The sequence below is a fragment of the uncultured Pseudomonas sp. genome (assembly GCF_913774235.1).
In the GTDB taxonomy this organism is placed as follows: Bacteria; Pseudomonadota; Gammaproteobacteria; order Pseudomonadales; family Pseudomonadaceae; genus Chryseomonas.
Map to the genome: position 1 here is coordinate 1 of NZ_CAJYDW010000007.1, position 115,343 is coordinate 115,343.

A 115,343-nucleotide genomic window follows, 5' to 3' on the forward strand; every position below is an offset into this window, starting at 1 on the left:
AGTGACGGATCGCCGAGTCGTACTCAACGTGGGAGGTGTTGATGGTGATACCGCGAGCCTTTTCTTCCGGCGCGTTATCGATCTGGTCGAAACCACGAGCGGAACCGCCCCAGGTGTCGGCACAGACTTTGGTCAGCGCTGCGGTCAGCGTGGTCTTGCCATGGTCAACGTGACCGATGGTGCCCACGTTCAGGTGCGGTTTGTTACGTTCGAACTTTTCTTTAGCCATCGACACTCTCTCCCTTCACGAATTGAGCAAAGCAATGCCGCCATTAAAACAAAGGCAGATATTTTCATATCTGCCTTTTTAAGATGGAGCTCATGAGCGGATTTGAACCGCTGACCTCACCCTTACCAAGGGTGTGCTCTACCAACTGAGCTACATGAGCGAAACATTTGCCAGTCAAACTGGAGCGGGTAGCGGGAATCGAACCCGCATCATCAGCTTGGAAGGCTGAGGTTCTACCACTGAACTATACCCGCAGAGCCTAAGCGCTCTAGCAATCTGGTGGAGGGGGAAGGATTCGAACCTTCGAAGTCTGCGACGTCAGATTTACAGTCTGATCCCTTTGGCCACTCGGGAACCCCTCCAAAGTGAGGCGGCATTTTGCTCATCTGCCCTCCTCTTGTCAAGGGATTTTTCAAAATCTCCTTAACAATCAGTGCTTTCGCTTCGCACACTGGCGTTATCGGCGAAAGCGGGCGCAGTTTATGCAACCCGGCGGGGCTATGCAACCCCGAAATGCAAAAAAAGCTTAAAAAACAAAGGCCGCCATAGCGGCGGCCTTTGCCTGCATACAGCAGCTCCTATTAAAGCTGGGGGCCTGCCGCACGGATGGCGTCGGAGATGCCGGAAAACTTCTTGAAGTTCTCGATGAACTTGCCTGCCAGCTCACGCGCCGCAGCGTCGTAGGCCTCGCCATCCTGCCAGGTGTCGCGCGGGTTGAGCAGGACGGTATCCACACCGGGTACTGCGACCGGCACGTCGAGGTTGATCACCGGCACGTGACGGGTCTCGGTATCGATGAGCGCGCCACTCTGGATGGCAGCGATCACGGCACGAGTGGTGGGAATGTTGAAGCGCTTGCCCACGCCATAGCCGCCGCCGGTCCAGCCGGTGTTGACCAGGTACACCTTGGAACCGAAGCCCTGGATACGCTTGATCAGCAACTCGGCGTACTCTGCCGCGGGACGCGGGAAGAAGGGCGCACCGAAGCAGGTGGAGAAGGTGGACTTGATGCCGGGGCCGGAGCCCATCTCGGTCGAGCCGACCAGGGCGGTGTAACCGGACAGGAAGTGATAGGCCGCCTGTTCGTTATTGAGGATGGATACCGGGGGCAGCACGCCGGTGAGGTCGCAGGTCAGGAAGATGACCGCATTGGGCTCGCCGCCCAGGTTGTGCTCGGCGCGCTTGTCGATCAGCTCGCGGGGATAGGCCGCACGACTGTTCTGGGTCAGGCTGTCGTCGGCGTAGTTGGGCGTACGGGTCTGCTCATCGAGCACCACGTTTTCCAGCACCGCACCGAATTGGATGGCCTTCCAGATGACCGGCTCGTTCTTCTCGGACAGGTCGATGCACTTGGCGTAGCAACCACCCTCCATGTTGAAGACGGTACCCACGCCCCAACCGTGCTCGTCGTCACCGATGAGGTAGCGGCTCTGGTCGGCGGACAGGGTGGTCTTGCCGGTACCGGACAGACCGAAGAACAGGGTGACGTCACCGTCCTCGCCAACGTTGGCGGCGCAGTGCATCGGCAGCACGTCCTTTTCCGGCAGCAGGAAGTTCTGCACGGAGAACATGGCCTTCTTCATCTCGCCCGCGTAGCGCATGCCGGCGATCAGCACCTTGCGCGCAGCGAAGTTGATGATGACGGTACCGTCGGAGTTGGTGCCATCCCGCTCGGGCTCGCAGACGAAGCCCGGCGCGTTGATGATTTCCCAGGCCGGCTTGGACTGGGGATCGTACTGGGCCGGGTTGATGAACAGGCAACGACCGAAGAGGTTGTGCCAGGCGGTCTCGGTACGCATGATCACGGGCAGGTAGTGCTCGACATCGGCACCTACATGCACATGGGAGACGAACTGATCGCGCTCGTCCAGGTAGGCGCTGACGCGCTCCCACAGCGGCGCGAACTTGTCCTCCGGGAACGGCCGGTTGATCGGCCCCCAATGGATGGCATCGCGCGTGGAAGCTTCCTCGACGATGAAGCGATCAACCGGCGAACGCCCCGTGCGATGTCCAGTCCTGACGACCAGCGAGCCGTTATCGGCCAGCTCTCCCTCGCCACGGCGCAGAGACTCTTCCACAAGCTGCGCGACGCTGATATCGGTATACACGTTGGCTTTCGTCATTTCGTTCCCCATGGCCCTGGGCCGTTCCTCATGCTTGTAGCTCTTACACGACAGAACTACACGTTGCAGGATTATGCCAGAAAGCCTTCGGGCAATTGCAACGGCTAGTGGCGGGTATTTCCGGGCGTTTGCGTGCCGCCACCCGCAAAAATCTGCGCGATATCGGCGGCGTCGAAGACCTGTTGCTCGTTGCAAAACTGACAATCGACCAGAATTCGCCCCTGCTGTTCATCCAGTAGCGATTCCACGTCCGGACGGCCCATGCTGACCAGGGCATTGGCGGCGCGATCACGGGAGCAACTGCAGTTGAAGGCCACGCCCTGCTCGTCGAACAGGCGCACGGTCTCTTCATGGAACAGGCGGTGCAGGATGACTTCGTTGTCCAGCCCGAGCAGTTCTTCCGCCGTGAGGGTGTCGGCCAGGGTGACGACATGCTCCCAGCTCTCCTGACGGGCCTGGGCGTCCTTGACCCGCGCCGGCGGCAGCTGCTGCAACAGCAGGCCACGGGCACGACGGCCGTCGGCATTCAGCCAGAAGCGCGTGGGCAGCTGCTCGGAGGTGGCGAAGTAGCCCGACAGGCATTCGGCCAGGTTGACTCCTTCCAAGGGCACTATGCCCTGATAGCGCTGACCGTGACGCGGATCGATGGTCAAGGCCAGCACGCCGTCCGGCATGAGTTCGCCGAGGGAGGCGGCAGTAGTGATCGCCCCCTCTTCGTAACGGGCGATACCGCGCACTTCGCGGTTGCTGGAGCATTCCACCATCAACAGTGGGATGGGGCCGCTGGAGCGGGCCTGGAGCACCAACAGTCCGTCGAGCTTGAGGGTGCCGCACAGCAGGGCCGCGGCAGCGAGCATCTCGCCGAGCAACTGAGCGACCGGCTCAGGGTAGGGATGCTTGGCTAGCACTTCGGCGTAACTGCGGTCCAGGGTGGCCAGTTCGCCACGGACGTCGGTCTCGTCGAACAGGAAACGTTGGGTGAAATCGCGGGAAGTCATGAACTACCTATATATAAGGAAGAGTGCCCGAACGGAGCCGTCCATGGCTGCCGGCAAAGGCATGATGGCGGCCGTGCCGTTGGAAAAATCCGCCGAGTCGGACTGACTCAGTCGTTGAACGGGTGGACGTAGTCGCGGAATTGGTGGATCTGCCGGCGTTGTTTCTTGGTAGGCCGTCCGTCGGTTTGTACGCCGAGATTGCCGGCCTTGCGCGCTGCGGCGGCCTGCTCGCGCGCCTCGACGCTCTCCGGCGTCTCTTCATAGAGCTGCTGAGCCTCGGGGGCGCCCCGTCGATTCTGCGACAGGGCGAGGATGACGACCGTCTTGTCGTCATAGCCCTGGCGGATGGTGAGGACGTCGCCGACCCTAGGCTCCTTGCTGGGCTTGCAGCGCTCGCCACGGCACTGGACCTTGCCGCCTTCCAGGGCAGCCTTAGCCAGGGCGCGGGTCTTGAAAAAACGGGCCGCCCAGAGCCATTTATCAAGGCGCATCCGCTCTTCAGTGTGATCTACTGCATGCATCGAATAAAAGATCCTCTATCGAGTCTCAGACTCTTTCCAAGAACTCTAAACCATCAGACCGACGCTGCAAGCGCGCCTCTGGAGAGCCATGACCACCTTCTTCCCTTCCGACCTGACCGGCCAGACCCGCTGCGCGGGGTGCCAGCAGTCGGAACCCCTGGGCTTCGACTTCGACTTTGCCTACCAGCCCATCGTGGACCTGGGCAAAGGCACGGTCTTCGCCCGGGAAGCACTGGTGCGCGGACCGACCGGCGAAGGCGCGATGTCGGTGCTCAGTCAGGTGACCGACAGCAACAGATACCGCTTCGACCAACTCTGCCGGACCAAGGCCATCGCTACCGCGGCCGCCCTGGGTCTGCAGGAACACCTGTCGATCAATTTCCTGCCCAATGCCGTCTATCGCCCGGAGCTGTGCATTCGCAGTACCCTGGCCGCCGCTCGTGAACATGCCTTTCCCCTGGAACGGCTGATTTTCGAGACGGTGGAGACGGAGCACGTGTCCAGCGACCATCTCACCGGCATCCTGCGCGAGTACCAGCAGTTCGGCTTCAAGACCGCCATCGACGATTTCGGCGCCGGTCATTCGGGGCTGACGCTGCTGGCCGAATTCCAGCCGGACCTGGTCAAGCTCGACATGGCACTCATCCGCGACATCGACCAAGACCGCGTCCGCCGTACCATCGTGCGCCATGTGATCGGCATGTGCGACGAGCTGGGCACACGGGTAGTGGCCGAGGGCGTGGAAACGATCGCCGAGCGAGATTGCCTGAGAGACCTGAGCATCGACCTGATGCAGGGCTATCTCTTCGCCAAACCCGCTTTCAAACAGCTCGTCGATCCGCAACATTTAGGCGGAGGGCACTGATTTCAAGGAGCTTCGATGAGCAATTCTGCCGAACTGGCCATTATCGGCCTGAGCGAATGGGTGGCCCTGCCCGATCTCGGCGTGGTGGGCCTGCGCGCGAAGATCGATACCGGCGCCAGCACCTCGGCGCTGCACGCCACGGAAGTCCAGCCTTTCATGCGTGGCAAGCAGCGCTGGGTGAGGTTCACCGTGCACCTGGGCACCCTGGTGCAGTCCCGCCACCGGCACTGCGAGGCACCCTTGGTGGCCAAGAAGACCATTCGCAGTTCCAACGGCATCGCCCAGACCCGCTATGTGATCCGCACTCACCTCGCCCTCGGCCAGCGGCAATGGCCGGTGGAGTTCACCCTGGCCTGCCGCAAAAACATGCGTTATCGCATGCTGCTCGGCTCGAAAGCCTTGATCGAGGGTGGCCTATTGGTGAATCCGGCCGTCTCCTATGCGCAAGACAAACCCCAGTTGTCCCTCACTCCGGCCTCCGGTGCCCCATGAAAATCGCCGTTCTCTCGCGTAATCCCAATCTGTACTCCACCCGGCGCCTGGTCGAAGCCGGCGTCAGCCGCGGCCACGAGGTGGTGGTGGTCGACACCTTGCGCGCGTACATGAACATCGCCAGTCACAAGCCGCAGATCCACTATCGTGGCAAACCCCTGGAAGGCTTCGACGCGGTCATCCCACGCATCGGCGCCTCGGTCACCTTCTACGGCTGCGCGGTGCTGCGGCAGTTCGAGATGCAAGGGGTCTTTCCGCTGAACGAGAGCGTGGCCATCAGCCGTTCGCGGGACAAGTTGCGCTCCCTGCAGTTGCTCTCGCGCAAGGGCATCGGCCTGCCGGTGACGGGCTTCGCCCATTCGCCGGACGACGTCCCGGACCTGATCCAGATGGTCGGCGGCGCGCCACTGGTAATCAAGGTGCTGGAGGGTACCCAGGGCATCGGGGTGGTGCTGTGCGAGACCGAGAAGGCGGCAGAATCGGTGATCGAGGCGTTCATGGGCCTCAAGCAGAACATCATGGTGCAGGAGTACATCCGCGAAGCGGGCGGCGCGGACATTCGCTGCTTCGTGGTGGGCGACAAGGTGATCGCGGCAATGAAGCGCCAGGCGGCACCGGGCGAATTCCGTTCGAACCTGCACCGGGGCGGAACCGCCAGCCTGATCAAGATCACTCCCGAGGAACGCATGACCGCCCTGCGCGCAGCCCGGGCCATGGGCTTGAGCGTGGCCGGGGTGGACATCCTCAGATCCAATCATGGCCCGCTGGTGATGGAGGTGAATTCCTCGCCGGGCCTGGAAGGTATCGAGCAGACCACCGGCAAGGACGTGGCCGGGATCATCATCGAGTACCTGGAGAAGAACGCCGAGCCGGGGCTGACGCGGACCAAGGGCAAGGGGTGAAGACTTTGGGCGCGGGGTGTTGGTCTTCGCTAGCGCTCAGCCCAACCACGCACTGATCGCGGCCATGGGCCGCTCCTACGGCATGGGGCCAGCCTGTAGGAGCGGTTCATGGCCGCGATAACGTCTGGTCAGCTGGCGCTACGCGGTAGCAGCAGGCCCAGGGGCAGCAGCACCCGGGCTTCCACCCCTCCTCCTTCACGATTGCGCAATTCGGCGCTACCGCCGTGCTGGGCGGCAATGCGCTTGACGATGGCGAGGCCCAAGCCGGAGCCGCTGACGGTGCGGGCGCGATTGCCGCGGGTGAAGGGATTGAAGATGTCCTGCAGATCCTTGGGATCGATGCCGGGGCCGCGATCCATCACGCTCAGGGCGACATAGGGCGCCGTGGCGGAGCCAGCGACCTGGCCGACTACCTCGATACCGCCGCCACCGCCATGACGCAGGGCGTTTTCCACCAGGTTGGTCAGCAGTCGCTTGAAGGAGATGCGCCGCACCGGCAGCGGTGGCAGGACGTCGAGCATCAGCCGTACCCGCTCCTTTTCCTGGTTGTAGGGGGCGACTACCTGGCGAGCCAGCTCGTTGATATTGGTGAGCTCCTGGGGCTCGTCGCGGCCATCGCGAACGAAGGCGAGGAACTGGTCGAGGATGGCGTTCATGTCCTCGATGTCGCGGATCATGTCCTCGGCTTCTTCGCGCTCGGCGGGTGGCATCAGTTCCACCGCCAGGCGCAGCCGAGTCAGGGGCGTACGCAGATCATGGGATACCCCGGCCAGCATCAGCTCACGCTCGCGCCCGGCCTGTTCGACGTCCTCGGCCATCTGGTTGAAGGCGTGGTAGACGTCTTGGATTTCGCTGGGGGCATCGGTCTCCGGCAAGCGCACGCTGCGCCCCTTGCCCAGTTCGCGGGCGGCATTCACCAAACGCCGCAGGGGTTGATTGAGCTGGCGGACGAAGACCCAGGCGGCAAGGGTGGACAGCAGGCCGATGGCCAGGAACCAGCCAAGCACGCTCCAGATGTGCTGGCCACGCAGGGGATGGGCCATCAGCGGAATCTTGATCCAGTCAGGACCAAGGGTTGGCGCCAGCACCCACATGGCCGGACCATGCTGGACCCGCACCCGCACCTCGGTGTCTTCCCCCAGTTCCTGCTTCATCTGGCGTTCGAAGATCTCGCTGTAGGGCCAGTGATATTCCCCGGCCGGTACGGTTTCCGGCGATTCGTAGCGCAGGCCGGCGGCCTGGGCGATCCGCGGCCGCTCGCTCTCCGGCGTGGCCCAGTAGGCCCTGAGCGTCAGGGCGGCGCCGTGGCTGTACTGGCGGTCGACCAAGACGTCTTCGTTGAGCAGCAGATAGACCAGCGTCAGCGCCTTGGAGAAGAGCACCGCGAGCAGAACCATCCACAGCGAGCGGGCGAAAAAACTCTGGGGAAACCAGCTGGGCACCTTCATCGAAAGAATTTCCTGAGCGAAACGGCGCGAAAGCCATCACAACCTCTGGCGTTGCAGAGCCCAGATAGACAGCCAGACATGGAAATATTCGGATACATTTGCTCGCCCATTCCTTTCCTTCGACCTGGAGTTCTCTCGTGTCCGACATCTGCCAGACCGGCCTGGACATCGGCTTCGCCTCGCTCAGCTACGCCCAGATCGCCTTTCTCGGGGTGGTGCAGGGTATCACCGAGCTGCTGCCCATTTCGTCCACCGCGCACATGCGGGTGGTGCCGGCCCTGCTGGGCTGGCGCGATCCCGGTTCGGCCTTTTCCGCCGCCATGCAGATGGCGGCGCTGGCGGCGGTGATCAGCTATTTCTGGCGGGATGTCAGCGGCGTCACCCGCGGCAGCCTGACGGCGGTTCGCCAGCGCGACTTCAACAGCCCGGACTTCCTGCTGGCGGTGATGATCGTGCTGGCGACCATTCCCATTTGTATTGCGGGACTCTTGCTGGCTCCCCTGCTCAACGCCTGCGACTCGCCACTGCGTGGCCTCAGCGTGATCGGTTATGCCTGCCTGGGTATGGCGGTATTGCTGGCCCTGGCCGAACGCCTCTGCCGCCACAATCGCGACATTTCGCAGATGCGCCTGCGCGATGCGCTGATCGTGGGGATCGCCCAGGTCGGCGCGCTGATTCCGGGTGTGTCCCGCTCGGGCTCGACGCTGACCGCCGCCATGTTCCTCAATCTGCGTCGCGAGGAAGCCGCGCGCTTTTCCTTCCTGCTCGGCCTGCCGGCCATCGCCCTGGCCGGACTCAAGGAGCTGGTGGTGCTCTGGCACGCGCACATCCCGGCCGAGGCCTGGTCACTGCTGCTGGTGGGACTGGTGGTGGCGAGTCTGTCGGCCTTCGCGGCGATCTGGGGCCTGATGCGCTTTCTCGAGCGCTTCTCGACCTGGCCCTTCATCATCTACCGCGCCCTGCTGGGAATTTTCCTGCTGGTGGGTGTGCACCAAGGGCTGTTCGCTTAAGCAAGGATCTGCCGGGGCGGGCTGCCCCGGCACCTATCCTACTTGCCGGCGCCGTCCGGCACGAAGACGTAGCCCACGCCCCAGACGGTCTGGATGTAGCGCGGCTTGGACGGGTCGGGCTCGATCATCCGGCGCAGGCGGGAGATCTGGACATCGATGGAGCGCTCCAGGGCATCCCATTCGCGGCCGCGGGCCAGGTTCATCAGCTTGTCGCGGGTCAGCGGCTCGCGGGCGTGGTCGACCAGCGCCTTGAGCACGGCGAATTCGCCGGTGGTGAGCATGTGGGTCTCTTCGCCGCGCTTGAGTTCGCGGGTCGCCAGATGCAGGGCGTAGTCGCCGAAGGTCACCACCTCGTCGGTACCGGCGGGAGCACCGGGCACCACGGGGGCCTGACGGCGTAGTACGGCCTTGATGCGAGCCACCAGTTCCAACGGGTTGAAGGGCTTGGCCAGGTAGTCGTCGGCGCCCTGGTCGAGGCCCTGGATCCGGCTGCCTTCATCGCCCTTGGCGGTCAGCATGATGATGGGAATGCGATTGCCGCTCTCGCGCAGCCGGCCGCAGGCGGACAGGCCGTCTTCGCCGGGCATCATCAGATCGAGGACGACCAGGTTGAAAACCTCGCGGGCCAGCAGACGGTCCATCTGCTCGGCGCTCTCGACGGTGCGCACGCGATAGCCCTGCTCGGCAAGAAAACGCTCCAAGAGGCGGCGTAGCCGGGCGTCGTCGTCGACGACCAGGATCTTTTCACCTTCCGGGGCAGCGGTGGTGCTCATAATAGCTCCTTGTGATCTAGCACTGGATTATGCCGTAGGCCATCCGACAGCGGCGTTGGGCCATTGTTAGCAGATTTTGCCCGGTCGCGGGCGGCGGCGGTGGCACAGGAAGCGGCAGCCCGACGGGCTCGGGTATACTGCCGCCCGCTTTTTCTCGTGCAAGCCAGGTAGCCAGATGGATATCAATAGCCGCATCGCCGAAGAGCTCGGCGCCCGCCCGCAACAGGTCGCCGCCGCCGTGGCCCTGCTCGACGAAGGGTCGACCGTGCCCTTCATCGCCCGTTACCGCAAGGAAGTCACCGGCAGCCTGGACGACACCCAGCTGCGTCATCTCGAAGAGCGCCTGCGCTACCTGCGCGAACTGGAAGACCGCCGCGCGGCGGTACTGGCCAGCATCGAGGAGCAGGGCAAGCTGACCGCCGAGCTGGCCCGGGAGATCAACCTGGCCGATACCAAGACGCGCCTGGAAGACCTCTACCTGCCCTACAAGCAGAAGCGCCGCACCAAGGGCCAGATCGCCCTGGAAGCCGGCCTCGGCCCGCTGGCTGACGCCCTGCTGGGCGATCCGACGCTGAATCCGGAGCGCGAGGCGGCCGCCTATGTCGACGCCGACAAGGGCGTGGCGGACGTGAAAGCCGCCCTGGAAGGCGCCAAGTACATCCTCATGGAGCGCTTCGCCGAGGACGCCGACCTGCTGGCCCGGCTGCGTAGCGTGCTGCAGCAGGACGCCATCCTCAGCGCCCGTTTGATCCCCGGCAAGGAGACCGAGGGCGCCAAGTTCAGCGACTATTTCGAGCACGACGAACCCTTCAAGGCCGTGCCATCGCACCGCGCCCTGGCAATCTTCCGCGGCCGTAACGAGGGCATCCTCAGTGCCGCGCTCAAGCTCGGCGAAGAAGGCCCGGGCATTGCCCATCCCTGCGAAGGCCTGATCGCCACGCACTTCGGCCTGAAGAACGAAGGTCGCGCCGCGGACAAGTGGCTTTCCGAGGTGGTGCGCTGGACCTGGAAGGTCAAGCTCTATACCTCCCTGGAAACCGATCTGCTCGGTGAATTGCGCGAGAAGGCCGAGGACGAAGCCATCGCGGTGTTCGCCCGCAACCTGCACGACCTGCTGCTGGCCGCGCCGGCCGGTCCGCGTACTACCCTGGCGCTGGACCCGGGTCTGCGTACCGGCTGCAAGGTCGCCGTGGTGGATGCCACCGGCAAGCTGCTGGCTACCGACACCGTCTATCCCCATGCACCGAAGAACCAGTGGGACCAGACCCTGGCCACCCTGGGCGTGCTTTGCACCAAGCATGGCGTCGACCTGATCGCCATTGGCAACGGCACCGCCAGCCGCGAGACCGACAAGCTGGCCGGCGAGCTGATCAGCAAGTATCCGGGCCTGGGCCTGACCAAGGTGATGGTCAGCGAAGCCGGTGCCTCGGTGTATTCCGCGTCGGAACTGGCTGCCCGGGAATTTCCCGATCTGGACGTCTCCCTGCGCGGCGCCGTGTCCATTGCCCGTCGCCTGCAGGATCCGTTGGCCGAGCTGGTGAAGATCGAGCCCAAGTCGATCGGCGTCGGCCAGTACCAGCACGACGTCTCCCAACTCAAGCTGGCGCGCAGCCTGGATGCCGTGGTGGAAGATTGCGTGAACGCCGTGGGCGTGGACGTGAACACCGCCTCCGCTGCCCTGCTGGCGCGGATTTCCGGCCTGAATGCCACCCTGGCGCAGAACATCGTGCAATTCCGCGACGCCAATGGCGCCTTCGCCACCCGTGATGCCTTGAAGAAAGTACCGCGCCTGGGCGACAAGACCTTCGAGCAGGCCGCCGGCTTCCTGCGGGTAATGAGCGGCACCAACCCGCTGGACGCCTCGGCGGTGCACCCGGAAACCTATCCGCTGGTGCAGCGCATCGCTGCCGACACCGGCCGCGACATCCGCTCGCTGATCGGCGATTCGAGCTTCCTCAAGCGACTGGATCCGAAGAAGTTCACCGACGAGACCTTCGGCCTGCCGACGGTGACCGACATCCTCCAGGAACTGGACAAGCCTGGCCGCGATCCGCGCCCGGAGTTCAAGACCGCGGTGTTCCAGGAGGGGGTGGAGAAGCTGTCCGACCTCAAGCCCGGCATGGTGCTGGAGGGCGTCATCACCAACGTCACCAACTTCGGGGCCTTCGTCGACATCGGCGTGCATCAGGACGGCCTGGTGCACATCAGCGCCCTGTCGGAGAAGTTCGTCAAGGATCCCTACGAGGTGGTCAAGGCGGGCGACATCGTCAAGGTCAAGGTGATGGAGGTGGACGTGCCGCGCAATCGCGTGGGGCTGTCCATGCGCATGGGCGACACCCCCGGCGAGAAGGTCGACGGCAAAGCCGGTGGCCAGGCGCGCGGTAACGGCGGCAAGCCCCGCGCCGACAAGGGTGCGCCGCGCCAGACCCAACCGGCCCCGGCCAACAATGCGATGGCGTCTTTGTTCGCCAATGCCAAACAACTGAGGAAGTGAGCATGAGCGGTTCTCCCGTAGGCAAGGACAGCGCCTTCAGCACCCTGCTGGGCATGACCATCCACAAGGCCGAACAGGGCGAGTCCGAGGTGCGCATGAGCGTGCAGGACCAGCTCATCAACCTGCACGGCAAGCTGCACGGCGGCGCGCTCTTCTCGTTGATCGACACCGCCCTGGGCCAGGCCAGCCACAGCCTGTTCGACGGCCGCCCCGGCAGCGTGACCCTGGAGTGCAAGGTCAACTACGTGCGCGGTGTCAGCGAAGGTGAACTGGTCTGCCGTGCCCAGGTAATCCATCCCGGGCGCAAGACCCACGTGCTGGAAGCCAAGGTGCATCAGGGCGACAAGCTGATCGCCCTGGCCCAGGCGACCTTCGCCTGCCTGTAACCGGCCAGATCGGGCAGCGGCGAAACGGCGCATATCGCCCTTTGCCGTTGCCTGAGCTACGCTGGGAGCCAACTGAGCGGGTTGCGGTCTGAGGCTTGAACCCGGACCGCGGCAGTGACTGCTGCCGCCCCGCGTCGGCCCTGGCCGATCTCCACATTTCAGTCGGTTTCTACCCTGCCCGGGGCGAGTACCGCCAAAGGAAGTCAACTTGAGCGATATCCTGTCCCGCCGCCTGGCGCTGCTCGGCGCTGATGCCCGTCTCCTGACCGAATGCCTGCACGGCATCGAACGCGAGGCCCTGCGCGTCGACGTTCGCGGCCAGCTGTCCCAGCGGCCCCATCCCGAAGCCCTGGGTTCCGCCCTGACCCACCCGCAGATCACCACGGACTACTCCGAGGCGCTGCTGGAATTCATCACCCCTACCGGCACCCGCACCCCCGAGGTCTTGGCGGCGCTGGATCTCGTACACCGCGCCGCGGTCGCCCAGCTCGACGGCGAGCGGCTGTGGAGCGGCTCCATGCCCTGCGCCCTGCCGGCCGAAGACGAGATTCCCATCGCCGACTACGGCAGCTCCAACATCGGCCGGCTCAAGCACGTCTATCGCCGCGGCCTGGCCCTGCGCTACAGCCGCACCATGCAGTGCATCGCCGGCATCCACTACAACTTCTCGCTGCCGGAGTCGGCCTGGGAGCTGTTGCGCCAGAGCGAAGGTGATGCGCGTGATGCGCGTGATTACCAGTCGGCGCGCTATATCGCCCTGATCCGTAACTTCCGCCGCTACAGCTGGCTGCTGATGTATCTATTCGGCGCCTCGCCAGCGCTGGATGCGGGCTTCCTGCGCGGCCGGCCGCACCAGTTGCAGACTCTGGACGACCAGACGCTATACCTGCCCTATGCGACCAGCCTGCGCATGAGCGACCTGGGCTACCAGAGCAACGCCCAGGCCAGCCTGACGCCGGATTACAATGACCTGACCACCTACACCGAGAGCCTCAGACGCGCGGTGGGCACGCCCTACCCGCCCTATGCGGAGATCGGTACCCACCAGAACGGCGAGTGGGTGCAGCTCAACACCAACATCCTGCAGATCGAGAACGAGTACTACGCCACCATCCGCCCGAAACGGGTCACCCGCAGCGGCGAGCGGCCGGTGCAGGCGCTGATGGCGCGTGGCGTGCAGTACATCGAGGTGCGTTGCCTGGACATCGACCCCTTCCTGCCGCTGGGGATCGACACCACCACCGCGCTCTTCCTCGACGCCTTCCTGCTCTACTGCGCCCTGGAAGGCAGCCCGCCGCTCAACGGCGAGTGCAGCGAATGCACCGACAACTTCGCCAGCGTGGTCCGCGAAGGCCGCAAGCCGGGCCTACGCCTGCAACGTCACGGTGCCTCGGTCGCCATGATCGACTGGGCGGCGGAGATGCTCGACCAGATCGAGCGTTGCGCCGAGACGCTGGACGCCAGCCTGGGCGGCGACGCCCATCGTCAGGCCGTGGCCGTGCAGCGGCAGAAATTCGCCGATGTCCGCCTGACGCCATCGGCGCGGGTGCTGCAGGAACTGCGCGAACGCGACGAGAGCTTCGCCGCGTTCGGCTTGCGCCAGAGCGAGCTTCACGCGGCCTATTTCGCCAGCCAGCCGCTGAGCGACGGCGAGCGGGCCTGCTATGCCCAGATGGCGCGGCAGTCGCTGGAAGAGCAGGCAGAGATCGAGGCAGCGCCCCAGGGGGATTTCGATACCTTCGTGGCGGCGTATCAGGCGAGTATCTTGGCGACGATTGGGGTGTAGGCAGGTAGGTTGGGTTGAGACAGCTCCATCGTCGAAGCCCAACGGTGCTGTGGGTTTGGCTTTATGGGTGCCTCAGCTAGTTATCGGGGTTTGTTGAGGGCTCTCGTTTCGCCTGGCCGGCGACTCACTTTTCTTTGTTTGCGCAAAGAAAAGTAAGCAAAAGAAAGCGCACCCCACGTTTTGGCCCTCCGCTGCGCTCCGGGTCCCCTCGCTCCGGTGCCGCTCCGGGGGCACGGCACGAAGGGGCCTCCTGCCCCTCGCGCCTTGCTCGGCGTCCTGCCTCGCATCCCCCTCCGCGACACCTACACTCGGCCTCACTGACGGGGACGGGGCGCAAGCCTGACGCTGCGGATCTAAAGGTTATGCAAAAGTGATTCGTAGTGTGGACAACGCCGATACCTTGTTCACTGTTCGTAATAATTTTATCGATGGAAAACGCTACGACTTAACTTTGGTTGCAATCGCGGCCATGGGCCGCTCCTACAGGGGGCGATTCTTTTGTAGGAGCGGCCCATGGCCGCGACAAATTGCGACAAAGACAGTTTCTTTATGGATACGGGACTTAGACGACTGAGAGAATGCCAGTGGAAAACGCTGCGCGGCTTTCCATGCTGCGGCTCTATGGCTGATTCCAGTTAACTTTGTACTCCCCCGTCTTGAAGATAGATATATCGACAGATTTCCAATTCTGCGAATCAACAGGAAGAGTGCTGCTCAACTTCTCTACAAGCATAGAGGGAACCAGCGGGCGACATGGCTCAAGCTTTACAAATTCACCATTTATTTCAACCAGATGATTAACAGAAACAATGTTACGCCCCTTAGCGTCTTTGCCATCACGAGAATAGTGCACGGAAAGCTCGCTCCATTTCGCGGGAGCATTTTCTAAAAGACAGCTCGCCAAGCCTTGTACTATTTTTTGCTCTTCATCAGCCCACGCCATGCCAGAAAACACAAAACCAAATAAGAAAATAATTGCAAAAACTTTCATCACAAGCCTCAAGAAAATCCCTTACTCGCCACGGAGTCGACCAGCAATTCTTATTCAGAACCCTTTATAAGCAAGCCCCTACAGGCTCTTCTCGAAAATCTTCGAATTGCGCTGGAAGTTGTACAGCGACGCCCGCGCCGCCGGCAGGCGTTCCACGCCGCTGGGCTCGAAACCGCGTTCGCGAAACCAGTGCGCGGTCTTGGTGGTGAGCACGAACAGGGTGCTCAGGCCGCGCTCACGAGCGCGTTGCTCGATGCGGGCCAGCAGGGCGTCGCCGCGGCCGCCGTGGCGGTAGTCGGGATTCACCGCCAGGCAGGCCAGTTCGCCCGCCGCCGAGTCGGCGATGGGATAGAGCGCGGCGCAGGCGATGATCAGGCCTTCGCGTTCGACGATGCTGAATTGCTCGATCTCCCGCTCCAGTACCTCGCGCGAGCGACGCACCAGGATGCCCTGCTCTTCCAGCGGGCGGATCAGTTCCATCAGGCCGCCGACGTCGGCGATGGTCGCCTCGCGCAGGGTCTCGAAGGGTTCCTGGGCCACCAGGGTACCGCTGCCGGCGCGAGTGAAGAGCTCGGTGAGCAGGGCACCGTCCTCGGCGTAGCCGACGATATGGCAGCGCCGCACGCCGCCCAGGGTCGCCTGGGCGGCGGCGTCCAGCAGCTCGGCCTGGTAGGAACTGCCCAGGCGCTTGAGGTGGCTGGCGATCTGCTGCGGGCCGATCTCGCGGATCAGGGCGCCGTGCTCGTCCAACAGGCCCGGCTCGGCGCCATAGAGCACCAGCTTGTCGGCGCCCAGGTCGATGGCGGCGCGCATGGCCACGTCTTCGCAGGCCAGGTTGAAGGTCTCGCCGGTGGGGGAATAGCCCAGCGGCGAGAGCAACACGATGGTGCGCTCGTCGAGCAGTCGGCCGATGCCCCGGCGGTCGATGCGGCGGACCTCGCCGGTGTGGTGGAAGTCGACGCCGTCCTGGACCCCGACCGGGCGCGCGGTGACCAGGTTGCCGCTGGCGACCCGCAGGCGCGAGCCCTGCATGGGCGAGGCAGCCATGTCCATGGACAACCGCGCCTCAATGGCGCTGCGCAGGCTGCCGACCGCATCGATCACCGCTTCCAGGGTCGGGCCGTCGGTGATGCGCAGGTCGTTGTAGAAGCGCGGCTCGATGCCGCGGGCGACCAGGCGCGCTTCGATTTGTGGGCGCGAGCCGTGCACCAGCACGAGGCGCACGCCCAGGCTGTGCAGCAGCACCAGGTCGTGGACGATGTTGCCGAAGTTGGGATGGTCGACGCCGTCACCGGGGAGCATGACGACGAAGGTGGCGTCGCGGTGGGCGTTGATGTAGGGCGAGGCATGGCGGAGCCAATTGACGTAATCGTGCATCGAGACGAAGACCCTTGGTGGATGGGCGTGAGGGTGAACGAAGGCAGGCAGGGCGTTCAGCGTCGTCGCAGCACGGAGGTTCCTCGACTAGGGCGGATGTGCAGGCAGCGTCAGTAGACCACCTGGAGTTTACAAAAAGTCACGCCGGGCGACCGGCCAATTCATCGGACGACAGCCGCATCGCCCAGGCAGTAGTGGCGAATCAGGGCCTGCAGCAGACTCACGGTCGGAGCGATCCGCGCCAGGTCCAGGTGTTCCTCGGGTTGGTGGGCGCAGCTGATATCACCGGGCCCGAGCACCAGCACCTCCTGGGTGATCGCCTGCAGATAGGGCGCTTCGGTGGCGAAGGCCACGGCGTCGGCCTGGTGACCGGTGAGGCGCTCGGCCAGGCGCACCAGTTCGGCCTCGGCCGGTTGCTCGAAGGGCGGCACGGCGGGAAACAGCGGCTGGTAGTCGATCCGCACGCCAAAGCGCTCAGCGACGGGCTGCAGTCGCCCGCGGATGGCGGCGCGCAAGGCTTCCGGCTGCATACCCGGTAGCGGCCGCAGGTCGAACTCCAGAGCGCACTGGCCGCAGATGCGGTTGGGGTTGTCACCGCCATGGATACAGCCGAGGTTGAGCGTCGGCTGGGGTACCAGGAACAGCGGATTGCGGTATTCGCGCTGCCACTGGGCGCGCAATTCGAGCAGCTCACCCAGCACCGCGTGCATGGCTTCCAGGGCGCTGTGGCCCAGGGTCGGATCGGAGGAGTGGCCGCTCTGACCGAGGATGTCGATGCGCTCCATGAGGATGCCCTTGTGCAGGCGGATCGGCTTCAGGCCGGTCGGCTCACCGATCACCGCGGCACGACCCAGGGGGCGGCCGGCCTCGGCCAATGCGCGGGCGCCGTCCATGGAGGACTCTTCGTCGCAGGTGGCCAGGACGATCAGCGGCTGGCGCAGTTGCCGTAGATCCAGATCGCGGATGGCTTCGAGGATCAGCGCGAAGAAGCCCTTCATGTCGCAGCTGCCGAGGCCGTACCAGCGGTCGTCGGCCTCGCGCAGCCGCAGGGGATCGGCCTGCCACAGCGCTTCGTCGTAGGGCACGGTATCGGTATGGCCGGCCAGCACCAGCCCTCCCGGACCGCTGCCCAGGGTGGCGATCAGGTTGAACTTGCCCGGGCTCACCTCCTGGGTCTCGCAGGTGAAGCCCAGGGCGCCGAACCAGTCGGCCAGGCGCGCGACGACGCCGGCGTTGGACTGGTCCAGCGCCGGCTGGGTGCAGCTCACCGAGGTCTCGGCGATCAGGGTGGCGAACAGCGACTTGAGGGCAGGCAGGGTCATGGGAGTCTCCTGGACACGGCTCCATGATGGCGCCATCCGCCCTGGGATGAAACCTTCATGCGCCCGGGTGCCGGGACGGGCTAAACTAGCGCCCACGTTCTCGCCCTCCGTCGTCATGACGCGCTCGGCACGGAGCCGGACCGTTCTCTTCCGGCGCCAGGATGCTCCAATGGCCAAAGAAACCGAAATCAAGCTGCGCGCCAGTGCGGCGACCCTCGACGCCCTGCGCGCTCATCCCCTGCTCAAGAAGCGTTGCAAGGACGGCTGGCAGCGCCACGAGCTGTCCAATTGCTACTACGACACCGACACCCGTGACCTGGCCCATGCCAAGGTCGCCCTGCGGGTACGCCGTGACGGCGATCGCTACATCCAGACGCTCAAGAGCCGTGGCCAGAGCGTAGCGGGACTGTCCGAGCGCAACGAGTGGGAATGGCCGCTGGCCGACGCCACCCTGGATACCTCGCTGTTCGACGATAGCTGCTGGCCGGCGGAGCTGGCCGAGCTGGACCTGCGCCGCCTGCAGCCGGTGTTCGACACCGATTTCGTCCGCGACGCGGCGGAGATCGCCTGGGGTCGCGGCAAGGCCCGCACCATCATCGAAGTGGCGCTCGACCAGGGCGAGGTGCGCGCGGGCGAACAGCGCGACGCCATCGCCGAAGTGGAGCTGGAATTGCGCCAGGGCGAACCGGCGGCGCTGCTGGAGCTGGCCGAGCAGCTGGCGGCCGAGCTACCCCTGATGCCTTGCGACATCAGCAAGGCCGAGCGCGGCTATCGTCTGCACGATGCCTCGAGCTACACCCTCTACCTACCCGCGCCGGAACTGGACGCCGACACGCCGCTGGACGACGCCGTCGCCCGCCTCGGCTGGCATCTGCTGGCGGGCAGCCAGCGCCTGGCCGAGCAATATCGCTGGAACGGTCACTGGCGTCTGCTGGTGGATTGGGTGCACCAGTTGATCGATCTGCGCGCCCTGCTCGGCAGTCTCGGCCAGGCCGCTCCCCGGGCGACCAGCCGCGACTTGCGCCAGACCCTCGACGAGCTGCTCACCGAGTGGCGCCCGCTGGCCGCGATCGGCCAGGACGACGAGGACGCCCGCCGCCAGGCACCGCAGCGCTTCGCCGCCGAGCTGGAGCAGCCGCGTTGGGGGCTGTTCTCCCTGCGCGCCGCCCGTTGGCTGCATGAGCGCGCCTGGACCCAGGGCCGCACCGGTCGCGGCGAGCGCCAGGGGGCCACCCCTCTCGGCCAGTGGCTGCCGCGGCTGCTGGCCCAGGAGGCCGCCGAGCTGCCGCTGCTGCGCGCCATCACCGAGCCCGAACTCATCCAGCAGCAGTTGCCGCGTCTGGAGCGGATGCAGGTGTGGCTGCACCTGGCACGTGGCGCCCTGGACCTGCCCGAGGCCGACCGCCTGTATGGCGAGTTGGGCAAGCTGGCACCGCTGAGCGCCCATGGCGACCTCGCCGGCGTGGCCGAGCAGGCACGTCTGGTCCATGGCCTGGCGCCCTGGAAAGCCCTGGTCTGAGCCGCCGGACGGCAGGAACGCCAGGCGTTCCGAGCCGTCCATCTTGATGGCATAAGGCCGCGAGCGATTCCTTAAAGTAAAGTCGCTATGCTGGAAGCGACGGCCATCCTGACGGGTACGGCAGGGCGGCCGCCCCCGGTCAATTACCGGGCGTCACCGAGTGCGACCACCTTTAATCAGGAGTCCAGATGTCCGCCATAGCCTCTCCCTCCGCCGACCGCTGGCTCGATCTGAGCGATATTCTGCGCGAGCTGGTCAGCCAGCAGCGGATCGACCAGCAGACCGCCGAACAGTGCCTGCTATTGCGCCGTGGTTCCGCCAATCCGCAGCAGCATCCGCTGGAATTCCTGGCGGCGCAGAGCGTGGACGATCTCGCCCGCCCCGGGCGCAAGCTGGATCTGGACAGCCTGACCCGCTGGCTGGCCGAGTATTCCGGCCAGCCCTTCTACCGCATCGATCCGCTCAAGGTGGACGTGGCCTCGGTCACCCCACTGATGTCCTACGCCTTCGCCCAGCGCAACAAGATCCTCGCCGTGGCGGTGAGCCCCGAAGAGGTGACGGTGGCCAGCGCCCAGCCCTTCGTGCACAGCTGGGAAAGCAACCTCACCCATGTGCTGCAACGCCCGATCAAGCGCGTGGTGGCCAACCCCGCCGACATCACCCGCTACACCCAGGAGTTCTTCCGCCTGGCGCGCTCGGTCACCGGTGCCTCGGCGGTGGAGCAGAAGACCAGCGGCGTCGGCAACTTCGAGCAACTGGTCAACCTGGGTGCCAGCGACAGCGAGCCGGACGCCAACGATGCCCATATCGTCAACATCGTCGACTGGCTGTTCCAGTACGCCTTCCAGCAGCGCGCCAGCGATATCCACGTCGAGCCGCGCCGTGAGCAGGGGGCGGTGCGCTTTCGCATCGACGGCGTGCTGCACACCGTCTACCAGTTCCCCGCCCAGGTCACCCTGGCGGTGGTCAGCCGGATCAAGAACCTCGGGCGCATGAACGTGGCCGAGAAGCGCAAGCCCCAGGACGGCCGGATCAAGACGCGCATGGCCGGCGACAAGGAAGTGGAGCTGCGCCTGTCGACCATGCCCACCGCCTTCGGCGAGAAGCTGGTGATGCGGATCTTCGACCCGGACGTGCTGCTCAAGAGCTTCGACCAGCTCGGCTTCTCCGCCGACGACCTGAAACGCTGGGCCGGCATGACCGGCCAGCCCAACGGCATCATCCTGGTCACCGGCCCCACCGGTTCGGGCAAGACCACCACCCTCTACACCACCCTCAAGCAACTGGCCACGCCCGAGGTGAACGTCTGCACCATTGAAGACCCCATCGAGATGGTGGAGGACGCCTTCAACCAGATGCAGGTGCAGCCCAACATCGAGGTGACCTTCGCCAGTGGCGTGCGGGCGCTGATGCGCCAGGACCCGGACATCATCATGATCGGTGAGATCCGCGACCTGGAGACCGCCGAGATGGCCATCCAGGCGGCGCTGACCGGGCACCTGGTGCTCTCGACCCTGCACACCAATGATGCGCCCAGCTCGGTGAGCCGCCTGATCGAACTGGGGGTGCCCTACTACCTGATCCGCGCCACGGTCCTGGGCGTCATGGCCCAGCGCCTGGTACGGACCCTCTGCCCGGCGTGCAAGACACCCACCGAGCTGGACCCGGCCACCTGGCAGGAACTGACCAAGCCCTGGAATGCGCCGCTGCCCACCGGCGCAATGCAACCGGTAGGCTGTCCGGAGTGCCGCGACACCGGCTACCGGGGCCGCGCCGGGGTGTACGAGATCCTCACCCTCTCGGATAGTCTGCGCGAACTGGTGACGGGCGATACCGACATCACCGCCCTGCGCCGCCAGGCCTTCAAGGAAGGCATGCGCAGCCTGAGATTGTCGGGCGCGCAGAAGATCGCCGCCGGTCTCACTACCGTGGAAGAGGTCTTGCGTGTCACCCCCCAGAGTGAACGTTAGCGCCTGATGAGTGCCCCGCGAGCGGAACAAGGATAGCGAGCCGTGCAGACAACCCTGGTGAACACCCCGGCAGAGGGTGCCGACGAGGCAGCGCTGAGTCGGCGCCGGCTGGAGGCGCTGGCCGCCTATGGCCTGCTCGACGGTGAACCGGACCCGGCACTCGATGACCTGGTGGAGGTGGCCGCCACACTCTGCGAAACCCCCATCGCCGCCGTCAACCTGCTGGGCGAGCACCAGCAGCTGTTCAGGGCCGAGCGCGGGCTGGGTATCGCCACCATGCCGCTGGCGCTGTCCTTCTGCCAGCCGAGGCACGCCGCCGAGGACGCCCGACAGATCGTCGATCTGAGCCAGGATCCCCGCTTCGCCGACAATCCGCTGGTAGCCGATCCGGCAGGCCTGAGGTTCTATGCCGACGCCCCGTTGCGCACCGCCGAAGGCATCTTCCTCGGTAGCCTCTGCGTCTTCGACTGGCAGCCGCGGGAGTTGAGCGCGGCGCGCCTGGAAAGCCTGGAGCGCTTGGCGCGGCAGGTGCTGCGACTGTTCGAGGCGCGCCGCGCGACCCTGCCTCCGGCGCGCCACAGCACCCTGGATGAAACCCACTATCGGGCGCTGATGGACGTCAATCCGCAGATCATCTGGTTCGCCCGCCCCGACGGCACCTTCGAGTACGCCAATCGCTACTGGTACGAATACAGCGGCCTGAGTCCCGAACGCACGGCGGCCGATCCCGATCTCTGGGCCGGCGCCATCCATCCCGAGCAGCGGCAGCAGCTGCTGCGACGCTGGAGCGAGGTCCGCCAACAGCGCGTCGCCGGCAGCCTGGAACTGCAACTGCGCGATGCCCAGGGCCACTATCGCTGGTTCGAAACCCGCACCATGCCCTTCACCAATGCCAGCGGCGAGATCGAGCACTGGGTCGGCGTGGCCCAGGACATCGACAGTCGCAAGCGCGCCGAGACGGCGCTGCAGGAAAGCGAGGCCTTCGCCCACCTGCTGCTCGAATCCACCCACGAAGGCTTCTGCGCCCTGGATCGCGAAGGGCGCACTACCCTGTGTAACCGCGCCTTCCGCCAGATGCTCGGCCTGGCCGAGGATCGCGACGGCCTGGACGAACCCCTGACCACCCGCCTCGGCTCGGCGCGCAGCGAGGACGGCGCCCTGGCGCTGCGTCGCGTGGCCCGCCAGGGCGAGACCCTGCACCTGTCCGCCGACTCCCTGCTGCGCGAAGACGGCAGCCTGCTGCCGGTGGAGTGGCGCGCCCAGCCACTCTGGCGCGACGGCGAGGTGCAGGGCGCCATCTGCACCTTCGTCGACCTCAGCGAGCGCATCCGCAGCCACGACCGCCAGCGCTTTCTGCTGGAGCTGGGCGACCTGCTGCATGGCGTGACCCATACCGGCGAGGTGGCCTCGGTGCTGGGCGACAGCCTCGGCCATTTGCTCGGCGTGCAGCGCATCGGCTATGCCCGAGTCGGTCGCGATGGCAGCCTGATCATCGACAGCGACTGGCTCGCCGGCGGCCGCACGCGCCGCCTCAACCTGCCCAACCTGACGCACTGGCACACCTCGGCGGTGGCTGAATTGCGCCGCGGCATCATCGTCAGCGTGGAAGACAGCGCCCAGGACCAACGCCTCGGCGAGATGCGCGAGCTGCTGCTGGAGCATGGCGTGCGCGCCGGCCTGGTGGTGCCGCTGCTGGCCGAGGAGCAACTGGTGGGGCTGCTGTTCCTCTATGCCGACGCGCCTCGCCCCTGGACCATCGGCGACGTGGCCCTGGTACGCGAGGTAGCCGAGCGTATCCGCATCGTCATCGAGCGCACCGCCGCGGCCGATGCCCTGCGCCTGGCCGAGCAACGCATCGCCCTGGCCATGGACGTCGCCGACCTGGGCGTCTGGGACTACGACATCGACCGCGACCTGATCAGCTGGGACGCCCGCCTGGCCCATCTGGTCGGCGCCCCGGAGCGGCGCCGTAGCCTGCGCGGCGCGGCCCTGCTGCGCGCCCTGCATCCGGCCGACGCGCCGCGGGTGCGCGCCTACGTGAGCGCCGCCATCCAGAGCCAGGGCAGCGGCTATGACCTGCGCCTGACCTTCCGCGTACGCAATCCGCGGCAGGGCGAGCCGGTCTGGCTGAGCATCCGCGGACGCGAGCGCCAGGAGCTGGGGGGGCACCGGCGGCTGCTCGGCATCGCCCGCGACATCACCCGCGAGCGCCAGGATGCCGATCGCATCAGCGAGACCAATCGCCAGCTGCGCCGGCAGATCGAAGAGCGACGCGAAGCCGAAGCCCGTCAGCATGCCCTCCTCGAATTGGGCGACCGCCTGCGCGAAGGCGATCCGGAAACCACCGGGGTGGCCGCCGCCCTGGAGCTGGTAGGCGCCCGCCTCGGCCTGCGCCGGGTCGGTTATGCCCTCTTCGACGAAAGCCGCGGCGCCTTCGTCCCGCAGCAGGTGTGGACTCCCAACGGCAGCTTCGATCAGGCGCTGGCCTATCCGCTGCTCGCCCCCGACAGCCTGGGCAACCAGGACGGCGAGGCGCCGCTGGTCATCGAGGACGTCAGCCAGGACCCCCGTGCCCAGGCCAATGCCCAGCGCCTGCTCGACCTAGAGATCGCCGCCCTGGTAGACATCCCGCTCTACGAGGACGGTCGCCTGCGGGCCCTCTTCGTCGCCCACGACCAGCGCGCCCGGCTGTGGACGGAAGGCGAGGTGCAATTCCTGCGCGACGTCACCGACCGGCTTTGGTCGGCCATTTGCCGGCAGCGCTCCCAGGATGCCCAGCGCGAGAGCGAGGGCCGCTTCCGCCTGATGGCCGACAGCGCTCCCGTGTTGATCTGGGCCTGCGATGCCGAGGGCCAGCTGCAGTTCGTCAACCAGCGCTTCGCCAGCGAGTTCGATCTGCACGATGCCGACCTGCGCGGCCAGGGCTGGAGTGCCCTGCTGCCGGAGGCGGAATGCCCGGCGTTCGAGGGCGTCTTCAACCAGGCCATCGCCACCCACAGTGTCCTGCGCGCCGAGGTACGGGTGCGCAACGCCCAGGGCGAGTGGCGTTGGCTGCGCCTGGAAGGCACACCGCGGCTGGAAATCGACGGCGACTTCCACGGCCTGGTCGGTTGCGGCGTGGATATCACCGAGGCGCGCCAGACCACCGACCAGCTGGAGCAGCGGATCGTCGAGCGTACCCAGGAGCTGGGGCGCAGCCATGCGCGCCTGATCGCCGAGATCTACGAGCGCGAAAGGACCGAGGAAGCGCTGCGCCAGTCGCAGAAGATGGAAGCCATCGGCCAGCTCACCGGCGGCATCGCCCATGACTTCAACAACATGCTCACCGGCATCGTCGGCGCCCTCGACCTGATCCGCCTGCGCATTGCCAACGGCCGTACCCAGGATCTGGATCGCTACATCAACGCCGCGGTCAATTCCGCCGACCGCGCTGCCGCCCTCACCCACCGGCTGCTGGCCTTCGCCCGCCGCCAGACCCTGGATCCGCAACCGGTCGACGTGCACCAGCTGATCCACTCCCTGGAGGATTTGCTGGTGCGCACCGTGGGCGAGAATGTCGCCCTGCGCCTGGACCTGGCCCCGCTGGCCTGGCTCGCCCACAGCGATGCCCACCAGCTGGAGAATGCCCTGCTCAACCTGGTGATCAACGGGCGCGACGCCATGCCGGCAGGCGGCGAGCTATGCATCGCTACCGCCACCCTCAGCCTGGATGCCGAGGCCGCCGCGCGCGAATCCCTGACGCCAGGCGACTACGTGCGCCTGAGCGTGGCCGATACCGGCACCGGCATGCCGCCGGAGGTCAAGGCCAAGGCCTTCGAGCCCTTCTTCACCACCAAGCCGGCCGGCCAGGGCACGGGGCTCGGCCTGTCGATGATCTATGGCTTCGTCAAGCAGTCGGGCGGCACTGCCCGCATCGACACCGAGCAGGGCCAGGGCACCACCATCAGCCTCTATCTGCCACGGCATCCCGAGACTGGGCCGGCAGCCAGCGAGCAAGCGGAGACCAAGACCGCTCCACGCGCCGAAGCCGGCCAGACCGTGCTGGTGGTGGAAGACGAATACGCGGTGCGCATGATAGTGCTGGAGGTGCTCGCCGAACTGGGCTACACCGCGCTGGAGGCCAGCGACGCCGATGGCGCCCTGCCGATCATCGAAAGCGAGCAACGGCTGGACCTGCTCATCAGCGACGTCGGCCTGCCTGGCATGAACGGCCGCCAGCTGGCCGAGGTCGCCCGTGGCCGGCGCCCCGAGCTCAAGGTGCTGTTCATCACCGGTTATGCCAAGAACGCCAAGGTGCGCGGCGAATTCCTCGGCGAGAACATGGACATGCTGATCAAGCCCTTCGACATCGATGCCCTGGCCCGGCGCATCCACAGCATGATCCAAGGCTAGCAGCGGAAGGTTCGGAACTCGTCGGACCTCTTCGCTCTCTAATGGAAACCTCAAGAAGGAGATCTCATCCATGCGCCTGAAGAAGCTTGCTCTGGTTTCCCTGATTGGCCTGCCGCTGCTGGCCGCGACCACCGCCGCCAATGCAGATGCCCGGTTCTGGCGGCATGCCGCGACCCTGGGAGCGACCTCGGGCTCGTTCTATACCACCAGCCGTGACGACCACAAGATCGTCGCCGCCACCCAGGACGATGCCAGCTCCTACCTGGCCAGCAACGGCCAGATCCGCGGTCCTTACCTGGAAGCCGCCCTGCGCGACATGCGCGCCGCCGAGCCGGACCTCAAGGCCAGCGACAGCGACCTGGCCATGCGCATCCTGACCCAGTAAGAGCCCGCTCAAAGTCTGCTGCGCGTCGGCCAAACCGCGTTGAAAATGCCTTCGGAATGCTCATTTACCACTCGTAAACTCCGCTTCCTCAGGCATTTTCGCCTTGTTTGGCTCTAGCTCGCGAGACTTTGAACAGGCTCTAAGGGCAGAGCCAAAAAAGAAACCCCGCCGGCCATGCCGCGCGGGGTTTCTTTTTGAGTGACTGCCCAGCTATCGGGCAGGTCGATCAGCTCTCGCTGGCCTGACGATAGCCGTCGGCGTCCAGCAGCTTGTCCAGCTCGGCCGCATCCTGCGGCTTGAGCTTGAAGAACCAGGCGCCATAGGGCTCGCCGTTGACCTGCTCGGGTGCATCGGCCAGGGCCTCGTTGACGGCGATCACCTCGCCTCCCACTGGCGCATAGATGTCGGATGCGGCCTTGACCGACTCCACCACCCCGGCCTGATCGCCCGCGGCGAGGGTCTTGCCGACTTCCGGCAATTCGATGAACACCACATCGCCCAGGGCCTCCTGGGCATGGTCGGAAATGCCGACGGTGACGCTACCGTCGGCTTCCAGGCGCGCCCATTCGTGGCTGGCGGCGTAACGCAGGTCGGCGGGTATCTGGCTCATGGGGGGTCCTCGGGACTGGCACGGTTGAGAGAGCGGCTAAACAAACGTAGCGAGCGGCTGGCGTGCGGACGCGCGCGGCGCACAGGAACCGCAATGTACAGGCGGTACCTGAGGATTCCGAGCACTGCACGCGCCCGTATGGCGGACGCGCAGTAGTTTGGAAGCCGCTCTAAAGGCGAAGGGTAGCCTGCCAACCCGCAGGACCGCCATCGTCAGCAAGGCTTAATTGGGCCCTATCCGCACGCAGCTGGTGTTGTCGACGTACTTCTTCAACGTCGCCCACTGCGGCCGATCCACGCCGTTGATGGGCTCCACCGCTAGGTTGTAGTCGCCCCAGCCCGGACCGGCGGCCCAGTAGCTGGCCGGGATACAGTTCTGCTTGAGATAGGCCAGCATGTTGTCCATGGCCACCAGCCAGCGCGGATCGTCGTCGGGTACGCCGAATTCGCCGATGTAGCCCTGCTTGCCGTTCTTCTTCAACCAGTCGACGAAGGGCTTGACCCGGTTCACCCCGACCTGGGGATCGAAGCCGCTCATGTCCTTGCTGACGTACTGGCCACCGCCGTCATCGTCGAAATAGACGTGGGCGGAAAAGATCAGCTTGTCCGCCGGATCCTTGAGCGCCAGCAGCGGATCGTTCCACTGTGGCCAACGCGACGCGCTGGACCAGCCGTTGCCCTCGACGATGATCGGATGCACGTTGTCCACGGTACGGATGCCATTGATGCCGTACTGGGCCGCGGTGGGCCAGAAGGCCACGGCGTCGTGGGGCTCGTTCATGATGTCGTAGCCATATAGGGCCGGGTGCTTGCCGAAGCGGTAGGCCAGGCGGTACATCACGTCCCAGTAGTGGTTGTAGGTCACCTGACCGGCGCCGATGACCTCGCCGCGATAGCGGGCGTAGTTGTGCAGATCGAGGATCACCTGCACTCCGTACTTCTGAGCATAGTTGAGGGTCTGGGTGACCAGGGCGCCGTAGTCCGGGTCCAGCATCGAATTCAGCTTGGGCTGGATACGCTCCCAGATGATCGGAAAGCGCACCAACTTGATGCCCTTGGCGCTCCAGTCCTTGAAATGCTGCTCGCTGGGAAAGACGTAGTTGCGGTTGTTCATGCCGGGCAGCACCTGACTGGCGAAGCCGGCCCCGGAGAAGTTGAGACCGACCAGCTCGACCGCCTGGACCGAACCGAACAGCACGCTGGTCAGTGCCAGGGTACCGGCAAGGCGTAGGGAAAAGTGGCGCAAGCGCCGGGTGAGGGATTGCATGACTGCACCTATGGGAAAAAGGACTCCCCGCCCCCGCAAACTAGCGGGCTCTGGCGTGGGCGAGCTCAGGCGGCCGCGTCCTCCTGCGGCGCCGCGTGGCGCGACTTCGTCGTCATTGTTGATGCAGCTATCGGCGCGCGAACTCACGGCTTGAGTTAATTTTTCCCTTGAAAAACAGTCAGTTAACCATGCATTTCGCGTCAGATTACTGGCGTCTCACACCCTGGGACGAGGCAGGTCGGCTAACCTTCTGAATGATCATGGTTTTCTGCGGCAGTTGGTGGTCGAGCGAAACGGTTGCGAACGAGAAGAGACCGAAGTTCCTTTTTTGGTCGACTTGTAACCTTCTGCTACGACCCCGGTCAGGCCCGCACGCCGTTAATGTAGCCGGGTACTACCCGGCGGAACGTTCTATCCAGACCAGGCTCTACCCCTGCAATCCCTTGCGAGAGCCTCTGCCATGACCCTGCACGCCCCCTTCGCCTTTCGTACCCTGGGCCTGACGCTGGCCGCCGGCGCCCTGCTCGGCTGCGGCGAGCACGCCCGGCTGCAGCAGGGGGCCAGTTTCGGCCCAGCGCCGACGCTACCGGAACCGCACCAGACCTTCCTGCCCACGATCAACGTGGCGACGGCGGTGGGCTGGCCACAGGGCGCAACGCCTACCGCGGCGGCCGGCACCCAGGTCAAGGCTTTCGCCAGCGGCCTCGACCATCCGCGCTGGCTCTATGTGCTGCCCAATGGCGACGTGCTGGTGGCGGAAAGCAATGCGCCCAAGCGCGATGGCTTTCCCGGTCTGAAGAACTGGATCGCCGGCCTGTTCATGAAGAAGGCCGGCGCCGGCGTTCCCAGCGCCGATCGCATCACCCTGCTGCGCGACGCGGATGGCGATGGCGTCGCCGAGACCCGTACGGTGTTCGCCGAGCATCTGCACTCGCCCTTCGGTATGGCGCTGGTGGGCAACGACTTCTATGTCGCCAACGCCGACGCCCTGGTGCGCTTAACCTATCGTCCCGGTGCGACGCGCCTGGACGGCCCACCGGTGACGGTCACCGAGCTGCCGGCGGGCATCAACCACCATTGGACCAAGAACGTGATCGCCAGTCGCGACGGCAAGAAGCTCTACCTCACCGTCGGCTCCAACAGCAACGTCGGCGAAAACGGGCTGGATATAGAGCAAGGCCGCGCTGCCATCTGGGAGCTGGATCGGGCCACTGGCGAGAAGCGCCTGTTCGCCACCGGCCTGCGCAACCCCAACGGCCTGGATTGGGAGCCCACCACCGGCAAGCTGTGGACGGTGGTCAACGAACGCGACGAAATCGGCAGCGACCTGGTGCCCGACTACGCCACCTCGGTGCAGGACGGCGGCTTCTATGGCTGGCCCTACAGCTACTGGGGCCAGCATGTCGACAGCCGCGTCCAGCCACCGCGCCCGGACCTGGTCGCCAGGGCGCTCACCCCCGACTATGCCCTGGGTACCCATACCGCTTCCCTGGGCCTGGCCTTCGCCAGCGCCGACACCCAGCTACCGGAAGCCTTCCGCCAGGGCCTGTTCGTCGGTCAGCACGGCTCCTGGAACCGTGACCCCAAGAGCGGCTACAAGGTGATCTTCATACCCTTCCAGGACGGTAAGCCGAGCGGTCCGCCACGCGACCTGCTGAGCGGCTTCCTCAACGCCAAGGAAGAGGCCCAAGGCCGACCGGTCGGTGTGGTCAACGATGGCCGTGGCGCCCTGCTGGTGGCCGACGACGTCGGCAACACCATCTGGCGCGTCAGCGCCCAGCGTCCCTGAAGCAGCCAGCGTTAATCCGTCCTTAAGCGCTCCAACCTAGTCTGAAGCTGACCACCGCAGGTGGTCACCGCTCTTGCCGCGGCAGGCCCGGAGCGGTAAAACCGCACCACCGCCTGGGAAAACGCGATGAGAATACTGCTGGCCGAAGACGACATGCTGCTGGGCGATGGCATCCGCGCCGGCCTGGCCCTGGAAGGCGACACCGTCGACTGGGTCACCGACGGCCAGGCGGCCCAGGCTGCGCTGGAAACCGATCCTTTCGACCTGGTGGTGCTCGACATCGGCCTGCCCCGCCGCTCCGGACTCGAGGTGCTGGCCAGCCTGCGCAAGCGCGGCGATGCCACCCCGGTGCTGATCCTCACCGCCCGCGACAAGGTCACCGACCGGGTCACCGGCCTGGATACCGGCGCCGACGACTACCTGACCAAGCCCTTCGACCTCGACGAATTGCTCGCTCGCGTCCGTGCCCTCACCCGGCGCAGCGCCGGTCGTGCCCAGCCGCAGCTGGAGCACAATGACCTGCGGGTCGATCCGGCCACCCACCGCGTCACCCTCGCCGGCCAGCCGGTCGAACTGGCGCCGCGGGAGTACGCCCTGCTGCGCCTGCTGCTGGAGAACATGGGCAAGGTGCTCTCGCGCAACCGCCTGGAACAGGCGCTCTATGGCTGGGACGGCGACGTTGAGAGCAACGCCATCGAAGTCCATATCCACCACCTCAGACGCAAGCTCGGCAGCAGTCTGATCCGCACCGTCCGCGGCATCGGTTACGGCATCGATCAGCCCGAGCGCCCCCCGGCATGAGCGACAGCCCCGCCGCCTCATTGCGCCGACGGCTGCTGACCCTGCTGCTCTGCGGGATCTTCGCCTGCTGGCTGATCGCGGCGCTGGTCACCTACCAACTGGTCCTGCGCCAGGTGAATCGCCTGGCCGACGAAGACATGCTCGACTTCGGCGCGGCGGCCCTGCACCTGGCCACCCTCAGCGAAGGCAGCGATCACACCCTGCCGCCGGCGGCGCGCACCCTGGAGCGCAGTCGCACGGCCATCGCCGACCTGCCGCTGTTCAAGCGCCGCAATGCCCTGGGCTATCTGCTGCAGGCGGGTGACCAGCGTCTCGGCACCCCGGGTGCACCGCCCGGGCTGACCGAACAACCCCCTGGCTTCAGCAGTCTGACCGCCGATGGACAGCACTGGCGCATCCTGCGTCTGACCAGCGGGGACGGACGCATCTGGATCTACGAGAACCTCGCCGACCGCCGCGGTGCCATCAATCTGCTGCTGCTCGGCTCCCTGTTTCCCCTGGCGCTGGCCCTGCCGGTCCTGGCCGCGCTCATCTGGCTCGGCGTCACCCGCGGCCTCGAACCCCTGCGGCAACTGGCGGCGCAGATCAAGCAGCGCTCCGCCCAGCGCCTGGAACCCCTGCCGCTGACCCGGGTGCCCCAGGAAGCGGCGGTATTGGTCGAGGAAATCAATGCCTTGCTGCAACGCCTCGACGGTGCCCTGGAAGCCGAGCGGCGACTCACCAGCGATGCCGCCCACGAGATTCGCACGCCCCTGGCCAGCCTGCTGACCCACACCCAGGTGGCGCTGAGATCCAGCGATCCCCAGGCCCACGCGCGCGGCCTGGTCCAGGTTCGCCGCAGTGCCGAACGCATCAGTCAACTGATGGAGCAGATCCTGCTGCTGGCCCGGCTGGACAGCGGCGCCCTGCAGGAACAGTTCGTGCCGGTCCAGCTCGGTGCCCTGGCCGCGGATACCCTCTCGGAACTGGCGCCCCTGGCCATCGACAAGAACATCGAGCTGGTCCTCGAAGACCAGGACGTCCGCCTTTGCGGCATCCCCACCTGGCTCGGCGTCCTGCTCACCAACCTGGTCGGCAACGCCATCCGCTACACCCCCAGCGGCGGCCAGGTACTGGTGCGGGTCGCGGCCGGTACGCCCGGCCGGGTGCGGATCGACGTCTGCGACAGCGGTCCGGGCGTTACCGCGGAAGAGCGCGAGATGATCTTCACTCGCTTCTATCGCAGCGAAAGCGCCGGCCAGAACGGCGGCAGCGGTCTCGGCCTGCCCATCGTCAAGCGCATCGTCGAGATCCACGGCGGCGGTCTGCAACTGGGCGAAGGCCTACAGGGGCGCGGCCTGGGCGTCCATATCGACCTGCCCGGCAGCGCCTGAGCGCCCCCTGCTACCGGGCACTTAGACCAAGGCCATCTTTCACCGGTAACCACCGAAGGCTTACAGTGACGGGGTTCGAGTCCGCAACCTGGAGAGCCCGGCCATGTCCATGATCCTGTACCACACCCCCGCCTCGCCCTTCGGTCGCAAAGTCGTGGTCATGCTCCACGAGACGGATCTGATCGAGCAGGTCGAGGTGGAAATCGTCCAGCAGACGCCCCTCAACCCCAATAGAGACGTCATAGATACCAATCCCGCTGGCAAGATCCCCGCCCTGCGCCTGGCCGACGGCACCTGCCTGCACGACAGTCGGGTCATCCTCGACTACCTGGATACCCTGCACGGGCGGGCGCCGCTGATTCCGCGAGAAGGCCCCGCGCGCTGGCGCCGGTTGACCCTGGCCTCGCTGTGCGACGCCATGATGGAAGCTGCCGTACAGATCCGCTACGAAAGCTTCATGCGCCCGCCGGGCATGCAATGGAAACTCTGGCTGGACAACCAGCAGGAAAAGATCGCCCGCGCCCTGGACTACTTCGAACGCGGCGCCATCGGCGAGCTGGAAGGCGAGTTCGACGTGGCCGGGATCGGCATGGCCTGCCTGCTCGGCTACCTGGACTTCCGTATCCCCACCTGGGCCTGGCGCAGCGACTGTCCGCGCATCGCCGCCTGGTACTCGCGCACCGGCGACCGGCCGTCCCTGCAGGCTACTCGTCCCTGAGAGGGCATTAGGCCTGTTGCCAGAGCCGCTCCAGATTGCGAAAACCCCAGTCCTCGGGCAGCTCCCGGCGCAGGATGCGCTCACCCGCGGGCGCCCGGGAGAGATCCAGCAGGCGCTGCGGCAACGGCGTCCGCGAACGGGTAGAGAAGAACACCCGCACCTTGGGCGTCAGCAGATTGTCCGGGTGCTGATCGACGACCACCGCCAACTGCTCGGTGCTCAGGCGCACCAGGGAGCCGATCGGATAGATACCCAGGGTCTTGACGAAGGCCTGGAACACCTGGGGATCGAAATGCCCCTTCCATTCCGCCATGCGCCGGATCGACTCGGCGGGACTCCAGGCCGTCTTGTAGGGGCGGGTCGAGGAGATGGCGTCATAGACATCGCACACCGCCGCGATCCGCGAGAGCAGGCTGATCTGGGTGCCGGCCAGGCCATCGGGATAGCCGCTGCCGTCGAATTTCTCGTGGTGGTGCCGACAGACGTCGATGGTCTCCGCCGAGGCCTGCCATTCCTCCAGCAGGGCGACGCCCTGCTCGGGATGACGCTTCATCACGGCGAATTCCTCGTCGGTCAGGCGGCCCGGCTTGTTGAGCACCTCGGGGGGCGTCAGCAGCTTGCCCACGTCGTGCAGCAGGCCCGCGGTGCCCGCGGCCTGCACCTCGGCGGCCGACAGCCCCATCTGCCGGGCCACCGCGGTCATCAGCGCGCACACCGAGACCGAATGGATGTAGGTGTATTCATCCGCCGTGCGCAAGCGCGTCAGGCTGATCATCGCCGAGGGATGCCGCAGGACCGACGCCGAGATCTGCTCGACCACCGCATCCATCTCGCCCAGGTCGATGGCCTTGCCCAGCCGGGCATCCTGGAACAGGCGCGCCACCTGGTACTTGGCGTGGGTACTGACCTCAGCGGCCTGGACCAGCTCCTGCTGGCAACTGCCCAGACGGACCGCGGCGGACACCTCGACGGAAGGCGCGGCGGCAACGGGAGCGGCTACCGGAGCAGCCGCGGCAACGGCCGGACTCGCGGCGGGCGTCTCCGCCGGCAAGGCCGCGGACTCGGTCGTCGCGACAGGGGCTGCCGAGTAGCAATCGCGGCCCTTGCTGCTGTCGATCCAGACCGCCGTCACCGCACTCTCACGGATCTTGTCCAGGTCGCGCGGGTTCTGCAGCAGGAAGCGGGCCTTCCAGAACGGATGGTCGATCCAGCTTCCTTCGAAGCCATGGATGTACATACCGAGGCAGACCTGGTCACTGGTAATCTTTTTCAGCATGGCGTTCACTTCCGCAGCGTCCAGGCGGCAGCCGCCCGTCGGTGCGATAATGGCAAAACGTCATGTCACGCTAAAGACTATCGCCCCAAGTTCTAGACGAGAGCCTTCATGCACCTCCTCACCGGTATCACCGTCTCCTTCCTGCTCCTGCTCAACACTCTCGTCCTCATCGGTCCGTTGCTGCTGTTCGCGCTGATCAAGCTGCTGCCCATCATGCCGCTGCGCGATTTCTGCTCGCGGCTGGTGATGAACATCGCCGAGGGCTGGGCGGAGATCAACAAGCTGATCTTCGCTCGCCTCACACCAACCGTCTGGGACATCCGCGGCGCCGAGGTGCTGCGTCGGGAGCGCTCCTACCTGGTGATCTGCAACCACCAGTCCTGGGTGGACATCCCCGCGCTGATCGAGACCTTCAATCGCAAGGTGCCCTACTTCAAGTTCTTCCTGAAGAAGGAGCTGATCTGGGTGCCCTTTCTCGGGCTCGCCTGGTGGGGGCTGGACTACCCCTTCATGAAGAGATACACCAAGGCGCAGCTCGCCCGCCGCCCTGAGCTGAAAGGCGCGGACCTCGCCATCACCCGGCGCGCCTGCGAGAAATTCCGCCGCCAGCCGGTGACCATCGTCAACTACCTGGAAGGCACGCGCTTCACCGCCGCCAAGCATGCCGAGCAGGGCTCGCCGTATCGCCACCTGCTCAAGCCCAAGGCCGGCGGCATGGCCTTCGTCCTCGCCGCCATGGGCGACCAGTTGGACACCCTGCTGGACATCACCCTGGTCTATCCCGATGGCCGTGTCCCCGGCTTCTGGGAGCTGATCTGCGGACGGGTGAAACGCGTTATCATCGACATCCGCGCGCGACCGCTGGACCCCGCGCGCTGGGCCGGTGACTACAGCGAAGACGCCGATTTCCGCGCGGACTTCCAGCAGTGGGTCAGCGAGCTCTGGGCCGAAAAGGACCAGCGGATCGAGGCGCTGCTGCAGTCCGCGAAATGACGGTCGGCCCGGGGCACCCTGGCGCCCGCTGGCAGTCAGAGAGCGGGTAGTCGGACGTCTCGACAAGGACCCACCATGCCCACCCCGACCCTGGATTCCACCACGGCCCGCTGGCTCCCCTGGCTGATCGCCGTCGCCTTCTTCATGCAGTCGCTGGATGCGACCATCGTCAACACCGCCCTGCCGCGCATGGCCGCCGACCTCGGCGAGAATCCCTTGCGCATGCAGGGGGTGGTGATCGCCTACCTGCTCACCGTGGCGCTGCTGATCCCAGCCTCGGGCTGGATCTCCGACCGCTTCGGCAGTCGCCGTACCTTCTTCACCGCCATCGCCCTCTTCACCTTCGGCTCGCTGCTTTGCGCCCTGGCGCCCAGCCTCAATCTGCTGATCGCCGCGCGGGTCATCCAGGGCCTGGGCGGCTCGCTGATGCTACCGGTAGGGCGCCTGGTGATCCTGCGGGTCTATCCGCGCAGCGAGCTGGTGCGCATCCTCAGCTTCATCACCATTCCCGGCCTCATCGGCCCCCTGGCGGGCCCGGCACTGGGCGGCTGGCTGGTGGAGGCCGTGTCCTGGCACTGGATCTTCCTGATCAATCTGCCGGTGGGGATTCTCGGCTGTCTGGCCACGCGCCGGCTGCTGCCCGATCTGCACAGCCCGCTGCCGCAACGCTTCGATGGCCTGGGCTTCCTGCTGTTCGGCAGCGCCATGATCCTGATCAGCGTCGCCTTGGAGGGTCTCGGTGAACTGCACCTGCCCCACGTGCGGGTGGTGCTGCTGCTGATGGGCGGCATGGCCTGCATGGTCGCCTACTGGCTGCGCGCCCTGCACCACGACCAGCCGCTGTTCTCACCCGACCTGTTCCGCATCCGCAGCTTCGCGGTGGGCATCTTCGGCAACCTCTTCGCCCGCCTCGGCAGCGGTGCCCTGCCCTTTCTCATCCCGCTGCTGTTCCAGGTAGGGCTGGGCTATCCACCGGCCCAGGCCGGCCTGCTGATGATGCCCCTGGCACTGTCGGCGATGCTGGCCAAGCCCATCGCCGGACCGCTGATCGGGCGCCTCGGCTACCGCCGTCTTTTGGTCGGCAACACCCTGCTGCTGGGCTGCCTGATCGCCAGTCTCGCGCTGCTCGGCCCGTCCACGCCCTTCGTCTGGCTGCTCATCCACCTGGGCATCCTCGGCGCGGTGAATTCCCTGCAGTTCACCGCCATGAACACCATCACCCTCATCGACCTGCACGACCAGCAGGCGGCCAGCGGCAACAGTCTGCTGTCGGTGGTGATGCAACTGGCCATGAGCTTCGGGGTGGCCTGCGCCGCGGCGCTGCTGGGTGGTTTCCAGGACGACTACGGCGACGCCGAGGTGCTCTCCGCCTTCCGCGCCACCTTCATCAGTGTCGGTGTGCTGTCGATGCTGGCCGCCGGGATCTTCCTGCAGGCTTCGCGGGAAACCGGTCGCCGGGTCAAACCCCTGGCCACGGAGCCCGAGAAGAGCGCCCAGAACGTGGAGTGACGAGCGACGAGGCGCCTGGGATGACCATCTCGGGCGCCAGACATGAAAAACCCCGGCCTGGCCGGGGTTTTTCATGAGCTTCGGGCGACGCCAGGTGTCAGATGACCTGTACGTGCTCTGCCTGCATGCCTTTCTGGCCTTGCACGACTTCGAAGCTGACCTTCTGGCCTTCAGCCAGGGTCTTGAAACCTTTGCCTTCGATCGCGCGGAAGTGAACGAACACGTCCGGACCGCTCTCGGGAGTGATGAAGCCGTAGCCTTTGGTTTCGTTGAACCATTTGACGGTGCCGTTCTGACGATTCGACATGACGGGTGTTGCTCCTTGGAATAACGGGTTTGTTATGACAGGTGCTGGCGCGGCAATGCGTTGCATAGACCATCCGCCCGGGACTGAGTTGCAAGGAGTAACAAGAATCGCAGCAAGGGGTGGACATGGATCCTACCGCCTCAGGTCACGATCGACGGCGACCCAAGCAAACACAGTTCTCGAACTCTACGCCATATTTTTCGGGAAAGCGATTACCCTCCAAAGGTCGAATTCGTTTTGCCTGGCAGGCCCCGCCGAGCCTGCTGAAAGGTACTGCCGGGCCCGTTTTCGACCGGGCGGACAGGCCCGCCGCGGCCAGCGAAACGGCCCCTTTTCCAACAGTCCGACCACCCTGGCGAGCGATGCGGGACGCGCTGCCCAGATACTGAAATCCCCCTGCAAGGAATACCGATGACTGTCACCCCTGTGGAACTGCTGATCAGCGACTGCGATGGCGTACTGGTCGACAGCGAAATCCTCGCCGAGCGCGTCGTGCTCGACGGCCTCGCCGCCCATGCGCCCCGTGCCGAGCTGCAAGCCCTGCTGCACGGCACCTTTGGCCTGACGACCCGGGACATCTTCGCCCTGGTCGAGCAACGCTTCGGCATCACCCTGCCGCCGCAGCTGTTCGGCGAGCTGCGCGCCCAGGCCGAAACTCTCATCGCCAGCAGCGTCGAACCCATCCCCGGGGTGAAGCGCGCCCTGGAGAGCCTCGATTTGCCGCTGGCGGTGGCCTCCAACAGCCTCAGGCATAGCGTCGAGGCCTCGGTGCGCCGGGCCGGCTTGGTCGAGCGCGTGGCGGGCCATATCTTCAGCGCCGACATGGTCGAGCGACCCAAGCCGGCGCCCGACGTCTATCTGCTCGCCGCCAGGACGATGGGCGTTGCGCCGGAGCGGTGCCTGGTGATCGAAGACAGCGCCACCGGCGTACGCGCGGCCCTGGCCGCCGGGATGCGGGTCATTGGCTTCACCGGTGCCAGCCATATCCCGCCGAGCCACGGCGAGACCCTGACCAAGCTGGGGGTGACCGCGTTGATCGCCCACATGGACGAACTGCCCGCCACGGTGGCGCGCCTGCGCGCGGCGGCCGACAGCGCCCAATGAAAGAAGGGGCCGCGCGGCCCCTTCTTCGTTTCACTGCACGGCGTGACTCAGGACAGCACCGAGCCAGCGACCTTGGGCAGCGCGGCAACCGGCGCCAGGCTAGCCACGGCATTCCAGGCCGGCTCGCTGAGCTGGGTTTCCAGCACCTGCCGGTGAATCGCCTCGCGATGCTGTTGCAGCACGATGTCCAGCGCGCGGCTGGGCGTCAGTTCGACGTCGTCGAAGGTGACGATCTGGCCAGGCTCCATCGCCCGCTTGAGCACGCTGTGCTTGAGCAGGCCGATCGGCAAGTGGTCCGGGCACTCGGCGATCTTCACCGCTTCGCCGCGCACGCTGTAGCCACCGATACCGCGCTCGATGACCTCGCCCACGGCCATGGGCTTCTTCATGATCGCCGCCACGCTCAGGGTCGGCGTGGGCGAGTTGTTGAGCAGGACCTTGCCGCCGGCGATGACGCGTCTCAGGGTCTTGCCGACTTCCAGGGAGCATAGGTGGAAGGGACGCACCAGCACGTAGTACGGCCCCTTGCCCAGCTTGAAGTACTCGATGGCGCCGGCCTGGTCCTCGTCATGGCGACCGACCACGAAGACGCCGCCCGCGGAGTAGCCGCTGGGGATCACGTAGTCGACGATGGGCTTGCCCAGTTGCTCGGCCATCTGCGCGAGGATGTTGGCGCTGTCCTGCAGGTTGGTCGAGTTCAGGCCTTCCAGGCCCTGGCGGGTGATGGTCGCGCCATAGTGGTTGCCCACCACCACCTGCTCGATCTGCACCTTGGTGCCGTCGGTGAAGGAGGTGGTCTGGTCGACGCTGGTGCCCTGGCGCGCGGACCAGTAGGCCATGTCTTCCGGGGTCGGATTGTGGTTCAGGTAGCCCTTCATGTTGCCGTACACCAGCGGCTTGAAGCCCATCTGCACCGCTTCCTCGTGCAGCGCGGCCAGCGAACCGGGCTGGTCGCCCTCGGCCTCGGTGAGGAAGCCCTTGCCCGCCAGGTAGGAGCCGGTCGTCACCTGCAGCTCAGCATTGATGGTGACCACCTTGATGCCGGCCTCGAAAGCGCGCTCGATGATCTCGGTGCCGTGGTAGGGGTCGCCACTGCATTCCACCAACAGGTCGCACTGGTCGATGAGTTCGTTCACCGACAGGGTCAGCGCCTCGGGCAACGGATAGTCGGTGACCGTGGCGATGGGACGGCGGGTCAGGACGCGGGTGACAGTCATGTCGTCGTAGTGACGGCTGATCAGTCGCGCGAGGCAACGGGAAATCATGCCGGTACCGACGATACCGATGCGGGTGACGGAGGTAGGGGAGGACATAGGATCGATTCCTTTCTAAGAGAATGATGGTGGCGACCAAGGCCACCTTGCGAAGTGCCGACCCCAACTACGTGTCCGATCTCTTGCAAATGGAACAACAGCACTTCCATCAGAAATTCTATTGACTGGGATCACTCTTTCCGTGCGACTCGAAGCCATCTCAAAAATTCATGACTTCGTAGCAATTAGCGACCAATGGCTGCAGATCGCTACTTTTAACTCTTCTAACGAGAGGGTTCGGCACCCTCCGTTCCGCTGACGCCCCGCGCCCAGTAGGCGCGCCGGAACAGATCGCGCTCGCCCAGGGCCAGTAGCAGCAGCACGAACACCAGCATCGCCACGCCGATGCCGACGATCAGCTCCAGCAGGCCGACCGGCTTCGGCAACCAGAGACTCAGGAGAGCCACCGCACTGCCGGCGCCGAACCAGCGCAGCAGCAGGGTCAGGTGCAGGCCACCCAGGGAGTGGCGATACAGCGCCAGCGCCATGAACAGCGCCTGCAGGAAGGCCCCGGTGGTGAAGGAATAGGCCAGGCCCTGGGCGCCGAAGGGTTTGTAGAGGCAGGCATCCAGGGCCACGGTGATCAGCGAACTGGCCAGGGTGGCATAGAGGAAGGTCCGCGCCCGCTGCTGCGATAGCAGCGCCCGGCCCCACAGCAGCGCCAGTCCCATCCACGGCAGGCCCAGGGCATAGGCCACCACCAGAGTGGCGGTCGCCGCGCTCTGCTCGGCACCGAAGGCACCGCGCTCCAGCAGGACCTTGACCACCGGCTCGGCGTAACCGAACAGCACCACCGCGGCCGGCACCAGGAACAGTAGGGTGCCCAGCAGCGCCTTGCGCATCAACGCGGCGTACTTGTCGGCGCTGCCCTCGTTCCAGCTGCGGGTCAGCTCGGGGAAGATCATCGCCAGGATCGACAACGCATAGAGCGTGAGCGGGATGGTGACGATGCGATAGGAGAACGACAGCATAGTGATGTTGCCTTCCGCCAGCAGCGAGGCGAAGAAGCGCTCCGCCAGCATGCAGCCCTGCTGGGCACCGGCGGCGAGCAGCACCGGGGCGAAGGTCAGCGCGAAGGGGCTGCCTTCTGGCTTCTCCATGGCGGCGACCGAGCGCTGGCCAAGGTAGCCCAAACGCCGGTGCTGGATGACGATCAGCAGCACCTGAGGCAGCAGCATGCCGATGAACAGGCTGATGCCACTCGGCTGCAGGATGACGATGGCCAGGATGGCGCCGAGGTTCAGCATCAGCGTCCGGGTCATCGGTAGGATGAAGATACGATCCAGGTTGAGCAGCGCCCCCTGGCAATAGAGGATGGCCTGTACGCAGATCAGCAGGGTGCCGACGGCGAACACCAGCTTGCCCGCCTCGACCTGCTCGTCGCTCCAGCCCGGCGCCAGGGCGTGCATCAGCCAGGGACTGGCCACCACCCCGATCACCGACAGCAGCAGGCCGAACAGGCCGATGCGCCAATACAGCCAGCGGCCCACCTGCTCGTACTGGTTATTGCAGCGGTCGCGGATGCGCTGCAGATAGGGAATCATGGCATCGCGCAGGGCGAGACCGAAGAAGCTTTCGAAGAATACCGGCAGGATCAGCGCGACGAAGATGAGGTCGGCCTCCCAGCTCACCCCGAATTGGCGGGCGATAAGCAGGTCGCGCAGGAACCCCAGCAGGAAGCTGGCGACGGTGATGGCCAGGATGATGACGGTCGAACTCACGCCCGCACCTCGTTGGACAGGTGTCGGCCGAGCGGGGCACAGGGCGAAGAGAAAAGGCGGCTGGGCATGGGCGGTCTCGTTCCGTGAGCCGGAGATGATCCGGAAAAGGCGGGCGTGGATGCCCGTTCAGTCCACACTCAGAGACCAGCTTGCGCCCTTAAGTTTCCCCTGACTATTTCGCTACCGCCTGGAAATGTCGAACGATTGGCAAATTGCCATGAGTGCCCGGACGGTACCCGCCGAACGGTCGTGGTTGCAATCCCGGACAAAGCCGAATACTGTATATATAAACAGATACAGGATACGAGGTGACGCATGGCCGTCGAAGTGTTGTATCGCAGTAGCCGAGATCCGGAGCGCCTGTTCATGGATAAAGCCGAAGCCGATCGTCACGACAAGATGCTGGAGCTGGCCGAGTCCCTCGCCAGCGTGCTGGACAAGGCCGTGCCCGGTCTTGCCGAGAAGCAGTGCGAAGACCTGGGCCTGTTCATGGCCCGCAACCGGGAAGTCTTCGCCCGGGCCTTTCGCAACCAGCCGGATGCGCTGGGCGAGCTCGACCTGCCCGAGTGAGGCGCAGAGCCAGGCCCCCGCGCGAACGGATGCCGCGTCACCCGCGCTCGTCGTCGGCGCGATGCGGCTCGGGCGAGCTGAAGCACGGCCGCTGAGCCCCGCTCGGCCGTGCGTCACCTTCGCTCGCTTCGACCTGGATCGCCTGGCGCCTTCCGTCCGGGCCTGGCTTGAGTCACCCCGGCTCGGGTAGCCTGGGATGAGATTCGAGCCGGAGAAAGTCCCTTGCCCCTTCCCATCATCTTCGACACCGACCCTGGCGTGGACGACGCCCAGGCCATCGCCCTGCTGTTCGCCGACCCCGCCTTCGAGGTGCTCGGCCTGACCACCACCTTCGGCAACGTCCCGGTCACCACCGCGACGCGCAATGCCCTGCTGCTCACCGAGCTGGCCGGCCGCGACGTCCCGGTCGCCGCCGGGGTCGCCGAACCCCTGGTCAAGCCGGCGGGCAACCACGCCCTGCACGTGCACGGCCAGGATGGCCTGGGCAACCAAGCGCTGCCGACGCCCAGCCGCACGCCCCATGCCCTGGATGCCGCCCGCTTCATCGTCGAGCAGAGCCGCCTGCGCCCGGGCGAGATCACTCTGGTGGCGGTCGGTCCTCTCGGCAACCTGGCGCTCGCCCTGGCGCTGGACCCGGATGTCGCCCAGCGCATCCGCCAGGTGGTGGTGATGGGCGGCGCCATCGTCGAACCGGGCAACGTCACGCCGGTGGCGGAAGCCAACATCTTCTCCGATCCCCATGCCGCCGCCCGGGTCTTCGCCGCATCCTGGCCGCTGACGCTGGTCGGCCTGGATGCCACCCACCGCGCCGTGCTGGACCCGCCACGCCTGCAGCGGATCGCCGCGTGCCAGGGGGCCCTGGGCGAGGTACTGGCCAAGAGCTACGACTTCTATGCCGATTTCTATCGCAGCGTGAAGGACATCGACGGCTGCCATCCCCACGACAGCTGTGCCCTCGCCTTCCTGCGCCGGCCGGAGTTGTTCCGCACCGCCCGCGGCCATCTGAGCGTCGGCACCGAAGGACTCGCGGAAGGCCAGACCTTCTTCGCCCCGGAGGGTCGTGCCTATCAGGATGGTCGCTGGTCGAGCAATCCGCCGGTGACGGTCTGCCTGGACATGAACGGCCCGGGAATGGTTGCCTGGATGGAAGAGGTTTTGACCGAGACGAACGCCTAATCGGTCACGAATCGGCAAAAGGGCCGCGCCAGAGCCCTCGCCAGCCGAATAAGTGCGAGCTGTGCACGCAAATTCGTTGCAGGAGTCAGGTAGAAATCCCCGGTGTTTTCTACCTCGTCCCCCCGGCGAACGACCGTGCAAAGGATTGCCCATGGCTCGCTACGATCTCCACCTCAGCGGCGGTTGCCGCCCCGATGTCCCGACCGACACCCTCAGGGTCAGCCTGCTCTATCACCTGAAGCTGACCCCGGAGCAGGCCGAACGACTGCTGCCGCCGGCGACCGGCATCCTCAAACGCGATCTGTCCGCCGCGGAGGCCCACGATTGGGTCGAGCGCCTGACGGATGCAGGCCTCCAGGTGCACCTGCAAGAACGCGACGGGGCACCACCGCTCGCCCAGGATCTCGATCTGCAGGCACGGCTGGCCGCCTTGCGAGCGTCCGGCCTGCCACGCCCGGCCTTCCCGTTCGGGCGCCGGCTACAACTGCTGGCGGCCGTCGGCACCGCCCTGCTGCTGTCCCTCCTCTATCTGTTGCCCGGGCTGCTCGGCCTCCTGCTGGCCCTGGCTGCACTGCACGCCTTCGCCGGTCTGCTGCACCAGGACGTTCTGATCGCCTGCACTCTCGGCTTGCCGACCGCCCTGCTGGGTACCTGGCTGGCCGTCGATTTCCTGCTACCGCCCCTGCGCCGGCACCCTGAAGCGGTTGCCACGCTGCCACTGACCGAGGCGCGGGAGCCTGGCCTGTGGCAAATGGTCGACTCGCTCTGCCGGGCCATGGGCGTGCGCCCGCCACGCCGCATCCTGCTCAGCGCCGAGGCGGATATCCGCCTCGCCGGGGCCGGTCGCACCCTGTACCTGGGCCTGCCGCTGCTGCCGGCCCTGACCACCCGCCAGTACCTGGCCAGCCTAGCCCATGCGCTCGGACACCAGGTCCATTGGCTGGATGCCTTCGGCGGCGGCCTGCTCAACGCCAGCCTCGCCTGGCTGGAACGCCTCGGCCAAGAGCCGCATCCGGTCCGCTGGATGCGCCGTCGCCCACGGCTGGCACGGGGTTGGGCGCGACTGCTGTTCGCTGCAGCACGGCGCCTGACCCAGGCCGCGAGTCAGCGCCGCGAAGCCCGGGCCGATCACTACGAAGCCCAGCTCGGCGGCAGCGACGACTTTCGCCGGACCGCGCTGCGCCGCCGCGGTGCCAGCCAGGCCTGGCGTGAGGCCCGTCGCCGCAGTCTCGCCGCGCAGCAGGAGCAGGGCCTCGCCGGGAATCTGCTGGAACTGGTGGAGGCCCTGCTGGCCAGGCAGTCCGAGCGTTCGTCGCTCACCCCGCCCCAGGCCAGTCGCTACTGGCAGCGCCATCCGGCGGATCAACAGCGGGTCAGCTGGGTGAACGCCCTTGAGCAACAGCCGCTGTTGGAGGACCAACGCCCGGCCCAGGCGCTGCTGGACCATTACGAGTCCCATGGACGGGCCCTCACCGAGACCGTGTATCGCCAGGCGGGCTGCGCAGCATCTGGCGAGCGGGGCGCTACGGTCGCCGACCTGGTACCGGAGCTGGAGCGGGATGCCGGCGAGGAGTTCGCCCTGTGGAGCGGTCATCCCTGGTCCGATTCGCCTTGGCTGCCGCTGCACCTGCCGCTGGATCGCCCGACCCGCGCCCTCACGGTGGAGGCCGTTCGCGAGCGTCTGCAGCGCCTGGCCGAGCAGACGTCACGGGCCTGGCAGGAGGCGGAAAAGGAAGCCCAACGCCGCTGCCTGCTGGCCTTCTACGAGGAGTTGCACATCCACGGCCTCGCCCAGGCGGTACGCGGCGAGGGCGAATTCAACCAACAGCATCTGCAGGACTATCGCGCCATCGATACCTGGCAGACCCCGTCCCGGCAGCAGTTGCAGCAGCTGGCGCCGCTGTATCGCCAGCGCCTCGAGCTGGCCCTCGCCCGGCACCGGCCCGGCCAGGCGCAGGCACGCGAGTGCTTCCAACTGCTCGTCACCCTCGCCGAGCACTATCCGGAGGTGGAGCGCCTGCGCGAGGCACGTCTGCTGGTGAAGGAGTACCGCACCCTGCAACGGCAACTGCAGGGCTCGCCACGCATCAACGAATTGTGCGACTTCGCCAAGCAGGATCACCAACGCCGGGTGACCTTCTGGCTGCAATCGCCCCTGCGCCTGCCGTCGTCCATCACCGAGGTCAGCCTGGGCGAGCACCTGCAGCGGCACTGCCCGCAACTGGACCTGGCGCAGGACTCGCCCTCCGCCCTCTATCGCCATAGCGCCGGCCTGCTGCCCGCCCTGAGCGAGCTGCACCAGCGTGCCTGGCTGCACCTGGCGCGCTGGTGCCTGCTGGCCGAAGCGGACAATGCGCCCTCGCTGCGCCGCTCCGCCTGAGGCCTTCTTCCGCGCAAAAAAAAAGGCCCCGAACGGGGCCTTCTTCGTTACCGGGATCAGTTGACCTTGGGGTCCAGCTCACCACGGGCATAGCGCTCGAACATGGCATCCAGGGAGATCGGCTTGATCTTGGAGGCCTGGCCGGCGGTGCCGAAGGCTTCGTAACGGGCGATGCAGATGTCGCGCATGGCGGTCACGGTCTTGGCCAGGTACTTACGCGGGTCGAACTCGGCAGGGTTCTTGGCCATGAACTCGCGGATGGCACCGGTGGAGGCCAGGCGCAGGTCGGTGTCGATGTTGACCTTGCGCACGCCGTACTTGATGCCCTCGACGATCTCCTCGACCGGCACACCGTAGGTTTCCTTGATGTCGCCACCGTACTCGTTGATGATCTTCAGCCACTCCTGGGGCACCGAGCTGGAGCCGTGCATGACCAGGTGGGTGTCCGGGATGCGCGCATGGATTTCCTTGATGCGCTGGATCGACAGGGTGTCCCCGGTCGGCGGCTTGGTGAACTTGTAGGCGCCGTGGCTGGTGCCGATGGCGATGGCCAGGGCGTCGACCTTGGTGGCCTTGACGAATTGGGCGGCTTCTTCCGGATCGGTCAGCAGCTGGCTGTGATCCAGGGTGCCCTCGGCGCCAACGCCGTCTTCTTCACCGGCCATGCCGGTCTCCAGGCTGCCCAGGCAACCCAGCTCGCCTTCCACGGACACGCCGCAGGCATGGGCGAAGGCCACGGTCTGCTGGGTGACGCGTACGTTGTAGTCGTAGTCGGAAGGCGTCTTGCCGTCGGACTTGAGCGAGCCGTCCATCATCACCGAGGAGAAGCCCAGCTGGATGGAACGCTGGCAGACGTCGGGGCTGGTGCCGTGGTCCTGGTGCATGACCACCGGGATGTGCGGGAATTCTTCCACCGCAGCCAGGATCAGGTGACGCAGGAAGGGAGCGCCGGCGTACTTGCGGGCACCGGCGGAGGCCTGGACGATGACCGGCGAATCGGTCTTGTCGGCGGCTTCCATGATGGCGCGCATCTGCTCTAGGTTGTTGACGTTGAAGGCCGGGACGCCATAGCCGAATTCGGCGGCGTGATCCAGCAGCTGACGCATGCTGACGAGTGCCATTGGTGATTATCTCCCTAACAAAGGCGGTGGTGGCGCCAGCCTGCATGAGCGGCTGGCAGGGTTCAAGCGGCCGACCCCTGGCCGCCGTGGATTAATCGGTTCAGCTGACATTCGCCGGTTCACGGCGCCCGGCAGCCACGACCGATGAGGTCATTGCCGGCGATCCAGTAGACGAGTCCCTGGTCGCCGCGGATATGGAAAGCCACCAGCCCGTCGGTGTAGGACTGGCCGTCGGTGGCCGGCTCGCGATTGAGGTGACGGATCAGCCCATCGCTTTCCAGCTTGAGGTCGACGATGGACTGGCTGCGATCCACATAGCGCCAGTCGAAGGCCGCCTTGGAATCGCAGACCCAGTGGGTCCAGCCGCTGGTCTGCCGAGCGCCGTGACCGGCACAACCGGCCAGCAGCGCAGCGCTCAGCAGGCCGAGGCCGAGGAAGCGCCCTTTCATTGGGCGCAACCGCTGCTGGGACGGCTGGGATTGCCATTGAGCGTATCGACGCGCTCGCCGTTCTGCGCCGTGGGCGTGGCCGCCGCCGCGGGTGGCGGCGCGAACACCGCGCAGGCCTTGTCGGCATTGCCACCGGCGCAACCGGCCAGCATGAAGACAGCGGAACAGACGAGCAGCGGCGTACGCATGGCGATCACTCCTGGGCGCGTTGCTGGAGAACTTCCACGGCCGGCAGCACCTTGCCCTCGACGAATTCGAGGAAGGCGCCGCCGCCGGTGGAGATATAGGAGACCTTCTCCCCGATACCGTACTTGTCGATGGCGGCCAGGGTGTCACCACCCCCGGCGATGGAGAAGGCGTCGCTGTCGGCGATGGCCTGGGCCAGGGTGCGGGTGCCCTCGCCGAACTGGTCGAATTCGAAGACGCCGACCGGACCGTTCCAGAGGATGGTCTTGGCCGACTTCAGCAGGTCGGCGAATTGCTGGGCGCTGACCGGGCCGATGTCGAGGATCATGTCGTCGTCGGCCACGTCGTTGATGGACTTGGTGGTGGCCTGGGCAGTCTCGGCGAATTCCTTGGCGACCACCACGTCCACCGGCAGCGGCACGCTGACCTTGGCGGCGATGGCCTTGGCGGTGTCCACCAGATCGGCTTCGTACAGCGACTTGCCGACCTTGTAGCCAGCCGCCGCCAGGAAGGTGTTGGCGATGCCGCCGCCGACGATCAACTGGTCGCAGATCTGCGCCAGGGAATTCAGCACGTCCAGCTTGGTGGAGACCTTGGAGCCGGCGACGATGGCGGCCATCGGGCGGGCCGGGTTGCCCAGTGCCTTGCCCAGGGCGTCCAGCTCGGCGGCCAGCAGCGGACCGGCCGCGGCGACCTTGGCGAACTTGGCCACGCCGTGGGTCGAGCCCTCGGCGCGGTGGGCGGTGCCAAAGGCGTCCATGACGAAGATGTCGCACAGGGCGGCGTATTTCTTCGCCAGCTCATCGGCGTTCTTCTTCTCGCCCACGTTGAAGCGCACGTTCTCCAGCAGCACCAGTTGACCCGGCTCGACCTGAACACCGTCCAGATAGTCCTGCACCAGCGGTACCTCGCGGCCCAGGGCCTTGCTCAGGTAGGCAGCGACCGGCGCCAGGCTGTTTTCCTCGCTGAATTCGCCCTCGGTGGGACGGCCCAGGTGCGAGCAGACGATCACCGCGGCGCCCTTCTCCAGCGCCAGCTTGAGGGTCGGCAGGGCGGCGACCAGGCGGGCATCGCTCTTGATCTGGCCTTCCTTCACCGGAACGTTGAGGTCTTCGCGAATCAGGACGCGCTTACCCTTCAGATCGAGGTCGCTCATTTTCAACACGGACATACAGGCAATCCCTTAGTTGTGCTTGGTTCAGGTGGGCTTGGCGATGCGCAGCCAATGGCCGGCGACGTCGAGCATGCGGTTGGCGAAGCCCCATTCGTTGTCGAACCAGACCAGCAGATTGACCAGCCGGGGGCCGGAGACGCGGGTCTGGCTGCCATCGACGATGGCCGAATGGGGATCGTGGTTGAAATCGCAGGAGGCGTGGGGCAACTCGGTGTAGTCGATCAGACCCGCCAGCGGCCCGCTCTGGGCGGCGTCACGCAACAGGGTGTTGAGCGCAGGGGCCGTGGTGTCCTGGCCGACGATGCAGGTGATGTCCAGGCAGGAAACGTTGACCGTGGGTACGCGCACGGCGCGGGCCTGGATGCGGCCGCCAAGCTCCGGCAGCAGGCGCTCGATCCCCCGGGCCAGGCCGGTCGCCACCGGGATGATCGACTGGAACGCCGAGCGCGTCCGCCGCAGATCTTCGGCATGGTAGGCGTCGATCACGGGCTGGTCGTTCATGGCCGAGTGGATCGTGGTGATGGAGACGTACTCCAGACCCAAGGTCTCGTGCAAAAGTTTCAGCACCGGGACGCTGCAGTTGGTGGTACAGGAAGCATTCGAGACCAGCGTCTCGTCGCCACGCAGACTCAGCTGGTTGACGCCATAGACCACGGTGGCATCCACGTCCGTCTCGCTGGCCATGGGCTGGGAGAACAGCACCCGCGGGGCACCTGCGGCGAGAAAGCGTCCACCTTCGGCACGGGTGCTGAAGGCACCGGAGCATTCCAGCACCAGGTCGACGTCCAGCGCCTGCCAGTCCACCCGCTCGGGTTCGGCCTCGCGGCGGATCTGCAGGGTCTGGTCGCCGATGCGCAGGCGCTCGCCCTCCAGCGCCACCCGCCCGGGAAAGCGGCCATGGGTGGAATCGAAGCGGGTCAGGTATTCGAGGCTTGGCCGGTCGGCCAGATCGTTGAGCGCGACGATGGTCAGCTCGCTCGCCGCACCGCGCTCGTGCAGGGCACGCAGGACGCAACGACCGATGCGACCGTAGCCGTTGAGAGCGAGGCGATAGCGGGCAGAACTCATGCGAAGACGGACTCAAGCGCTAGCGAAAGGCCGATTATGCGGGCGTTCGGCGACGAATGGGAGTCGCCGCGGTAGCCGGCTTGCCGTTCTCACTACAAAAAGGTGCCCGCCTTGGCAGACGGAAGAAATTTATGCCGTCTGGCTTGGGGCAGCTGCGGTATCGGCGAAAGGTCGCGGTCTGCGGTGGAAGGGCCGGAGGTAGTACAAAGACCTTCAGGACTACTTCCCGGCATGCCGCGACAGGCGCCGCCTCGCCTGGATAAAGGGTCATCCAAGGGTGATAGACCAGAGCCATGACCTGGATCAAAAACCCTATTGATTGTGGTGTAGAAACGAAAAAGCACTATATGTAGTATTTGTGTCGAACTTGAGGCCCAAGTCGAACTCAAAGAAAAGGACCCGCGCCGCGCTGGCAAACACCGCTTGGCGAGAGGCTTTTCCTTTGCGTTCGCCCACTACGGACAGGAGTCAGCCATGACCATCACCATCTATAGCAAGCCCGCCTGCGTGCAGTGCAACGCCACCTACCGCGCCCTGGATCGCCAGGGGATCGCCTACCAGGTGGTGGACATCGAGCAGGACGCCCAGGCGCGCCAGACCGTGGAATCCCTGGGCTATCGCCAGGTGCCGGTGGTGGTGGCCGGTGACGACCACTGGGCCGGCTTCCGCCCGGACAAGCTTGGCCAATTGGTGGCCTGAGGCGCTCAGATCATGGGCGAGCTGCTGTATTTCTCCAGCACCTCGGAGAACACCCACAGATTCGTCGAGAAACTCGGCCTGCCGGCGCGGCGCATCCCCCAGGATCCCGCCGCCGAACCGCTCAAGGCCCGCGAGCCCTACATACTAGTGCTGCCCACCTACGGCGGCGGTGGCAGCAAGGGTGCGGTGCCCAAGCCGGTGATCCACTTTCTCAACGATCCGCATAACCGCGCCCTGATCCGTGGCGTCATCGCCGCGGGCAATACCAATTTCGGCGAGGGTTACTGCCTGGGCGGACGCATCGTCGCCCAGAAGTGCGCGGTACCCCTGCTCTACCAATTCGAATTGCTCGGCACGACGGAGGACGTCGACCGGGTGCGCACGGGAGTGAACGACTTTTGGCAACGTCAGGCCTGACCCCGACCGGCAGCGAGGCGGACTACCACGCGCTCAACGCCATGCTCAATCTCTACGGTCCCAACGGCGAGCTGCAACTCGACAAGGACCGCCAGGCGGCGCGGCAGTACTTCCTGCAGCACGTCAATCAGAACACCGTGTTCTTCCATAACCTGGACGAGAAACTCGGCTACCTGGTGGACAAGGGCTACTACGAGGCGGCGGTACTGGAGCAATACGCCCCGGCCTTCGTCAAGGCGCTGTTCGAGCGCGCCTACGCCTACAAATTTCGCTTCCAGAGCTTCCTGGGCGCCTTCAAGTACTACACCAGCTACACGCTCAAGACCTTCGACGGCCAGCGCTATCTGGAACGCTACGAAGACCGGGTGTGCATGGTCGCCCTGAGCCTGGCGCGCGGTGACGAGCGCCTGGCCGAATCCCTGGTGGACGAGATGATCAGCGGGCGCTTCCAGCCGGCCACCCCCACCTTTATCAACGCCGGCAAGCGCCAGCGCGGCGAGCTGGTGTCCTGCTTCCTGTTGCGCATCGAAGACAACATGGAGTCCATCGGCCGCGCGGTGAATTCGGCGCTGCAACTCTCCAAACGTGGCGGCGGCGTGGCCTTCCTGCTGAGCAACGTGCGCGAGGTGGGGGCGCCGATCAAGCGCATCGAGAACCAGTCCTCGGGCATCATCCCGATCATGAAGCTCTTGGAAGACGCCTTCTCCTATGCCAACCAGCTGGGTTCGCGCCAGGGCGCCGGCGCCGTCTATCTCAATGCCCACCACCCGGACATCCTGAGATTCCTCGATACCAAGCGCGAGAACGCCGACGAGAAGATCCGCATCAAGACCCTGTCCCTCGGCGTGGTCATCCCCGACATCACCTTCGAACTGGCCAAGCGCAACGCCGACATGTACCTGTTCTCGCCCTACGACGTGGAGCGGGTCTATGGCGTGCCCTTCGCCGATATCAGCGTCAGCGACAAGTACGCGGAGATGGTAGCCGATGCGCGCATCCGCAAGCGCAAGATCAACGCCCGGGAATTCTTCCAGACCTTGGCGGAGATCCAATTCGAATCCGGCTACCCCTACCTGATGTTCGAAGACACGGTGAATCGGGCCAATCCCATCGCCGGGCGCATCAACATGAGCAACCTCTGCTCGGAGATCCTGCAGGTCAACACCCCCAGTCGCTTCGACGAAGACCTGGGTTACCAGCACGTCGGCCAGGACATCTCCTGCAACCTGGGCTCGCTGAACATCGCCCGCACCATGGATTCGCCGGACCTGGGCCGCACCGTGGAGACCGCCATCCGCGGCCTCACCGCGGTCTCGGAGATGAGCGACATCCGCTGCGTGCCTTCGGTGGCCGCCGGCAATGCCGCCTCCCACGCCATCGGCCTGGGGCAGATGAACCTGCACGGTTACCTGGCCCGCGAGCGCATCCACTACGGCTCGGCGGAAGGCCTGGATTTCACCAACCTGTACTTCTACACCGTCACCTACCATGCGGTGCGCGCTTCGAATCGCCTGGCCATCGAGCGCGGCCAGAGCTTCCAGGGCTTCGCCGATTCCAAGTACGCCAGCGGCGAGTATTTCGACCAGTACGTTAACGGCGACTTCACCCCGCGCACCGCGCGGGTGGCCGAGCTGTTCGAGGTGGCCGGCATCCGCCTGCCGACTCGCGAGGACTGGCAGGAACTCAAGGCGTCGGTAATGCAGCACGGCCTGTTCAACCGCAACCTCCAGGCCATCCCGCCGACCGGCTCGATCTCCTACATCAACCATTCCACCTCGAGCATCCATCCCATCGTCGCCAAGGTGGAGATCCGCAAGGAAGGCAAGCTGGGCCGCGTCTACTATCCGGCGCCCTACCTAGCCGACGACAACCAGGAGTTCTACCAGGACGCCTACGAGATCGGTCCGGAAAAGATCATCGACACCTATGCCGAGGCCACCCGCCATGTCGACCAGGGGCTGTCGCTGACGCTGTTCTTCCGCGACACCGCCACTACCCGCGACATCAACCGGGCGCAGATCTACGCCTGGAAGAAGGGCATCAAGACGCTCTATTACATCCGCCTGCGCCAGGCCGCCCTGGAAGGCACCGAGGTGCAGGGCTGCGTGTCCTGCAGCCTGTGAGGAAATCGCCATGAACGCATCCGTCAAAGCGCCGCGCCTGAACCGCATCAACGCCATCAACTGGAACCGTATCCAGGACGACAAGGACCTGGAGGTGTGGAATCGCCTGACCGGCAACTTCTGGCTGCCGGAAAAGATCCCGCTGTCCAACGACATCCCCTCCTGGGCGACCCTGACACCCAAGGAACAGCAGCTGACCATCCGCGTCTTCACCGGCCTGACCCTGCTGGACACCATCCAGAACGCCGTGGGCGCCCCGACCCTGCTGGCCGATGCCGTCACCCCTCACGAGGAAGCGGTAATCGCCAACATCGGCTTCATGGAGGCGGTCCATGCGCGCTCCTATAGCTCGATCTTCTCCACCCTCTGCTCGACGCCGGACGTGGACGAGGCCTATCGCTGGAGCGAAGAGAATCCCTATCTGCAGACCAAGGCCGACCTGATCCTTGAGCGTTACCACGCCGAGGACCCGCTGCTGCGCAAGGTGGCCAGCGTCTTCCTGGAGTCCTTCCTCTTCTATTCGGGCTTCTACCTGCCGATGTATTGGTCCAGCCGCGCCAAGCTGACCAACACCGCCGACCTGATCCGCCTGATCATTCGCGACGAGGCGGTGCACGGCTACTACATCGGCTACAAATTCCAGCAGGCCCTGGCCAAGGAAAGCCCGGAGCGCCGCCAGCAGGTCAAGGACTTCGCCTACGAGCTGCTGCAGGACCTCTATGACAACGAAGTGGCCTACACCGAGGACCTCTACGACAGCGTGGGCTGGAGCGAGGACGTGAAGAAATTTCTCCACTACAACGCCAACAAGGCGCTGATGAACCTGGGCTTCGAAGCCCTATTCCCCAGCAGCATGACCGACGTCAGCCCCGCGATCCTCGCCGCCCTGTCGCCCAGCGCCGACGAGAATCACGACTTCTTCTCCGGCTCGGGCTCGTCCTATGTCATCGGCAAGGCGGTGAGCACCGAGGATGAGGATTGGGATTTCTGATTTGGTCGGTGCAAGGCAATCGCGGCCATGGGCCGCTCCTACAGGCACGGACGCCTCTGTAGGAGCGGCCCATGGCCGCGATCAAACCTATAGACCCACTTCAGCGACCCTGTCCGAAAACGGCCAGTCACCCCTCCCCGGCGGTGCTAACCTGCCGCCATGAACGCCTTCCCCGACATTCCCGCCTTCGAACGCGCCCGCCTGGCGCGGGACCCGCGCTTCGACGGCCTGTTCTACACCGCGGTGCTCACCACCGGCATCTATTGCCGGCCGGTGTGCCCGGCGCAACCGCCGCGGCCGGAGAACGTCAGCTACTACCCCAGCGCCGCGGCCGCCGAAGCCGCCGGCTATCGGCCTTGCCTCAGATGCCGCCCGGAACTCTCCCCTGCCGGCGGCCATTGGCAACGCGGCGACGCCACCCTGGCCCGTGCCCTGCGCTTGATGGACGAAGGCCTGGACGATGGCGGCCTGCCCGCCCTCGCCGCCCGCCTCGACCTCGGCGAACGCCAGCTGCGCCGGCTGTTCGTCGAGCGCCTGGGCGCCGCGCCCCTGGCGGTGCTCACCACCCGCCGCCTGCTGTTCGCCAAGCAATTGCTCAGCGAGACGCGGCTACCCATCACCGAGGTAGCCCTGGCCGCCGGCTTCGGCAGTCTGCGACGCTTCAACGATGCCTTCCGCGGCGCCTATGGCCTGGCCCCCAGCCAGCTACGCAAGGGCCAGGTCGCGGCCTCGCCGGTGCTGGTCCTGCGCCTGGCCTATCGTCCGCCCTACGACTTCGGCGCCCAGCTGGACTTCCTCCGCGGCCATGCCCTGCCCGGCGTCGAGGTACTGGACGACACCAGCTACGCCAGAGTGATCGGCACCCCCGAGCAGCCGGGCTGGCTGCGCGTCTCGGCCTGGGATGCCGACACCCCGGCACTACGCCTGGAGCTGCACGGCGCCACCCCCGGCGAACTGCAGGCGGCGGTAGCCCGCATCCGCCGCATGTTCGATCTGGACGCCGATCCCGAAGCCATCGGCCAGGGCCTCGCCGTCGATCCGACCCTGGCCGAATTGGTGGCCCGGCGCCCCGGCCTGCGCCTACCCAGCGGCTGGGACGGCTTCGAGATCGCCGTGCGCGCCGTCATCGGCCAACAGGTCAGCGTGGTGGCCGCCACCACCATGACCGCCCGGGTGGTGCAGCGCTTCGGGCGACCCTGGGGCGAACCCGCCTGCGATGCCAGTCGCCCACCGGCGGGCCTGCACCACTTCTTTCCCACGGTAGAGGCCCTGGCCGACGCCGCCCTGGAAGAGCTCACCGGCCTCGGCCTGATTCGTGCCCGCGCCGGCACCCTGGGCACCGTAGCCCGGGCCCTGCGCGCCGGCGAGGTGGATTTCGACACCGGCCGCACCCTGGACGATTTCGCCCGGCGCTGGATCGCCCTCAAGGGCATCGGCCCCTGGACCGCCCAGTACATCGCCCTGCGCGCCCTGGCCCATCCCGACGCCTGCCCAGTGGAAGACCTGGTGCTGCAGAAGCGCCTAGCGCCACCGGGCGAACGCCTGACCGCCAAGGCGCTCCATGCCCGCGCCGAAGCCTGGCGGCCCTGGCGCGCCTACGGGGTGATGCAGGTCTGGCGCGAAGCCACCTGGAAGGCGCCCGCCGACGCTCCCGCCGAACCCGTCCCCACGCGCCTCGCCAAGGAGTCGCCGTGATGATCGCCTACTGCCTGCTAGACAGCCCCATCGGCCCCCTCACCCTGGCCGCCGACGACAGCGGTCTGCGCGTGGTGGAATTCCCCGAGAATCGTCATCCGGCCAAGCGTGACGCGAGTTGGGTCCAAGCCGAGCATCCCGTGCTGGCCGAGACACGACGCCAACTCGGCGAGTATTTCGCCGGACGCCGCCGGACCTTCGACCTGCCCCTGGCGCCGCGCGGCACGCCCTTCCAGCTGGACGTCTGGCGCGCCCTGGCCGAGATCCCCCACGGCCAGACCTGGAGCTACGGCCGGCTGGCGACCCATCTCGGCCGCCCCCAGGCGATGCGCGCGGTGGGCGCTGCCAATGGCCGCAATCCCTTGCCCATCGTGCTGCCCTGCCACCGGGTAATCGGTGCCTCCGGCGCCCTCACCGGTTTCGGCGGCGGTCTGCCGACCAAACAATTCCTGCTGGAACTGGAAGGCGCCCTGCCGCCCGCACGCGACCTCTTCACCGCGCTCTAGCGCGGGATTGCGCAAGAATTCGCCTGTGAAACCGCTCTAAAATGCGGGATACAGCGCTTGAGCCAGCGCACAGCCGCCGAACAAAATCCGGGCTTTCAATTCGCAAGGACGCGATGCGATGTTCAGCCCGGCCAATGCCCCGCAATTCACCCTGACGCTGGAAGGCGTCGCCCACGACTTCCAGATCCTCGCCTTCGACGGCACCGAGGCCATCGGCCAGCCCTATCGCTTCCAACTCGAACTGGTGAGCGAAAGATCGGACTGGCCGCTGGAACAGTTGCTGCATCGCCGCGCCTTCCTCAGCCTGGCCGCCGACGGCACCGGCATCCATGGCCAGGTGGCCGCCGTCGCCCAGGGCGATTCCGGCCAGCGTCTCACCCGCTATCGCCTCGACCTGGTGCCGCGGCTCGCCTACCTCGCCCATCGCGTCAGTTCGCGGATCTTCCAGCAGCGCAGCGTGCCGCAGATCCTCGCCCAGCTCCTCGAAGAACACGGCATCCTCGAAGGCGACCACAGATTCGTCCTCGGTCCCACGGTCTATCCGCCACGCGACTACTGCGTGCAATACGGCGAAAGCGATCTCGCCTTCCTCAATCGCCTGTGCGAGGAGGAAGGCCTGCACTATCACCACGAACACCGCCCCGACGGCCATGTGCTGGTGTTCGGCGATGACGCCACCGGCTTTCCCCGCCTGGGCGCCACCCGCTACCTGCCCGGCAGCGGCCTGGTGGCGGACGAACCCGTGGTCCGACGCTTCGACGTCGCCCTGCAGACCCGCAGCAGTGCCGCCACCCTGCGCGATCACGACTGCCTGCAACCGCGCCTGCGGCTGGAAAGCAGCGCCCAGGCCCGCATCCAACCCGCACTGGAACACTACGGCTTCCCCGGTCGCTTCACCGACCGTGACACCGGCCAGCGCCTGAGCAATAGACGCCTGGAAAGCCTCAGGGCCGACGCCCACCAGGCCAGGGGCACGAGCGATCAGCCGCGCCTGGTCAGCGGCCACTTCCTGCCGCTGGAGCACCACCCCCGCGCCGACTGGAACCAGCTCTGGCTGCTGACCGAGCTCCACCACCAGGGGCGCCAACCCCAGGTGCTCGAAGAGAGCATCACCAGCGACGACCGGCGGGAGCCGGACGACGGCTTCCGCCAGGGCTATCGCAACACCTTCGTCGCCCGTCCCTGGACTGTGCCCTTCCGCCTGCCGCTACGCCATCCCAAGCCACGGCTGTTCGGCGCCCAAAGCGCCGTGGTCACCGGACCGGCCGGTGAAGAGATCCACTGCGACGCCCTCGGCCGGGTCAAGGTGCAGTTCCACTGGGATCGCGAAGGCCAGGCGGACGAGCGCACCAGTTGCTGGCTGCGGGTCGCCAGCGGCTGGGCCGGCAACGGCTACGGCGCCCTGGCCGTGCCGCGCATCGGCATGGAGGTACTGGTGGGCTTTCTCGAAGGGGACCCCGACCAGCCTCTGGTCACTGGCTGCCTGTACCACGCCGAGCATCGTCCGCCGCTGGAACTGCCCAAGGACAAGACCCGCAGCAGCTTCAAGAGTCTGAGCAGCCCCGGCGGTGGCGGCTACAACGAACTGCGCATCGAGGATCGTCAGGGCCAGGAGGAGATCCATATCCACGCCCAGCGCGACTGGGACGAGCGCATCGGCCACGATCATCGCAGCGAGATCGGCCACGAGCGCCATCAGCGCATCCGCGCCAACAGCTACAGCGAATTCCACGCCGAGGAGCACCGCATCACTCACGGCGAACGCCGTACCGAGGTGCGCGCCGACGACCACCTGAGCATCGCCGACAGCCAGCACCTGCGCCTGGGCACCAGCCAATTCGTCGAGGCCGGCAGCGAGATCCACCTCTATGCCGGCCAGAAGGTCGTCCTCGAAGCCGGCGCCAGCCTGACCCTCAAGGCCGGCGGCAGCTTCGTCACCCTGGATGCCGGCGGCCTCACCCTGGTCGGGCCGAACATCACCCTCAACAGCGGCGGCAGCCCAGGCAGCGGCAAGGCTGCCGCGCCCCTGTTGCCCGGTATCGCCCAGGCGGTGGTCGACGGCCAGGCAGGTGCCCTGCTGAGTCCGGCCCAGATCAACACCTTCCAGCGCAGCGCGGCCTTCTGCGAGGAGTGCCAGCCCTGCAAGGACGGCCACTGTGAACTCTGAGCCGCTGTCTCCCCGCCAATGGCTGGCCGCCCAGCCGCTGATCCCGGGCCAGCGGCTCTACGCCGTGTTGGGCAATGCCAGCCCCGCTGCGCCGCTCAGGCACTACTACCAGCGCAGTCCGGTCGCCGACGCCCTGCCCCTGTGGCAGGGCACGCCCTACGCCCGCTGGCAGGCGATCATGCCGTACCTCGCCCCCCTCGCCCCGGACGATCCCTTCCTCGACTGGATCGCGGAGCAGGCCGCAGGCGACTGGGGCTGGCTGGCGGTGTCGGCGCAGCCCCAGGCCCTGATCCAGGCGCACCTGCGCAGCCTCACCCAGGTGTGGCTACCCGATGGCCAGGCGACCTTCTTTCGCTTCTGGGACGGTCGCCACCTGCTACCGCTGCTGCGTCACCTCGGCGAGGCCTTCGCGCCGGTGTTGCCGGTCTTCACCCGCTACCTGATCCAGGGCACCGCCCTCGCCCTGCCTACCGTGGACGCGGGTCCCGCGCGGGACTTTCCCTGGTGGCAGGTCCCGGCCGACCTCCTGGAGAGACTGGCCGCCGCCGATCCCACCACCCTGGTCGACAACCTCCTGCAGTGGCTCAAGCAGGAGGAAGCCCCGCTGTATTACCAGTTACCCGCCGCCAACCTGCGCCTCAAGATCGACCGTTTCGTCCGCCAGGTCACGCCTGCGAACGCCCGCGATCCCCAGCTGCTCAAGGCCTTTCTCATGGATGAGTTCGCTCGATGACCACCCCGCTTCCACCGCTGGGCACCCTGCCCATCACCCTCGACCTCGCCCAGCCGGACATCCGCACGGTCCTGCAGGACTTCCGTACCTGCCTGGTCGACTACCGCGGTTTCGCCGAGGCCTGGTACGGCGGGGTGCTGGACGTCGAACAAACATTCACCGTGGGCGAGGAAGTCGTCACCCGCGACAAGGACAGCAAGGGCCAGGTCAGCCTCTACGCCACCTGCCCGGTCGACGGCAAGCTGACCCTCATCCACTGCTTCGACGCGGCGCGCTTCGTGCCCATCGGCAATACCCCGGTCAGCATCGTCCCGGTGAACGAGGGCCGCGGCCCCCGGCGCAGTGGTGCGGTCGCGGCGGGCGCCGCCCAGAGCGCCGTCATCGGTGCCGACGGCACCCATACCTTCGCCGGCTGTACGCCTTACCAGCGCTATCGAGTCACCTTCTTTCCCAACGTCACCAGCGCCCATCTGGAGACCCTCTACGGCTCCTACCAGGGCGTGATCGACGATCTCCAGGCCTGGCTGCAGCAGGAGTGGACGCAGAAGCACCAGCCCTCCTGGGCGACCTATCGCAGCGCCAGCGCCGGCGGCAAGGTCGGCTTGCAGCTGGAAGCCGCCTGGAAAGGCCTGCTGCGCTCCATCATCAATCTCTGGGACGACCTCACCCAGTTGTTCGAGGTCATCGCCCACCCGCGCAAGCACCTGGAGAAGCTCCGCGAGCTGCTCGATCCCCAGGCCCTGGAACAGCTCTACAGCGCGGGCAAGGACAAGCTGCATACCGCCCTGCTCATCGCCGGCGACGAGCCGCTGCTATGGATCTTCCTCTGTGCCCTGGTCGCCTGGGTCAAGCTGCTGCCGCCCACCACCGCCGCCGAGGTCGTTGGCGCCCTCACCGGTGAGGTGCTGCTCAATGTGCTGATCGGCGTCGTGCTCACCGGCGGTATCGGCCTCGCCGTGCGCCTCGGTGGCAAGGTGGCGCGGGTCGCCGCCGGTGGTCGCGCCCTGGGCCTGATCCAGGAACTCGCCGAAGCCCTGATGCAGCGCTGCGCCCGTCACGCCAAACCCCACAGCGAAGCCGCCAAGCCGATCCTGGCCCAGGGTAGCGCCAGCCTGGACGCCGCGCGCAAGGCCACCGTGGAACTGCGCAACGGCGCCGCGGTGGAGCAGATCCGCGCCGATGCCGCGCCCTATGCCCGCGGCAAGAGCCGCAAGGCCACCCGCCTCAGCCAGGAGCCGCAGGTGGACGACGTCTCCACCCCGGCGCGCACCCCCAGCGGCAAGCCCGCCGAACCGGCCGCCCTGACCTGCACCGACGGCTGCCCGGTGTCCATGGTGACCGGCGAGGAACTGCTCACCCTCACCGATGCCGAGCTGGACGGCCCCCTGCCCTTCGCCTGGACCCGCCTCTACCGCAGCAGCGCCTGCGACAGCGACCTGGGGCTGGGACCCGGCTGGAGTCACGCCCTGGCCCATCGCCTGGAGCGCCAGGGCGAGCAGCTGATCTGGACCGACCAGGAGAATCGCCGCACCGCCTTTCCGCTGCCCAGCCAGCAGCGGCCGGCCATCCGCAACCGCCTGGCCCGCGCCGCCCTCTACCTCGGCGAGCAGCCGGACGAACTCATCCTCGCCCAGGCCGGCGAGAGTCCGCGCTTCTATCATTTCCGCCGCCTCGAACTGGTCGCCATCAGCGACGCCTACGGCAATCGGCTGAGCGTCGAGCGCAACGCCCAGGGCCGCATCCAGCGCCTGAGCAACGGCCTGCGCGCCCTGCGCCTGGACTATCAGCAGGGCCGTATTGCCGCCGTGGACTACCAGGTGCGCCAGCCGGGCGACCACCACGAAGCCTCCTGGCAGACCCTGCAGACCCTGGTGCGCTATCGCTACGCCGCCAATGGCCAGTTGCTGGCCGCCAGCAATGCCCTGGACGAAACCGAGCGCTATACCTACGACGAGCGTCACGTCATCCTCGAACGCCACCTGGCGGGTGGTGCGGCCTTTTTCTGGGAATGGCAGGGCGAAGGCCGCGACGCCCGCTGCGTGCGCCACTGGTCCAGCATCGGCCAACTGGACAGCCGCTATCTCTGGAGTGACGACGGCTCCGTCCAAGTCACCTTCAGTGACGGCAGCCAGCAGCACTACCGCCACGACGCCAACGCCCGCCTGGTGCGCCAGGTCGACCCGGACGGCGCGGAAACCCTGAAGACCTACGATGCCCAGGGCCAACTGCTCAGCGAGCGCGATCCCCTCGGCGCCCTCGTCCGCTACGAATACGACGCCGCCGGCCAATTGCTCGCGCGCTATCCGGCCCAGGACGAGCCGACCTACTACAGCTACTGCGACGGGCAGTTGCACAGCCTGGTCCGCGGCGATGCCACCTGGCGTTTCGAACACAACGCTCAGGGCGATCTCACCGCCCGCACCGATCCGGACGGTCACACCACCCGCTATCGCTACACCGCCCAGGGTCGCCTCGCCGTCATCGAGCATCCCGATGGCAGCCGCCACAGCTTCACCTGGAACCTCGCCGGCCAGCTCATCGAAGAGCAACTGCCCGACGGCGGCCTGCGGCGTTATCGCTACGACGCCCTCGGCCGTCAGACCTATCGCCAGCAGGAAAACGGCGCCGTCACCCACTACGAGTGGGACGCCCTCGGCCGCCTGCGTCAACTCAGGCTCCCCGGCGGCGCCAGCCGCGCCTTCAGCTACAACGCCTACGGCAAGGTCACCGCCGAACGTGACGAACTCGGACGGGTGACGCGCTACGAATACGACGATGGCCTGCACTTGGTCACCCGCCGTCTCAATCCGGACGGCAGCGCCCTGAGCTATCGCTACGACCACGCCCGCCTGCTGCTCACCGACATCGAGAACGAGCGCGGCGAACACTACCGCCTGGACTACCACCCCAACGGCCTGATACGCAGCGAAACCGGTTTCGACGGCCGCACCTGCAGCTACGCCTACGACCTCGCCGGCAACCTCAGCGAAAAGACCGAGCACGGCAGCGACGGCAGCACTCTTACCACCCGCTACGAACGCGATCTCGAAGGCCGCCTGCAACGCAAAGTGCTCCCCGATGGCACCCAGGTGGACTACTCCTACGACGCCCTCGGCCGGCTGATCGGCGTCGACGACGGCCACTGGCCGCTTGCCTACCGCTACGACCACCAGGATCGCCTGATCGAGGAGCATCAGGGTTGGGCCAGCTTCACCTACGGCTACGACACCCGCGGCCAGCTCAGCCACAGCCGCCTGCCCGACGGCAACCGGCTGCACTACCACTATGGCCCCGGTGGCGTGCTGGCTGGCATCGACCTCAACGGCCACCCCCTGACCCGCCACCAGCACGCCCCCGGCGGCCTGGAACTACAGCGTCAGCAGGGCGCCCTGGCCAGCCACTATCGCCACGACGATCAGGGTCGCCTGCGGGCCCATCGCCTGGAGAGCGGTGCCCAGCTCCTGCTCGAACGCCGCTACCACTACGATGCCAGCGGCAACCTGCTGGGCATCGACGACTCCCGCAAAGGCCAGACCCAGTACCGCTACGACCCCCTGGATCGCCTGGTCGCCGTGCGCGGCGAACTGCCCGAGACCTTCGCCCACGACCCAGCCGGCACCCTGCTGGGTAGTCGCGACACCGGCAGCGTCCAGGGCAACCGTCCGCTGCTGCACGGCGATCGCCACCTGGACTACGACGTCCACGGCAACCTCGTCCGCGAACGCCGCGGCCGCGCCCAGGCGCTGGTCACCCACTACCGCTACGACAGCCAGCACCGCCTCATCCAGGCCACCCTTCCCGATGGCAGCACAGCCCACTACCGCTACGACGCCTTCGGCCGCCGCATCGCCAAGACCGTCGCCGGACGCACCACCGAATTCCTCTGGCAGGGCGACCGCCTGGTCGCCGAGAGCGGCCCCGACGGCTACCGCAGCTATCTCTACGAGCCCGGCACCTTCCGCCCCCTGGCCCTGCTGGACGGCGAAGGCCCGGCAGCGGTCCGCCCTTACCACTACCATCTCGACCACCTCGGCACGCCCCAGGAACTCACCGACGCCAGCGGCACCCTCGCCTGGTCCGCCCGCTACCGCGCCTACGGCAACCTGGCCCGCCTGGACGTCGAGCAGATCGCCCAACCCCTGCGTTTCCAGGGCCAATACCACGACCCCGAAACCGGCCTCCACTACAACCGCCACCGCTACTATCATCCGGAGACGGGCAGCTTCATCACCCCCGACCCCATCCGGCTGGCGGGTGGGTTGAACAGCTATCGCTATGCGCCCAATCCCACCGGCTGGGTGGATCCGCTGGGGTTGGCGAATGTCAGGGGGCAGTGTCCGGGATTCGACGAGCCCCACGAATTACGCCGAAAGGAAAGGTATGAATCTTTACCCCACTTGCCTCAAAGCGACGAGGGCAGCTACCTATATCGAGGTATCCGTAAAGGGCACCCAGCAGAACACGAGGCCTTCAATGGTCGAGTGATTCCAGGAAAAATCGATGGGACGGTAACTCCAGAAGAACATAACTATGGGGGACGCTCTGCGGAAAGTGCATACACATCTTGGACAAGATCACCGGAAGTCGCTAAAAAATTCGCAGAAGAAGGCGGCCTCATACTACGTGTTAAGACAGGAGCCCCTAAAGTGGGTGAAAAATGGTCTTGGCAGTACTCTGAAGATCGCTGGGGTGAGCAAGAGGTGCTTTTAAAGGGTATTCGTGAAAAAGACATTGAGGTGTATCGCCCATGACACTAATACAATTCATCGAAGAAAATTTTCTGCTTACAGAATCTAACAAAAAACATCTAAAAAAAATAACAACCCAAATACCTGACAGCTTTAATTTCAAAAACGATTATATAGTATCAAAAACATCAGAAATATTTTTCAAAGAAATATCCATACAAAAAGAAATTTCTGAAAACTCTAACAACAAGATGATTGGCTATGAAGAAACAGCAGAAAACTTAAAAATGGAAGATCCTAAAACTCCCATTTTAATGCGATTTTTAGACAGTAAAAAATGGGATGGTAAAGTTTTTTACCTAGAAAAAAAATATTACCTCGGAGCCATACTAGGCAAAAAAAAGCATCCCGACTGGAAAACCCCACCCAATTGGGACGGGTCATTAGAAATGCTAGAGAAGTTCAACAAGAAGCCTTCCTAGCAAGCACTCCGAAAATACAAATTTAAATCAGACACCTATAAATAAACAGGTACAGCTCATCTAAATTAATTTAGACTTATTTAAAACATTAGGGCTATTTTTAGAGCAGCGAAGCCCACTACCGCTACGACGCCTTCGGCCGTCGCATCGCCAAGACCGTCGCCGGACGCGCCACCGAATTCCTCTGGCAAGGCGACCGCCTGGTCGCCGAAAGCGGTCCGGACGGCTACCGCAGCTACCTCTACGAACCCGGTACCTTCCGCCCCTTGGCCCTACTGGTCGGCGAAGGCCCCCAGGTGGTAACACCCTACCACTACCACCTCGGTACCCCTCAGGAACTCACCGACGCCAACGGCACCCTCGCCTGGTCCGCCCGCTACCGCGCCTACGGCAACCTCGCCCGCCTGGACATCGAGCAGATCGCCCAACCCCTTCGCTTCCAGGGCCAATACCACGACCCCGAAACCGGCCTCCACTACAACCGCCACCGCTACTATCATCCTGAGACAGGGAGCTTCATCACCCCTGACCCCATCCGGTTGGCGGGCGGGTTGAACAGTTATCGCTATGCGCCCAATCCCACCGGCTGGGTGGATCCGCTGGGGTTGGCGAATGTTAAGGGACAGTGTCCGGGGCAGACACAAAAAAAGCGGGTAAATTTTAATCAACCACCCTCGGGCAGCCTAGATCGGAGCGATATAGATCCTAATGGCCACTCTAGGACAGATCATGTCAAGAGGCATGGAACGGATGAGACAACCAGATCTACACCTCACGGTGTGTTTTACGAAAACCCAATAACTGCTACAGAAAAAGCTTGGCATATAGCCAAAAAATAAGATATCACCATATAGAATAGATCCTGGAAACGGAAATTGGATATATGATGTGCCCTATCCAAAGGCGGGCTATGAAGGTGGCAAGCCTGGAGCAGCAAAGGGACATCCCGAACTTAACCACATACGCATAGTCACCAAAGCAAATTCAAGCATTGTCATAACAGCCTTTCCGACCAAGCCATGAAAAAAATATTCTATGTCGCCGAAGCCTATATCGAAGATTACAACCAAGGAACTGATTTAATCCTAGTAAGAGGCAGATCAGGAAATATTGGAGGATACTCCTTTGAATTCGATATATACACAGAAGACTTGGAGATCGTAGCTGGGCCTTACGACCATGAACGGCCTTACCATGAGAGCAGTTGGTGTGGCTATGAGGACATAAAAATGGCAATACCTGCCACCTACCAAGATCTTCAAAAAATAGCGAAAATCGTAACAGGCTATTTAATAGAGGGTGATTTTTCTGCAAGAAGATTTCGCTAAAAAAATAACACGCACAAACGGTAAATTAGCATTCCTACCGCAACAGCGGTTTTCCAGCTGCGCTTAGAAACCTCCTATTCAAGAGAGTACGCATAAAAAAGCCACGCATCCGCGTGGCTTTTTTGCACTACGACCCGCGAGCTTTAGTCTTCCAGCAACTCGCCCGCCACCGCCAGGACGTTGTCCAGGGTGAAGCCGAAGTGCTCGAAGAGAGCGGCCGCCGGGGCGGATTCGCCGTAGGTGTGCATGCCGATGATACGGCCGTCGAGACCGACGTACTTGTACCAGAAGTCGGCGATGCCGGCTTCGATGGCGATGCGGGCGCCGACTTCCACCGGCAGGACCTGCTGGCGGTACTCGGGGCTCTGGCGGTCGAAGACGCTGGTGCTGGGCATGGAGACCACGCGCACGTTGCGACCTTCGGCGGTCAGGCGGTCATAGGCCTGCACGGCCAGGCCGACTTCGGAGCCGGTGGCGATGAAGATCAGCTCGGGCTCGCCGACGCAGTCCTTGAGTACGTAGCCGCCGCGGGCGGCGTTGCCCAGGGTGGCTTCGTCGCGCAGGTTATGGGCCAGGTTCTGGCGGGAGAAGATCAGCGCGCTGGGGCCGTCACGGCGCTCCAGGGCGGCGGTCCAGGCGATGGCGGACTCGACCGCGTCGGCCGGGCGCCAGGTGTCCAGGTTGGGGGTGTAGCGCAACGAGGCCAGCTGCTCCACCGGCTGGTGGGTGGGGCCGTCTTCGCCGAGACCGATGGAGTCGTGGGTGAAGACATAGAGCACCCGCTGCTTCATCAGCGCCGACATGCGCACCGCGTTGCGGGCGTACTCCATGAACATCAGGAAGGTGGCGCCGTAGGGCACCAGGCCGCCGTGCAGGGCGACGCCGTTCATGATGGCGCTCATGCCGAATTCGCGCACGCCATAGTGGACGTAGTTGCCGCTGGCGTCCTCGGCGGTGACGCCCTTGGCGCCTTTCCACAGGGTCAGGTTGGAACCGGCCAGGTCAGCGGAGCCACCGAGCAGCTCGGGCAGCAGCGGACCGAAGAATTGCAGGGCGTTCTGGCTGGCCTTGCGGCTGGCGATGGTCTCGCCCTTGGCAGAGACCTCCTGGATGAAGGCGGCGGCGCGCTCGGCGAAATCGGCGGGCAGGTCACCGGCCATGCGGCGCTTGAACTCGGCGGCCAGCTCCGGATGGGCGGCAGCGTAGGCGGCGAAGCGCTTGTTCCACTCGGCCTCGGCAGCGGCGCCGCGCTCCTTGGCGCTCCACTCGGCGTAGATGTCGGCGGGAATCTCGAAGGGCGCATGGGACCAGCCGAGCAGTTCGCGCGCGGCCTGGATCTCGTCGTTGCCCAGGGGGGCGCCGTGGCACTCTTCCTTGCCCTGCTTGTGCGGGGCGCCGTAGCCGATCACGGTCTTGCAGCAGATCAGGGTCGGCTGGTCGCTCTTGCGCGCGGTGTCCAGGGCGGTCTTGATCTCGTCGGCGTCATGGCCGTCGACGTTGCGGATCACTTGCCAGCCATAGCTCTCGAAGCGCTTGGGGGTGTCGTCGGTGAACCAGCCCTCGACCTCGCCATCGATGGAGATGCCGTTGTCGTCGTAGAAGGCGATCAGCTTGGACAGGCCCAGGGTGCCGGCCAGGGAGCAGGCTTCGTGGGAGACGCCTTCCATCATGCAGCCATCGCCGAGGAAGGCATAGGTGTGGTGGTCGACGATGCTGTGGCCATCACGGTTGAACTGGGCGGCCATGACCTTTTCCGCCAGGGCGAAGCCCACGGCGTTGGCGATGCCCTGGCCCAGCGGACCGGTGGTGGTCTCGATGCCCGGGGCATAGCCGTACTCGGGGTGGCCAGGGGTCTTGCTGTGCAGCTGACGGAAATTCTTCAGGTCGTCGATGGACAGGTCGTAACCCGACAGGTGCAGCAGCGAATAGATGAGCATGGAGCCGTGGCCGTTGGACAGCACGAAGCGGTCACGGTCGGCCCACTGGGGGTTACCCGGGTTGTGCTTGAGCTGATCGTGCCAGAGCACCTCGGCGATGTCGGCCATGCCCATGGGCGCGCCGGGGTGGCCACTGTTGGCTTTTTGCACGGCATCCATGCTGAGGGCGCGGATGGCGTTGGCTCGATCACGACGGCTGGGCATTGCGGTGTCTCCTGGCAGAGGCAGAGCGAAGGGGCCGTCATTCTGGCCCAGCCAGGGCACTTCCAGCAATCGACGTTGTCGCCTCAGCCGGCCGGGCAGACCGTAGCGCCGTCGGCGACGAAGGCGCGGGCTACCGGCTCGATGCGCTTGGCCAGTTGCGCCAACGCCTGGCGATGGGCGAGCACGACCTCGGCGTAGGACGTCCCCGCTGGCTGCTGGATGCGGCTGCCGCAAGTGAGCACCCGCTCGCCGCCCGCTTCGGCCAGGCGTAGCGTCCAGAGCGCATCCTGCTGGACCCGGCGCCCGGGTATCGACTCGAAGCGCTGCACGTCCAGCTTGATGCGCAGCACCGGTGCGCCACTGCCGCGCGGGGCATCGCCCAGGTCCAGGGTACCCAGGTCCGCGGACAGATCGGCGGACAGGGCACTGCGGATCTCGTCGGCCAGGGGTGCGATCCAGCGCTCGTTCTCCAGCAGGGCGATGCCGTCGCCCTGGCGGATCACCAGTTGCGGCTGGTCGACCTGGGGCGGTACCGAGACGCCCTGCAGGGCGAAGCGGAAGGGCGCCGCGCGCCCACTTGATTCCGGCTCGGCCGCACTGGTCAGGGTGTGGTAGTTGAGCGGCGCCTTGGCGGCGCAGGCGGCCAACAACAGGGGCAGAGCCAGGCAGGTCAGGCGCTTCATGGCAGTTTTCCTTTGGCGGGATCACGGGAGCCCGGTTCGAGCTTGGGCGGCGGATCGGTCACCAGACCGCGGATCAGGGATTCCGGATGGCGACCGAGGTAGTCGCCGAACACGCGCAGGGAGCGCGCCATACGCTGCATCTCTTCCAGGGTCTGGGTGAGATTCTGCTGCACTGGCGAATCGGCGCCCAGACTCTGGCTGGCGCTGCCGGTAAGTTGCTGCACGCCCATCAGGGTGGTGGTCAGCTGCGGCAGGACGCCGGCGTTGAGCTGCTTGAGGGTGCCGCTGAGCTGCGCCAGGCTGGTGTCGAGATTCTTGCCGATGGAGTCGAAGGGGATCTTGTCGATCTTGTTGACGATGCCCGCCATCTGCTCCTGCAAGCGATCAAAGCTGCCGGTGACGGTGGGGATCACCAGCGGCTTGGCCTGGGGATCGAAGGCCACCTTGGGTGCACTGGGAATGAAGTCGATGGAGATGTAGAGCTGCCCGGTGAGCAGGTTACCGGTGCGGGCCTGGGCGCGCAGGCCGCGCGCCACCCAGCCGGCGAACAATTTGCCATCGCGATCCTCGGCCTCGAGGCGCTTGCCGACCTCGCCGAGGCGCTGCGGATAGATCACCGCGCCGACGATCAAGGAGAAGTCATCCTTCTTCTGGTCGTAGTCCGGCGTCAGGGAAACCACCCGGCCGACGTTCATGCCAAGGAATTCCACCGGGGCTCCGGTGGCGAGGCCACGCAGGGATTGCTGGAATCTCATGCGGATGTAGTGCGGCTCGCCATCCGGCGGCGCCAGGGCGCTGGTCTGGTCGTCGAACAGGGTGAAGCGCTGGTCCTCGCTGGCCTCCTCCGGGTCCTTGGGCCACTCCGGCGTGACGAAGGCGATACCGCCCGCCACCACGGTGGCCAGCGACTGGGTATTGAGCTTGAGACCGGCAGCGCTGAGCGAGACATCGACGCCGCTGGCGTTCCAGAAGCGGGTGTTGACGGTGACGAAGCGGTCGTACGGCGAGTCGATGAAGATCTGCGCGCTGACACCCTTGCCGTCCTGGTTGAGATGGAAGGACACCACCCGGCCGACCTGGATGCGGCGGTAATAGACCGGCGAGCCGACGTCCAAGGAGCCGATGTCGTCGGCGGTGACGACGAACCGGCGGCCGGAGGCGCCGTGGATCAGCGCAGGAGGCTGCTCCAGGCCGCGGAAGTCGCGGCGCGACTCGGTGGAGTCGCCGATGTCGGCGCCGATGAAGGCGCCCGACAGCAGGGTGTCGACGCCCGACACGCCGCTCACGCCGAAGCGCGGGCGTACCACCCAGAAGCGCGCGTCCTGGGTGGCGAAGCCCTCGGCGGACTTCTCCAGCGCGATGGTGGCGATGATCCGGTTGCGATCCGGTGCCAGCTGGATGTCGTTGACCGTGCCGATCACCACATTCTTGTACTTGACCTGGGTCTTGCCGGCTTCCAGGCCTTCGGCGGTGAGAAAGGTCACGGTGATGGTCGGGCCGCGGGAGGCCCAGCTGTGTACCACCATGGACAGCCCGATCAGGGCCGCCACTATGGGTACCAGCCAGATCAGCGAAACGCTCCAGCGACTACGGCGTACCTCGGGGGTAGGCGCCAGGGCGTCGGGTTCATGCCTGTCCGTCATCGTTCACCTCTGCATCCCAGATCAAGCGGGGATCGAAACTCATCGCGGCGAGCATCGTCAGCACCACCACGAAACCAAAGAACACGATGCCCAAGCGCGGCGCGGCCGAGCTCAGCGCACCGAAATGCACCAGTGCCGACACCAGGGCGACCACGATGACGTCGAGCATCGACCAGTAGCCGATCAGCTCGACGAAGCGATAGAGCCGGGCACGCTGGGCCATCGCCCAGTCGCTGCGCCTCTGACAGGTCACCAGCAGGGTGCCGAGCACCAGGAACTTGATGGACGGCACCGCCACGCTGGCGATGAAAATGACCAGGGCGACGCCCCAGGAGCCGTTCGCCCAGAATTCGATCACCCCTTCGAGGATGGTGCTCTCCGCGCCGCGGCCCAGGGTACCGGTGTACATCACCGGCAGGGTATTGGCCGGGATGTAGAGGATCAGCGCGGCGATGAGGTAGGCCCAGGTCTTGGCATAGACGTTGGGCTTGCGCCGGTGCAAGGCCGAGCCGCAGCGCGGGCAGCCGGCCTTGCGACGGCGCGGCGCGGTGCAGACGTTACCGCAGACGTGGCACAGGCAGAGACCGAGCTCGTCGGCCCGCGGCGGCAACTGGGGCGCACTCATGGTTCGCGCTCCCCAACGGCGTCCCACAGCGGATGCAGGTCGCGCTTGGCGATGATCAGCAGGACCACCATCAGGCCCACCATGCCGAACAGGCCGACGCCCACCACCACGTGGAGCAGGCCGGCCAGCTTGATCACCGCCACCAGGGCGCCGAGCACGAAGACCTCGATCATGCTCCAGGGCCGCAGGTAATGCAGGGTGACCATGGCCGTGGCGAAGCCGGGCGCCCGGTAGCCGGCCTGGGCGAAACCGAGCACCCAGAGCAGCAGGACGATTTGCAGCAGCGGCACCACGAACAGGGTCATGGCCACCACCAGGGCCATGGGCCCGGCGAAGCCGCTGCTCATGGCGACGATGGATTCGAGCAGGGTCGCCTCGCTGTGCAGCCCGCGAAAGCTCAGCTGCAGGATGGGCCCGACGTTGGCGACAACGAACAGCACCGCGGCGGCGCAGGCCAGGGCCAGCAGCCCCTGGATATCCAGCCGGCTGGCGCGGTAGAGCAGTGCGCCGCAGCGCAGGCAATGCGCCCGCTCGCCCGCCGCGAGGGGTTCGAGGCGATGCACCGAGTCGCAGTGCTCGCAGATCACCAGGCGAGTGCCGGCTGCGGGCGCGGAAGAAGACGGTGGCTGGACGGACATGAGACGGCCTGGCTGGCGCTCCCTGGACGAAATCTGCATCTTTGACGCACGGGCGGCGCCGGAGTTACCGCACGGGATAGCGGTAGGCGAACCGGACGCCGCTGGCATCTTACCTACATCTCCGCAGGTATGCCTGCTCCACCATCGCCAGACAAGTATCAAAACTTTTTGATGCTTTTCTTGCGAGCCTCCGGACGGGTCTCTAGACTAGCGCCCCATGACCCAGCTACGCGTGCCGGCGCTCGGCCGAGACCCAGGTGACACCCTCGCCGCCCTATGCAAGGCCGGCGGCGATCCCTTGCGCCTCAACGTTCTGCGCGCCCTGCACAGCGCCTCCTTCGGCGTACTGGAACTGGCGCAGATCTTCGCCACCGGCCAGTCCGGCATCAGCCACCATCTCAAGGTGCTGGCCCAGGCCGACCTGGTGGCCACCCGCCGTGAAGGCAACGCCATCTTCTATCGTCGCGCCCTGCCCCGCCCGGGGACCCTGGGCGGCGCGCTGCACGCCGCCCTGCTCGAGGAAGTGGACACCCTGGTACTGCCCGCCGCCGTCCAGGCGCGCATCACCGAGGTGCATGCCCAGCGCGCGTCTGTGAGTCGCGACTTCTTCGCCCGGGTGGCGGAGAAATTCCAGGCCCAGCAGGACCTCATCGCCAGCCTGCCGCAGTATCGCGACGGCCTGCTCAGCCTGCTGGACGCCCTGGCCCTGGACCCGCGCGGCTGCGCCCTGGAAGTAGGGCCGGGCGATGGCGCCTTCCTGCCGGATCTGGCCCATCGCTTCGCCCGGGTGGTGGCGCTGGACAACAGCCCGGCGATGCTCGAACTGGCCCGCCAGCGCTGCCAGCGCGACGGCCTCGACAATGTCGAATTGCACCTGGCCGATGCCCTCGCCGAGCCGACCCCCCAGGCCGACTGCGTGATCCTCAACATGGTCCTGCATCATCTCGCCGCACCGGCGGAAGCCCTGCAGTGCCTGGCGAACCGCGTCGTCCCCGGCGGCAGCCTGGTGATCACCGACCTCTGCCCCCACGACCAGGCCTGGGCGCGCGACGCCTGTGGCGATCTTTGGCTCGGCTTCGACCAGGATGAACTGGCGCGCTGGGCCCAGGCCGCCGGCCTGCAGGCCGGCGAAAGTCTCTACCTCGGCCTGCGCAACGGCTTTCAGATCCAGGTGCGGCAATTCGCGCGCCCGGATCAGGGAAACACCCCGTCATGAGGCCAACCGGCCAGTGGCGGGCGGACAACGGCGCCCCAAGGCGTCATGTCCACCACGCAAACTGCTGTCTCGACCGGCCTTCGGGCCCTCACCCCTTGGTAATTTAGGAACCGTTCGATGAGCGAATACTCCCTGTTCACCTCCGAGTCCGTCTCCGAAGGCCATCCGGACAAGATCGCCGACCAGATCTCCGACGCCGTGCTCGACGCCATCATCACCCAGGACAAGCATGCCCGCGTGGCCTGCGAAACCCTGGTCAAGACCGGCGTGGCCATCGTCGCCGGCGAGGTCACCACCTCCGCCTGGGTCGACCTGGAGCAACTGGTGCGCGACGTCATCGTCGACATCGGCTACGACAGCTCGGACGTGGGCTTCGACGGTGCCACCTGCGGTATCGTCAACATCATCGGCAAGCAGTCGGTGGACATCGCCCAGGGCGTCGACCGCAGCAAGCCGGAAGACCAGGGTGCTGGCGACCAGGGCCTGATGTTCGGCTACGCCTGCAACGAGACCGACGTGCTGATGCCCGCGCCCATCACCTTCTCCCACCGCCTGGTGGAGCGTCAGGCCGAGGCGCGCAAGTCGGGCCTGCTGCCCTGGCTGCGCCCGGACGCCAAGTCCCAGGTGACCTGCCGTTACGAAGGTGGCAAGGTGGTCGGCATCGACGCCATCGTGCTGTCCACCCAGCACAATCCCGAGGTCAAGTACGCCGACCTGCGCGAAGCCGTGATGGAGCTGATCGTCAAGCACGTCATCCCCGCCGAGCTGCTGCACAAGGACACCCAGTTCCACATCAACCCGACCGGCCAGTTCATCATCGGCGGCCCGGTGGGTGACTGTGGCCTGACCGGCCGCAAGATCATCGTCGACAGCTACGGCGGCATGGCCCGTCACGGCGGTGGCGCCTTCTCCGGCAAGGACCCGTCCAAGGTCGACCGCAGCGCCGCCTACGCCGGTCGCTACGTGGCCAAGAACATCGTCGCCGCCGGCCTGGCCGACCGTTGCGAGATCCAGGTGTCCTACGCCATCGGCGTGGCCCAGCCCACCTCCATCTCCATCAACACCTTCGGCACCGCCAAGATCAGCGACGAGAAGATCGTGCAGCTGGTGCGCGAGCATTTCGACCTGCGCCCCTACGCCATCACCACCATGCTCGACCTGCTCCATCCGATGTACCGGGCCACCGCGGCCTACGGTCACTTCGGTCGTCATCCCCAAGAAATCACCGTGGGCGATGACACCTTCACCACCTTCACCTGGGAACGGACCGACCGCGCCGCTGCCCTGCGCGCTGCCGCCGGCCTCTAACGAGACCCACGGTCAAAAGCCCCGGTCACCTCAGGTGCCGGGGCTTTTTGCTGGGACTGCGAAAGAGGTCCCGCCGTTTTCTTGCGACAGTCCACAGCTCGGCACGCTGCGTGCAACCTCTGAGCGTCCGACGGTCAGAATGCCTCGTCCTCTTCAGGAATCCGCTCATCCATGTGGCTGTTCATCACCAATTTCGGCGATTCTTCGGTGATGCTTCCCTGCGCCCTGCTCATCGCGCTCTGGCTACTGGCCGGGCTCTCGGCGCGGGCGGCGCTGCTGTGGTTGCTCCTGTTCGGTGCCGCGAGTCTTAGCGTCGCCCTGTCCAAGATCGCCTTCTTCGGCTGGGGCCTGGGCATCCCGCACCTGGATTTCACCGGCTTCAGCGGCCACTCCATGCTGGTCGGCAGCGTCCTGCCGATCCTCGGTTGGCTATTGGCCAGTCGGGCACGCCCGACGCTGCGCCTGACCGCTGCCGCCCTGGGTGCCGTCTGCGCCCTGCTCATCGCCATCTCGCGGGTGGTGCTCGGCTACCACTCGGTCTCCGAGGTGGTGACCGGCCTGCCCATCGGCTACGCCGCGAGCGCCAGCCTGCTGTGGCTGCTGCGCGGCCAGGAGGTGGTCCTCAAGCCGTGCCAGGCAGCCCTGGGTGCCAGTCTGCTGCTCCTGCCGCTGCTGTTGCTGCATGGCACCAACGCCCCGACGCAGCGGGTACTGGAGCGCCTAGCGGTGAAGTTCGCCGACGAGCAGAATCCCTGGACCCGTGCCCACCAGCGCGCCGGGGTAGCACCGCTGCAGAACTGAAACAGCCAGCCGTGGGCGAAACGCCGCCAAACGGTGGCCGCATTGACTGCACGAGCAGTACCATGGGCGCCTTCGTTTTCTCCGTAGTCTCTGGAGCAGCACCCTGCACCTGGAGCGAGAACCCTACGCATGAGTTTCTGGCCCTTCATCACCAACTTTGGCGACGCCGCCGTGATGCTGCCCTGCGCCCTGCTCGTCGGCCTCTGGCTGGCACTCGGCAGCGGCTTACGGGCGCTGCTGCTGTGGTTCGGCCTGTTCGCCCTGGGCTGCCTGCTCACCGCCGCGACCAAGATCGCCTTCTTCGGCTGGGGCCTCGGCAGCCGGGAACTGGATTTTACCGGTTTCAGCGGCCACTCGATGCAGGCCGCCAGCGTCCTGCCGGTGCTGGCCTGGCTGCTGCTTGGGCAAGGTCGCCTGCGTCCCCTGGCTCCCTGGCTCGGCGTCGGGGCCGCCGTGCTGGTGGCCTACTCGCGGGTGCGCCTGGGTTATCACTCGCCGTCCGAGGCCATCACCGGCACCCTGCTCGGCCTGGCGGTCGCGGCGATGTGCCTGCGTCTGCTGCCGGCACAGGTCCTGCTGCCGCGGCGCCAGACGCTCGCCCTGGTGGTGAGCCTGCTGCTGCCCCTGGTGCTGCTGCACGGGCTGCGCGCCCCCACCCACGACCTGATGCAGGATCTCGGCACCCTGGCTGCCGGTAGCGATCGGCCGTACACCCGAGCCGATCTGCATGCTCGGACAGCGCCACCGATAAACTAACCAGGCTCGTCTAGGCTCCTAAGTGATGTAGGGAAGACGGTGCACGCCAGGCGCGTGCCGTCATGACTGCCGCTCGCCATCCCCCGGAAGACCAAGATGCGCCCACGACGGATGCTGCTGTTGCTGCTCTGGCTGCCGCTCCAGCTGAATGCGGAGCCCTTGCGGCTCTACACCTGGGAAGGCTATTTCAGCGATACCCTGCTGCAGCGCTGGGCCAAGGCCAATCAGCCGCTGCAGGAGATCCATTTCGATAGCAGCGACGTACGCGATGCCACCCTGGCGCGGGGCGATGCCGATCTCGACCTGGTGGTGATCAACGAGGTCAGCGCCACCCGCCTCGGCCAGGACGGCCTGCTGGCTCGCATCGACCCACGCCGTCTTCCCCACCTGGCCGAGCTCGATCCCCGCTGGCGCCACAGCTGCGGCGACTACGCCGTGCCCTATGTCTGGGGCACCCTCGGGCTACTCTACCGCGCCGATCGGCTGACCCACTCCCCGGATTCATGGCAGGCGCTGCTGCAACCGGAACCGGCCCTGCACGGCCGCATCGCCATGCTCGAGGATCACGACGATCTGCTGGTCGCCCCGCTGATCACCCTGGGCGGCGCCATCAACAGCGACGACCCCGAGCTGCTCAGGCGCAGCTTCGCCCTGCTCAAGGCCCAGGCGCCGGCGGTCCTCACCTATCAATATGTGGTCAGTGCCCTGCACAACCCGGCCTACAGCGACCGCATCGACCTGGCGCTGGGCTACAGCGGCGACCAGCACCTGCTCAACGCGGCGACCCCGGGCCAGCCCTGGCGCTTCGTCACGCCACGCGAGGGCAGCCTGCTGTGGGTGGACTGTCTGGCGATACTCAGCAGCTCCCCGCACCAGGCGGCTGCCGAGCGCTTCATTGACTTCCTCAACGAGCCGCGCAACGCCGTGCTGCCCCCCCTGGAGCTGCACCTGGCGACGCCCAATGCCGGCGCCATGCGCCTGCTGCCCGCAGAGCTGCGCCAGGATTCCAGCCTGTTCCCTCCCAACGATGTACTGGCCCGCAGCCAGGTCTTCAGCGAGGGACCTCCCGACACCTTCCAGACCCGGCAACGAATCGGCAGCGCCCTGGTAGGTCGACATGAACCTGAATAGGCGCACCCTGCTACTGATCCTGCCGGTCGTACTGCTCTGCTGCCTGACGCTGGCCGGGCTGGGCTACACCGTGCAGCGCGAAGCGGTGATCGGTCTCGAGCGCTCGCGGCTGAGCCATGAGCTGGCGGCGCTGGAGAACACCTATCGCGAGTACGACCATTTCAGCCGCAACCTGCTCTATGCCCTGTCCAATAGCGCCGCGCTGGGCAACTTCCTGCGGCAGCCGGACGTTCCCTACCGTAACGAAGCCCTGGGCACGCAACTGCAACTGGCCGTCCAGCAACTGGCCGGCAACGATGCGCCTACGCGGATTTCCCTGGCGATCGTCCGCCCGGACCTGAGCCTGGTCTACTACTACGAACGCAGCGACGATCCCTTTGCGCAACTGGGCAAAGCCCAGCGGCAATTGCTCGAGCGCCTGGCCCGCCACCCGAGTGGCGCCCTGGAGCGGCGCGACTACCTGATCGATGAGCAGGGGCAGTCGCTGCTCGTCGCGACCACCTCCCTGCTGCCCAGCACCAGTGGTCCGCCGCTGCTCGGCCAGCGCGAGCTGGCGATGACCCTGCAACTGGCCGTCAGCCCCGACCGGGTCGAAGCGCTACGCCGGAGCCTCGAGCAAACCTACGGCGCGCCAGTGGAATTCAGCCGTACGCCGCCCACCCAGGTCACCCCCTTCACCGTCGTCCAGCACCTGGCCCCGGACCTCGTCGTAAGCCTGACTCCCGACCCACAGCGGTTGAACGACCAGCTGCGCCGCCTCGCAGTCGTCTATTTCGGCGGCGGCCTGCTGGTGACCCTCGCCTGCATCCTGGTCCTGGTAGTGCTGATTCGGCGGCATATCACTCGGCCCATCGCCCAGCTGGACAGTCAGCTCACCGAAGTCCTGGAAGGCGAACGCCAGGCACTCGACGACAACGAGGAGCCCGGCGAAATCGGCCACCTGGGCACCAACATGAAACGCCTGCATGACAGCAATCTGGCCATCCTCGCGCGCCTGCGCACGGCGCTGCGCACCGATGTCCTAACCCAGATCGGCAACCGCCGCTATTTCCAGCTGATGGGCGAGTCCTGGCTGGGGGAAAAGCCGGATGGCCGCAGCATCGCGCTGCTGTACTTCGGCCTGGATCACTTCAAGCTGGTGAACGACAGATCCGGTCACGAGGTGGGCGATGAACTGCTGCAGGCCGTGGCCCAGCAGACGGAGCGAGTGATCGCCCCCTATCGGGAAGGCAACGAGGTGGTCTTCACCCGCCTGGCCGGTGACGAATTCGCCATCCTGCTGCGCGGCGAGACGGCGGCCCGCGATGCCCTGGCCCTGGGCGAACAGCTGCAGCGTCACTATGCCAACGGCACCCTGGTCGGCGAACGACGCTATGCCGTGACCCTGAGCCTCGGCCTGGCGGCCCCCGAGGCACCGCTGGATCTGGCCGATCTGCTGGCCCAGGCCGATCTGGCCCTGGAACGGGCCAAGAGCGAAGGCGGCAATCGTCTGGTGCACTTCACCGCGGAGCTGGCGGCCCGGCAACGACGTCAGGATCTGCTGGATGAATACCTGCAGCGGATGAATCCGGACGAGGAGTTCCATCTCGTCTACATGCCCGCCGTCGACAGCGCCGGCCAGGTGCATTCCGCCGAGACGCTGCTGCGCTGGAACTCGCCGCGGCTCGGCGTGGTGTCGCCCGCGGAGTTCATCCCCATCGCCGAACGCCACGGGCATTTCCGCTGGATCGATCGCTGGGTCGTGGACCAGGCTTGCCGTGAGTATCCTGCCCTGCAGCAGGTCCTGGGCGATGACCTGGTGCTGTCCATCAATCTGTCGTCCGCGCAACTGGAACAGGCCGATATCGTGCCCTACCTCTGCGAGCGGGTCCGTCACCATCAGGTCGATCCCGGCCGCCTGGAGCTGGAATTCACCGAGACCTTCGCCGCCGAACTGAACGAGCGCACCCTGGCGCTGCTGCATGAGTTGCGGGCCGAGGGCTTTCGCGTGGCCATCGACGACTTCGGCGTCGGCTACACCTCCATCCAGCAGGTCACCGACTATCCCGCCGACACCATCAAGTTCGACCGCCTCATCGTCGAGCGCCTCAGCCAACCCGGCAACCAGCCCAGCCTGGATGCCCTGGTCGCCTTCTGCCACGCCCGGGGCGCCCAGGTGATCGCCGAAGGCGTGGACAGCGCGCTCAAGCAGACCTGCCTGCAGCAGGCCGATTGCGACCTGCTGCAGGGTTTCCTGATCTGCCCACCGCGGCGGCTGGAGGAGCTGCGCGACTGGCAGCGCCAGCGCCTGGGCGATCCTAGTCGAGTCTAGGCTTCAGAAGTCCAGCGACAGGCCCAGCCCCACCCCCTGCTGATGGACATCGCCGGCGCCGGCATAGGTATAGCCGCCGCGCAGGGTCAGCTCCGGGGTAAGCCGCTGCACCACGCCCAGACTCAGCCGGGTGCGGTCGCGATCCGGCTGGTAGCCATCCAGGGTGTAGTCCAGACCAGGCACGCTGTTCAGGCGCATGGTCACGTCGCGGGTGCCGTCGGCGAACTCCCGCTCGCGGCCCACATCGGCGAACAGCGCCGTGGCCGGCGTGAGTTGCCAGCGGCCTTGCAGGCCTAACCCCAGACGCCGCGAAGTGCTGGTCTGGTCGTCGAACGCCAGCGCCGTGGCGTCACTGCCGCGCTCGCGATAGCCGTCCACCTGGACCCGGGCATAGTCGGCGCTCAGGTAGGGGCTCAGGTGCCAGGGACTGCCGGCCGCCGCCAGGTCGTAGCCGAGGCGCGCCGAGAGGGCGCGCAGATCGCCGTCGGTATCGCCCTGCTCGCTGCGAACGGTCGGGCCAAGGGCGAAGCGGCGACTTAGGTCGTCGTAGTCCAGTCGGCCGCCGGTGGCGGTGAGATCGCCCCAGAGGCGCTCTCCCTGGTACTGGGCGAAGGCGCTGAGCAGGTAGCTGTTGAGCCGATAGTCGGAGTCGGCCGCACCGGCTTCCAGGTGCTGGCGCGCGACGCCAGCCGCCACGCCGATCCGCCATTCGTCAGTGAGCCGGTAGCTGCCGCCCAGGTCCAGGCTGTAGCCATTGCCGTCGCCCCCGGCGGTACTGCGCTGGTCGTCGACGTCCAGCCGCCGTCCGCTGGTATCCACGTAGCCCTGCCAGCGTCCCACCGGCTGCCAGGCATGCCAGTCACCCAGCCAGCGCTGGTGCAGGCCGTCCTGATGCGCCCTGAGGGTGGACTGCGCCATTTCCGGCAGCAAGGTCACCTCCCAGGGCGCCGCCAGCAGCGAATAGGCGTAGTCGGCGATCAGCCGCTGGCCGGTGATGGTCGGATGAACCCGGTCATTGAACAGCAGCTTGCTCGGATCGGCTGCCGCCGCGCCCAGGCCATAGGTGGTATTGCGCGTACAGCTGTCGCCACTGAAGCAGGTACCGGTGAGATTCTGGCCAGTCGCCAGGCCATAGCGCGCCGGGTCGGCCACCACCTCGGCGAACAACTGCGGCACGTTGAGGCCGATGATCTCGGCGTCGATGCCGGCCAGTCGGGCCACCAGCGCCTGGTTGTAGACCCGGCTCAGCGCCGAACTGGCCGCCTGCTGTGGCGAACCGGCCAGGGCCGGGGTCTGACCGATGTCTGGCAGCAGCCAGACCACCATATAGCGCGCACCGGCCTGCTGCAGGGCGGCGACGCCATCCCCCAGGCGATTGGCCGCCGCCGCCGCGGTGGCCGGCGAGGTGATCAGCCCCTGGAGGAAGTCGTTACCGCCGCCACTGATGTAGAACAGGGTGTTAGGGTCCAGGCTCAGGCCCAGGCTGGCGAGACCCGGCAGATAGCCGTCGCGACTGCGCAGCGTCACGCCATTGGCCGCTACCACCGAGCCGTTGGCGGCGGTGATGGAGTCGCGGATCTGCGCCGTGGTGTAGCCGCCGGTGGCCCAGTTGTCGCCATCACTGAGGCCCAGCAGGCGGTTGATCACCGAGGTCGAGGCATCCAGGGTGCGAGCATCGAAGCCCAACTGCTGGCCGAGCAAAATCGACGACACCGGCCCGGTCACCGCCCCGTTCGCAGGGCTGTAGCTGGGGCCGACCCTGTTGGTGAATCTGAGACTGGCGCCGGTCACGCCGGTATCGGGAAACTGTCCGGCATCCAGCAGGCTGTCGCCGAACACGGTGAAGCCACTGTAGGGATTGGGAGCCGCCTGGGCGGTTGCCGACAGGGCCGTCGCCAGGGCGATGGCCAGCGGCAGGCGTTGCCTGAGAGAAAACGTCATGCCTGCATCCTTGATTGTTGTTATAGGAGCACGCGTCAGGGCGTGTAGGCTCACGCTAGACGGTTTTTGTGACGCTGTATCTCGCCGTGTGCAAAAAGAGCGTGACCTTGATTGCAGAGCTGCAAGGCCAACCCCAGAGCGGCTGTGTCCCCTCTCCCCTTGGGAGAGGCTGGGGTGAGAGACCGCCCGCCAAACGCAGCCGCTACCAAGCAGCGTCTTTCCTCACGGTTATCGCGGCCATGGTGGTCCGCCAATGCGGCCGCTCCTAAAGGCTCGATGTAATCGTAGGAGCAACTGTCTTATCGCGGCCATGGGCCGCTCCTACAGGGAGTGATGCTTTTGTAGGAGCGGCCCATGGCCGCGATAGAAGTGGTCGCTCCTACACGTCCACCCGTGGGCCGCGACAGCATAGGCGCACCATCAGGGCCGCGATGAAAACGCTGTCGACTGCGGCACGCGGGCAACAAAAAAGCGCCCGAAGGCGCTTTCCTGTATGACCCGAGCGGGATCAGACCTTGGAACGCTCGAAGCGCTTACGGTCGTTCTCGTTCAGGTACTTCTTGCGCAGACGGATGGACTTGGGCGTCACTTCCACCAGCTCGTCGTCGGCGATGAATTCCAGCGCCTGCTCGAGGGTGAACTTGATCGGCGGCACCAGGGCGATGACTTCGTCCTTGCCCGAGGCGCGCATGTTGTCCAGCTTCTTGCCCTTGGTGGGGTTGAGCACCAGGTCGTTGTCACGGCTGTTGATGCCGCACAGCTGGCCTTCGTAGATCTCGTCGCCCGGGGCCAGGAACAGCTTGCCACGGCTCTGCAGGGTTTCCAGCGAGTAGGTCAGGGCGGTACCGGTGGCCATGGACACCAGCACGCCGTTCTGACGGTTGCTCACTTCGCCGGCCTTGATCGGGCCGTAGTGGCTGAAGGTCGAGGTCAGGATGCCGCTGCCCGAAGTCAGGGTCAGGAAGTTGTTACGGAAGCCGATCAGGCCACGCGCCGGGATGGTGTACTCCAGGCGGATACGGCCCTTGCCGTCGGGGATCATGTTGGTCAGATCGCCCTTGCGCAGACCCATCTGCTCCATCACCGAGCCCTGGTGCTGCTCTTCGATGTCGATGGTGACGTTCTCGTAGGGCTCCTGCTTCTCGCCGTCCTTCTCGATGATCACCACTTCCGGACGGCCCACGGCCATCTCGAAGCCTTCGCGGCGCATGTTCTCGATCAGCACCGACAGGTGCAGCTCGCCACGGCCGGAGACCTTGAACTTCTCGGCCGACTCGCCCGGCTCGACGCGCAGGGCCACGTTGTGCAGCAGCTCCTTGTCCAGACGGTCCTTGATGTTGCGGCTGGTGACGAACTTGCCTTCACGACCGGCGAAGGGCGAGTCGTTGACCTGGAAGGTCATGCTCACGGTGGGCTGGTCGACGGTCAGCGGCGGACGGGCTTCGACGTTCTGCGGATCGCACAGGGTGTCGGAGATGAACAGCTCGTCCATGCCCGAGACGCAGACGATGTCGCCGGCTTCGGCTTCGGCCACTTCCACGCGCTGCAGGCCGGAGTGGCCCATGATCTTGAGGATACGACCGTTGCGCTTGCTGCCGTCGTCGCTGATTGCCACCACCGGGGTGTTGGCCTTGATGCGGCCACGGGCGATACGGCCGATGCCGATCACACCGAGGAAGCTGTTGTAGTCCAGCTGGGAGATCTGCATCTGGAAGGGACCGTCCAGATCGACCTGGGGAGCCGGCACGTGGTCGACGATGGCCTGGAACAGGGCATCCATGTTGTCGTCCATCTTCTCGTGATCCAGACCGGCGATGCCGTTCAGGGCGCTGGCGTAGACGATCGGGAAGTCCAGCTGCTCATCGGTGGCGCCGAGGTTGTCGAACAGGTCGAAGATCTGGTCGATGACCCAGTCCGGACGCGCGCCGGGACGGTCGATCTTGTTCACCACCACGATCGGACGCAGGCCGGCCTTGAAGGCCTTCTGGGTCACGAAACGGGTCTGCGGCATGGGGCCGTCCTGGGCGTCGACCACCAGCAGCACGGAGTCGACCATGGACATCACGCGCTCCACCTCGCCACCGAAGTCGGCGTGGCCGGGGGTGTCGACGATGTTGATGTTGTAGTCCTTCCACTTCAGCGCGGTGTTCTTGGCCAGGATGGTGATGCCACGCTCCTTTTCCTGGTCGTTGCTGTCCATCACCCGCTCGTTTTCCGCTTCTTTGCGGTCCAGGGTGCCGGACAGGCGCAGCAGCTTGTCGACGAGGGTGGTCTTGCCATGGTCGACGTGCGCGATGATGGCGATGTTGCGTAGATTCTCGATCACAGTGGTGTTCTCGGTATAGAAATGAAGGAGCTTCAGCCACCAGGCTGACAGCCGGAGATTGCAAAGGCGCGAACGCGGCGCCCGGCGTGGAGCCGGACGCTAGAAGAGGTCGGGAGGGCGGTGGCGGATACTGCCACCCAACAGGCCCGGCTGCTTAGGCCGGACGATAAACGCGCACATTGGCGTGCCCTTCGGTGAGCAGGTGATGAGCATGCAGCCGGCTCATCACCCCGCGGTCGCAATAAAGGAGGTACTGGCGGCTGTCGTCCAGTTCCTTGAAACGGCTGTTCAGGGCGAAGAAGGGCATGGCCTGCACTTCGATGCCCGGCAATTCCAGTGGCGCCTCTTCCTGGGCGTCGGGATGGCGGATGTCCACCACGATCTGACCTGGCAAGGGCTGTGCCAGCTCTTCCACCTGCACGTCCTTGCCCAGCTCTTCGATCACCTTGTCGACGGTGATGAAGCGGGCGCGCTCCAGGGCGGCGTCCAGCACAGCCAGGTCGAACTTGCCTTCCTCGTGCTCCACCCGGAAGCCCTTGGCCTTGGTGGTGGGATTCACCGAAATGATCCCGCAGTACTCGGGCATGTGCTTGGCGAAGTCGGCGGTGCCGATGCGCTGGGCGGTATCGATGATGTCCTGCTTGTGGCTGGCCAGCAGCGGGCGCAGCACCAGGGTATCGGTGGCCTTGTCGATCACCGCCAGGTTGGTCAGGGTCTGGCTGGAGACCTGGGAGACGGCCTCGCCGGTCACCAGCGCCTCGATCTGCAACTGCTCGGCGATGCGACTGGCGGCGCGCAGCATCATGCGCTTGAGGATCACGCCCATATGGCTGTCGTCGCACTGGGTGAGGATCTGCCCCACCACTTCCTCGAAGGGTACGCTGATGAACAGCACGCGCTGGGAGCGACCGAATTTCTCCCAAAGATAGTGCGCCACTTCCATCACGCCCAATTCGTGGGCACGGCCACCGAGATTGAAGAAGCAGAAGTGGCTGACCATGCCGCGTCTCATCATCTGGTAGGCGGCGACGGTGGAATCGAAGCCCCCGGACATCAGCACCAGCACCTGCTCCAGGGCGCCCAGCGGATAGCCGCCCAGGCCTTCGTGGCGCTCGTCGATGATGAACAACTGCTGGTCGCGGATCTCCAGGCGGACGCTCACCTCGGGATTCTTCAGGGCGATGCCGGCGCCGCCACAGCGCTCGCGCAGCCCGCCGCCGACGTAGCGTTCCACGTCCATCGAAGAGAAGTCGTGCCGGCCGGCGCGCTTGCAGCGTACCGAGAACACCTTGCCGCGTACCCGCTCGCCGAAATGGCGCTCGCACAGCTCGAGGATGGTCTCGAAGTCGCCCAGCGGATACTCGTGCACCTCGAGGAACTGGCCGATGCCGGGGGTGCAGGCCAGGCGCTGCTTCATCTCAGCCAGCACGCGCGGCTCGCTGACCGCGGTTTCCAGGGTGACGTTGTCCCAGATGCCATCGACCAGGACATCCGGATCCAGATCGCGCAGCACGACACGAATGTTCTTCACCAGCTGGCGAATGAAATTCTTGCGCACCGGGCGACTCTTGATGGTGATTTCCGGAAAGACCTTGATGATGAGCTTCATGAGGGAGAGACGGCAGGCGGGTAACGCAAAAGAAAAGGGCCAAGATCATACCTGAAAATGGCCACGCACTCGAATCCAGCCGACAAAACCCATCAAAGCCCCATTAAGGTGCGATCTGACAATTTTAAGCACCAATAAAGTGCACAGATCCGACATCGATAGGCTCGAAAGCGGCGCCAGAGACACCAGAAGCGCACTCCAGCCCATTTAGGGGCACTGGCATACTACTTGCTCTCTTGTGAGGCAGCCGCCCCTGAGCCAGCATAGGGCGCTTTTCGTCGCCTACCGGTCGTCGACCGGGCAGTACGGAAGCGCCCCTCAAGGGCACAGCTGATACCGGGAGTACTGCCAACCGCTCCCGGCCGAAATTCCTCTGGAGGAAACCATGTCGAAGGCTGTTCAACTGATCAAAGAAAACGACGTGAAGTGGGTAGACCTGCGCTTCACCGACACCAAAGGCAAGCAGCAACACGTCACCATGCCGGCGCGTGACGCGCTGGACGAAGACTTCTTCGCCCACGGCAAGATGTTCGACGGCTCCTCCATCGCCGGCTGGAAAGGCATCGAAGCCTCCGACATGATCCTGCTGCCCGACGACAGCACCGCCGTCCTGGACCCCTTCACCGAAGAGCCGACCCTGATCCTGGTCTGCGACATCATCGAACCCTCCACCATGCAGCCCTACGAGCGCGACCCCCGTGGTATCGCCAAGGCCGCCGAGGAGTACCTGAAGTCCACCGGCATCGGCGACACCGTGTTCGTCGGCCCGGAGCCCGAGTTCTTCATCTTCGACGAAGTGAAGTTCAAGTCGGACATCTCCGGCTCCATGTTCAAGATCTTCTCCGAGCAGGCGTCCTGGAACACCGACGCTGACTTCGAAAGCGGCAACAAAGGCCACCGTCCGGGCGTCAAGGGCGGCTACTTCCCGGTGCCGCCGGTCGATCACGACCACGAAATCCGTACTGCCATGTGCAACGCCCTGGAAGAAATGGGCCTGACCGTGGAAGTCCACCACCACGAAGTGGCGACCGCTGGCCAGAACGAGATCGGTGTGCAGTTCAACACCCTGGTCAAGAAGGCCGACGAGACCCAGACCCTGAAGTACGTCGTGCACAACGTGGCCGATGCCTACGGCAAGACCGCCACCTTCATGCCCAAGCCCCTGTACGGCGACAACGGCTCCGGCATGCACGTGCACATGTCCATCTCCAAGGATGGCAAGAACACCTTCGCCGGCGAAGGCTACGCTGGCCTGTCCGATACCGCCCTGTACTTCATCGGCGGCATCATCAAGCACGGCAAGGCGCTGAACGGCTTCACCAACCCGTCCACCAACAGCTACAAGCGTCTGGTGCCCGGCTTCGAAGCCCCGGTCATGCTGGCCTACTCGGCCCGTAACCGTTCCGCCTCCATCCGTATCCCCTATGTGTCGAGCCCGAAAGCCCGTCGCATCGAAGCCCGCTTCCCGGATCCGGCTGCCAACCCCTACCTGTGCTTCGCCGCTTTGCTGATGGCTGGCCTGGACGGCATCCAGAACAAGATTCACCCCGGCGATGCCGCCGACAAGAACCTGTACGATCTGCCGCCGGAAGAAGGCAAGAAGATCCCGCAGGTCTGCGGCAGCCTGAAGGAAGCCCTGGAAGCCCTGGACGCCGGTCGTGCGTTCCTGACCAAGGGCGGCGTCTTCACCGACGAGTTCATCGATGCCTACATCGAGCTGAAGTCCGAGGAAGAGATCAAGGTCCGTACCTTCGTGCACCCGCTGGAATACGACCTGTACTACAGCGTCTGATCCCGCGGCGGTAATTGAAAGGCCTCCTTCGGGAGGCCTTTTTTATTGCCTACCGAAAAGAGGCCGCGTGCTCGCAGGCTCATCGCCGCCTACCGGAGCCAGCCACGCGCCTGCTACCCTTGCCTATCATCGCCCGGCCGAGATTCCGCCATGCCTCGCCTGCTTGCCTGCTGTCTGCTCTGCCTCGCCTGCTCCGCCCAGGCGGCGATCTACAAGTCGGTCGATGCCGAAGGCAACACGGTTTTCAGCGACCAGCCCTCGGCCAATGCCACGCCGGTGCAGGTGCCCCCCACCAATACCGTGGGCAATCCCCAGCCGGCCCCCAGCGCGCCGACTGTACCGGCGGCACCGACGCCTGCTGGCCCGGCCTTCAGCCGCCTGGAAGTGAGCCTGCCAAATGACGAGGCCATCCGCGCCAACAACGGTACCTTCTCGGTAGGGGTAGCCGTGGAGCCGGCCCTGGGCCCGGGCCAGAGCCTGCAACTGCTGGTGGACGGCGCCCCCTACGGCAACCCTGGGCAGAGCACGAGGTTCGGCGTGACCAACCTGGATCGCGGCGAGCACCGCTTCGCGGCCCAGGTCCTTTCGAGCACGGGCGAGGTGATCCAGACCAGCGCCGAGAAGACCGTCACCGTGCAACGCATCAGCGTCAACAGCCCGGCCCGCTGATGCGTCTGCTCCTGGCCCTGCTGCTCTGCGTCCTGCTGCCCGCCCAGGCGGCGGTCTACAGCTACGTCGACAAGGACGGCAATCGCGTCTACACCGATCACCCCCCAAAGGGGGTGAAGGCCACCAAGGTCCCGGTGACGACCCCCAACAATCTCAACCAGCAGGGCCAGCCGACCCGCAAACTGAGTCCGACGCCGAGCGCCTCGGCGGCGCCGCCCCCCAAGGCGGCGCCCTTCCGCTACCAGATGCTGCGCATCCTGGTACCCGAGCCCGATGCCACCGTGATCGACCAGCAGGGCGAACTCATCGTCAGCCTAGTCAGCGAGCCGGAGCTGCAGCCGGGCCACAGCTATCGCCTGTTGCTGGACGACCGGGAAGCCGGGACTGGTCGCAGTCCGGTCTTCCCGCTGGGCGGCCTGGACCGCGGCACCCACCAGTTGGTGGCAGAGATCCTCGCCGCCGACGGTACCGTACTGGAGCGTACGCCGGCCCAGCCCTTCCATCTGCGCCGCCCCTCCCTGGAGCAGAAGCGCCGTGCCCATCCCTGTGCCCAAGGGGATTGGGGCAAGCGTCCGGAGTGCCCGCTGGACATGAAACCGCCCGAAGCCAAGAAATCTTGGCTACCCTTTCTGTAACGCACACTTTTGGTGCAAATTTTTGCATCGCACCATCTTGATACAAATCCTGGCCAAGCCGCCGAGCCCCACGGCGGCTGTTAGTGCACGTTACAGCTATCTGCCCTAACTCGGGGCGTCTTGGTTTGCTTCTTGCATTTTCCTATCGTCCCTATAGCGCTGTGGCCTCCCATGCCTACCGACGTCATCCATCGACTCCTGCTCGACAACCTCACGACCGCGGTCATCCTGCTGGATGCCGAGTTGCGGCTGGAGTACATGAATCCAGCCGCCGAGATGCTGCTGGCCATCAGCGGTCAGCGCAGCCATGGCCAGTTCATCAGCGAACTCTTCACCGAATCCCCCGAAGCCTTGCAGGCCTTGCGCCAGGCAGTGGACCACGCCCACCCCTTCACCAAGCGCGAGGCGCTGCTGGTCTCCACCTCGGGCAACAGCCTCACGGTGGACTATGCGGTGACGCCCATCCTGGACCGGCATAACACCCTGCTGCTGCTGGAAGTCCATCCGCGCGACCGGCTGCTGCGCATCACCAAGGAAGAGGCCCAGCTGTCCAAGCAGGAAACCACCAAGCTGCTGGTACGCGGCCTGGCCCACGAGATCAAGAATCCCCTCGGTGGCATCCGCGGTGCGGCCCAGCTGCTGGCCCGCGAGCTGCCGGAAGAGGCGCTCAAGGACTACACCAACGTCATCATCGAGGAGGCCGACCGGCTGCGAAACCTGGTCGACCGCATGCTCGGCTCCAACAAGCTGCCCAAGCTGGCCATCACCAACGTGCACGAGGTGCTCGAGCGGGTCTGCAGCCTGGTGGAGGCGGAAAGCCAGGGCCTGATCAACCTGATACGCGACTACGATCCGAGCATTCCCGACCTGATGATCGATCGCGAGCAGATGATCCAGGCGGTGCTCAACATCGTGCGCAACGCCATGCAGGCCATCTCCCAGCAGAACGAATTGCGCCTGGGCCGGGTCACTCTGAGAACCCGCACCCTGCGCCAGTTCACCATCGGCCACCATCGCCATCGCCTGGTGTGCAAGGTGGAGATCACCGACAACGGTCCGGGCATCCCCCCGGATCTACAGGAAACCATCTTCTATCCCATGGTCAGCGGTCGCCCCGACGGCACCGGCCTGGGGCTCGCCATCACCCAGAACATCATCACCCAGCACCAGGGGCTGATCGAGTGTGAAAGCCATCCGGGCCACACCGCCTTCAGCATCTTCCTGCCGCTGGAATAACGAGGAGCACGCATGAGCCGTTCGGAGACCGTCTGGATCGTCGACGACGACCGTTCCATCCGCTGGGTCCTGGAAAAAGCCTTGCAACAGGAAGGCATGACCACCGTTGCCTTCGACAGCGCCGACAGCGTCATGACCCGCCTCGGCCGCCAGCAACCGGACGTGGTGATCTCGGACATCCGCATGCCGGGCACCAGCGGCCTGGACCTGCTGTCGCGCATCCGCGAGATGCATCCGCGCCTGCCGGTCATCATCATGACCGCCCATTCCGACCTGGACAGCGCCGTGGCCTCCTACCAAGGCGGCGCCTTCGAGTACCTGCCCAAGCCGTTCGACGTCGACGAGGCCGTGGCCCTGGTCAAGCGCGCCGGGCAGCATGCCCAGGAGCAGCAGGGCTTCGCCGAGCCGGCGCACCTGACCCGCACGCCCGAGATCATCGGCGAGGCGCCGGCGATGCAGGAGGTATTCCGCGCCATCGGCCGCCTCTCGCACTCCAACATCACGGTGCTGATCAATGGTGAATCCGGCACCGGCAAGGAGCTGGTCGCCCACGCCCTGCATCGCCACAGCCCACGTGCCGCGGCGCCCTTCATCGCCCTGAACATGGCGGCCATCCCCAAGGACCTGATGGAATCCGAGCTGTTCGGTCATGAAAAAGGCGCCTTCACCGGCGCCGCCGCCCAGCGCCGCGGTCGCTTCGAGCAGGCCGACGGTGGCACCCTGTTCCTCGACGAGATCGGCGACATGCCGGCCGACACCCAGACCCGCCTGCTGCGGGTGCTGGCCGATGGCGAGTTCTATCGCGTCGGTGGCCATACCCCGGTCAAGGTGGACGTGCGCATCATCGCCGCCACCCACCAGAACCTCGAAGGCCTGGTGCGCGAGGGCAAGTTCCGCGAGGACCTCTTCCATCGCCTCAACGTCATCCGCATCCACATCCCGCGCCTGGCCGATCGCCGCGAGGATATCCCCGCCCTCGCCCGCCACTTCCTGGCGCGCGCGGCCCAGGAGCTGGCCGTGGAGCCCAAGACCCTGCGCGGCGAGACCGAGGAGTACATGAAGGGCCTGCCCTGGCAGGGCAACGTGCGCCAGCTGGAGAACACCTGCCGCTGGATCACCGTGATGGCCTCCAGCCGCGAGGTGCTGATCGACGACCTGCCGCCGGAACTGCTCAACCAGCCTCAGGACGCCGCCCCCGCCGCCAACTGGGAACAGGCCCTGCGCCAGTGGGCCGACCAGGCCCTCACCCGCGGTCAATCCAGCCTGCTGGACAACGCCGTGCCGGCCTTCGAACGCATCATGATCGAGACCGCCCTCAAGCACACCGCCGGCCGCCGCCGCGATGCCGCCGTCCTGCTGGGTTGGGGGCGCAATACCCTGACCCGCAAGATCAAGGAACTGGGCATGAAGGTGGATGGCCCGGATGAGGAGGGGGAGGACTGAGGGTTCTCTACGGTGCCGTAGGTTGGGCTGAGCGGGAGCGAAGCCCAACGCTTTGGGCTAATTGGTGCCTAGCTGCTTATTGAGTGCTTTGATGGTTTTTGTTTCGCCCACCCGGGCGAGTCACTTTTGCCAATCGCGGCAAAAGTAACCAAAACCGCTTGCCCCACGTTTCGGCCCTTCGCTGCGCTCCGGGTGATTCGCTTCGCTCACCCTTCGGGCCAGCCTACGGCTGTTACTCCGCTTCGCTACGTTTCCCTCGTTCCGGCGCCGCTCCGGGGGCACGGCACGAAGGGGCCTCCTGCCCCTCGCGCCTTGCTCGGCGTCCTGCCTCGCATCCCCCTCCGCGACACCTGCACTCGGCCTCACTGACGGGGCGGGGCGCCAGCCTGATACTTCGTATTTTAGTGAGAACTCAGAGCGATTCGTAGCGTGGAAAACCGCGCAGCGTTTTCCACTGGCAGTCTCTCAACCGTCGAAGCCCCGCGCTCATAAAGCGACCGTCTTTATCGCAATTTATCGCGGCCATGGGCCGCTCCTACAGGGCGATACTTTTGTAGGAGCGGCCCATGGCCGCGATTGCGACCGGATCAAGTCGTAGCGTTTTCCACTGGCAAGCTCTATCACGAACAGTGGACAAGGCTGCGCCCTCGTCCACGCTACGGGCTGTTTATCGTTCTTCAACCAAAACTTTCAGGCTGGCGAAACCGCCCCGTTCAGCAGGGCGAACGCCAGTGTCGTGCAGTGGGTCGAGCCGCATGGATGCGGCGAGAGGTCCAGTGGGCCATGGATGGCCCATCTGGACCGACCCCGGAACGGCGCTGGCGTGAGCGGACCCGCAGCGCAGCGGAGGGCCGAATGTCCGGGGCAAGCGTTTTTGGTTACTTTTGTCCGGGGCGCGCAGCCGCGACTGGCAAAAATGACTCGCCCGAGTGGGCGAAACAAGAACTACCCACAAAACTCGGTAAACAGCTAAAACACCCTTCACATTGCTGGGCTTCGGCGATGAAGCCACCTCGACCCAACCTACAAATCCCCCAAAACCACCTAACTCAAAACTTGGCACACCTCCTGCAATATCCTAGGTAACTACCCTTTTGGGGACCTCGGTACAGGCAGGCTGGGGAATCCCCTCTTTTCTTCTTGAGGCCATCACCGAACGTGATGGCCTCTTTTTTTGCCCGCGAAAAGCCGGAAATCCAGCGGCAGCGCGCTTTTGGCGAGTTTCGGAGAGATAACCTAGCCCAATCAGGGAAGGTTCGTCACCCGCGGCACCCAACACCGCATCGCGTTCAGCTCTGGTGCAGCCTGGCAGGGTTTTGCCTAATAACGGGGCATTTCAGGGCGTCAGCGGGACCTCGACCTTGAGCACCCAGTCCTCGCCTTCCTCCACCAACTGATCACTGGCCTGCAAGGCACCGCCCACCCCGACCAGCAGCACCTTCAGGTCCTGGCCGTCCTGACCCACCGTCCAGGAAAAGCTGCCACCCGGTCGTACCACCCGCCCCTGGCGTTCGCCACCGTCCCAGCGGGCACGCGGCAGGCGCAGGCTGAGGGCGCCGTCGGGGCGATAGCGCTCGTAGAACAGCGAGCGGTCGGCGGTGATCAGCAATTCGAAGCGCGCCGCGTCCTGATGGGTTTCCACATCCAGGATGACCGGGCGGCGGGCCTCGGCCGACCAGGGATCGGGATGGGTACGCTGGTACACCAGTTGGCCGATGATCATGCCGAACAGGCCGGCGCCCAGGGCGGCCGAGGCCAACCAGAGGGTCAGCCGCTGGCGCTGGGCGCGCCATTCGGCCCTGAGCAGATCGGGATCTTCCACCCGCGCCAGTTCTTCCTGGCGGGCACGGTGCTCGCGCAGCAGCCCGTCGACCAGCCGGCGCCAGAGACTCACCGGCCCGCCCCGCTCGCGACGGCACGCCTACGGCGCAGTACCATAGACGCTTTGCCAGGCGCCCTGCCCTTCATGTTCGACATCATCCTCTACCAACCGGAAATTCCACCCAACACCGGCAACGTCATTCGCCTGTGCGCCATCACTGGCTGCCGCCTGCACCTGATCGAGCCGCTGGGCTTCGCGCTGGACGACAAGAAATTGCGTCGCGCCGGCTTGGACTACCACGAGTGGTCCAGCGTGCGGACCCATGCCAGCCTCGCGGCCTGTATAGCAGATTTGCAGCCGCCCCGACTGCTGGCCTTCACCACCAAGGCCAGCCATCCCTTCACCGAGATCGCCTATGCGCCGGGCGATGCCCTGCTGTTCGGCCCGGAAAGCCGCGGGCTGCCGGCCGAGGTGCTGGAGTCCCTGCCACCGGAACAGCGGCTACGCCTGCCGATGCTGCCCAATCGCCGCAGCCTCAATCTATCCAACACCGTGGCCGTGGCGGTCTACGAAGGCTGGCGCCAACTGGGCTTCGCCGCACCGCCGGGCTGACGGCTAGAACCTTCCTGCCAGACACGTCGTCCGATGGTTGATAGGCACATCGCCCTACAGCCACGCGAGGCGCACCATGAGCAAGATCGGCAAACCCAAGGTTGAACGCTACGACGCCCCTTCCGGCGGCTGGGGCTCGGCCCGCTCGGTGACCGAGATCGTGCTGCGCGAACGCGTGCCCTTGAAATCGGGTGCCTTGTTGGCCAAGCAGAACAAGCATGGCGGCTTCGCCTGCGTCAGCTGCGCCTGGGCCAAGCCGGGCAAGCCCCACCCGCTGGAATTCTGCGAGAACGGCGCCAAGGCCACCGCCTGGGAAGTCACCAGCAAGAGATGCGGGCCTGAGTTCTTCGCCCAGCACTCGCTCAGCGAACTGCGGGGCTGGCGCGACTACGATCTGGAAGAGGTCGGCCGTCTGACCCATCCGCTGCGCTACGATGCCACCAGCGACCGCTATCGTCCCGTGAGCTGGGCCGAGGCCTTCGCCGACATCGGGGCCGAACTCCAGGCGCTGGACCCCGACTCGGTGATCTTCTACGCCTCGGGCCGCGCGGCGCTGGAAACCTCCTACCTCTATCAGCTCTACGCCCGCCTATACGGCACCAACAACCTGCCGGACAGCTCCAATATGTGCCACGAAAGCACCTCGGTAGCCCTGCCCAAGAGCATCGGCGTGACCGTAGGCACCGTGACCCTGAACGACTTCGCCGAGGCCGACTGCCTGCTGTTCTTCGGCCAGAACCCGGGTAGCAACAGTCCGCGGATGCTGCATGACCTGCAGGAGGCGCGTAAGCGCGGCGCCCCCATCATCACCTTCAATCCCTTGCGCGAGCGTGGCCTGGAAACCTTCGTCAATCCACAGTCGCCAGTGGAGATGCTGACCGATCACCCGACCCAGATCAGTACCCAGTACCACCAACTCAAGCCGGGTGGTGACACCGCTGCCTTGGCCGGCCTGTGCAAGGCGCTGCTGGCGGCCGATGACGAGGCACGCGAACAGGGCCGCCCGGCCGTGCTCGACCATGCCTTCATCGCCGAGCACTGCCATGGCTTCGCCGACTTCTGCGACTGGCTGCAGCGTCAGGAGTGGCCACAGCTTGAGCGGCAGTCGGGACTGACCCGCAGCGCCCTGGAAGCGGCCGCGGCGGTCTACGCCCGTTGCCAGAAAGTCATCGGCATCTATGGCATGGGCCTCACCCAGCACCGCCATGGGGTGGAGACCATCCAGATGCTGGCCAACCTGCTGTTGCTGCGCGGCAACATCGGCAAGCCGGGCGCCGGCATCTGCCCGGTGCGCGGGCACTCCAACGTTCAGGGCCAGCGCACCGTCGGCATCACCGAGAAGCCGGAGCTGGCGCCGCTCGACCAGCTTGGCGAGCGTTTCGGCTTCGCCCCGCCGCGGGACAAGGGCCGCAATACCGTGGAAGCCTGCGAAGGCATCCTCGATGGCTCGGTGAAGGCCTTCATCGGCCTGGGCGGCAACTTCCTGCGTGCCATTCCCGAGACCAGCCTGATGGAGCCAGCCTGGCGCTCGCTGCGCCTGTCGGTGCAGATCGCCACCAAGCTCAATCGCAATCACCTGGTACCGGCGGACAAGACCTACCTACTGCCCTGCATCGGCCGGACCGAGATCGACCGCCAGAATGGCGTGGAGCAGGCCCACAGCACGGAGGACAGCACCGGCTGCGTCCACGGCTGGCGTGGTGTGGCCGAACCGCCGGAAGGTGACCTGCTGTCGGAGCCGGCCATCGTTGCCGGCCTGGCCAAGGCCACCCTGCCGGACAATCCCCAGGTAACCTGGGATGCCTGGGTCGCCGACTACGGGCTGATCCGCGACGAGATCGCCCGCTCCTTCCCGGAGATCTTCCATGACTTCAATGCCAGGATGTGGGAGGTAGGCGGTTTCCATCGCCCACTGCCAGCGGCCAAGCGCGAATGGAAGACCGAGACCGGTAAGGCCAATCTCATCGTTCCGCGCAGTCTGGAGGAAAATCCGGACATGCCGGCCACCGGTCGCGACGTCCTGACCCTGATGACGCTACGCAGCAACGACCAATTCAACACCACCATTTACGGCTACCACGACCGCTTCCGCGGCGTGAAGGGTACCCGCGCAGTGCTGCTGATGAATCGCAACGACATCGAGCGCCTGGGCCTGGCCGAAGGTGACAAGGTGCAGGTGGCGACAGTGGCCGATGACGGCGTGCGCCGCGAGGTGGGGCCGCTAAGGGTCACTCCCTACAACATTCCGGAAGGCGCCTGCGGTGGTTACTACCCGGAATGCAACGCCCTGATCCCGCTCTGGCACCACGCCGAAGGCAGCAAGGTCCCGGCGGCCAAGGCCATCCCGGTGCGCCTGAACAAGTTGATCGCGGCGAACGATGGCAGCTTTCCGGTGGAACCTGAGGGGTATGGGGAGCAGTACTGAAGGCCCGGCAGCACCCTGAACGGCAAAAAGCCCAACGCCAAGGTGTTGGGCTTTTTGCTGGACTCGCTATCCCGGCGTGCCCACTAGGACCTCAACCGATGGTCATCAGACTGGCATTGCCCCCTGCCGCCGCGGTGTTCACGCTCAGGGCGCGCTCGATGAGCAGGCGCTCCAGCGGGATGGCGGTCTCGCCCCGGGCCAGGCCCTGGACGCCGACGATGGGGCCGTTGCGCTTGGCCACCTGTTGGCAGACCTGGCGCAGCTGGTCGGAGTCGCCGTGATGCAGGACGGCCTCGAAGGCGACCTCGTCCTTGCGCCAGTCGGCGGCCACCTGCACTCGCGCCCGTACCGTTTGCGGCAGGCGATTCAGGGTGGCCTTGTGACCTTCTTCGACCAGGGCGGTGCTACCCACCGCCATGACCGCCGCCAGTTGCAGCAGCAGATCGCTTTCGTCCGCAGCCAGGCACAGCACCCGGCTGCGTGGCAGCAGGCTGTAGCTGTTGCGCTCGCCAGTCGGACCGGGCAATAGGCGGGTCAGGCCGCTCAGGGATTCCTCAGCGAAGCGGACGCAGGCCTGCTCCAGCTCGCCCAGCCCCTGCTGCTTGGCCCAGTCCTGCAACGCCGCGAGCGGATTGCCCGCCTGCTGGCGCAGGGCCTCGCGTACCTGCCATTCGGTCTCGCCAGCGCTGCCCTTGGCCAGGGCCACGGCGGGATCGCCGTCAGGACGGGTGCTGAGGAGGCGATAGAGGTACAGCGGACCGCCGGCCTTGGGACCGGTACCGGAAAGGCCTTCGCCACCGAAGGGTTGCACCCCGACCACCGCGCCGACCATGTTGCGGTTGACGTAGAGGTTGCCGGCATGGGCGCGCTCGATCACCTTGGCGATGGTCTCATCGATGCGGGTGTGCACGCCGAAGGTCAGGCCGTAGCCGGTAGCATTGATCTGGTCGATGACCTTGTCCAGGTCCTTGCGGGCGTAGCGCACCACGTGCAGCACCGGCCCGAAGACTTCGCGACCCAGCTCGGCCAGGCTTTCCAGCTCGATCAGGGTAGGCATGACGAAGGTGCCGCGGTGGATGGCATCGCCTTCCACGCGACCGCCCTGGTGTACTCGCCGGCCTTTGCCCTTGAGGGTCTGGATGTGTTTCTCGATGGTGGCCTTGGCCTCGCCGTCGATCACCGGGCCGATGTCGATGGCCAGGTTCTCCGGATTGCCCAGACGGCATTCGGCCATGGCGCCCTTGAGCATCTCCAGCACGCGGTCAGCCACGTCGTCCTGCACGCAGAGCACGCGCAGGGCCGAGCAGCGCTGGCCGGCGCTGTCGAAGGCGGAGGCGACCACATCGGTCACCACCTGCTCGGCCAGTGCCGAGGAATCGACGATCATGGCGTTCTGGCCGCCGGTCTCGGCGATCAGCGGGATCGGCCGGCCCTGGGCGTCCAGGCGCCCGGCGATGTTGCGCGCGAGGATCTGGGCGACTTCGGTGGAGCCGGTGAACATCACGCCCTTGACGCGCACGTCGCCCACCAGGGCGGCGCCGATGCTAGCGCCCTCGCCCGGCAGCAGCTGCAGCACGCCCTCGGGAATACCGGCCTCCAGCAACAGGCGCACGGCCTGGGCGGCGATCAGCGGGGTCTGCTCGGCCGGCTTGGCCAGCACGGTGTTGCCGGCGGCCAGAGCCGCGGCGATCTGGCCGGCAAAGATCGCCAGGGGGAAGTTCCAGGGGCTGATGCAGACCACCGGGCCCAGCGGGCGGTGGCTGTCATTGGCGAAGTCACGGCGCACCAGGGCGGCGTAGTAGCGCAGGAAGTCGACCGCCTCGCGCACCTCGGCGATGGCGTTGGCGTAGGTCTTGCCCGCCTCGCGCACCAGCAGGCCCATCAGCGGCTGGATCTGCGCCTCCATCAGTTCGGCGGCGCGCTCCAGGGCGGCGGCGCGCTGCTCGGGCGGCGTGGCCTGCCAGATGGGGGCGGCGGCCAGGGCCTCTTCCAGGGCGATGTCGACGTCGGCGCGGGTGGCGTTGCTCACCTGGCCGACCCGGTCGCGGCGATCGGCCGGATTGAGTACCGGTTGCGCAATCGACGGCTCGCTGGCGCGGCCCAGTAGCGGACGAGCTTCCCAGGCAGTGCTGCCACTCGCCAGCAGGGCTGCGGACAGCGAACCCAGGCGGTGCTCGCTGGACAGGTCCAGACCACTGGAATTACGCCGCTCGGCGCCATAGAGGGCGCTCGGATGGGGAATGCGCGGATGCGGCAGGCCGATGCCGCCTTCGCTGGCGGACTGCCGTTCGATCTGCACCACCGGATCGGCCACCAGCTCATCCAGAGAGATGGAATGGTCGGCGATGCGGTTGACGAAGGAGGTGTTGGCGCCGTTTTCCAGGAGACGACGGACCAGGTAGGCCAGCAGCGTCTCGTGGGTACCCACCGGGGCATAGATACGGCACGGTCGCGCCAGTTTGCCGTCCTTGACGCTGCCCACCACCTGCTCGTACAGCGGCTCGCCCATCCCGTGCAGGCACTGGAATTCGTATTGGCCGGGGTAGTAGTTCTGCCCGCCCATCTGGTAGATGGCCGCCAGGGTATGGGCGTTGTGGGTGGCGAATTGCGGATAGATGGATTCCGGCGCCGCCAGCAGCTTGCGGGCGCAGGCCAGGTAGGCCACGTCGGTATAGACCTTGCGGGTATAGACCGGATAACCCTCCAGGCCTTCCACCTGGGCGCGCTTGATCTCGCTGTCCCAGTAGGCGCCCTTGACCAGACGGATCATCAGCCGGCGCCGGCTGCGCTTGGCCAGGTCGATCAGGTAGTCGATCACCAGCGGGCAGCGCTTCTGGTAAGCCTGGATGACGAAGCCAATGCCGTTCCAGCCGGCCAGTTGTGGCTCGAAGGACAGCCGCTCCAAGAGGTCCAGGGAGATTTCCAGGCGATCGGCTTCCTCGGCGTCGATGTTCAGGCCGATGTCGTAACGCTTGGCCAGCAGGGTCAGTTCCAGCAGGCGCGGATAGAGTTCGCTCATCACCCGGTCGTACTGGGCGCGGCTGTAGCGCGGATGCAGGGCCGAGAGCTTGATGGAGATGCCCGGGCCCTCGTAGATGCCGCGGCCATGGGAGGCCTTGCCGATGGAATGGATGGCCTGCTCGTAGGAGGCCAGGTAGCGACGGGCATCGGCCTCGGTCAGGGCCGCTTCGCCGAGCATGTCGTAGCTGTAGCGGAAGCCCTTCGCCTCGAACTTGCTGGCGTTGGCCAGGGCTTCGGCGATGGTCTCGCCGGTGACGAATTGCTCGCCCATCAGGCGCATGGCCATGTCCACGCCCTTGCGGATCACCGGTTCGCCGCTCTTGCCGATGAGCCGGTTGAGCGAGCTGGTGAGGCCGGCCTCGTTATGGGTCGACACCAGGCGACCGGTCAGCAGCAGACCCCAGGTGGCGGCATTGACGAACAGCGAGGGGCTGTTGCCCAGGTGCGGCTGCCAGTTGCCGGTGCTGATCTTGTCGCGGATCAGGGCATCGCGGGTGCCCTTGTCGGGGATGCGCAGCAGGGCCTCAGCCAGGCACATCAGGGCGACGCCCTCTTGGGACGACAGCGAGAATTCACGGAGCAGACTCTGCACCATCCCGGAGCGCCCGGTTGCACCCTTGGCGTTGCGCAGCTTCTCGGCGATGCGATGGGCCAGTTCGTGGGTAGCCTTGGCCTGGGCAACGGGCAGGCGTGCCTGCTCCAGCAGCAGCGGCAGCAGCTCCTCTTCCGGACGGCGATAGGCGGCGGTGATGGCCGAGCGCAGCACCGATTGCGGCAGGATGCTCTCGGCGAATTCCAGGAACGGCTGGTAGACCGGATCGGCGAGGGCCTCGACGGCCTCATTGTCACCCTCGGCCAGCCGCTGGGCGATACCCTGCAAATCGGCCAGGGTCGCGCCGCTTTCCAGGGTTTCCAAGTAGGTATAGATGGCCTGCTTGATCAGCCAGTGCGGGGTGCGGTCGATACGGCGCGCAGCTTCTTTGAGGCGATCGCGAGTGGCTTCATCGAGCTTCACGCCCAGGGTGGTTGTGGTGGCCATGCGCAGATCCTCAAGCAAGAAGGCGTCGAAATTCGGCGCAGCTTAGCGCCGCTTGAAATAAAAGTGCAACCAAGTGCAACCCGAAATACTCTACCGTCGATCCGGTTGCACCCGGCAGGAAGTAACAGCTGGCTTCTCTATGCAGAGATCAGGCCAAGGGGTTGCAACGGCCAGCAGGCAAGTCGAACCCCCTGGCTCGCGACGCCGGGCATTCCCAGTCAGCCGAAAGCGAAGGTGGCGCTGCGAGCAGGTGTTACCCCGCTTCCCGTAGCCCCAAGCAGACAGTGCCGCCGCCTAGTTCAGCGACGGAAAATGCGGCAGGACGAACTCGCCCAGCTCCTGCACGATCTCGCTGGCCGGGCGCCGCGAAGGCCGCAGGTTGAGGGCCAGGTGATTGACCCCGGCCTCCTGCAACTGGCCGAGGTAGTCCACCAGCGCCCGCCGACCGCAAGACAGCCCAGCGTGAATCGGCCGCGGCGGCTGGGCCGGATCACTGGCCAACTCGAAGAACAGCCCCTGGGCGAACGGCTTGAACAGCTCGCGGCCGCCGATCTCGTCCAGCGCCTCGCGCCACACCCGGGTCAGCGCCGGGACATGTTCGGCAGGCACGAAGTAGTAGAACCAGCCATCGGCCTTGGCGGCGATCCAATCCACCGTCTGCCGACTACGCCCGGTCACCAGCGCCGGGATGCGGCCGTGCACCGGCTTGGGCACCAGATCGGCCACCCCCTGCAGATCGCCGAAGCGGCGGAATTCACCCAAGGGGAAATTCGTCTCGCCCGCGAGGCGGAACATCTCAAAGGCATCGCGAAAGCGCTCGCCGCGGCGCTCGAATTCGTTTTCCAAACCGAAGGCCGGATACTCCACCGGCCGATCCCCGGAGGCCACCCCCAGCACCAGTCGCCCATCGCTGAGCTGATCGACCGAAGCCGCCATCTTGGCCAGGTGCAGGGGATGGCGCAGCGTGATGACCGCACTGCCGGTGGCCAGGGTCAGGCGCTCGGTGATACCGGCCAAATAGCCCAGGTAGGTGAAGGGCTCGAACACCTGGCCGGCATCGTTGAAGCCGGGGTCGTAGAAGGGCACGTCGCGTGCCCAGAGCGCCGCGAAACCCAACTGATCGGCCAGGCGCGCCAGCCGGGCGTGGTCGCGCAGCGTTGGCATGGGATCGTCGGGATAACCCTCCAGGGGCAGCAGGAAGCCCAGGGTCAGGCGGCCGGGCGCGAAGAGGCGCGAGAAGCCCGGATGCTGGAGAAAGGCGCGGCGGCGGTCCGTGAGAGGCATTGGATTCCTTGCCAGCGATGAGAGAGCAGACACCTTCTATGGAGTCTAGCCACCGTACAGGGTTCGATCAGCCCCCTGACGCTCGCTCCATACCGGGCAGTGTCCCGCATTCCAGCCTCCCCAATGACAGCTACCATCCCTTACGCCCCTATCTGCCGTGCACCCTTCGTTAGCGCACCCTCTACAGCCGGCCCTCCATAAAGGAATACTTTTAATAAATATTCTTATAGAAGGAAAAAATCATATAAAGACTCCAACTACTTAATTAAACAACATGGCCGAAACAAACACAGAAGGCGTCAAATTAAAAAGACGTACTAATAATAGGCGTCAAATAAAAATCATTGACACCCCTGACAAGACTCCTATCTATTCATATCACTTCACCGAACTAAATTTTTCAACGACTGCGATATCGCGGCCAGGATTTTCTCGTGCAATTAAAAAATGTCAGCGTTCGCTCGAAGCTATTCATCGGCTTCACCTTGGTCATCATTCCCACCCTGCTGGTCGCCTATAGTGGCTGGAGCGGCATCGAATCCTTGAATAGGCGCAGCACGCGCATCGAGTCCATCGATCTGCTGGGCTTTTACAGCCGGGACATGCGTATCGAAGGCCAGGCCTTCTCCCTAGACGACACACCCGAGCAGGCAACTCTGTGGCTCAAGGCCGCGGACCGGCTCGCCACTGAATTGCAGGATGTCGCCGCTGGCTCGAGAACACCCCGCAACCAGGAGCTTGCCCAACAGGCGCAAAAACTGCTCGAACATTATCGTGCCTTGCAGCAGGAGCGGGTAAGACTCTCGGCGGAGCAGACCAAGAGCCGCGAGGGCGGCGCCAAGATTGGCGATGACCTTACCGAACGCCTCAAGGCGCTGCTGCACGCTCAGCAAGCGGCGGAACAGGTGGCAGCCCAGCAGCAATTGAGCGAACTCTTCGCCGCCAGCCAAAAGATGCGCCTGGAATTGCGCTCTTACAGAGCCACCCCCAATGCCGCTCAGCAGCAGCGTGTCAATCAGAGCATCGATCAGACCAGGGCTGAACTACAGGACGTAGTGAGCTACGTGCCCGCCGAGCAATTCCAGGCGGTACAGGGTCAGATCGAGGCCTATGCCCGCTATTTCGCACACCTGGTCGACCTGCAGGCGAAGGTGGCCGAGACCCGCCAGGGACTCGACCAGGCCATCCAAAAGCTGCTGGATATCTCCAACGAGCTCAAGAACTTCCAAAGCGAGCTGCGCCGGGCCGACATGAGCAGCGCCAAGTACTCGCTGCTGGGCTGGCTACTGGCGATCATCGCGCTCAGCCTGGCCACGGCCTGGCTCATCACCCGTGCCATCGTGGGTCCCCTGCGCGAAACGATACGCCTGGTCGAGCAGGTCGCCAGCGGCGATCTGACCGCACAGGTCGCGGTCACCCGCCGCGACGAACTGGGCGTGCTCCAGTCCGCCATGCAACGCATGACCGAGAATCTGCGCACCTTGATCAGCGAACTGCGCGACGGCGTGGTGCAGATGGCCAGCGCCGCCGAAGAGCTCTCCGCCATCACCCAGCAGACCCGCACCGGCGTCACGGCACAAAAGGTCGAGACCGAGCAGATCGCCACCGCCATGCAGCAGATGACCGCCACCATCGGCGAAGTGGCCCGCAATGCCGGGCTGGCTTCCACCTCTGCCCGGGAGGCCACCCAGAAGACCCGCGACGGCGACGCTGTGGTCAATCAAGTCGTCATACAGATCGAAGCCCTGGCCCAGGAGGTGAGTACCACCCAGGGCACCATGGAATTGCTCAAGCAGGATGCCGATCGGATCAATGGCGTGCTGGATGTGATCAAGACGGTCGCCGAGCAGACCAACCTGCTGGCACTCAACGCCGCCATCGAAGCCGCCCGTGCCGGCGAGGCTGGTCGCGGCTTTGCCGTGGTGGCCGACGAGGTACGTGGCCTGGCCCAGCGGACCCGCTCATCCACCGACGAGATCGCCGGCCTGATCGCCAGCCTGCACGGCAGTACCGACCAGATGACCGCCGCCCTGGAGCGCAACATCCAGTTGACCGACAACAGCGTCGCCTTGACTCGCCAGGCCGGGACCATGCTCGGCAGCGTCAGCACCGCGGTGGGTGAGATCGAAACCATGAACGAGCAGATCGCTGCCGCGGTGGAACAGCAGAGCGCCGCCGGCGAAGACATCAGCCGCAGCGTGGTCAAGGTGCATGAGGTGACCGATCAGACCGCTGCGGCCAGCGAGGAAACCGCCCGCTCCAGCGGCGAACTGGCGCGCCTGAGTCTGCAGTTGCAGGAGTTGGCAGGCCGCTTCAAGGTCGGCTAGATCAGGCCGGCGGCCAGGGGCTCCTGCACCTGCAGCCGCGGCCAACGCTCGAGCCAGCCCTTGGTGGCCAGGCGCTGGCGAAAGGCCGCGGGGCGCGGACGCCAGGGATTGAGCGTGAGGTGCAGGGCGAACAGCCCGGACTGCGCGAAGGGGCTGACCATCTCGATCTGGCCAGCTGCAGTCAGGCGGGCGGCCAGTGCCGATTCAACCTCGACCCAGTAGCGCATGGCATCGACACTGCTCGAATAAAGAGCGTCATCGTTGCGCTGATGCATGGCCGCCTGATTACGTACCGACCAGGGCCAACCAGGCGCTCTTTCGCTCAAAGCCCTCTCGATATCCCTATCCCGCTCGGGTCGACAGTCGACCGGATCGAAATAGATGACGTCCAGATCCGCCAGCGGGGTTGGCTCGGGATAGCCATGCAGACGATCCCAAACCAGGTTGCGCACGAAGCCAGCGGCTAGCCAGGCGTCCGGCAACTGCAGGTCGGCCAGCACGGCGAGCAGCCGGCATCGAACCGGATCCTCGGCGAGCCAGGTCGTGAGGCGCTGCATGGCTGCCCTCCCCTCAGAGCCCGTTCAAAGACTGTTACGCGTCGGCCAAACGGCGTTGAAAATAACTTCAGATGCTCATTTACCCTAAGTAAATTCGCACGCGAGCCCGGTCCGCTTCCTCAGGCATTTGCTTCGCTGGCGCTCACCCTTCGGGCCAGCCTTTAGCTGTTACTCCCGCTGGTCGTTGCGCCTTGTTTGGCTCTAGCTCGCGAGCCTTTGAACAGGCTCTTTGAGAAGACAGCCTACCCCGCTCAGGCCACCGAGGCGATACGGTTGCCGGCGCTAGCCTTCTCGACCTTGATGGCGACGAACTTGGAGGTGGGCGTGAAGCTGCCCTCGCCATAGCTCTCCAGGGGCACCAGCGGGTTGGTCTCCGGGTAGTAGCCCGCGGCCTGGCCGACCGGGATGTCGAACGGCAGCGCAGTGAAGCCGCGGACCCGACGCTCGATGCCGTCGTCCCACAGGGCCACCAGGTCCACCTTCTCGCCGGCGGCCACGCCCAGGCGATCCAGGTCGGCCTGGTTGACGAAGACCACGTCGCGCTGGCCCTTCACGCCGCGGTAGCGGTCGTCCAGGCTGTAGACGGTGGTGTTGTACTGGTCGTGGGATCTCATGGTCTGCAGGATCAGGTCCGGCTTGATGCCCTGGCGACGCACCGCATCCGGCAGCAGATCATGCAGCAGCGCGTTGGCGGCGAAGTTGGCCTTGCCGGTGGCGGTGTTCCACTCCCGGCGCCCAGCCTTGTTGCCCAGGTAGAAGCCACCCGGCTCCTGCAGACGGGCGTTGAAGTCCTGGAAGCCGGGGATGACGTCGGCGATCAGGTCGCGAATGCGGTCGTAGTCCTCGATCAGCCAGTCCCAGTCCACCGGGTGGTTGCCCAGGGTGGCCTTGGCGATACCGGCGACGATGGCCGGCTCGGACTTCATCTGCGCCGACAGCGGCTTCAGGATGCCGGCCGAGGCGTGCACCATGCTGAAGCTGTCTTCCACGGTGATGGCCTGCTTGCCGCCCTTCTGCACGTCCAGCTCGGTACGGCCCAGGCAGGGCAGGATCAGCGCCTGCCGACCGGTCACCAGATGGCTGCGGTTGAGCTTGGTGGCGATGTGCACGGTCAGGTTGCACTGGCGCAGCGCCTTGTGGGTGCGCGGGGTATCCGGGGTGGCCTGGGCGAAGTTGCCGCCGAGACCGATGAACACCTTGGCCTGGCCCTGCTCCATGGCGGCGATGGCCTCCACGGTATTGTGGCCGCGCTCGCGCGGCGGCTCGAAGGCGAAGCGCTTGGCCAGGGCGTCGCTGAGCCAGACCGGGGCCTTCTCGTCGATGCCCATGGTGCGGTCACCCTGGACGTTGCTGTGGCCACGTACCGGGCAGAGGCCGGCGCCGGGCTTGCCGATCTGGCCGCAGAGCAGTTGCAGGTTGGCGATCTCCTGCACCGTGGCCACCGAGTGGCGGTGCTGGGTGATGCCCATGGCCCAGCAGATGATGACCTTGTCGGCCTTGGCGTACATACGCGCGGCCTGCTCGATGTCGTGCAGCGACAACCCCGACTGGCGCTCGATCAGCTCCCAGGAAGTGGCATCCACCTGGGCCAGGTAGTCGTCCACGCCCTGGGTGTGCTCGGCGATGAAGGCGTGGTCGAAGACCCGCTTGCCGCCCTTGGCCGCCGCTTCGCGCTCCCACTGCAGCAGGTACTTGGCGATGCCACGCAGGGCCGCCATGTCGCCGCCCAGGGCCGGACGGAAGTAGGCGGTGTTGGTCGGCCGCGAGTCGTTGGTGAGCATCTCCAGCGGACTCTGCGGATGCTGGAAGCGCTCCAGACCGCGCTCCTTGAGCGGATTGAAGCAGACCACCTGGGCGCCGCGCTTCACCGCGTTGCGCAACACCTCGATCATGCGCGGATGGTTGGTACCGGGGTTCTGGCCGATGACGAAGATGGCGTCGGCGTGCTCCAGGTCGTGATAGGTCACGGTGCCCTTGCCGACGCCGATGCTGCGGCCCAGGCCGACACCGCTGGCCTCGTGGCACATGTTCGAGCAGTCGGGGAAGTTGTTGGTGCCGTAGGCGCGCACGAACAGCTGATAGAGGAAGGCCGCCTCGTTGCTGGCGCGGCCGGAGGTGTAGAACTCGGCCTCGTCGGGGCTGGCCAGGGCCTTGAGCTCCTTGGCGATCAGCGCGAAGGCGGCGTCCCAGGCGATGGGCACGTAGCGATCGGTGGCCGCGTCATAGCGCAGCGGCTCGGTCAGCCGGCCCTGATATTCGAGCCAGTAGTCGCTCTGCTCCAGCAGCGAGGTCACGCTGTGGCGAGCGAAGAAGGTCGCGTCGACGCGGCGCTTGGTGGCCTCCCAGTTGACCGCCTTGGCGCCGTTCTCGCAGAACTTCACCAGGCCGTTCTCCGGCGCCTCGCCCCAGGCGCAGCCGGGGCAGTCGAAGCCATGGTCCTGGTTGGTCTTGAGCAGCGTACGCAGATTCTTGAAGGCGTTGCCGCTGTCGAGCCAGAAGTGCACCACGCTCTTCAGGGCGCCCCAGCCGGCGGCGGGGCCTTGATAGGGTTTGAAGGACTGCTGAGGTTTGTTCATGGCGATTCCCGTGGGATCAAGGGGCCACCGGCGCCGGGGCATAGACCCGCGGAGGCGACCGGTGCGGCAGGTGGATCAGGTTGAGACGATGGCGACGCGCCCACTCCACGGCCAGCCCAGTGGGCGCCGACAGCGTGATGAGGGTGGCAAGTCCGGCCCGCACCGCCTTATGGATGAGTTCGAGGCTGCAGCGACTGGTGACCACCACGCAGCCCTCGCGCACCGGCTGGCGCTGGCGCAGCAGGGCGCCGATCAGCTTGTCCAGGGCGTTGTGGCGGCCGATGTCCTCGCGGCACAGGGTCAGTTCGCCCTGGCCATCGATGAACAGCGCGGCGTGCACCGCGCCGCTGCGCTGACCGAGATCCTGGGCGGCATCGATGCGCTGGCGCAGGTCGTGCAAATGGGCGGCCGGTGGCAGGGGCACCTTGCGCAGTCGATCCAGCTGCGGCAGCGCCTGTTCCAGGGCCTCGACCCCGCACAGGCCGCAGCCGCTGGTACCGGCCAGTTGGCGACGCTGCTGCTTGAGCGCCCAGAAGGTACGGCTGCTGATCTCGACATCGACGTTGAGGGCTTCGCCAACCCGGCGCACCTGGATGCCATAGATGTCGTCGATGGCATCGACGATACCCGCACTGAGGCTGAAACCGACCACATAGTCTTCCACGTAGGCCGGGGTCGCCATCATCACCGCATGGCTGATGCCGTTGTAGGCGATGGCCAGCGCCACCTCCTCGGCCAGCGGCTGTTCGCCACGCACGGCGGGCTGCTCCAGCTCGGCGAAGGCATAGCCGGCGGGCAGCGGGGCGACAGGACCTGGCGATTCCTGGGACATGGGCGAAAACGACCTGCGGCGGTTTGACACAGATCAAAGATTAACCAGCACATCCCGGGGCGTCTAATCGCTATGACCGATGCTTTGATAAGCGCTATCTATCACTCTCGGCGTAGAGCGCCTTGATCGCCTGGAAGCAGGCATCGGCGACCGCCAGTCGGGGTTCGGTCCGACGAATGAGCAGGCCCAGGGGCGTCAGGGTGCGGGCCGTATCGATGGGGATCAGCCGCGCATGGGGGGTGAGGCGGTCGAAACCGCCGGCCAGGGGCACCACGGCGCAGCAGAGGCCGGCATTGACCGCCTGCAGCAGCAGATAGACGGCATCGGTCTCCAGTAACGGTTGCGGCGTCAGCCCCAGGCTGCGAAAGCCATGATCCACCGACTGGCGGAAATGCATGGCACCGGTGAGCAGCCCCAGGGGCAGCTCGGCCACCGCCTGCCAATCCAGCGCGGTCTGCGCGAAGGCGAAATGGCGCTCGTCATAGAGCAAGCCCATGCGCGTCTCGGTCAGGATGAGGCTGTCGAAGCGGGCCGGGTCCAGGTGCTCCAGATAGGAGATGCCCAGCTCCAGGCGATTGCTGGCCACGGCTTCGAGGATGCGCTCGGTGCTCAGCACCTGCAGCTGGAAATGCAGCTTGGGATGCAACTGGCGCAGGTGCTGGAGCAACGGCATGGGATCGAAGCTGGCCAGGGGTACCAGACCGACCCTCAGGGTGCCCACCAACTGTCCCTGGAAGGCCTGGGCTTCGGCATAGAGGCCATCGTGGGCGGCCATCAGGGTGCGCGCCCAGGCGAGGATGCGCTGGCCGGCTTCGGTGAACCCTTCGAAACGCTGACCGCGCCTTACCAGTTCCACCCCCAGCTCATCCTCCAGGCCACGCAGGCGCATGGACAGGGTCGGCTGGGTCACATGGCAGCGCGCCGCCGCCTGGCCGAAATGCCGCGTCTCGTCCAGGGCGATGAGAAAGCGCAGTTGTTTGATATCCACCGATCTACTCCGCTCTCGCCTGCTTTACCCCCTCTCCCCCTGGGAGAGGGCCGGGGTGAGGGTCTCTCTTCAAGCGGGCAGTATCTCCCGATAATCCCTTACCGCCGCGAACTCCTCGCTGTCCTTGGGCCCGCGGCGGCTGTCCGGCTCGTGGATCGCCAGCAGGTGGGCGACGCCATAGTCACGGGCGCTGCGCAGGATCGGCAGGTTGTCGTCGATGAACAGGGTCCGCGCCGGATCGAAGGCGAAGTCGGCCTGCAGGGCGTGCCAGAACTGCTGCTCCTCCTTGGGGAAGCCGTAGTCGTGGGAGCTGATCAGCCGGTCGAAATAGGGCGCCAGCTCGATACGTTCCAATTTCAGCGACAGCGAATCGCGGTGGGCATTGGTGATCAGCGCCACGCGCTTGCCGGCGCGCTGCAGGGCGGCGAGAAAGGTGTCGGCGTCGGGCCGCAGCGCGATCAGGTGGGCGACCTCTTCCTTGAGCTCGCGCATGGAAAAGCCCAGTTCGGCGCTCCAGAAGTCCAGGCAGTACCAGGTCAGCTTGCCCTGGTGGCTGAGGAACAGCGGCTCCAGCTCGGCCTTGGCCAGCGCCAGGGACTGGCCGTGGCGCTCGGCGTAGCGCTGCGGCAGGTACTCCAGCCAGAAATGGTTGTCGAAGTGCAGATCGAGCAGGGTGCCGTCCATGTCCAACAACACGGTATCGATACGGCTCCAGTCGAGAGGGGTCATGGTGACTCCGGATCATGTAACAGGCGGGTTATCATACCCGTCCGCCCAGCCGAGGAGCCGTCCATGCGCCAGAAACCCACTGTCCTCGCCCGACAGATCGTGGCCAAGAGCCGCCTGTTCACCGTCGAGGAGATGCAGTTGCGCTTCGCCAACGGCGAGGAACGCACCTACGAGCGCCTGGCCAACAAAGGCACCGGCCATGGTGCGGTGATAGTGGTGGCCATGCCGGACGCCAACCGCGCCCTGCTCATCGAGGAATACTGCGGCGGCGTGGAAGACTACGAGCTGTCCCTGCCCAAGGGCCTGGTGGAGCCGGGCGAAGAGATCCTCGATGCCGCCAATCGCGAACTCAAGGAAGAAGCCGGCTTCGGCGCCCATAAGCTGGAATACCTCACCGCCCTGTCGCTGAGCCCCGGCTACATGAGCCAGCGCATCCACGTGGTGCTGGCCCGCGACCTCTATCCCGAGCGCCTGCCGGGCGACGAACCCGAGCCCATCGAAGTCAGCAGCGTCGACCTGCGCGAACTGTCGCAACTGGTGCAGAATCCGCGCTTTTCCGAAGGCCGGGCCCTGGCCGCCCTCTACCTGGTGCGCGACCTGCTCACCCAACGCGGAGAACTGCCGGCATGATGGCGCCCGTTTCCATTACCGCGCCGCTGGTGCTCAACGTCATCGACCTGGTACGCCAGGCGGGTGCGGCCACCCTACCCTTCTGGCGCCAGGGCGTGGCGGTGCGGCAGAAGAGCGACGACTCGCCGGTGACCGCCGCCGATCTCGCCGCCCACCGGGTGCTGGCCGAGGGTCTGGCACGCCTGACCCCGGACGTGCCGGTGCTGTCGGAAGAAGCCTGCGACATCCCCTTCGCGGCGCGCAGCGCCTGGGACGTCTGGTGGGTGGTCGACCCCCTGGACGGCACCAAGGAATTCATCGACGGCAGCGAGGAATTCACCGTCAACGTGGCCTTGGTCGAACGGGGCCAGGTGATCTTCGGCGTGGTCGGCATTCCCACCCGGGACGTCTGCTTCAGCGGCGGCCGCGAACTGGGTGCCTTCCGTATCCAGGGCGAAGATGGCGTCGAGATCGGCGTGCGCCAGCAGCCGGAAGAGGCCTTCACCGTGGTCGCCAGCCGCCGCCACAGCAGCCCGGCGCAGCAGCGCTTGCTGGAGGAGCTGGGCAGCACCCTGGGTGAACCCAAGCTGGTCAGCGTCGGCAGCTCGCTCAAGTTCTGCCTCCTGGCCGAAGGCCTGGCCGACTTCTATCCCCGGCTCGCCCCCACCTCCCAGTGGGACACCGCCGCCGCCCAGGGCGTACTGGAAGGCGCCGGCGGCGAGGTCCTGACCCTGGACGGCCAGCCCCTCACCTACGAGATGCGCGAGTCCTTCCTCAACCCGCACTTCCTCGCCCTGCCCCGCGAGGCCGACTGGCGCGCAGCGGCCCTTGAGCTCGCCCGCCAAGGCTGACCGCGTTAACGCGGCACTCCGACGGCGACCGCCCCGCTAGGTTCTGTACGAAAAGTCGCCGAGCGCAGGCATTTTTCGTACAGAACCTAGTCGCCAGTCGACCGCCGTTTCGAAACCTGCTCGAAGACCCACCTGCCGACCAGCATCGCCAGCAGGAACAGCGCCCCCTGGGGTGAGGCGCTGCCCAGCAGGACCACTGCCGGCCCCGGGCAGATGCCGGCCAAGCCCCAGCCAATCCCGAAGAGGGCAGCGCCCACCAACAGGCGACGGTCGATGAGCTGGGCCGTCGGTAGCTGCATGGGCTGATCCAGCAGCGTACGACCGCGCTGACGCGCCAGCCAGTAGGCGGGCACTGCCACGGCCAAGGCACCGAGCATCACCAGCGCCAGGTTGGGTGACCAGTTGCCGGTGACGTCGAGAAAACTCAGCACCTGGCTGGGCTGGCTCATGCCGGACAGCAACAGGCCCCAGCCGAAGACCAGTCCGCAGACGAAGGCGATAGCGGTAATCATGGCGTCAGCTCCCCAGATGGCGGCTCAGGAATACCGTGACCATGCCGGTCGCCATGAAGGTCAGGGTGGCCGCCAGGGAGCGCCGCGAGCCCCGCGCCAGGCCGCAGACCCCGTGGCCGCTGGTACAGCCATTGGCCATGCCCGTGCCCACGCCCACCAAGGCGCCGCTGACCATCAGCAGTGGCCAGCCGGCCTGGACCGGCGCCTCCGGCAAGGTAGCGGCCAGCCGCGCCAGCACCGGTGCCAGAACCAGGCCCAACAGGAAGCTCCAGCGCCAGGCGTTGCCAGTTCCCGGCCAGTGCAACAGCCGACCAAGCAGGCCGCTGATCCCCGCGACCTGCCCGCAGCCCAGCAGCAGCAAGGCAACGGCCAGGCCGATGAGCAGGCCGCCAGCCAAAGCGGACCAGAGAGAAACGTCGCTCAGATTCAGGGACATGGGCGCTCCTCAGGGCAGGTTAATCAGCATACAATATAATAAATTATATAATGTTTAACCTTTTTCTCGGACCTCTGAGCGCTTCTTCGCTGCCTTCCGCCAGCGCCTTTCTTTCGTGGACGGCGATTCCCTATACTCCGCGCTCTTCCTCTCGACAGGATCCCCATGGATATCCAGCAAATGCGCACTGCCGCCACCGAGGCCGCCGGCGTGCTGCGCTCCCTGAGCCATCCAGACCGCCTGCTGCTGCTGTGCCAACTCAGCCAAGGCGAGCGCGCCGTGAGTGAACTCGAAGAGTTGCTGGGCATAGGGCAGCCCAACCTGTCCCAGCAACTGGGCGTCCTGCGCGCCGAAGGCCTGGTCAACACCCGCCGCGAGGGCAAACGCATCTTCTATTCGGTCCAGGACCCCAGGGTGCTACACCTGCTCAGCACCCTGTATCTGCTCTATTGCCCGCGCTGACAGCGTCCCAGCCAAGATAGGCAGCACACTCCATTTATAACCAAAACAGCTAAACATCTAATTCGATATTATAATTAAACGATATACATTGTATTAAATTGAGCCCTCCAAGGCTGGCGATCAGCCATCACCGAGAGGGAAGCCAAGACGATGAAATGGGGAAAACGCTTCTGCGGCCTGCTCCTGACCCTGGGCAGTGGCCAAGTCCTGGCCACCAATGGCTATTTCACCCACGGCATCGGCATCAAGGCGCAGGGACAGGCCGGGGTCAGCATTGCCCAGCCCCAGGATGCCCTGGCCGCGGCCAACAACCCGGCCGGCACCGCCTGGATCGGTGATCGCCTGGACCTCGGCGCCACCCTGTTCGCCCCGGATCGACAGGCCGAGATCAGCGGTAACCGTGCCGGCGCCGATGGCCACTACAACGGCAACGCCAAGAATGTCTTCCTGCTTCCGGAATTCGGCGTCAGCAAACAGCTGTCCGACCGCCTCGGGGTAGGCCTCGCGGTCTATGGCAACGGCGGGATGAACACCGATTACCGCAAGAATCCCTATGGCGCCTTCGGTAGCCGCGGCAGCGCTGGGGTAGACCTCGCTCAGGTCTTCGTCACCCCTTCGATCGCCTACCGCTTCAGCGACCGGCAATCGGTCGGCATCGGCCTCAACCTCGTCTACCAACGCTTCGCCGCCAAGGGGCTGGGCGCCTTCGCCACCCCGGGCTTCACCAACGACAGCGAGCACGTGACCGATCAGGGCCACGACAGCTCCACCGGGGTTGGCTATCGCCTGGGCTGGCAGGGCGAGGTGCTCGACGGCCTGACGCTCGGGGTGACCTGGGCCTCCAAGATCGAGGCACGCAAGTTCGACCGCTACGCCGGGCTGTTCGCCAACGGCGGCAGCTTCGACATCCCGGAGAACTATGGCGTTGGCCTGTCCTACCGGGCGACGCCCCGCCTGACGCTCGGCGCCGATGTTCAGGAGATCAAGTACAGCAGCGTCCGCTCGATCGCCAACACCTTCTCCCTACCATCGGTGTTCGCGGGCAACCCCCTCGGCTCGGCGGAAGGCCCGGGCTTCGGCTGGCGCGACGTCACCGTCTACAAGGTCGCCGCCAGCTATGCCCTGACCCCGGCACTGACGCTGCGCGCGGGCTACAGCCATGCCGACCAGCCCATCGCTCGCAGCCAGACCTTCCTGAACATCCTCGCCCCCGGCGTCATCCAGGACCATCTGAGCCTGGGCCTGACCTGGGCCACCAGCCCGAACGGCGAACTCAGCCTCGCCTACACCCATGGCTTCGCGAAGAAGATCGACGGCAACGGCTCGATCCCGACCGCCTTCGGGGGCGGCGAGGCCAATCTCAAGATGAGCCAGGATATCTTCGCCCTGGCCTGTGGCTGGAAATTCTGAAACCAGCCCGGCCGCAGCCTGGGCCGGACCGGCGCCTCAGGCCACTACCCTGGCCAACTCCGGCACATCGCCGGACAACCCCAGGGCGCGCCGGACGAACAGCGCCTTGGCTTCGAAGTGGCGATCCACCTGCTTGAGCGCGGCATTACGCAGCCAGCGCAGCGGCAGGCGGTCATCCTGGAACAGCCGCTGGAAGCCTTCCATCGCCGCCATCATCGCCAGGTTGTGCGGCATGCGCCGGCGCTCGTAGCGCTCCAGCACCCGCTGTTCGGCGATGGACTCGCCGCGGGCCTGGGCATGGCGCAGTTCCTCGGCCAGCACAGCGGCATCGAGAAAGCCCAGGTTGACGCCCTGCCCGGCCAGCGGATGGATGACGTGGGCAGCATCACCGATCAAGGCCAGGCCGGGCTCCACATAGCGCTTGGCATGGCGCTGGCGCAGCGGGATGCACAGCCGAGTATCGCTGCACTCCACCTTGCCCAGGCGCTGCTCGAAGGCCTCGCCCAGGGCCTGGCAGAAGGCCGCGTCGTCCAGCGCCATCAGCCGCTCGCCCTGCTTGGGCGTGCAGGACCAGACGATGGAGCACCAGCGGGTATCGCCGCCGCGGTCCAGCGGCAGGAAAGCCAGGGGACCATCGTCGGTGAATCTCTGCCAGGCAGTGCGCTGGTGCGATTCGGCGCAGCGTACGCTGGTGACGATGGCATGGTGCAGATAATCCCACTCGCGGGTTTCCAGCCCGGCCAGGCGGCGCACGGCGGAGGTCGCGCCATCGGCGGCTACCACCAGCGGCGCGCGAATCTGGCGGTCGCCGGCTAGTTGCACCAGCCACTGGTCGCCGGAGCGGCGTAGCAACTCCAGCCGCGCCTCGGGCAGCAGCAGGACGTTGGCCTCGGCGAGGCGTTCGAGCAGGGCATCCTGCACCACGCGATTCTCGACGATGTGGCCGAGGACCTCGGCGTGCACGCTGGCGGCTTCGAAATGCACGGCGCCAGTGCCGGAGCCGTCCCAGACATGCATCGCCTGGTAAGGGCTGACCCGGCGCGCCCGGATGCCGTCCCAGGCGCCGAGGCGCTGCAGGATGCGCTGGCTGGCCAGCGACAGGGCGCTGACCCGGGGCTCGAAGGGCAGGTCGCTTTCGACCGCGCCAGGGGTGAGCGGGCCACGGTCGAGCAGCACCACCGACAGGCCGCTGTCGGCCAGGGCCAGGGCCAGGGCGCTGCCGACCATGCCGGCACCGACGATCACCAGATCCGCATGGGTCAGCATGCTCGTTTCTCCTCGCAGGTCAGGGACGGGTACCCAGGCCCATGGCCTGGCGGGCGAAGGCACTCTTGGCCGGCGGGCACAGCTCCAGGCCGACCAGGCCCAGGTTGCGTCCGGCGCTGAGCCAGGGCCGGCTGTTGGAGAACAGCCGGGTGATGCGATCGGAAAAGCCGATGGTCAGCTGCTGATCCAGACACTGTCGCTGCAGATACTCCTGCAGGACGGCGAAGTCGCCAGGCGCCGCAGAGTTCTCCAGCAGGCACTCGGCCAGGCTGTCGACATCACGCAGGGACAGGTTGAAACCCTGGCCGGCGATGGGGTGCAGGCTGTGGGCGGCATTGCCCAGCACCACCAGGTGCGGACGGACCTGTTCGTTGGCTTCCAGCAGGGTCAGCGGATAGGCATGGCGGGTGCCGACCTGGGTGAAGCTGCCCAGGCGATAGCCTACCGCCTGTTGCAACTCGGCGAGAAAGACCGCGTCCGGCGCCTGTTGCAACCGCAGCGCCTCGCCATCCGGCTGGGTCCAGACCAGGGCGCTGCGCTGACCCGGCAGGGGCAGCAACGCCAGGGGGCCGTGGGGCGTGAAGCGCTCGAAGGCGCGACCGCCATGGCCGAGATTGGTGGAGACGTTGGCGATCAGCGCGGTCTGTTCATAGACCGTCCGCCGCACCTCGATACCCAGGGCTTCGCGCAGCGCCGAACGGCCGCCGTCGGCCAGCACCGCCAGGCCGCATTCGAGGGTCGCGCCGTCGTCCAGCTCCAGGCGATAGCCGTCGGGGATGGCGGTCAGCCGGCGCACCTCGGCCGGGCAGCGCCAGTCCACCACCTCACGGTCGAGCGCCTGCCAGAGCACCTGGCCGATCCAAGCGTTCTCTACCACGTAGCCCAGCGCCGGCAGGTTCTCGTCACGGGCGAGCAGCTGGGTCACGCCGAAGCGACCCTGGTCGGAGACCTGGATCTCGCGGATCGCCTCGGCATGCTCGGCGAGGGCCTCCCAGACGCCCAGGCGCTGATAGATCAGCCGCGAGCCGTAGGACAGCGCCGAGGAGCGGGCATCGTAGCTCGGCTGGTAGGTGTCGCCCGGCGCGAAGGGCTCCACCAGCAGGATGCGCCAGCCGCGCGCCTTGGCGCCGGCCTGCAGGGCCAGGGCCAGGCTGGCGCCGACCAGGCCGCCGCCGATGATGGCGATATCAGGACGTTGCATCAGCCTTCTCCCGACGGCCACGGGCGGCCGCCATCAAATCCTCGATCTCCGCGGCCGCCTTGGGCAGGCCGGCGGTCAGCACCTCGCAACCGCTGCGCGTCACCAGCACCTCGTCTTCGATACGGATGCCCAGGCCGCGCCATTTGCGCGGTACCTGGGCCTCCAGCGGGATATAGAGACCAGGCTCGACGGTCAGCACCATGCCCGGCTCCAGCATCCGCCACTGCTCGCCGATGCGGTACTCGCCGACGTCATGGACATCCAACCCGAGCCAATGACCGGCGCGATGCATGTAGAAATCGCGACAGGCGCCCGCCTCGATCAGCGCCTCTAGCTCGCCCTTGAGCAGGCCCAGGCGCAGCAGTCCCTTGGTGATCACCCTGACCGTCGCCTCGTGGGGTTCGTTCCAGTGCCGGCCAGGCGCCACGCAGGCGATGGCGGCCTGGTTGGCGGCCAGCACGATGTCGTACAGCTGCCGCTGCTCGGGCGAGAAGCGGCCATTGACCGGAAAGGTGCGGGTCACGTCGCTGGCGTAGCACTCCAGTTCACAGCCGGCGTCGATCAACACCAGGTCGCCATCCCGCAGCGGCGCATCGTTGGCCTGGTAGTGCATGACGCAGGCGTTGGCCCCGGCGGCGACGATGGAGCCGTAGGCCGCCAGCCGCGCTCCACCCTGGCGGAAGCAATAGTCCAGCTCCGCCTCCAGGTGATACTCGCGCAGACCTGGCCGGCAGGCCTGCATGGCCCGCACGTGGGCGGCACAG

91 protein-coding genes, 3 tRNA genes, 1 other RNA gene and 1 pseudogene (1 of these 96 running past the window's edge) are annotated in these 115,343 nt (G+C 65.8%); 51 read left to right on the forward strand and 45 right to left on the reverse strand.

Annotated features, from left to right (window positions below):
* From QZ471_RS07115 to QZ471_RS07145, 7 genes are all read right to left on the reverse strand, one after another.
* The coding region (locus QZ471_RS07115; RefSeq protein ID WP_288472443.1) for a GTP-binding protein at positions 1–229 on the reverse strand (229 nt) is incomplete at its 3' end.
* A gap of 84 nt (positions 230–313) precedes the next feature.
* Positions 314–389, reverse strand: a tRNA-Thr gene (locus tag QZ471_RS07120).
* A gap of 20 nt (positions 390–409) precedes the next feature.
* Positions 410–483, reverse strand: a tRNA-Gly gene (locus QZ471_RS07125).
* Positions 484–506: 23 nt separating this feature from the next.
* Positions 507–591: transfer RNA gene (locus QZ471_RS07130), tRNA-Tyr, on the reverse strand.
* Between the two features lie 219 nt (positions 592–810).
* Positions 811–2,352, reverse strand: a complete 1,542-nt coding sequence (locus QZ471_RS07135; protein ID WP_295462199.1) for a phosphoenolpyruvate carboxykinase — start codon at positions 2,350–2,352, stop codon at positions 811–813.
* Between the two features lie 104 nt (positions 2,353–2,456).
* Positions 2,457–3,350, reverse strand: a complete 894-nt coding sequence (gene hslO / locus QZ471_RS07140; RefSeq protein ID WP_295462201.1) for an Hsp33 family molecular chaperone HslO — start codon at positions 3,348–3,350, stop codon at positions 2,457–2,459.
* Between the two features lie 107 nt (positions 3,351–3,457).
* Positions 3,458–3,871 carry an RNA-binding S4 domain-containing protein gene (locus tag QZ471_RS07145; protein ID WP_295462203.1) on the reverse strand — a complete coding sequence of 138 codons (414 nt, stop codon included), beginning with the start codon at positions 3,869–3,871 and terminating at the stop codon, positions 3,458–3,460.
* A gap of 88 nt (positions 3,872–3,959) precedes the next feature.
* Here QZ471_RS07145 and QZ471_RS07150 point away from each other — a divergent pair, with 88 nt between their 5' ends.
* From QZ471_RS07150 to rimK, 3 genes are read left to right on the forward strand one after another with little or no spacing between them, the layout of a single operon-like run.
* A complete protein-coding gene (locus QZ471_RS07150) occupies positions 3,960–4,736 on the forward strand; it encodes an EAL domain-containing protein (protein WP_295462205.1) in 777 nt (258 codons plus the stop codon).
* 15 nt (positions 4,737–4,751) lie between these two features.
* A complete protein-coding gene (locus tag QZ471_RS07155) occupies positions 4,752–5,228 on the forward strand; it encodes an ATP-dependent zinc protease (RefSeq protein WP_059232166.1) in 477 nt (158 codons plus the stop codon).
* Entirely contained in the window at positions 5,225–6,130 is a 906-nt protein-coding gene (rimK, locus tag QZ471_RS07160) for a 30S ribosomal protein S6--L-glutamate ligase (RefSeq protein WP_295462207.1), read from the forward strand. The genes QZ471_RS07155 and rimK overlap by 4 nt, the downstream gene beginning before the upstream one ends.
* A gap of 128 nt (positions 6,131–6,258) precedes the next feature.
* On the opposite strand, the gene QZ471_RS07165 is transcribed toward rimK, so the two are convergent.
* Positions 6,259–7,578: an ATP-binding protein gene (locus tag QZ471_RS07165; protein ID WP_295462209.1), complete on the reverse strand. Its 1,320-nt coding sequence runs from the start codon at positions 7,576–7,578 to the stop codon at positions 6,259–6,261.
* 137 nt (positions 7,579–7,715) lie between these two features.
* On the opposite strand from QZ471_RS07165, the gene QZ471_RS07170 reads away from it, so the two are divergent.
* Positions 7,716–8,588, forward strand: a complete 873-nt coding sequence (locus QZ471_RS07170; RefSeq protein WP_295462210.1) for an undecaprenyl-diphosphate phosphatase — start codon at positions 7,716–7,718, stop codon at positions 8,586–8,588.
* A 38-nt stretch (positions 8,589–8,626) separates the two neighbouring features.
* On the opposite strand, the gene ompR is transcribed toward QZ471_RS07170, so the two are convergent.
* Positions 8,627–9,361: a two-component system response regulator OmpR gene (gene ompR, locus QZ471_RS07175; protein WP_058767818.1), complete on the reverse strand. Its 735-nt coding sequence runs from the start codon at positions 9,359–9,361 to the stop codon at positions 8,627–8,629.
* A 175-nt stretch (positions 9,362–9,536) separates the two neighbouring features.
* Here ompR and QZ471_RS07180 point away from each other — a divergent pair, with 175 nt between their 5' ends.
* From QZ471_RS07180 to gshA, 3 genes are all read left to right on the forward strand, one after another.
* Positions 9,537–11,855 (forward strand): Tex family protein, encoded by a 2,319-nt coding sequence (locus QZ471_RS07180; protein WP_295462212.1) that lies wholly within the window; start codon positions 9,537–9,539, stop codon positions 11,853–11,855.
* 2 nt (positions 11,856–11,857) lie between these two features.
* Positions 11,858–12,241, forward strand: coding sequence for a PaaI family thioesterase (locus QZ471_RS07185; RefSeq protein ID WP_058767820.1), 384 nt, complete (start codon positions 11,858–11,860; stop codon positions 12,239–12,241).
* Positions 12,242–12,449: 208 nt separating this feature from the next.
* Positions 12,450–14,027, forward strand: a complete 1,578-nt coding sequence (gene gshA / locus QZ471_RS07190) for a glutamate--cysteine ligase (RefSeq protein WP_295462214.1) — start codon at positions 12,450–12,452, stop codon at positions 14,025–14,027.
* 619 nt (positions 14,028–14,646) lie between these two features.
* On the opposite strand, the gene QZ471_RS07195 is transcribed toward gshA, so the two are convergent.
* From QZ471_RS07195 to argE, 3 genes are all read right to left on the reverse strand, one after another.
* Entirely contained in the window at positions 14,647–15,018 is a 372-nt protein-coding gene (locus QZ471_RS07195; protein WP_295462216.1) for a hypothetical protein, read from the reverse strand.
* A 78-nt stretch (positions 15,019–15,096) separates the two neighbouring features.
* The gene (argA, locus tag QZ471_RS07200; RefSeq protein WP_295462218.1) at positions 15,097–16,395 is read right to left on the reverse strand and encodes an amino-acid N-acetyltransferase; all 1,299 of its coding nucleotides are present in this window, start codon (positions 16,393–16,395) and stop codon (positions 15,097–15,099) included.
* A 161-nt stretch (positions 16,396–16,556) separates the two neighbouring features.
* Complete coding sequence (argE, locus tag QZ471_RS07205) at positions 16,557–17,717, reverse strand: acetylornithine deacetylase (protein WP_295462220.1); 1,161 nt, start codon at positions 17,715–17,717, stop codon at positions 16,557–16,559.
* Positions 17,718–17,886: 169 nt separating this feature from the next.
* Here argE and QZ471_RS07210 point away from each other — a divergent pair, with 169 nt between their 5' ends.
* From QZ471_RS07210 to QZ471_RS07225, 4 genes are all read left to right on the forward strand, one after another.
* Positions 17,887–19,236: an inorganic triphosphatase gene (locus tag QZ471_RS07210; RefSeq protein ID WP_295462222.1), complete on the forward strand. Its 1,350-nt coding sequence runs from the start codon at positions 17,887–17,889 to the stop codon at positions 19,234–19,236.
* Between the two features lie 188 nt (positions 19,237–19,424).
* Positions 19,425–21,206 (forward strand): GspE/PulE family protein, encoded by a 1,782-nt coding sequence (locus tag QZ471_RS07215; RefSeq protein WP_295462224.1) that lies wholly within the window; start codon positions 19,425–19,427, stop codon positions 21,204–21,206.
* 42 nt (positions 21,207–21,248) lie between these two features.
* Positions 21,249–25,598, forward strand: coding sequence for a PAS domain S-box protein (locus tag QZ471_RS07220; protein WP_295462226.1), 4,350 nt, complete (start codon positions 21,249–21,251; stop codon positions 25,596–25,598).
* A 70-nt stretch (positions 25,599–25,668) separates the two neighbouring features.
* Entirely contained in the window at positions 25,669–25,983 is a 315-nt protein-coding gene (locus QZ471_RS07225; protein WP_295462228.1) for a DUF2388 domain-containing protein, read from the forward strand.
* Positions 25,984–26,209: 226 nt separating this feature from the next.
* Here QZ471_RS07225 and gcvH read toward each other — a convergent pair whose 3' ends face one another.
* The 3 genes from gcvH to QZ471_RS07240 all read right to left on the reverse strand — a co-directional run bounded on the left by gcvH (position 26,210) and on the right by QZ471_RS07240 (position 27,859).
* The gene (gene gcvH, locus QZ471_RS07230) at positions 26,210–26,593 is read right to left on the reverse strand and encodes a glycine cleavage system protein GcvH (RefSeq protein ID WP_295462230.1); all 384 of its coding nucleotides are present in this window, start codon (positions 26,591–26,593) and stop codon (positions 26,210–26,212) included.
* 34 nt (positions 26,594–26,627) lie between these two features.
* Positions 26,628–26,703: non-coding RNA, sX9 sRNA (locus tag QZ471_RS07235), on the reverse strand.
* 112 nt (positions 26,704–26,815) lie between these two features.
* Positions 26,816–27,859 carry a glycoside hydrolase family 5 protein gene (locus tag QZ471_RS07240; RefSeq protein WP_295462232.1) on the reverse strand — a complete coding sequence of 348 codons (1,044 nt, stop codon included), beginning with the start codon at positions 27,857–27,859 and terminating at the stop codon, positions 26,816–26,818.
* Between the two features lie 460 nt (positions 27,860–28,319).
* Here QZ471_RS07240 and QZ471_RS07245 point away from each other — a divergent pair, with 460 nt between their 5' ends.
* The 4 genes from QZ471_RS07245 to QZ471_RS07260 all read left to right on the forward strand — a co-directional run bounded on the left by QZ471_RS07245 (position 28,320) and on the right by QZ471_RS07260 (position 32,540).
* Positions 28,320–29,648 (forward strand): sorbosone dehydrogenase family protein, encoded by a 1,329-nt coding sequence (locus QZ471_RS07245; protein ID WP_295462234.1) that lies wholly within the window; start codon positions 28,320–28,322, stop codon positions 29,646–29,648.
* Between the two features lie 126 nt (positions 29,649–29,774).
* Positions 29,775–30,449: a response regulator gene (locus QZ471_RS07250; protein ID WP_059230644.1), complete on the forward strand. Its 675-nt coding sequence runs from the start codon at positions 29,775–29,777 to the stop codon at positions 30,447–30,449.
* Positions 30,446–31,822: an ATP-binding protein gene (locus tag QZ471_RS07255; protein WP_295462237.1), complete on the forward strand. Its 1,377-nt coding sequence runs from the start codon at positions 30,446–30,448 to the stop codon at positions 31,820–31,822. The genes QZ471_RS07250 and QZ471_RS07255 overlap by 4 nt, the downstream gene beginning before the upstream one ends.
* 103 nt (positions 31,823–31,925) lie before the next feature.
* Positions 31,926–32,540 (forward strand): glutathione S-transferase N-terminal domain-containing protein, encoded by a 615-nt coding sequence (locus QZ471_RS07260; protein WP_295462238.1) that lies wholly within the window; start codon positions 31,926–31,928, stop codon positions 32,538–32,540.
* Positions 32,541–32,547: 7 nt separating this feature from the next.
* Here the strand turns inward: QZ471_RS07260 and QZ471_RS07265 are convergent, their stop codons facing one another.
* A complete protein-coding gene (locus tag QZ471_RS07265) occupies positions 32,548–33,816 on the reverse strand; it encodes an HD-GYP domain-containing protein (RefSeq protein ID WP_295462240.1) in 1,269 nt (422 codons plus the stop codon).
* Positions 33,817–33,924: 108 nt separating this feature from the next.
* On the opposite strand from QZ471_RS07265, the gene QZ471_RS07270 reads away from it, so the two are divergent.
* Positions 33,925–34,809, forward strand: a complete 885-nt coding sequence (locus QZ471_RS07270; RefSeq protein ID WP_295462242.1) for an acyltransferase — start codon at positions 33,925–33,927, stop codon at positions 34,807–34,809.
* Between the two features lie 75 nt (positions 34,810–34,884).
* A complete protein-coding gene (gene mdtD / locus QZ471_RS07275) occupies positions 34,885–36,318 on the forward strand; it encodes a multidrug transporter subunit MdtD (protein WP_295462244.1) in 1,434 nt (477 codons plus the stop codon).
* Between the two features lie 97 nt (positions 36,319–36,415).
* Here the strand turns inward: mdtD and QZ471_RS07280 are convergent, their stop codons facing one another.
* On the reverse strand, positions 36,416–36,625 hold the full coding sequence (locus QZ471_RS07280; RefSeq protein WP_007161279.1) for a cold-shock protein: 210 nt from the start codon (positions 36,623–36,625) through the stop codon (positions 36,416–36,418).
* Between the two features lie 411 nt (positions 36,626–37,036).
* Between QZ471_RS07280 and QZ471_RS07285 the strand changes: the two genes are divergently transcribed.
* A complete protein-coding gene (locus tag QZ471_RS07285) occupies positions 37,037–37,729 on the forward strand; it encodes an HAD family hydrolase (RefSeq protein WP_295462246.1) in 693 nt (230 codons plus the stop codon).
* A 47-nt stretch (positions 37,730–37,776) separates the two neighbouring features.
* Here the strand turns inward: QZ471_RS07285 and QZ471_RS07290 are convergent, their stop codons facing one another.
* Both QZ471_RS07290 and QZ471_RS07295 read right to left on the reverse strand, forming a co-directional pair.
* Complete coding sequence (locus tag QZ471_RS07290) at positions 37,777–38,994, reverse strand: NAD(P)-dependent oxidoreductase (RefSeq protein WP_295462394.1); 1,218 nt, start codon at positions 38,992–38,994, stop codon at positions 37,777–37,779.
* 272 nt (positions 38,995–39,266) lie between these two features.
* Positions 39,267–40,763, reverse strand: a complete 1,497-nt coding sequence (locus QZ471_RS07295; RefSeq protein WP_295462248.1) for a lipid II flippase MurJ — start codon at positions 40,761–40,763, stop codon at positions 39,267–39,269.
* A 315-nt stretch (positions 40,764–41,078) separates the two neighbouring features.
* Here QZ471_RS07295 and QZ471_RS07300 point away from each other — a divergent pair, with 315 nt between their 5' ends.
* The 3 genes from QZ471_RS07300 to QZ471_RS07310 all read left to right on the forward strand — a co-directional run bounded on the left by QZ471_RS07300 (position 41,079) and on the right by QZ471_RS07310 (position 44,889).
* The gene (locus QZ471_RS07300; protein WP_059230628.1) at positions 41,079–41,333 is read left to right on the forward strand and encodes a YebG family protein; all 255 of its coding nucleotides are present in this window, start codon (positions 41,079–41,081) and stop codon (positions 41,331–41,333) included.
* A 222-nt stretch (positions 41,334–41,555) separates the two neighbouring features.
* Positions 41,556–42,509: a nucleoside hydrolase gene (locus QZ471_RS07305; RefSeq protein ID WP_295462251.1), complete on the forward strand. Its 954-nt coding sequence runs from the start codon at positions 41,556–41,558 to the stop codon at positions 42,507–42,509.
* A 151-nt stretch (positions 42,510–42,660) separates the two neighbouring features.
* Entirely contained in the window at positions 42,661–44,889 is a 2,229-nt protein-coding gene (locus QZ471_RS07310) for a M48 family metallopeptidase (protein ID WP_295462253.1), read from the forward strand.
* Positions 44,890–44,945: 56 nt separating this feature from the next.
* Here the strand turns inward: QZ471_RS07310 and fba are convergent, their stop codons facing one another.
* The 5 genes from fba to epd all read right to left on the reverse strand — a co-directional run bounded on the left by fba (position 44,946) and on the right by epd (position 48,887).
* Positions 44,946–46,010: a class II fructose-bisphosphate aldolase gene (fba, locus tag QZ471_RS07315; RefSeq protein WP_058761498.1), complete on the reverse strand. Its 1,065-nt coding sequence runs from the start codon at positions 46,008–46,010 to the stop codon at positions 44,946–44,948.
* 119 nt (positions 46,011–46,129) lie between these two features.
* Positions 46,130–46,459, reverse strand: a complete 330-nt coding sequence (locus QZ471_RS07320; protein ID WP_295462256.1) for an MliC family protein — start codon at positions 46,457–46,459, stop codon at positions 46,130–46,132.
* Positions 46,456–46,647, reverse strand: coding sequence for a hypothetical protein (locus tag QZ471_RS07325; protein WP_295462258.1), 192 nt, complete (start codon positions 46,645–46,647; stop codon positions 46,456–46,458). Before QZ471_RS07325 ends, QZ471_RS07320 begins: the two co-directional genes overlap by 4 nt.
* A 5-nt stretch (positions 46,648–46,652) precedes the next feature.
* The gene (locus tag QZ471_RS07330; protein WP_295462260.1) at positions 46,653–47,816 is read right to left on the reverse strand and encodes a phosphoglycerate kinase; all 1,164 of its coding nucleotides are present in this window, start codon (positions 47,814–47,816) and stop codon (positions 46,653–46,655) included.
* A 27-nt stretch (positions 47,817–47,843) separates the two neighbouring features.
* Positions 47,844–48,887 carry an erythrose-4-phosphate dehydrogenase gene (epd, locus tag QZ471_RS07335; RefSeq protein WP_295462262.1) on the reverse strand — a complete coding sequence of 348 codons (1,044 nt, stop codon included), beginning with the start codon at positions 48,885–48,887 and terminating at the stop codon, positions 47,844–47,846.
* A gap of 474 nt (positions 48,888–49,361) precedes the next feature.
* Here epd and nrdH point away from each other — a divergent pair, with 474 nt between their 5' ends.
* From nrdH to QZ471_RS07395, 12 genes and pseudogenes are all read left to right on the forward strand, one after another.
* Positions 49,362–49,586, forward strand: a complete 225-nt coding sequence (gene nrdH, locus QZ471_RS07340; RefSeq protein ID WP_058761494.1) for a glutaredoxin-like protein NrdH — start codon at positions 49,362–49,364, stop codon at positions 49,584–49,586.
* 12 nt (positions 49,587–49,598) lie between these two features.
* Positions 49,599–50,003: a class Ib ribonucleoside-diphosphate reductase assembly flavoprotein NrdI gene (gene nrdI / locus QZ471_RS07345; RefSeq protein ID WP_027598230.1), complete on the forward strand. Its 405-nt coding sequence runs from the start codon at positions 49,599–49,601 to the stop codon at positions 50,001–50,003.
* Complete coding sequence (gene nrdE, locus QZ471_RS07350; protein WP_295462268.1) at positions 49,985–52,126, forward strand: class 1b ribonucleoside-diphosphate reductase subunit alpha; 2,142 nt, start codon at positions 49,985–49,987, stop codon at positions 52,124–52,126. The genes nrdI and nrdE overlap by 19 nt, the downstream gene beginning before the upstream one ends.
* A 10-nt stretch (positions 52,127–52,136) precedes the next feature.
* A complete protein-coding gene (gene nrdF / locus QZ471_RS07355; RefSeq protein WP_295462271.1) occupies positions 52,137–53,117 on the forward strand; it encodes a class 1b ribonucleoside-diphosphate reductase subunit beta in 981 nt (326 codons plus the stop codon).
* 159 nt (positions 53,118–53,276) lie between these two features.
* Complete coding sequence (locus QZ471_RS07360; protein ID WP_295462273.1) at positions 53,277–54,812, forward strand: DNA-3-methyladenine glycosylase 2; 1,536 nt, start codon at positions 53,277–53,279, stop codon at positions 54,810–54,812.
* Positions 54,812–55,318 (forward strand): methylated-DNA--[protein]-cysteine S-methyltransferase, encoded by a 507-nt coding sequence (locus QZ471_RS07365; protein ID WP_295462395.1) that lies wholly within the window; start codon positions 54,812–54,814, stop codon positions 55,316–55,318. The genes QZ471_RS07360 and QZ471_RS07365 overlap by 1 nt, the downstream gene beginning before the upstream one ends.
* Before the next feature lie 118 nt (positions 55,319–55,436).
* A complete protein-coding gene (locus QZ471_RS07370) occupies positions 55,437–57,485 on the forward strand; it encodes a type VI secretion system tip protein VgrG (protein ID WP_295462275.1) in 2,049 nt (682 codons plus the stop codon).
* On the forward strand, positions 57,475–58,218 hold the full coding sequence (locus QZ471_RS07375; RefSeq protein ID WP_295462277.1) for a DUF4123 domain-containing protein: 744 nt from the start codon (positions 57,475–57,477) through the stop codon (positions 58,216–58,218). Before QZ471_RS07370 ends, QZ471_RS07375 begins: the two co-directional genes overlap by 11 nt.
* Positions 58,215–62,969, forward strand: coding sequence for an RHS repeat-associated core domain-containing protein (locus QZ471_RS07380; RefSeq protein ID WP_295462279.1), 4,755 nt, complete (start codon positions 58,215–58,217; stop codon positions 62,967–62,969). Before QZ471_RS07375 ends, QZ471_RS07380 begins: the two co-directional genes overlap by 4 nt.
* Complete coding sequence (locus tag QZ471_RS07385; RefSeq protein ID WP_295462281.1) at positions 62,966–63,388, forward strand: hypothetical protein; 423 nt, start codon at positions 62,966–62,968, stop codon at positions 63,386–63,388. Before QZ471_RS07380 ends, QZ471_RS07385 begins: the two co-directional genes overlap by 4 nt.
* 107 nt (positions 63,389–63,495) lie before the next feature.
* Positions 63,496–63,999, forward strand: a pseudogene (locus QZ471_RS07390) (RHS repeat-associated core domain-containing protein); the annotation flags it as partial.
* A gap of 408 nt (positions 64,000–64,407) precedes the next feature.
* On the forward strand, positions 64,408–64,716 hold the full coding sequence (locus tag QZ471_RS07395; protein WP_295462283.1) for a hypothetical protein: 309 nt from the start codon (positions 64,408–64,410) through the stop codon (positions 64,714–64,716).
* 143 nt (positions 64,717–64,859) lie between these two features.
* Here the strand turns inward: QZ471_RS07395 and tkt are convergent, their stop codons facing one another.
* The 5 genes from tkt to QZ471_RS07420 form a co-directional block, all read right to left on the reverse strand.
* The gene (tkt, locus tag QZ471_RS07400) at positions 64,860–66,857 is read right to left on the reverse strand and encodes a transketolase (RefSeq protein WP_295462285.1); all 1,998 of its coding nucleotides are present in this window, start codon (positions 66,855–66,857) and stop codon (positions 64,860–64,862) included.
* 83 nt (positions 66,858–66,940) lie between these two features.
* Positions 66,941–67,540 (reverse strand): PqiC family protein, encoded by a 600-nt coding sequence (locus QZ471_RS07405; RefSeq protein WP_295462287.1) that lies wholly within the window; start codon positions 67,538–67,540, stop codon positions 66,941–66,943.
* Positions 67,537–69,183: an MlaD family protein gene (locus QZ471_RS07410; RefSeq protein WP_295462289.1), complete on the reverse strand. Its 1,647-nt coding sequence runs from the start codon at positions 69,181–69,183 to the stop codon at positions 67,537–67,539. Before QZ471_RS07410 ends, QZ471_RS07405 begins: the two co-directional genes overlap by 4 nt.
* Positions 69,167–69,808: a paraquat-inducible protein A gene (locus tag QZ471_RS07415; protein WP_295462291.1), complete on the reverse strand. Its 642-nt coding sequence runs from the start codon at positions 69,806–69,808 to the stop codon at positions 69,167–69,169. Before QZ471_RS07415 ends, QZ471_RS07410 begins: the two co-directional genes overlap by 17 nt.
* A complete protein-coding gene (locus tag QZ471_RS07420) occupies positions 69,805–70,446 on the reverse strand; it encodes a paraquat-inducible protein A (RefSeq protein ID WP_295462293.1) in 642 nt (213 codons plus the stop codon). Before QZ471_RS07420 ends, QZ471_RS07415 begins: the two co-directional genes overlap by 4 nt.
* Positions 70,447–70,663: 217 nt before the next feature.
* Here QZ471_RS07420 and QZ471_RS07425 point away from each other — a divergent pair, with 217 nt between their 5' ends.
* The 6 genes from QZ471_RS07425 to QZ471_RS07450 all read left to right on the forward strand — a co-directional run bounded on the left by QZ471_RS07425 (position 70,664) and on the right by QZ471_RS07450 (position 77,969).
* A complete protein-coding gene (locus QZ471_RS07425; protein ID WP_295462295.1) occupies positions 70,664–71,662 on the forward strand; it encodes a metalloregulator ArsR/SmtB family transcription factor in 999 nt (332 codons plus the stop codon).
* Between the two features lie 117 nt (positions 71,663–71,779).
* On the forward strand, positions 71,780–72,970 hold the full coding sequence (metK, locus tag QZ471_RS07430) for a methionine adenosyltransferase (protein WP_184289851.1): 1,191 nt from the start codon (positions 71,780–71,782) through the stop codon (positions 72,968–72,970).
* A gap of 171 nt (positions 72,971–73,141) precedes the next feature.
* Positions 73,142–73,771 carry a phosphatase PAP2 family protein gene (locus tag QZ471_RS07435; protein ID WP_295462298.1) on the forward strand — a complete coding sequence of 210 codons (630 nt, stop codon included), beginning with the start codon at positions 73,142–73,144 and terminating at the stop codon, positions 73,769–73,771.
* Between the two features lie 129 nt (positions 73,772–73,900).
* Complete coding sequence (locus QZ471_RS07440) at positions 73,901–74,527, forward strand: phosphatase PAP2 family protein (protein WP_295462300.1); 627 nt, start codon at positions 73,901–73,903, stop codon at positions 74,525–74,527.
* 96 nt (positions 74,528–74,623) lie between these two features.
* On the forward strand, positions 74,624–75,658 hold the full coding sequence (locus QZ471_RS07445; protein ID WP_295462302.1) for a spermidine/putrescine ABC transporter substrate-binding protein: 1,035 nt from the start codon (positions 74,624–74,626) through the stop codon (positions 75,656–75,658).
* The gene (locus tag QZ471_RS07450) at positions 75,645–77,969 is read left to right on the forward strand and encodes a GGDEF domain-containing phosphodiesterase (RefSeq protein ID WP_295462304.1); all 2,325 of its coding nucleotides are present in this window, start codon (positions 75,645–75,647) and stop codon (positions 77,967–77,969) included. The genes QZ471_RS07445 and QZ471_RS07450 overlap by 14 nt, the downstream gene beginning before the upstream one ends.
* Before the next feature lie 3 nt (positions 77,970–77,972).
* Here the strand turns inward: QZ471_RS07450 and QZ471_RS07455 are convergent, their stop codons facing one another.
* From QZ471_RS07455 to thiI, 3 genes are all read right to left on the reverse strand, one after another.
* On the reverse strand, positions 77,973–79,910 hold the full coding sequence (locus QZ471_RS07455; protein WP_295462306.1) for an autotransporter domain-containing SGNH/GDSL hydrolase family protein: 1,938 nt from the start codon (positions 79,908–79,910) through the stop codon (positions 77,973–77,975).
* Between the two features lie 508 nt (positions 79,911–80,418).
* The gene (gene typA, locus QZ471_RS07460; RefSeq protein ID WP_241808278.1) at positions 80,419–82,236 is read right to left on the reverse strand and encodes a translational GTPase TypA; all 1,818 of its coding nucleotides are present in this window, start codon (positions 82,234–82,236) and stop codon (positions 80,419–80,421) included.
* A 154-nt stretch (positions 82,237–82,390) separates the two neighbouring features.
* Complete coding sequence (thiI, locus tag QZ471_RS07465) at positions 82,391–83,845, reverse strand: tRNA uracil 4-sulfurtransferase ThiI (protein WP_295462310.1); 1,455 nt, start codon at positions 83,843–83,845, stop codon at positions 82,391–82,393.
* A gap of 385 nt (positions 83,846–84,230) precedes the next feature.
* Between thiI and glnA the strand changes: the two genes are divergently transcribed.
* From glnA to ntrC, 5 genes are all read left to right on the forward strand, one after another.
* A complete protein-coding gene (gene glnA / locus QZ471_RS07470) occupies positions 84,231–85,637 on the forward strand; it encodes a glutamate--ammonia ligase (RefSeq protein ID WP_058761474.1) in 1,407 nt (468 codons plus the stop codon).
* Between the two features lie 150 nt (positions 85,638–85,787).
* Positions 85,788–86,306, forward strand: a complete 519-nt coding sequence (locus QZ471_RS07475) for a DUF4124 domain-containing protein (RefSeq protein WP_295462313.1) — start codon at positions 85,788–85,790, stop codon at positions 86,304–86,306.
* Entirely contained in the window at positions 86,306–86,941 is a 636-nt protein-coding gene (locus QZ471_RS07480) for a DUF4124 domain-containing protein (protein ID WP_295462315.1), read from the forward strand. Before QZ471_RS07475 ends, QZ471_RS07480 begins: the two co-directional genes overlap by 1 nt.
* Positions 86,942–87,112: 171 nt before the next feature.
* Positions 87,113–88,177 carry a nitrogen regulation protein NR(II) gene (gene glnL / locus QZ471_RS07485; RefSeq protein ID WP_295462317.1) on the forward strand — a complete coding sequence of 355 codons (1,065 nt, stop codon included), beginning with the start codon at positions 87,113–87,115 and terminating at the stop codon, positions 88,175–88,177.
* 12 nt (positions 88,178–88,189) lie between these two features.
* The gene (gene ntrC / locus QZ471_RS07490) at positions 88,190–89,620 is read left to right on the forward strand and encodes a nitrogen regulation protein NR(I) (RefSeq protein WP_059230568.1); all 1,431 of its coding nucleotides are present in this window, start codon (positions 88,190–88,192) and stop codon (positions 89,618–89,620) included.
* Between the two features lie 1,336 nt (positions 89,621–90,956).
* Here ntrC and QZ471_RS07495 read toward each other — a convergent pair.
* Complete coding sequence (locus QZ471_RS07495) at positions 90,957–91,514, reverse strand: hypothetical protein (protein ID WP_295462320.1); 558 nt, start codon at positions 91,512–91,514, stop codon at positions 90,957–90,959.
* A 72-nt stretch (positions 91,515–91,586) separates the two neighbouring features.
* Between QZ471_RS07495 and QZ471_RS07500 the strand changes: the two genes are divergently transcribed.
* Complete coding sequence (locus tag QZ471_RS07500; protein WP_007161318.1) at positions 91,587–92,054, forward strand: tRNA (cytidine(34)-2'-O)-methyltransferase; 468 nt, start codon at positions 91,587–91,589, stop codon at positions 92,052–92,054.
* An 85-nt stretch (positions 92,055–92,139) separates the two neighbouring features.
* Complete coding sequence (locus QZ471_RS07505) at positions 92,140–94,479, forward strand: FdhF/YdeP family oxidoreductase (protein ID WP_295462398.1); 2,340 nt, start codon at positions 92,140–92,142, stop codon at positions 94,477–94,479.
* 91 nt (positions 94,480–94,570) lie between these two features.
* Here QZ471_RS07505 and putA read toward each other — a convergent pair whose 3' ends face one another.
* Positions 94,571–98,539 carry a trifunctional transcriptional regulator/proline dehydrogenase/L-glutamate gamma-semialdehyde dehydrogenase gene (gene putA, locus QZ471_RS07510; protein ID WP_295462326.1) on the reverse strand — a complete coding sequence of 1,323 codons (3,969 nt, stop codon included), beginning with the start codon at positions 98,537–98,539 and terminating at the stop codon, positions 94,571–94,573.
* 294 nt (positions 98,540–98,833) lie between these two features.
* A complete protein-coding gene (locus QZ471_RS07515) occupies positions 98,834–99,823 on the reverse strand; it encodes an LLM class oxidoreductase (protein ID WP_295462327.1) in 990 nt (329 codons plus the stop codon).
* 434 nt (positions 99,824–100,257) lie between these two features.
* On the opposite strand from QZ471_RS07515, the gene QZ471_RS07520 reads away from it, so the two are divergent.
* A complete protein-coding gene (locus QZ471_RS07520; protein WP_295462330.1) occupies positions 100,258–102,150 on the forward strand; it encodes a methyl-accepting chemotaxis protein in 1,893 nt (630 codons plus the stop codon).
* Here QZ471_RS07520 and QZ471_RS07525 read toward each other — a convergent pair.
* The 5 genes from QZ471_RS07525 to yrfG form a co-directional block, all read right to left on the reverse strand.
* Complete coding sequence (locus QZ471_RS07525; RefSeq protein ID WP_295462332.1) at positions 102,147–102,707, reverse strand: nucleotidyltransferase family protein; 561 nt, start codon at positions 102,705–102,707, stop codon at positions 102,147–102,149. The genes QZ471_RS07520 and QZ471_RS07525 overlap by 4 nt on opposite strands.
* Before the next feature lie 251 nt (positions 102,708–102,958).
* The gene (locus QZ471_RS07530; protein WP_295462334.1) at positions 102,959–105,283 is read right to left on the reverse strand and encodes an FdhF/YdeP family oxidoreductase; all 2,325 of its coding nucleotides are present in this window, start codon (positions 105,281–105,283) and stop codon (positions 102,959–102,961) included.
* A 16-nt stretch (positions 105,284–105,299) separates the two neighbouring features.
* Complete coding sequence (gene fdhD / locus QZ471_RS07535; RefSeq protein ID WP_295462336.1) at positions 105,300–106,115, reverse strand: formate dehydrogenase accessory sulfurtransferase FdhD; 816 nt, start codon at positions 106,113–106,115, stop codon at positions 105,300–105,302.
* 94 nt (positions 106,116–106,209) lie between these two features.
* The gene (locus QZ471_RS07540) at positions 106,210–107,103 is read right to left on the reverse strand and encodes a LysR family transcriptional regulator (protein WP_295462338.1); all 894 of its coding nucleotides are present in this window, start codon (positions 107,101–107,103) and stop codon (positions 106,210–106,212) included.
* Between the two features lie 69 nt (positions 107,104–107,172).
* Entirely contained in the window at positions 107,173–107,832 is a 660-nt protein-coding gene (yrfG, locus tag QZ471_RS07545) for a GMP/IMP nucleotidase (protein ID WP_295462340.1), read from the reverse strand.
* A 63-nt stretch (positions 107,833–107,895) separates the two neighbouring features.
* Here yrfG and nudE point away from each other — a divergent pair, with 63 nt between their 5' ends.
* A complete protein-coding gene (gene nudE, locus QZ471_RS07550) occupies positions 107,896–108,462 on the forward strand; it encodes an ADP compounds hydrolase NudE (RefSeq protein ID WP_295462341.1) in 567 nt (188 codons plus the stop codon).
* Positions 108,459–109,292, forward strand: a complete 834-nt coding sequence (cysQ, locus tag QZ471_RS07555; protein ID WP_295462343.1) for a 3'(2'),5'-bisphosphate nucleotidase CysQ — start codon at positions 108,459–108,461, stop codon at positions 109,290–109,292. Before nudE ends, cysQ begins: the two co-directional genes overlap by 4 nt.
* A gap of 86 nt (positions 109,293–109,378) precedes the next feature.
* On the opposite strand, the gene QZ471_RS07560 is transcribed toward cysQ, so the two are convergent.
* Complete coding sequence (locus QZ471_RS07560; protein WP_295462345.1) at positions 109,379–109,804, reverse strand: YeeE/YedE family protein; 426 nt, start codon at positions 109,802–109,804, stop codon at positions 109,379–109,381.
* 4 nt (positions 109,805–109,808) lie between these two features.
* A complete protein-coding gene (locus QZ471_RS07565) occupies positions 109,809–110,240 on the reverse strand; it encodes a YeeE/YedE family protein (protein ID WP_295462347.1) in 432 nt (143 codons plus the stop codon).
* Between the two features lie 165 nt (positions 110,241–110,405).
* Between QZ471_RS07565 and QZ471_RS07570 the strand changes: the two genes are divergently transcribed.
* Together QZ471_RS07570 and QZ471_RS07575 are read left to right on the forward strand one after the other, a co-directional pair.
* Complete coding sequence (locus QZ471_RS07570) at positions 110,406–110,702, forward strand: metalloregulator ArsR/SmtB family transcription factor (protein ID WP_295462349.1); 297 nt, start codon at positions 110,406–110,408, stop codon at positions 110,700–110,702.
* A 150-nt stretch (positions 110,703–110,852) separates the two neighbouring features.
* Positions 110,853–112,112, forward strand: a complete 1,260-nt coding sequence (locus QZ471_RS07575) for an outer membrane protein transport protein (RefSeq protein WP_295462351.1) — start codon at positions 110,853–110,855, stop codon at positions 112,110–112,112.
* A gap of 36 nt (positions 112,113–112,148) precedes the next feature.
* Here QZ471_RS07575 and QZ471_RS07580 read toward each other — a convergent pair whose 3' ends face one another.
* The 3 genes in view from QZ471_RS07580 to pepP are tightly spaced (at most 19 nt apart) and all read right to left on the reverse strand, a layout consistent with a single transcriptional unit that may run on beyond the window.
* The gene (locus tag QZ471_RS07580; protein ID WP_295462352.1) at positions 112,149–113,378 is read right to left on the reverse strand and encodes a 2-octaprenyl-3-methyl-6-methoxy-1,4-benzoquinol hydroxylase; all 1,230 of its coding nucleotides are present in this window, start codon (positions 113,376–113,378) and stop codon (positions 112,149–112,151) included.
* Positions 113,379–113,397: 19 nt separating this feature from the next.
* Positions 113,398–114,579, reverse strand: coding sequence for a 2-octaprenyl-6-methoxyphenyl hydroxylase (ubiH, locus tag QZ471_RS07585; RefSeq protein ID WP_295462353.1), 1,182 nt, complete (start codon positions 114,577–114,579; stop codon positions 113,398–113,400).
* Positions 114,566–115,343, reverse strand: partial view of a Xaa-Pro aminopeptidase gene (gene pepP, locus QZ471_RS07590; protein ID WP_295462354.1) — the 3' portion only. Its footprint extends 572 nt past the window's final position; 778 of the gene's 1,350 nt are visible here — the last part of the coding sequence; its start codon lies off the right edge, out of view; it ends in the stop codon at positions 114,566–114,568. Before pepP ends, ubiH begins: the two co-directional genes overlap by 14 nt.

What these genes read in the sequence shown, in the direction of transcription:
- QZ471_RS07135 (WP_295462199.1), bottom strand. Translation starts at nt 2,352, where the DNA reads ATGACGAAAGCCAACGTGTATACCGATATCAGCGTCGCGCAGCTTGTG.
- hslO (WP_295462201.1), bottom strand. Translation starts at nt 3,350, where the DNA reads ATGACTTCCCGCGATTTCACCCAACGTTTCCTGTTCGACGAGACCGAC.
- QZ471_RS07145 (WP_295462203.1), bottom strand. Translation starts at nt 3,871, where the DNA reads ATGCATGCAGTAGATCACACTGAAGAGCGGATGCGCCTTGATAAATGG.
- QZ471_RS07150 (WP_295462205.1), top strand. Translation starts at nt 3,960, where the DNA reads ATGACCACCTTCTTCCCTTCCGACCTGACCGGCCAGACCCGCTGCGCG.
- QZ471_RS07155 (WP_059232166.1), top strand. Translation starts at nt 4,752, where the DNA reads ATGAGCAATTCTGCCGAACTGGCCATTATCGGCCTGAGCGAATGGGTG.
- rimK (WP_295462207.1), top strand. Translation starts at nt 5,225, where the DNA reads ATGAAAATCGCCGTTCTCTCGCGTAATCCCAATCTGTACTCCACCCGG.
- QZ471_RS07165 (WP_295462209.1), bottom strand. Translation starts at nt 7,578, where the DNA reads ATGAAGGTGCCCAGCTGGTTTCCCCAGAGTTTTTTCGCCCGCTCGCTG.
- ompR (WP_058767818.1), bottom strand. Translation starts at nt 9,361, where the DNA reads ATGAGCACCACCGCTGCCCCGGAAGGTGAAAAGATCCTGGTCGTCGAC.
- QZ471_RS07180 (WP_295462212.1), top strand. Translation starts at nt 9,537, where the DNA reads ATGGATATCAATAGCCGCATCGCCGAAGAGCTCGGCGCCCGCCCGCAA.
- QZ471_RS07185 (WP_058767820.1), top strand. Translation starts at nt 11,858, where the DNA reads ATGAGCGGTTCTCCCGTAGGCAAGGACAGCGCCTTCAGCACCCTGCTG.
- QZ471_RS07195 (WP_295462216.1), bottom strand. Translation starts at nt 15,018, where the DNA reads ATGAAAGTTTTTGCAATTATTTTCTTATTTGGTTTTGTGTTTTCTGGC.
- argA (WP_295462218.1), bottom strand. Translation starts at nt 16,395, where the DNA reads ATGCACGATTACGTCAATTGGCTCCGCCATGCCTCGCCCTACATCAAC.
- argE (WP_295462220.1), bottom strand. Translation starts at nt 17,717, where the DNA reads ATGACCCTGCCTGCCCTCAAGTCGCTGTTCGCCACCCTGATCGCCGAG.
- QZ471_RS07210 (WP_295462222.1), top strand. Translation starts at nt 17,887, where the DNA reads ATGGCCAAAGAAACCGAAATCAAGCTGCGCGCCAGTGCGGCGACCCTC.
- QZ471_RS07215 (WP_295462224.1), top strand. Translation starts at nt 19,425, where the DNA reads ATGTCCGCCATAGCCTCTCCCTCCGCCGACCGCTGGCTCGATCTGAGC.
- QZ471_RS07225 (WP_295462228.1), top strand. Translation starts at nt 25,669, where the DNA reads ATGCGCCTGAAGAAGCTTGCTCTGGTTTCCCTGATTGGCCTGCCGCTG.
- gcvH (WP_295462230.1), bottom strand. Translation starts at nt 26,593, where the DNA reads ATGAGCCAGATACCCGCCGACCTGCGTTACGCCGCCAGCCACGAATGG.
- QZ471_RS07240 (WP_295462232.1), bottom strand. Translation starts at nt 27,859, where the DNA reads ATGCAATCCCTCACCCGGCGCTTGCGCCACTTTTCCCTACGCCTTGCC.
- QZ471_RS07245 (WP_295462234.1), top strand. Translation starts at nt 28,320, where the DNA reads ATGACCCTGCACGCCCCCTTCGCCTTTCGTACCCTGGGCCTGACGCTG.
- QZ471_RS07250 (WP_059230644.1), top strand. Translation starts at nt 29,775, where the DNA reads ATGAGAATACTGCTGGCCGAAGACGACATGCTGCTGGGCGATGGCATC.
- QZ471_RS07255 (WP_295462237.1), top strand. Translation starts at nt 30,446, where the DNA reads ATGAGCGACAGCCCCGCCGCCTCATTGCGCCGACGGCTGCTGACCCTG.
- QZ471_RS07260 (WP_295462238.1), top strand. Translation starts at nt 31,926, where the DNA reads ATGTCCATGATCCTGTACCACACCCCCGCCTCGCCCTTCGGTCGCAAA.
- QZ471_RS07265 (WP_295462240.1), bottom strand. Translation starts at nt 33,816, where the DNA reads ATGCTGAAAAAGATTACCAGTGACCAGGTCTGCCTCGGTATGTACATC.
- QZ471_RS07270 (WP_295462242.1), top strand. Translation starts at nt 33,925, where the DNA reads ATGCACCTCCTCACCGGTATCACCGTCTCCTTCCTGCTCCTGCTCAAC.
- mdtD (WP_295462244.1), top strand. Translation starts at nt 34,885, where the DNA reads ATGCCCACCCCGACCCTGGATTCCACCACGGCCCGCTGGCTCCCCTGG.
- QZ471_RS07280 (WP_007161279.1), bottom strand. Translation starts at nt 36,625, where the DNA reads ATGTCGAATCGTCAGAACGGCACCGTCAAATGGTTCAACGAAACCAAA.
- QZ471_RS07285 (WP_295462246.1), top strand. Translation starts at nt 37,037, where the DNA reads ATGACTGTCACCCCTGTGGAACTGCTGATCAGCGACTGCGATGGCGTA.
- QZ471_RS07290 (WP_295462394.1), bottom strand. Translation starts at nt 38,994, where the DNA reads ATGATTTCCCGTTGCCTCGCGCGACTGATCAGCCGTCACTACGACGAC.
- QZ471_RS07300 (WP_059230628.1), top strand. Translation starts at nt 41,079, where the DNA reads ATGGCCGTCGAAGTGTTGTATCGCAGTAGCCGAGATCCGGAGCGCCTG.
- QZ471_RS07310 (WP_295462253.1), top strand. Translation starts at nt 42,661, where the DNA reads ATGGCTCGCTACGATCTCCACCTCAGCGGCGGTTGCCGCCCCGATGTC.
- fba (WP_058761498.1), bottom strand. Translation starts at nt 46,010, where the DNA reads ATGGCACTCGTCAGCATGCGTCAGCTGCTGGATCACGCCGCCGAATTC.
- QZ471_RS07320 (WP_295462256.1), bottom strand. Translation starts at nt 46,459, where the DNA reads ATGAAAGGGCGCTTCCTCGGCCTCGGCCTGCTGAGCGCTGCGCTGCTG.
- QZ471_RS07325 (WP_295462258.1), bottom strand. Translation starts at nt 46,647, where the DNA reads ATGCGTACGCCGCTGCTCGTCTGTTCCGCTGTCTTCATGCTGGCCGGT.
- QZ471_RS07330 (WP_295462260.1), bottom strand. Translation starts at nt 47,816, where the DNA reads ATGTCCGTGTTGAAAATGAGCGACCTCGATCTGAAGGGTAAGCGCGTC.
- epd (WP_295462262.1), bottom strand. Translation starts at nt 48,887, where the DNA reads ATGAGTTCTGCCCGCTATCGCCTCGCTCTCAACGGCTACGGTCGCATC.
- nrdH (WP_058761494.1), top strand. Translation starts at nt 49,362, where the DNA reads ATGACCATCACCATCTATAGCAAGCCCGCCTGCGTGCAGTGCAACGCC.
- nrdI (WP_027598230.1), top strand. Translation starts at nt 49,599, where the DNA reads ATGGGCGAGCTGCTGTATTTCTCCAGCACCTCGGAGAACACCCACAGA.
- nrdF (WP_295462271.1), top strand. Translation starts at nt 52,137, where the DNA reads ATGAACGCATCCGTCAAAGCGCCGCGCCTGAACCGCATCAACGCCATC.
- QZ471_RS07360 (WP_295462273.1), top strand. Translation starts at nt 53,277, where the DNA reads ATGAACGCCTTCCCCGACATTCCCGCCTTCGAACGCGCCCGCCTGGCG.
- QZ471_RS07365 (WP_295462395.1), top strand. Translation starts at nt 54,812, where the DNA reads ATGATCGCCTACTGCCTGCTAGACAGCCCCATCGGCCCCCTCACCCTG.
- QZ471_RS07370 (WP_295462275.1), top strand. Translation starts at nt 55,437, where the DNA reads ATGTTCAGCCCGGCCAATGCCCCGCAATTCACCCTGACGCTGGAAGGC.
- QZ471_RS07380 (WP_295462279.1), top strand. Translation starts at nt 58,215, where the DNA reads ATGACCACCCCGCTTCCACCGCTGGGCACCCTGCCCATCACCCTCGAC.
- QZ471_RS07385 (WP_295462281.1), top strand. Translation starts at nt 62,966, where the DNA reads ATGACACTAATACAATTCATCGAAGAAAATTTTCTGCTTACAGAATCT.
- QZ471_RS07395 (WP_295462283.1), top strand. Translation starts at nt 64,408, where the DNA reads ATGAAAAAAATATTCTATGTCGCCGAAGCCTATATCGAAGATTACAAC.
- tkt (WP_295462285.1), bottom strand. Translation starts at nt 66,857, where the DNA reads ATGCCCAGCCGTCGTGATCGAGCCAACGCCATCCGCGCCCTCAGCATG.
- QZ471_RS07405 (WP_295462287.1), bottom strand. Translation starts at nt 67,540, where the DNA reads ATGAAGCGCCTGACCTGCCTGGCTCTGCCCCTGTTGTTGGCCGCCTGC.
- QZ471_RS07410 (WP_295462289.1), bottom strand. Translation starts at nt 69,183, where the DNA reads ATGACGGACAGGCATGAACCCGACGCCCTGGCGCCTACCCCCGAGGTA.
- QZ471_RS07415 (WP_295462291.1), bottom strand. Translation starts at nt 69,808, where the DNA reads ATGAGTGCGCCCCAGTTGCCGCCGCGGGCCGACGAGCTCGGTCTCTGC.
- QZ471_RS07420 (WP_295462293.1), bottom strand. Translation starts at nt 70,446, where the DNA reads ATGTCCGTCCAGCCACCGTCTTCTTCCGCGCCCGCAGCCGGCACTCGC.
- QZ471_RS07425 (WP_295462295.1), top strand. Translation starts at nt 70,664, where the DNA reads ATGACCCAGCTACGCGTGCCGGCGCTCGGCCGAGACCCAGGTGACACC.
- metK (WP_184289851.1), top strand. Translation starts at nt 71,780, where the DNA reads ATGAGCGAATACTCCCTGTTCACCTCCGAGTCCGTCTCCGAAGGCCAT.
- QZ471_RS07435 (WP_295462298.1), top strand. Translation starts at nt 73,142, where the DNA reads ATGTGGCTGTTCATCACCAATTTCGGCGATTCTTCGGTGATGCTTCCC.
- QZ471_RS07440 (WP_295462300.1), top strand. Translation starts at nt 73,901, where the DNA reads ATGAGTTTCTGGCCCTTCATCACCAACTTTGGCGACGCCGCCGTGATG.
- QZ471_RS07445 (WP_295462302.1), top strand. Translation starts at nt 74,624, where the DNA reads ATGCGCCCACGACGGATGCTGCTGTTGCTGCTCTGGCTGCCGCTCCAG.
- QZ471_RS07450 (WP_295462304.1), top strand. Translation starts at nt 75,645, where the DNA reads ATGAACCTGAATAGGCGCACCCTGCTACTGATCCTGCCGGTCGTACTG.
- QZ471_RS07455 (WP_295462306.1), bottom strand. Translation starts at nt 79,910, where the DNA reads ATGACGTTTTCTCTCAGGCAACGCCTGCCGCTGGCCATCGCCCTGGCG.
- thiI (WP_295462310.1), bottom strand. Translation starts at nt 83,845, where the DNA reads ATGAAGCTCATCATCAAGGTCTTTCCGGAAATCACCATCAAGAGTCGC.
- glnA (WP_058761474.1), top strand. Translation starts at nt 84,231, where the DNA reads ATGTCGAAGGCTGTTCAACTGATCAAAGAAAACGACGTGAAGTGGGTA.
- QZ471_RS07475 (WP_295462313.1), top strand. Translation starts at nt 85,788, where the DNA reads ATGCCTCGCCTGCTTGCCTGCTGTCTGCTCTGCCTCGCCTGCTCCGCC.
- QZ471_RS07480 (WP_295462315.1), top strand. Translation starts at nt 86,306, where the DNA reads ATGCGTCTGCTCCTGGCCCTGCTGCTCTGCGTCCTGCTGCCCGCCCAG.
- glnL (WP_295462317.1), top strand. Translation starts at nt 87,113, where the DNA reads ATGCCTACCGACGTCATCCATCGACTCCTGCTCGACAACCTCACGACC.
- ntrC (WP_059230568.1), top strand. Translation starts at nt 88,190, where the DNA reads ATGAGCCGTTCGGAGACCGTCTGGATCGTCGACGACGACCGTTCCATC.
- QZ471_RS07500 (WP_007161318.1), top strand. Translation starts at nt 91,587, where the DNA reads ATGTTCGACATCATCCTCTACCAACCGGAAATTCCACCCAACACCGGC.
- putA (WP_295462326.1), bottom strand. Translation starts at nt 98,539, where the DNA reads ATGGCCACCACAACCACCCTGGGCGTGAAGCTCGATGAAGCCACTCGC.
- QZ471_RS07515 (WP_295462327.1), bottom strand. Translation starts at nt 99,823, where the DNA reads ATGCCTCTCACGGACCGCCGCCGCGCCTTTCTCCAGCATCCGGGCTTC.
- QZ471_RS07525 (WP_295462332.1), bottom strand. Translation starts at nt 102,707, where the DNA reads ATGCAGCGCCTCACGACCTGGCTCGCCGAGGATCCGGTTCGATGCCGG.
- QZ471_RS07530 (WP_295462334.1), bottom strand. Translation starts at nt 105,283, where the DNA reads ATGAACAAACCTCAGCAGTCCTTCAAACCCTATCAAGGCCCCGCCGCC.
- fdhD (WP_295462336.1), bottom strand. Translation starts at nt 106,115, where the DNA reads ATGTCCCAGGAATCGCCAGGTCCTGTCGCCCCGCTGCCCGCCGGCTAT.
- yrfG (WP_295462340.1), bottom strand. Translation starts at nt 107,832, where the DNA reads ATGACCCCTCTCGACTGGAGCCGTATCGATACCGTGTTGTTGGACATG.
- nudE (WP_295462341.1), top strand. Translation starts at nt 107,896, where the DNA reads ATGCGCCAGAAACCCACTGTCCTCGCCCGACAGATCGTGGCCAAGAGC.
- cysQ (WP_295462343.1), top strand. Translation starts at nt 108,459, where the DNA reads ATGATGGCGCCCGTTTCCATTACCGCGCCGCTGGTGCTCAACGTCATC.
- QZ471_RS07560 (WP_295462345.1), bottom strand. Translation starts at nt 109,804, where the DNA reads ATGATTACCGCTATCGCCTTCGTCTGCGGACTGGTCTTCGGCTGGGGC.
- QZ471_RS07565 (WP_295462347.1), bottom strand. Translation starts at nt 110,240, where the DNA reads ATGTCCCTGAATCTGAGCGACGTTTCTCTCTGGTCCGCTTTGGCTGGC.
- QZ471_RS07570 (WP_295462349.1), top strand. Translation starts at nt 110,406, where the DNA reads ATGGATATCCAGCAAATGCGCACTGCCGCCACCGAGGCCGCCGGCGTG.
- QZ471_RS07575 (WP_295462351.1), top strand. Translation starts at nt 110,853, where the DNA reads ATGAAATGGGGAAAACGCTTCTGCGGCCTGCTCCTGACCCTGGGCAGT.
- QZ471_RS07580 (WP_295462352.1), bottom strand. Translation starts at nt 113,378, where the DNA reads ATGCTGACCCATGCGGATCTGGTGATCGTCGGTGCCGGCATGGTCGGC.
- ubiH (WP_295462353.1), bottom strand. Translation starts at nt 114,579, where the DNA reads ATGCAACGTCCTGATATCGCCATCATCGGCGGCGGCCTGGTCGGCGCC.